Origin of the sequence: Leptolyngbya iicbica LK (assembly GCF_004212215.1) — a bacterium.
GTDB lineage: Bacteria > Cyanobacteriota > Cyanobacteriia > Phormidesmidales > Phormidesmidaceae > Halomicronema > Halomicronema iicbica.
The window spans coordinates 120,805-236,147 of the sequence record NZ_QVFV01000006.1 but is presented as its reverse complement, the minus strand read 5'-3'; the positions used below and the strand labels follow the sequence as shown (position 1 = coordinate 236,147).

The 115,343-nt window shown below is 54.8% G+C and carries 103 protein-coding genes and 1 tRNA gene; 52 read left to right on the top strand and 52 right to left on the bottom strand.

The window, feature by feature from the left end:
• Positions 1-19: 19 nt before the first annotated feature.
• From DYY88_RS24950 to coaE, 6 genes are all read left to right on the top strand, one after another.
• Positions 20-142: a hypothetical protein gene (locus DYY88_RS24950; RefSeq protein WP_302849258.1), complete on the top strand. Its 123-nt coding sequence runs from the start codon at positions 20-22 to the stop codon at positions 140-142.
• Between the two features lie 59 nt (positions 143-201).
• Positions 202-627, top strand: coding sequence for a DUF29 domain-containing protein (locus DYY88_RS19735; RefSeq protein WP_039725544.1), 426 nt, complete (start codon positions 202-204; stop codon positions 625-627).
• Positions 628-791: 164 nt separating this feature from the next.
• A complete protein-coding gene (locus tag DYY88_RS19730) occupies positions 792-1,379 on the top strand; it encodes a Uma2 family endonuclease (RefSeq protein ID WP_039725543.1) in 588 nt (195 codons plus the stop codon).
• Between the two features lie 271 nt (positions 1,380-1,650).
• A complete protein-coding gene (locus DYY88_RS19725; RefSeq protein ID WP_039725542.1) occupies positions 1,651-1,941 on the top strand; it encodes a hypothetical protein in 291 nt (96 codons plus the stop codon).
• 242 nt (positions 1,942-2,183) lie between these two features.
• On the top strand, positions 2,184-2,990 hold the full coding sequence (locus DYY88_RS19720; protein WP_039725541.1) for a uroporphyrinogen-III synthase: 807 nt from the start codon (positions 2,184-2,186) through the stop codon (positions 2,988-2,990).
• Positions 2,963-3,559 carry a dephospho-CoA kinase gene (gene coaE, locus DYY88_RS19715; protein WP_039725540.1) on the top strand — a complete coding sequence of 199 codons (597 nt, stop codon included), beginning with the start codon at positions 2,963-2,965 and terminating at the stop codon, positions 3,557-3,559. The genes DYY88_RS19720 and coaE overlap by 28 nt, the downstream gene beginning before the upstream one ends.
• A 309-nt stretch (positions 3,560-3,868) precedes the next feature.
• On the opposite strand, the gene DYY88_RS19710 is transcribed toward coaE, so the two are convergent.
• Together DYY88_RS19710 and DYY88_RS19705 are read right to left on the bottom strand one after the other, a co-directional pair.
• A complete protein-coding gene (locus tag DYY88_RS19710; protein ID WP_039725539.1) occupies positions 3,869-5,197 on the bottom strand; it encodes a PhoH family protein in 1,329 nt (442 codons plus the stop codon).
• Between the two features lie 10 nt (positions 5,198-5,207).
• Positions 5,208-5,948 (bottom strand): LOG family protein, encoded by a 741-nt coding sequence (locus DYY88_RS19705; RefSeq protein WP_039725538.1) that lies wholly within the window; start codon positions 5,946-5,948, stop codon positions 5,208-5,210.
• 242 nt (positions 5,949-6,190) lie between these two features.
• Between DYY88_RS19705 and DYY88_RS19700 the strand changes: the two genes are divergently transcribed.
• Positions 6,191-7,222, top strand: a complete 1,032-nt coding sequence (locus DYY88_RS19700) for a cysteine hydrolase family protein (protein WP_039725537.1) — start codon at positions 6,191-6,193, stop codon at positions 7,220-7,222.
• 239 nt (positions 7,223-7,461) lie between these two features.
• Here DYY88_RS19700 and DYY88_RS19695 read toward each other — a convergent pair whose 3' ends face one another.
• The 7 genes from DYY88_RS19695 to DYY88_RS19665 form a co-directional block, all read right to left on the bottom strand.
• Positions 7,462-8,157 carry a lecithin retinol acyltransferase family protein gene (locus tag DYY88_RS19695; protein ID WP_039725536.1) on the bottom strand — a complete coding sequence of 232 codons (696 nt, stop codon included), beginning with the start codon at positions 8,155-8,157 and terminating at the stop codon, positions 7,462-7,464.
• 31 nt (positions 8,158-8,188) lie between these two features.
• The gene (locus DYY88_RS19690; RefSeq protein ID WP_044151004.1) at positions 8,189-8,650 is read right to left on the bottom strand and encodes an FHA domain-containing protein; all 462 of its coding nucleotides are present in this window, start codon (positions 8,648-8,650) and stop codon (positions 8,189-8,191) included.
• Between the two features lie 67 nt (positions 8,651-8,717).
• Complete coding sequence (locus DYY88_RS19685; protein WP_039725535.1) at positions 8,718-9,539, bottom strand: double zinc ribbon and FHA domain-containing protein; 822 nt, start codon at positions 9,537-9,539, stop codon at positions 8,718-8,720.
• Positions 9,540-9,917: 378 nt separating this feature from the next.
• Positions 9,918-10,127: a hypothetical protein gene (locus tag DYY88_RS19680; protein ID WP_084607196.1), complete on the bottom strand. Its 210-nt coding sequence runs from the start codon at positions 10,125-10,127 to the stop codon at positions 9,918-9,920.
• An 84-nt stretch (positions 10,128-10,211) separates the two neighbouring features.
• Positions 10,212-10,811, bottom strand: a complete 600-nt coding sequence (locus DYY88_RS19675; protein WP_039725534.1) for a superoxide dismutase — start codon at positions 10,809-10,811, stop codon at positions 10,212-10,214.
• Between the two features lie 289 nt (positions 10,812-11,100).
• Positions 11,101-13,764, bottom strand: coding sequence for a phosphatidylglycerol lysyltransferase domain-containing protein (locus DYY88_RS19670; protein WP_236146305.1), 2,664 nt, complete (start codon positions 13,762-13,764; stop codon positions 11,101-11,103).
• 75 nt (positions 13,765-13,839) lie between these two features.
• Positions 13,840-14,079 carry a PepSY-associated TM helix domain-containing protein gene (locus tag DYY88_RS19665; protein WP_236146304.1) on the bottom strand — a complete coding sequence of 80 codons (240 nt, stop codon included), beginning with the start codon at positions 14,077-14,079 and terminating at the stop codon, positions 13,840-13,842.
• Positions 14,080-14,554: 475 nt separating this feature from the next.
• Here DYY88_RS19665 and DYY88_RS24310 point away from each other — a divergent pair, with 475 nt between their 5' ends.
• Positions 14,555-14,731 (top strand): hypothetical protein, encoded by a 177-nt coding sequence (locus DYY88_RS24310; RefSeq protein WP_160299505.1) that lies wholly within the window; start codon positions 14,555-14,557, stop codon positions 14,729-14,731.
• A 98-nt stretch (positions 14,732-14,829) separates the two neighbouring features.
• On the opposite strand, the gene DYY88_RS19660 is transcribed toward DYY88_RS24310, so the two are convergent.
• On the bottom strand, positions 14,830-15,021 hold the full coding sequence (locus tag DYY88_RS19660) for a hypothetical protein (RefSeq protein WP_130199534.1): 192 nt from the start codon (positions 15,019-15,021) through the stop codon (positions 14,830-14,832).
• Between the two features lie 294 nt (positions 15,022-15,315).
• Entirely contained in the window at positions 15,316-15,651 is a 336-nt protein-coding gene (locus tag DYY88_RS19655; RefSeq protein ID WP_044151003.1) for a hypothetical protein, read from the bottom strand.
• A 518-nt stretch (positions 15,652-16,169) separates the two neighbouring features.
• Between DYY88_RS19655 and DYY88_RS19650 the strand changes: the two genes are divergently transcribed.
• A complete protein-coding gene (locus DYY88_RS19650) occupies positions 16,170-17,681 on the top strand; it encodes a glycosyltransferase family 2 protein (RefSeq protein WP_044151001.1) in 1,512 nt (503 codons plus the stop codon).
• Between the two features lie 161 nt (positions 17,682-17,842).
• Here the strand turns inward: DYY88_RS19650 and DYY88_RS19645 are convergent, their stop codons facing one another.
• On the bottom strand, positions 17,843-19,144 hold the full coding sequence (locus DYY88_RS19645; RefSeq protein WP_039725532.1) for an MgtC/SapB family protein: 1,302 nt from the start codon (positions 19,142-19,144) through the stop codon (positions 17,843-17,845).
• 118 nt (positions 19,145-19,262) lie between these two features.
• Positions 19,263-19,838, bottom strand: coding sequence for a TMEM175 family protein (locus DYY88_RS19640; RefSeq protein ID WP_039725531.1), 576 nt, complete (start codon positions 19,836-19,838; stop codon positions 19,263-19,265).
• A gap of 684 nt (positions 19,839-20,522) precedes the next feature.
• On the opposite strand from DYY88_RS19640, the gene DYY88_RS19635 reads away from it, so the two are divergent.
• The 3 genes from DYY88_RS19635 to DYY88_RS19625 all read left to right on the top strand — a co-directional run bounded on the left by DYY88_RS19635 (position 20,523) and on the right by DYY88_RS19625 (position 23,749).
• On the top strand, positions 20,523-21,818 hold the full coding sequence (locus DYY88_RS19635) for an APC family permease (protein WP_039725530.1): 1,296 nt from the start codon (positions 20,523-20,525) through the stop codon (positions 21,816-21,818).
• 135 nt (positions 21,819-21,953) lie between these two features.
• On the top strand, positions 21,954-22,661 hold the full coding sequence (locus tag DYY88_RS19630) for a response regulator transcription factor (protein ID WP_039729355.1): 708 nt from the start codon (positions 21,954-21,956) through the stop codon (positions 22,659-22,661).
• A complete protein-coding gene (locus DYY88_RS19625; RefSeq protein WP_039725529.1) occupies positions 22,661-23,749 on the top strand; it encodes a sensor histidine kinase in 1,089 nt (362 codons plus the stop codon). Before DYY88_RS19630 ends, DYY88_RS19625 begins: the two co-directional genes overlap by 1 nt.
• A 394-nt stretch (positions 23,750-24,143) precedes the next feature.
• Here DYY88_RS19625 and DYY88_RS19620 read toward each other — a convergent pair whose 3' ends face one another.
• The 3 genes from DYY88_RS19620 to DYY88_RS19610 all read right to left on the bottom strand — a co-directional run bounded on the left by DYY88_RS19620 (position 24,144) and on the right by DYY88_RS19610 (position 28,105).
• Positions 24,144-24,992 carry an SH3 domain-containing protein gene (locus tag DYY88_RS19620; RefSeq protein WP_052288242.1) on the bottom strand — a complete coding sequence of 283 codons (849 nt, stop codon included), beginning with the start codon at positions 24,990-24,992 and terminating at the stop codon, positions 24,144-24,146.
• 92 nt (positions 24,993-25,084) lie between these two features.
• Positions 25,085-26,929, bottom strand: coding sequence for a CapA family protein (locus tag DYY88_RS19615; protein WP_052288241.1), 1,845 nt, complete (start codon positions 26,927-26,929; stop codon positions 25,085-25,087).
• 450 nt (positions 26,930-27,379) lie between these two features.
• Positions 27,380-28,105 carry a TIGR02466 family protein gene (locus DYY88_RS19610; protein WP_039725528.1) on the bottom strand — a complete coding sequence of 242 codons (726 nt, stop codon included), beginning with the start codon at positions 28,103-28,105 and terminating at the stop codon, positions 27,380-27,382.
• A gap of 130 nt (positions 28,106-28,235) precedes the next feature.
• Here DYY88_RS19610 and DYY88_RS19605 point away from each other — a divergent pair, with 130 nt between their 5' ends.
• Positions 28,236-28,697, top strand: a complete 462-nt coding sequence (locus tag DYY88_RS19605; protein WP_039725527.1) for a glutathione peroxidase — start codon at positions 28,236-28,238, stop codon at positions 28,695-28,697.
• Positions 28,698-28,827: 130 nt separating this feature from the next.
• On the opposite strand, the gene DYY88_RS19600 is transcribed toward DYY88_RS19605, so the two are convergent.
• From DYY88_RS19600 to nusB, 5 genes are all read right to left on the bottom strand, one after another.
• On the bottom strand, positions 28,828-29,214 hold the full coding sequence (locus tag DYY88_RS19600; RefSeq protein ID WP_039725526.1) for a pentapeptide repeat-containing protein: 387 nt from the start codon (positions 29,212-29,214) through the stop codon (positions 28,828-28,830).
• Positions 29,215-29,227: 13 nt separating this feature from the next.
• Positions 29,228-30,031: an IS5 family transposase gene (locus DYY88_RS19595; RefSeq protein WP_039726060.1), complete on the bottom strand. Its 804-nt coding sequence runs from the start codon at positions 30,029-30,031 to the stop codon at positions 29,228-29,230.
• A 53-nt stretch (positions 30,032-30,084) separates the two neighbouring features.
• The gene (locus DYY88_RS19590) at positions 30,085-30,696 is read right to left on the bottom strand and encodes a pentapeptide repeat-containing protein (RefSeq protein WP_052288240.1); all 612 of its coding nucleotides are present in this window, start codon (positions 30,694-30,696) and stop codon (positions 30,085-30,087) included.
• A gap of 119 nt (positions 30,697-30,815) precedes the next feature.
• Positions 30,816-32,519, bottom strand: a complete 1,704-nt coding sequence (ftsY, locus tag DYY88_RS19585; protein ID WP_039725524.1) for a signal recognition particle-docking protein FtsY — start codon at positions 32,517-32,519, stop codon at positions 30,816-30,818.
• 62 nt (positions 32,520-32,581) lie between these two features.
• Positions 32,582-33,283: a transcription antitermination factor NusB gene (gene nusB, locus DYY88_RS19580; protein WP_044150998.1), complete on the bottom strand. Its 702-nt coding sequence runs from the start codon at positions 33,281-33,283 to the stop codon at positions 32,582-32,584.
• A gap of 184 nt (positions 33,284-33,467) precedes the next feature.
• Between nusB and DYY88_RS19575 the strand changes: the two genes are divergently transcribed.
• The 4 genes from DYY88_RS19575 (at position 33,468) to fba (ending at position 38,085) form a co-directional block, all read left to right on the top strand.
• Complete coding sequence (locus DYY88_RS19575; protein WP_039725523.1) at positions 33,468-34,064, top strand: YHS domain-containing (seleno)protein; 597 nt, start codon at positions 33,468-33,470, stop codon at positions 34,062-34,064.
• A 526-nt stretch (positions 34,065-34,590) separates the two neighbouring features.
• Positions 34,591-36,459, top strand: coding sequence for an aspartate kinase (locus DYY88_RS19570; RefSeq protein WP_367889310.1), 1,869 nt, complete (start codon positions 34,591-34,593; stop codon positions 36,457-36,459).
• A 116-nt stretch (positions 36,460-36,575) separates the two neighbouring features.
• Positions 36,576-36,647: transfer RNA gene (locus DYY88_RS19565), tRNA-Lys, on the top strand.
• 358 nt (positions 36,648-37,005) lie between these two features.
• Positions 37,006-38,085, top strand: coding sequence for a class II fructose-bisphosphate aldolase (gene fba / locus DYY88_RS19560; protein ID WP_039725522.1), 1,080 nt, complete (start codon positions 37,006-37,008; stop codon positions 38,083-38,085).
• A 116-nt stretch (positions 38,086-38,201) separates the two neighbouring features.
• On the opposite strand, the gene DYY88_RS19555 is transcribed toward fba, so the two are convergent.
• A complete protein-coding gene (locus tag DYY88_RS19555) occupies positions 38,202-38,693 on the bottom strand; it encodes a DUF427 domain-containing protein (RefSeq protein ID WP_039725521.1) in 492 nt (163 codons plus the stop codon).
• A gap of 208 nt (positions 38,694-38,901) precedes the next feature.
• Between DYY88_RS19555 and DYY88_RS19550 the strand changes: the two genes are divergently transcribed.
• Both DYY88_RS19550 and DYY88_RS19545 read left to right on the top strand, forming a co-directional pair.
• Positions 38,902-39,489 (top strand): CPBP family intramembrane glutamic endopeptidase, encoded by a 588-nt coding sequence (locus DYY88_RS19550; protein WP_242517644.1) that lies wholly within the window; start codon positions 38,902-38,904, stop codon positions 39,487-39,489.
• A 464-nt stretch (positions 39,490-39,953) separates the two neighbouring features.
• Entirely contained in the window at positions 39,954-40,685 is a 732-nt protein-coding gene (locus DYY88_RS19545; protein WP_084607194.1) for an exosortase-dependent surface protein XDP2, read from the top strand.
• A gap of 168 nt (positions 40,686-40,853) precedes the next feature.
• On the opposite strand, the gene DYY88_RS19540 is transcribed toward DYY88_RS19545, so the two are convergent.
• Genes DYY88_RS19540 through DYY88_RS19530 form a run of 3 tightly spaced genes read right to left on the bottom strand, consistent with a single transcriptional unit; the run spans position 40,854 to position 42,004 of the window.
• On the bottom strand, positions 40,854-41,348 hold the full coding sequence (locus DYY88_RS19540; RefSeq protein WP_039725519.1) for a ferredoxin: 495 nt from the start codon (positions 41,346-41,348) through the stop codon (positions 40,854-40,856).
• Positions 41,349-41,368: 20 nt separating this feature from the next.
• Complete coding sequence (locus DYY88_RS19535) at positions 41,369-41,758, bottom strand: DUF1257 domain-containing protein (RefSeq protein WP_039725518.1); 390 nt, start codon at positions 41,756-41,758, stop codon at positions 41,369-41,371.
• Between the two features lie 27 nt (positions 41,759-41,785).
• On the bottom strand, positions 41,786-42,004 hold the full coding sequence (locus DYY88_RS19530) for a DUF2997 domain-containing protein (protein WP_039725517.1): 219 nt from the start codon (positions 42,002-42,004) through the stop codon (positions 41,786-41,788).
• 386 nt (positions 42,005-42,390) lie between these two features.
• Here DYY88_RS19530 and bioU point away from each other — a divergent pair, with 386 nt between their 5' ends.
• Positions 42,391-43,401: a (S)-8-amino-7-oxononanoate synthase BioU gene (gene bioU, locus DYY88_RS19525; protein WP_039725516.1), complete on the top strand. Its 1,011-nt coding sequence runs from the start codon at positions 42,391-42,393 to the stop codon at positions 43,399-43,401.
• A gap of 118 nt (positions 43,402-43,519) precedes the next feature.
• Positions 43,520-44,500, top strand: coding sequence for a cation diffusion facilitator family transporter (locus DYY88_RS19520; protein ID WP_039725515.1), 981 nt, complete (start codon positions 43,520-43,522; stop codon positions 44,498-44,500).
• Here the strand turns inward: DYY88_RS19520 and DYY88_RS19515 are convergent.
• Together DYY88_RS19515 and DYY88_RS19510 are read right to left on the bottom strand one after the other, a co-directional pair.
• Entirely contained in the window at positions 44,497-45,771 is a 1,275-nt protein-coding gene (locus DYY88_RS19515) for a cyclic nucleotide-binding domain-containing protein (protein ID WP_039725514.1), read from the bottom strand. The genes DYY88_RS19520 and DYY88_RS19515 overlap by 4 nt on opposite strands.
• Positions 45,772-45,838: 67 nt before the next feature.
• Positions 45,839-46,303, bottom strand: coding sequence for a rhodanese-like domain-containing protein (locus DYY88_RS19510; RefSeq protein WP_052288238.1), 465 nt, complete (start codon positions 46,301-46,303; stop codon positions 45,839-45,841).
• 201 nt (positions 46,304-46,504) lie between these two features.
• Between DYY88_RS19510 and DYY88_RS19505 the strand changes: the two genes are divergently transcribed.
• Positions 46,505-47,062: a hypothetical protein gene (locus DYY88_RS19505; RefSeq protein ID WP_039725513.1), complete on the top strand. Its 558-nt coding sequence runs from the start codon at positions 46,505-46,507 to the stop codon at positions 47,060-47,062.
• On the opposite strand, the gene DYY88_RS19500 is transcribed toward DYY88_RS19505, so the two are convergent.
• The 3 genes from DYY88_RS19500 to puuE all read right to left on the bottom strand — a co-directional run bounded on the left by DYY88_RS19500 (position 47,021) and on the right by puuE (position 49,048).
• Entirely contained in the window at positions 47,021-47,302 is a 282-nt protein-coding gene (locus tag DYY88_RS19500) for a DUF3253 domain-containing protein (protein WP_044150987.1), read from the bottom strand. The genes DYY88_RS19505 and DYY88_RS19500 overlap by 42 nt on opposite strands.
• Before the next feature lie 316 nt (positions 47,303-47,618).
• On the bottom strand, positions 47,619-48,026 hold the full coding sequence (locus DYY88_RS19495) for a hypothetical protein (RefSeq protein ID WP_052288237.1): 408 nt from the start codon (positions 48,024-48,026) through the stop codon (positions 47,619-47,621).
• A 113-nt stretch (positions 48,027-48,139) separates the two neighbouring features.
• Positions 48,140-49,048: an allantoinase PuuE gene (gene puuE / locus DYY88_RS19490; RefSeq protein WP_039725512.1), complete on the bottom strand. Its 909-nt coding sequence runs from the start codon at positions 49,046-49,048 to the stop codon at positions 48,140-48,142.
• 58 nt (positions 49,049-49,106) lie between these two features.
• Here puuE and DYY88_RS19485 point away from each other — a divergent pair, with 58 nt between their 5' ends.
• Complete coding sequence (locus DYY88_RS19485) at positions 49,107-49,955, top strand: GNAT family N-acetyltransferase (protein ID WP_201278931.1); 849 nt, start codon at positions 49,107-49,109, stop codon at positions 49,953-49,955.
• 17 nt (positions 49,956-49,972) lie between these two features.
• Here the strand turns inward: DYY88_RS19485 and DYY88_RS19480 are convergent, their stop codons facing one another.
• From DYY88_RS19480 to DYY88_RS19470, 3 genes are all read right to left on the bottom strand, one after another.
• Positions 49,973-50,854 (bottom strand): class I SAM-dependent methyltransferase, encoded by an 882-nt coding sequence (locus tag DYY88_RS19480; protein ID WP_039725510.1) that lies wholly within the window; start codon positions 50,852-50,854, stop codon positions 49,973-49,975.
• Between the two features lie 126 nt (positions 50,855-50,980).
• Entirely contained in the window at positions 50,981-51,613 is a 633-nt protein-coding gene (locus DYY88_RS19475; RefSeq protein ID WP_039725509.1) for a glutathione S-transferase family protein, read from the bottom strand.
• A 394-nt stretch (positions 51,614-52,007) separates the two neighbouring features.
• Entirely contained in the window at positions 52,008-52,535 is a 528-nt protein-coding gene (locus tag DYY88_RS19470; protein ID WP_039725508.1) for a DUF3592 domain-containing protein, read from the bottom strand.
• A gap of 203 nt (positions 52,536-52,738) precedes the next feature.
• Here DYY88_RS19470 and DYY88_RS19465 point away from each other — a divergent pair, with 203 nt between their 5' ends.
• The 11 genes from DYY88_RS19465 (at position 52,739) to DYY88_RS19415 (ending at position 61,100) form a co-directional block, all read left to right on the top strand.
• Positions 52,739-53,029: a hypothetical protein gene (locus tag DYY88_RS19465; RefSeq protein WP_236146302.1), complete on the top strand. Its 291-nt coding sequence runs from the start codon at positions 52,739-52,741 to the stop codon at positions 53,027-53,029.
• A 66-nt stretch (positions 53,030-53,095) separates the two neighbouring features.
• Positions 53,096-53,248, top strand: coding sequence for a hypothetical protein (locus tag DYY88_RS19460; RefSeq protein ID WP_201278930.1), 153 nt, complete (start codon positions 53,096-53,098; stop codon positions 53,246-53,248).
• A 262-nt stretch (positions 53,249-53,510) separates the two neighbouring features.
• Positions 53,511-53,738: a DUF433 domain-containing protein gene (locus DYY88_RS19455; RefSeq protein WP_039725507.1), complete on the top strand. Its 228-nt coding sequence runs from the start codon at positions 53,511-53,513 to the stop codon at positions 53,736-53,738.
• Positions 53,735-54,118 carry a DUF5615 family PIN-like protein gene (locus DYY88_RS19450; protein ID WP_039725506.1) on the top strand — a complete coding sequence of 128 codons (384 nt, stop codon included), beginning with the start codon at positions 53,735-53,737 and terminating at the stop codon, positions 54,116-54,118. Before DYY88_RS19455 ends, DYY88_RS19450 begins: the two co-directional genes overlap by 4 nt.
• Positions 54,119-54,124: 6 nt before the next feature.
• Positions 54,125-54,313, top strand: coding sequence for a hypothetical protein (locus DYY88_RS19445; protein ID WP_130199533.1), 189 nt, complete (start codon positions 54,125-54,127; stop codon positions 54,311-54,313).
• Positions 54,314-54,657: 344 nt separating this feature from the next.
• Positions 54,658-55,512, top strand: a complete 855-nt coding sequence (locus tag DYY88_RS19440; RefSeq protein ID WP_039725505.1) for a universal stress protein — start codon at positions 54,658-54,660, stop codon at positions 55,510-55,512.
• 585 nt (positions 55,513-56,097) lie between these two features.
• Positions 56,098-56,832, top strand: a complete 735-nt coding sequence (locus tag DYY88_RS19435; protein ID WP_130199532.1) for a hypothetical protein — start codon at positions 56,098-56,100, stop codon at positions 56,830-56,832.
• A 235-nt stretch (positions 56,833-57,067) separates the two neighbouring features.
• Complete coding sequence (locus DYY88_RS19430; protein ID WP_039725503.1) at positions 57,068-57,406, top strand: P-II family nitrogen regulator; 339 nt, start codon at positions 57,068-57,070, stop codon at positions 57,404-57,406.
• 111 nt (positions 57,407-57,517) lie between these two features.
• Positions 57,518-58,885, top strand: a complete 1,368-nt coding sequence (locus DYY88_RS19425) for a bifunctional folylpolyglutamate synthase/dihydrofolate synthase (RefSeq protein WP_044150985.1) — start codon at positions 57,518-57,520, stop codon at positions 58,883-58,885.
• 203 nt (positions 58,886-59,088) lie between these two features.
• Positions 59,089-59,745, top strand: coding sequence for a 2OG-Fe(II) oxygenase (locus DYY88_RS19420; protein ID WP_201278929.1), 657 nt, complete (start codon positions 59,089-59,091; stop codon positions 59,743-59,745).
• Between the two features lie 314 nt (positions 59,746-60,059).
• Positions 60,060-61,100, top strand: a complete 1,041-nt coding sequence (locus tag DYY88_RS19415) for an aldo/keto reductase (protein ID WP_130199531.1) — start codon at positions 60,060-60,062, stop codon at positions 61,098-61,100.
• A gap of 108 nt (positions 61,101-61,208) precedes the next feature.
• Here the strand turns inward: DYY88_RS19415 and DYY88_RS19410 are convergent, their stop codons facing one another.
• Together DYY88_RS19410 and DYY88_RS19405 are read right to left on the bottom strand one after the other, a co-directional pair.
• Positions 61,209-61,553 (bottom strand): hypothetical protein, encoded by a 345-nt coding sequence (locus DYY88_RS19410; RefSeq protein WP_130199530.1) that lies wholly within the window; start codon positions 61,551-61,553, stop codon positions 61,209-61,211.
• A gap of 174 nt (positions 61,554-61,727) precedes the next feature.
• A complete protein-coding gene (locus tag DYY88_RS19405) occupies positions 61,728-62,168 on the bottom strand; it encodes a DUF6036 family nucleotidyltransferase (RefSeq protein ID WP_039725501.1) in 441 nt (146 codons plus the stop codon).
• 344 nt (positions 62,169-62,512) lie between these two features.
• Between DYY88_RS19405 and DYY88_RS19395 the strand changes: the two genes are divergently transcribed.
• The gene (locus DYY88_RS19395) at positions 62,513-62,779 is read left to right on the top strand and encodes a nucleotidyltransferase family protein (RefSeq protein WP_236146301.1); all 267 of its coding nucleotides are present in this window, start codon (positions 62,513-62,515) and stop codon (positions 62,777-62,779) included.
• 259 nt (positions 62,780-63,038) lie between these two features.
• Here DYY88_RS19395 and DYY88_RS19390 read toward each other — a convergent pair whose 3' ends face one another.
• Genes DYY88_RS19390 through DYY88_RS19380 form a run of 3 tightly spaced genes read right to left on the bottom strand, consistent with a single transcriptional unit; the run spans position 63,039 to position 65,363 of the window.
• Positions 63,039-64,706, bottom strand: coding sequence for a GUN4 domain-containing protein (locus tag DYY88_RS19390; RefSeq protein ID WP_052288236.1), 1,668 nt, complete (start codon positions 64,704-64,706; stop codon positions 63,039-63,041).
• Positions 64,706-65,035 carry a Pepco domain-containing protein gene (locus tag DYY88_RS19385; RefSeq protein WP_039725500.1) on the bottom strand — a complete coding sequence of 110 codons (330 nt, stop codon included), beginning with the start codon at positions 65,033-65,035 and terminating at the stop codon, positions 64,706-64,708. Before DYY88_RS19385 ends, DYY88_RS19390 begins: the two co-directional genes overlap by 1 nt.
• Before the next feature lie 52 nt (positions 65,036-65,087).
• Complete coding sequence (locus DYY88_RS19380) at positions 65,088-65,363, bottom strand: UPF0175 family protein (RefSeq protein WP_039725499.1); 276 nt, start codon at positions 65,361-65,363, stop codon at positions 65,088-65,090.
• A gap of 136 nt (positions 65,364-65,499) precedes the next feature.
• On the opposite strand from DYY88_RS19380, the gene DYY88_RS19375 reads away from it, so the two are divergent.
• The 3 genes from DYY88_RS19375 (at position 65,500) to pcrA (ending at position 68,606) form a co-directional block, all read left to right on the top strand.
• On the top strand, positions 65,500-65,757 hold the full coding sequence (locus DYY88_RS19375) for a hypothetical protein (RefSeq protein WP_039725498.1): 258 nt from the start codon (positions 65,500-65,502) through the stop codon (positions 65,755-65,757).
• Between the two features lie 14 nt (positions 65,758-65,771).
• The gene (locus tag DYY88_RS19370; RefSeq protein ID WP_207223357.1) at positions 65,772-66,110 is read left to right on the top strand and encodes a type II toxin-antitoxin system PemK/MazF family toxin; all 339 of its coding nucleotides are present in this window, start codon (positions 65,772-65,774) and stop codon (positions 66,108-66,110) included.
• Between the two features lie 138 nt (positions 66,111-66,248).
• Positions 66,249-68,606 (top strand): DNA helicase PcrA, encoded by a 2,358-nt coding sequence (gene pcrA, locus DYY88_RS19365; RefSeq protein WP_039725497.1) that lies wholly within the window; start codon positions 66,249-66,251, stop codon positions 68,604-68,606.
• Positions 68,607-69,040: 434 nt separating this feature from the next.
• On the opposite strand, the gene DYY88_RS19360 is transcribed toward pcrA, so the two are convergent.
• On the bottom strand, positions 69,041-71,215 hold the full coding sequence (locus tag DYY88_RS19360; protein ID WP_039725496.1) for a glutamine synthetase III family protein: 2,175 nt from the start codon (positions 71,213-71,215) through the stop codon (positions 69,041-69,043).
• 1,393 nt (positions 71,216-72,608) lie between these two features.
• Between DYY88_RS19360 and DYY88_RS19355 the strand changes: the two genes are divergently transcribed.
• The 5 genes from DYY88_RS19355 to DYY88_RS19335 all read left to right on the top strand — a co-directional run bounded on the left by DYY88_RS19355 (position 72,609) and on the right by DYY88_RS19335 (position 79,915).
• Positions 72,609-74,000 carry an ammonium transporter gene (locus tag DYY88_RS19355; protein WP_044150969.1) on the top strand — a complete coding sequence of 464 codons (1,392 nt, stop codon included), beginning with the start codon at positions 72,609-72,611 and terminating at the stop codon, positions 73,998-74,000.
• 298 nt (positions 74,001-74,298) lie between these two features.
• Complete coding sequence (locus DYY88_RS19350; protein ID WP_063776158.1) at positions 74,299-76,371, top strand: DICT sensory domain-containing protein; 2,073 nt, start codon at positions 74,299-74,301, stop codon at positions 76,369-76,371.
• A gap of 185 nt (positions 76,372-76,556) precedes the next feature.
• Entirely contained in the window at positions 76,557-76,985 is a 429-nt protein-coding gene (locus DYY88_RS19345; protein WP_039725494.1) for a photosystem I reaction center subunit II PsaD, read from the top strand.
• Positions 76,986-77,112: 127 nt separating this feature from the next.
• Positions 77,113-78,660, top strand: coding sequence for an anthranilate synthase component I family protein (locus tag DYY88_RS19340; RefSeq protein ID WP_039729337.1), 1,548 nt, complete (start codon positions 77,113-77,115; stop codon positions 78,658-78,660).
• A gap of 544 nt (positions 78,661-79,204) precedes the next feature.
• Positions 79,205-79,915, top strand: a complete 711-nt coding sequence (locus DYY88_RS19335) for an FHA domain-containing protein (protein WP_052288235.1) — start codon at positions 79,205-79,207, stop codon at positions 79,913-79,915.
• A gap of 27 nt (positions 79,916-79,942) precedes the next feature.
• On the opposite strand, the gene DYY88_RS19330 is transcribed toward DYY88_RS19335, so the two are convergent.
• Positions 79,943-80,554, bottom strand: a complete 612-nt coding sequence (locus DYY88_RS19330; RefSeq protein ID WP_039725493.1) for an HAD family hydrolase — start codon at positions 80,552-80,554, stop codon at positions 79,943-79,945.
• Between the two features lie 180 nt (positions 80,555-80,734).
• Between DYY88_RS19330 and DYY88_RS19325 the strand changes: the two genes are divergently transcribed.
• On the top strand, positions 80,735-83,155 hold the full coding sequence (locus DYY88_RS19325) for a ligase-associated DNA damage response DEXH box helicase (RefSeq protein WP_039725492.1): 2,421 nt from the start codon (positions 80,735-80,737) through the stop codon (positions 83,153-83,155).
• 474 nt (positions 83,156-83,629) lie between these two features.
• Positions 83,630-91,843: a PAS domain S-box protein gene (locus tag DYY88_RS19320; protein ID WP_039725491.1), complete on the top strand. Its 8,214-nt coding sequence runs from the start codon at positions 83,630-83,632 to the stop codon at positions 91,841-91,843.
• Positions 91,844-91,887: 44 nt separating this feature from the next.
• Here the strand turns inward: DYY88_RS19320 and ilvA are convergent, their stop codons facing one another.
• The 7 genes from ilvA to DYY88_RS19285 all read right to left on the bottom strand — a co-directional run bounded on the left by ilvA (position 91,888) and on the right by DYY88_RS19285 (position 99,998).
• Positions 91,888-93,402: a threonine ammonia-lyase, biosynthetic gene (ilvA, locus tag DYY88_RS19315; RefSeq protein WP_039725490.1), complete on the bottom strand. Its 1,515-nt coding sequence runs from the start codon at positions 93,400-93,402 to the stop codon at positions 91,888-91,890.
• Positions 93,403-93,645: 243 nt separating this feature from the next.
• Entirely contained in the window at positions 93,646-94,146 is a 501-nt protein-coding gene (locus tag DYY88_RS19310; RefSeq protein ID WP_039725489.1) for a PAM68 family protein, read from the bottom strand.
• A gap of 32 nt (positions 94,147-94,178) precedes the next feature.
• On the bottom strand, positions 94,179-94,448 hold the full coding sequence (gene rpsO, locus DYY88_RS19305) for a 30S ribosomal protein S15 (RefSeq protein WP_039725488.1): 270 nt from the start codon (positions 94,446-94,448) through the stop codon (positions 94,179-94,181).
• Between the two features lie 311 nt (positions 94,449-94,759).
• A complete protein-coding gene (locus tag DYY88_RS19300; protein WP_039725487.1) occupies positions 94,760-96,010 on the bottom strand; it encodes an aldehyde dehydrogenase family protein in 1,251 nt (416 codons plus the stop codon).
• 31 nt (positions 96,011-96,041) lie between these two features.
• Entirely contained in the window at positions 96,042-96,449 is a 408-nt protein-coding gene (locus tag DYY88_RS19295; RefSeq protein ID WP_039725486.1) for a hypothetical protein, read from the bottom strand.
• Between the two features lie 373 nt (positions 96,450-96,822).
• Positions 96,823-98,190 carry a FecR domain-containing protein gene (locus DYY88_RS19290; protein WP_084606960.1) on the bottom strand — a complete coding sequence of 456 codons (1,368 nt, stop codon included), beginning with the start codon at positions 98,188-98,190 and terminating at the stop codon, positions 96,823-96,825.
• Between the two features lie 620 nt (positions 98,191-98,810).
• Entirely contained in the window at positions 98,811-99,998 is a 1,188-nt protein-coding gene (locus DYY88_RS19285; protein ID WP_039725485.1) for a FecR domain-containing protein, read from the bottom strand.
• Positions 99,999-100,277: 279 nt separating this feature from the next.
• On the opposite strand from DYY88_RS19285, the gene DYY88_RS19280 reads away from it, so the two are divergent.
• From DYY88_RS19280 to DYY88_RS19270, 3 genes are all read left to right on the top strand, one after another.
• Complete coding sequence (locus tag DYY88_RS19280) at positions 100,278-101,591, top strand: hypothetical protein (protein ID WP_130199528.1); 1,314 nt, start codon at positions 100,278-100,280, stop codon at positions 101,589-101,591.
• Between the two features lie 395 nt (positions 101,592-101,986).
• Positions 101,987-104,230 carry a pentapeptide repeat-containing protein gene (locus DYY88_RS19275; protein ID WP_084606959.1) on the top strand — a complete coding sequence of 748 codons (2,244 nt, stop codon included), beginning with the start codon at positions 101,987-101,989 and terminating at the stop codon, positions 104,228-104,230.
• 5 nt (positions 104,231-104,235) lie between these two features.
• Positions 104,236-104,577 (top strand): DUF565 domain-containing protein, encoded by a 342-nt coding sequence (locus DYY88_RS19270; protein ID WP_039725482.1) that lies wholly within the window; start codon positions 104,236-104,238, stop codon positions 104,575-104,577.
• A 61-nt stretch (positions 104,578-104,638) separates the two neighbouring features.
• On the opposite strand, the gene DYY88_RS19265 is transcribed toward DYY88_RS19270, so the two are convergent.
• Both DYY88_RS19265 and DYY88_RS19260 read right to left on the bottom strand, forming a co-directional pair.
• The gene (locus DYY88_RS19265) at positions 104,639-104,971 is read right to left on the bottom strand and encodes a DUF8822 family protein (RefSeq protein WP_039725481.1); all 333 of its coding nucleotides are present in this window, start codon (positions 104,969-104,971) and stop codon (positions 104,639-104,641) included.
• Positions 104,972-105,123: 152 nt separating this feature from the next.
• Positions 105,124-105,687, bottom strand: a complete 564-nt coding sequence (locus DYY88_RS19260; RefSeq protein ID WP_039725480.1) for a redoxin domain-containing protein — start codon at positions 105,685-105,687, stop codon at positions 105,124-105,126.
• A 50-nt stretch (positions 105,688-105,737) separates the two neighbouring features.
• On the opposite strand from DYY88_RS19260, the gene DYY88_RS24545 reads away from it, so the two are divergent.
• Positions 105,738-105,941, top strand: a complete 204-nt coding sequence (locus DYY88_RS24545) for a hypothetical protein (RefSeq protein WP_130199527.1) — start codon at positions 105,738-105,740, stop codon at positions 105,939-105,941.
• Here the strand turns inward: DYY88_RS24545 and DYY88_RS19250 are convergent.
• On the bottom strand, positions 105,890-108,373 hold the full coding sequence (locus DYY88_RS19250) for an S-layer homology domain-containing protein (RefSeq protein ID WP_039725479.1): 2,484 nt from the start codon (positions 108,371-108,373) through the stop codon (positions 105,890-105,892). The two genes, DYY88_RS24545 and DYY88_RS19250, sit on opposite strands and share 52 nt — an antisense overlap.
• A 232-nt stretch (positions 108,374-108,605) precedes the next feature.
• Here DYY88_RS19250 and DYY88_RS19245 point away from each other — a divergent pair, with 232 nt between their 5' ends.
• A complete protein-coding gene (locus DYY88_RS19245) occupies positions 108,606-111,368 on the top strand; it encodes an AAA family ATPase (protein WP_039725478.1) in 2,763 nt (920 codons plus the stop codon).
• 130 nt (positions 111,369-111,498) lie between these two features.
• Here DYY88_RS19245 and petA read toward each other — a convergent pair whose 3' ends face one another.
• Together petA and petC are read right to left on the bottom strand one after the other, a co-directional pair.
• Positions 111,499-112,497 carry a cytochrome f gene (gene petA, locus DYY88_RS19240; protein ID WP_039725477.1) on the bottom strand — a complete coding sequence of 333 codons (999 nt, stop codon included), beginning with the start codon at positions 112,495-112,497 and terminating at the stop codon, positions 111,499-111,501.
• A 64-nt stretch (positions 112,498-112,561) separates the two neighbouring features.
• Positions 112,562-113,104, bottom strand: a complete 543-nt coding sequence (gene petC, locus DYY88_RS19235; RefSeq protein ID WP_039725476.1) for a cytochrome b6-f complex iron-sulfur subunit — start codon at positions 113,102-113,104, stop codon at positions 112,562-112,564.
• A 450-nt stretch (positions 113,105-113,554) separates the two neighbouring features.
• Between petC and DYY88_RS19230 the strand changes: the two genes are divergently transcribed.
• A complete protein-coding gene (locus DYY88_RS19230; RefSeq protein ID WP_039725475.1) occupies positions 113,555-113,872 on the top strand; it encodes a DUF3067 family protein in 318 nt (105 codons plus the stop codon).
• A gap of 295 nt (positions 113,873-114,167) precedes the next feature.
• Entirely contained in the window at positions 114,168-115,160 is a 993-nt protein-coding gene (locus DYY88_RS19225) for a ribose-phosphate pyrophosphokinase (protein WP_044151451.1), read from the top strand.
• Positions 115,161-115,343 lie beyond the last annotated feature (183 nt).

Sequence of the window (115,343 nt, the reverse complement as noted above, 5' to 3'; positions counted from 1 at the left end):
ACGGCACTGTTCGGTCATTTTGTGGGATTTAGAAGCGCTGGAGTTTGATGCCCTGATGCAGCGCGGCTGTGAGTGGTGGCGCGAGTACACCGAGTATCAAGACCCCCCCGACCAGCTACGCGAAATTTGCGACGGCATTTGAGACCGCAATCAATACTTTTGCAAATGATATCGTTAAGCAAAGACTCGAGAAGCTTGACCATGCTTCAGACAAAACCCCTCTACGATCACGATTTCAACCTTTGGGTAGCAGCACAGCAGGCCGCCCTCAAGGAACATCGCTACATCGATTTAGACTTGCCCAACTTAATAGAGGAGCTGGACGGCTTGACCAAGCGAGACAAACGAGCGTTGAAAAGCCAACTGCGCGTTTTACTCACCCATCTCCTGAAATGGCAGTATCAGCCCCAAAAACGTTCATCCAGTTGGCAAGCTTCTATTGATAACGCCCGCGTAGAAACTGTCGACATCTTGGACGATAGCCCCAGCCTGCGCAACTACCTGCCTGAAATTCTTTCCCAGTGCTATCAGTTTGCGCGTAAACAAGCCGCCAAAGAAACGCACCTCGCTATGGATACCGATTGCCCCTATGCGTTGGAGCAAGCACTGCAGGATGGTGAGGAATAACCCATTTATGCGCTAATGCAGCGGGGCTGCGAGTGGTGGCGCGATTACACCGAGTATCAAGGCACCAGCACTGATCAACGACTCTCCTTTTGTACCGAAAACTAACATTAGGATAGGCATATAGTCTCTAACACCCTGCTACTTTGGCCTTCTCCAGCTGAGCCATGACATCCCTGACCCTACCGCTCAAATTTGACCTCAAAAACGTTCATTTCACCGATGAACAGTTTTACCAACTCTGCATCAATAACCCTGACCTAACGCTCGAACGCGATGCCCAAGGAGCCTTGATTCTGATGTCCCCCGTAGGCGGAGAAAGCGGTAACACTGAACTAGAGCTAGGTATTGATTTAGGCATTTGGAACCGCCAAACAGGACTGGGCAAAGTGTTCAGCTCTTCGACGATTTTTCGCTTGCCGGGGGGCGGCAGTCGATCTCCCGATGCCGCCTGGGTCGAACTTTCGCGATGGCAAGCCCTCACCCCTGAACAACGTCAACAGTTTCCGCCCATTGCCCCCGATTTTGTATTGGAGCTGAGGTCACGCACCGACAGTCTGCCACCCCTGCAGGAAAAAATGTGGGAATACCTGAACAGCGGTGTGCGATTGGGATGGTTAATTAACCCTCAAGACCAACAGGTCGAAGTTTATCGTCAGGGCCAGCCGCCAGAAGTGCGATCGCTCCCCACCACAATGTCGGGGGAAGCCGTTTTGCCAGGATTTACGCTACACATCGAGCGATTTGAGCCATGAATCAATAGATGCGGAGCTGGGACAAGATCTGCTGACGGGTTGCAAGATTGCAGTCTGATCACTCTCAGTTAGCCATTGCCCCGGTTAATCAACGGATGTATCCCGGGGCAATGGCTAACTGAGAGTTTGGTCGCCGGAGAGTGGTCCGGCGATCGCCCACCACCAGCATGTGCCCTCGTTAGAGCTGAGCCGTCTACTAGCGTTACACTGCAAATGTTTCGAGTTGGCAATTGAGAAGCCAACATCGCTGTCGAGAGCATTACCGATCACTGTGGCCACTGCTTGTTTTGGAGAATGTCCGCTCTGTGGGCGATCGCTCAAGCTCACCTTTCATCACCTGATTCCCAAAAAGCTGCACCGCCGCACTCGCTTTAAGAAGGCTTATTCCAAAGCGGAGTTAAATCAGGGCGTCTGGATTTGTCGACTGTGCCACGACGGCATCCACGACCATTACGATGAAATGGCCTTAGCCAAGCATTTTCCGACGCTGGAAAGCATTAAAACCGATCCGAAGATTCAGCGCCATGCAGAGTGGGTTGCGAAGCAAAAAGTGCGGTGTTGATAGCCGCCGCTGGGGCTAAGGATACCAGGGGGCTTGGGAGTTACCTTACAGAATCAGGATTGTATAAAACTCCAAGTCTTGTCAGGCAGGCATCTTGACCGCTCTGGGACAGCCGAGACGGCTGTCCACACTTCATTAAAGTCCCATTCCTCAGCGCAGTTAGGCGGAAGCATCTGCTCTAGTGTTCAACAGCATTCCGACAAGCCGTACACTAAAAAGGCTGTGTTTGCTTGTCTGGATGTATGGCTCGGTTACCGTCGGCTCCCGCTTCTATTACAGCGCTGGTGACGCGATCGGCGGGGCAATCCAGTCAATTCACCACCCTCCTAAAAGCGGCAGGTATTCAGGTTTTAGAAATGCCCGCGCTCGAAATCCGGCCGCCCTCGACCTGGCAACCGCTGGATGCGGCGATCGCCCATCTCAACACCTACGACTGGCTAATTTTGACGTCAGCGAATGCGGTCACCTTTTTCTGGCAGCGGTTAGCGGCGGTGGGCAATCCGGCAGAGTTGGCATCGGTAAAGCTAGCCGTCGTGGGAAAAAAAACCGCCAGTGTGTTGCAGCAGCAGGGCTATCAGGCCGATTTCATTCCGCCCAATTTTGTCGCAGATTCGTTGGTAGCGGCGTTTCCGGAATCGGTGCAGGGACGCAAGCTTTTATTTCCCAGGGTGGAAAGTGGTGGACGAGAGATCTTGGTCAACGAAATGACGGCGGCTGGGGCGACCGTGACAGAAGTCCCGGCCTATGAATCGGGCTGTCCGCAAACGCCTGACCCAGCGGCGATCGCGGCCCTCCAATCGCAACAAATCCACGTCATCACCTTTGCCAGTTCTAAGACGGTGCGCCACACCTGTCAGCTGTTGCAGCAGGGACTGGGAACCAATTGGACGGCATATTTGGAGCAAGTCGCGATCGCTTCCATTGGTCCCAAAACGTCTGACACCTGCCGGGAACTGCTGGGGCGGGTGGATATTGAGGCGGCGGAATATACCCTGGAAGGACTGACACAGGCAATTACGGAATGGGCCAGCAGCGCATCATTGGACTAACCGGCGGCATCGCCACGGGCAAATCTACCGTTGCCGAGTATCTGCAAAAGCAGTACGGGGTGCCGATTCTGGATGCCGATGTGTATGCCCGTCAGGCGGTTGAGGTGGGTTCGCCGATTTTGGGAGCGATCGCGGCTCGCTACGGCACCCAGATTTTGCGTTCAGACGGCAGCTTAGATCGTCCACAACTCGGGCAAATTGTGTTTAGCGATCGGGCTGAGAAAGCCTGGCTAGAGCAGCAAATTCATCCCTATGTGCGGCAGTGCTTTGCCACGGCCATGGCTAACTTATCGGCTGTGGCCACGGTTGTACAGGTGATTCCCCTGCTGTTTGAAGCCAACTTGACCGATCAGGTTACTGAGATCTGGGTCGTCACCTGTGCCTATGACACGCAGCGACAGCGGCTGATGACCCGCAACCAGCTTTCCCCAGCGGCGGCTGAGCAGCGCATTCAGAATCAGTGGCCCTTAGCTCAAAAAGCCGAACTGGCCGATGTGGTGTTGGATAACGAGGGCACGCTAGCCGCGCTGTATCAGCAAATCGATGCGGCGTTGCAGGCTACTGCCTAAGCATCAGGAATGCTTTTTTATAGCGTTGCGCAGATAGCTCTGTTCATCGCCTTGGCAGAAAAACGAGGGGCTGAGGAAGCGGGGCTTGATCAAATCCAAGTTTTGTCGGACAGGCATCTTGCCTGTTCCTGAACAGCCGAGCCGACTGTTCACACTGAGATTCAATGCCCATTCTGTAAACTTTTGAGCTCTTTGCCCATGACTGCGGATTGCGATATCAGTCAGGGGCAAAGGGGACGGTTCCCTATCGATTTCCCCAAACCGTCACGGTCAAAGTCTCAGAACAAGGGAACCTTCCCCGGCGGTGAGTTACAGCAGAGTAGCGGCGCGCTCGGCGAGGAGCGATCGCTCGCCTTTGATCAACGTCATGTGCCCGCCCAAGGGATCGGTTTTGAACCGCTCCACCACGTAGGAAATGCCGTTGCTAGCCGCATCTAGATAGGGGCTATCGATTTGGTCTACATCGCCCGTCAGCACAATTTTGGTGCCCTCGCCCGCTCGGGTGAGAATGGTCTTGACTTCATGGGGCGTCAGGTTTTGGGCCTCGTCAATAATCAAAAACTGCTTGGGAATGCTGCGCCCACGAATGTAGGTCAGCGGCTCGATTTGCAGTAAGCCCCGCTCCATCAATTCTTCGTGGCCCCGTCGCCAGTGGGCGGGCTTATTAGTGGAGTCGGTGGTGCCAAAAATCAAGTCAAAATTGTCGTACAGGGGCTGCATCCAGGGGCTGAGTTTTTCGCCAATGTCGCCGGGCAGATATCCCAAATCACGGCCCATGGGCACAATGGGGCGCGAGATTAACAGTCGGGTGTAGTGCTTTTCGTTGATGACTTGATGCAGCCCTGCCGCGATCGCTAGTAGGGTTTTCCCCGTCCCCGCCTTCCCTTCCAAAGTCACTAACGGGACGGCATCATCCAGCAGCAGTTCTAAAGCAAAGGCTTGCTCGCGATTGCGCGGGCGAATGTGCAAAATGCCCTCTTTGGGTTGCCGGGTTAAGGCTTGGAGCGACTGCCCGCGACTGTCGGCGATCGAGATCGCCGTGTGGTCTGGCTTGGTCACATCCACCAGGGTCACCGCCTGATGGGGGTACACTGCCTCGGGCAGATCGAGGGTCTTATGGGCATAAAACTGATCGATTTGATCCGGCGTTGTCGAGAGCTCACAGGCACCGCTATACAGCTCTTCGACATCCACTTTGTCGGTTTCATAATCTTCAGCGGCCAAGGCCAGGGCATCGGCTTTAATCCGCAAGTTGGTGTCTTTGCTGACTAAAATGACGGGACATTGGCAGTGCTGTTTGAGCTCCAGCCCGACGGCCAAAATGGCGTTGTCGCCTTTATCGCCTTCTAATTCCACCGGTAGTTTTTGCAACGTCTCCCGGTGACACAGCACCACCTTGAGGGTGCCGCCAGCCGGACTCACGGGAATCCCCTCTGTCAGATTGCCCGTGCGGCGTAACTCATCCAAGAGCCGCGAGGTATGGCGGGCATTGCGTCCCACCATGTCGGGCTGCTTTTTGAAGCGATCGAGTTCCTCAATCACAGTGATGGGCAACACCACATCATTATCCTGAAACCGCCGCATGGCCTCTGGGTCATGCAGCAGCACATTGGTATCGAGCAGAAAAACCTTTTTCATAAGTCAGTTATTAGGGCTCCGAACGCTGTTGCCATTGGGCATGGGAGGCTTTGAGCAGGGCGATCGCGGCCTCGCAGTCTGTGACACATTGGGGAATGGATAAATCGGCGGGATCGGCCAGGGCGGGCGCCCGCTGGATCATGTAGCGATCGACCCAACTCACCAAGTCGGCCCACATATCGCCGACGAAAATCAGCGGCGTTTGGTGCAGTTTGCGGACCTGCAACAGTTGCCAAATCATCAACGCTTCTAAGCTAGTGCCGATGCCACCCGGCACCACCACAAACGCATCCGAAATCAGCACGAAATGGTGTAGCCGCGAAAAAAACGTCCGGTGGCTGTACATTTCTTCGATAAATGGATTGCCCGCCTGCTCAAACTCCAGCGCGACGCGAATGCCAATGGACCGGGTGAGATCTTCGGGGTCAGCGATGACACTGCCTTCATTGGCGGCTTGCATGAGCCCTGGGCCGCCCCCAGTAATGATGTCGCAGCCCAGGAGGGTGAGTTCGCTGGCGAGTTGGCGCACTCCTGCATAGAGAGCATCTTCAGACTGCATGCGGGCCGAGCCAAAGATGGTGACCCGATAGCGATCGCGCTTCGTGGGGCGAATGCGCGTGAGATTATTCACGACTTCCCACAGTCCCAGCACGGATGCTTGAATGATGTCGAATGTAGCCTCGTGATTCTGAACAGGAACGCTTTCTGAGGCGGGACGGGGTAAATTGTCGGACGAAGAAAACTGACTCACAAACTTTGGCGCTATTTAGGACACATTATGGCGGTTGACTTTCGCTTATAACGGGCAGCGCTACGATTTTTAACCGACGATGCCTCAAGCCTGAGCAGTTGCAGAGTACATCGCTGATCGGTGTGGAAATTGCTAAGTTAATCACCATCACGGCAATCTTTTGTCTCTTTGTGGTGATGCCCCCAGCGCGGGCGCGATCGCGATTAGTCCAGATTGCTGATTTGTAGTCTCGGACTTCTACTATGCCCCCTGTTACCACCCTTCCGGTCCCCGATTTTGTCCAAGCTGACCAAGTGACGCAGGTCTATCGTGTGCCCTATCAAGAACGGGCGATCGCGGCCCGTGCCTGGGCTCAACAGCAAGACATTGCTCCTGCGAGTCAAGATCCGCTACGACTATGTCTCTTACTCATTGACGTGCAAAATACGTTCTGCCTACCTGAGTTTGAACTGTATGTGGGCGGGCGATCGGGCCAGGGCGCACTGAACGACAATCGCCGATTGTGTCAGTTCATCTACCAAAACTTGGGCGTCATTACCGCGATCGCCCCGACTCTGGATACTCACACCGCTGCCCAAATTTTCCATCCCTTATTCTGGCTTGACAGTCAGGGCAATCCCCCCGCACCGATGACCATGATCAGCTACGACGACGTGGTGGCCGGAAAATGGCAGGTCAATCCGGAGATGGCCCCCTACATGGCGGTCGAAGATTTGCAAGAGTTTGCGCTGCACTATACCCGGCGGCTCACCTACGACAGCAAATATCCCCTCACGATTTGGCCGTACCATTCCATGTTGGGGGGCATTGGGCACGCCCTCGTGTCCGCCATTGAAGAAGCTTGTTTCTTTCATTCCATCGCCCGCCACAGTCCGACCTTGTATGAAGTCAAGGGCAGCAATCCCCTGACGGAAAACTATTCTGTCCTGAGTCCTGAAGTGTTGGAAGACAGTCAAGGGAGCGCGATCGCTCGCAAGAATCAGCGATTTACCGACAAGCTGCTGGATTTTGATGCGATCGTGGTGGCGGGTCAGGCTAAGAGTCACTGTGTGGCCTGGTCGGTAGAAGATCTCCTGACGGAAATCAACGCCCGCGATCCACAACTGGCGCAAAAAGTGTATCTGCTGGAAGACTGCACGTCTCCCGTCGTGGTGCCCGACGTGGTGGACTTCACCGATGCTGCCGATGAAGCTTATGCGCGTTTTGCCGCCGCTGGCATGCACCGTGTCACCACCGAGCTGCCAATGTCAGAGTGGCCTGGGCTCGCGCTTTAAGCAGGGGGATTTAATCAGTGGGAACCGCCGTCGTATGCGTTTAGCCCTGCCTGAATCTTCTCCCCAAAGCCCTCTCCCAAGCCGAATCCTGTAAGGGTTTGGTAATGCCGTTCTGGGGCGCTTGTAATGTGCTCTTGTTGGATGGCCATCCTGGCTGTCCTAAAGTGCCTTATCGCCTTTAATGGGTGGGCGATGGAGGCAGACTGGCAGCCTGTCCGACCAATTCTCTGCGCAAACGCTCAGGAGGAGCGCTCAGCGGCCCGCAGGCGATTGCGCTCCAAGGTTAGCTGCACATCGACCAGCTCCGTGAGTTGCTCAGTGAGGTGATCCACCTTTTTCTTGGCGGCCACTTTGCGATGCAGGGCGGCGCGGGCCAGGTCTTCGCGATCGCGCTGCAAAGCGGCCGCTGCCACCCGTTCCCAGGTGTCCATATCCTGACGGGCCTGGTCATATTCGCGCTTGAGGGTTTGGTGGGCGGCGGCGATATTACCCAAGGCATCGTGAAAAAGGGCAATGGCTTCGTCTGGGGCGCGATCGCTGGCGGTACCCTCGATCAAGCGGCGCAAGTCGGGCAAGTTATAGCGATCGATTTGTAACCCAAAGCCTGCCAGTTGTTCACAGTCGTTGCGGCCCGTTTTGCACCAGTTGGCAAAATGTTCGCAGTTGTTGGTCAGCAGGTCGTAGCGCTGTTCGCCTAACCGACTCTGGGCCCGCTGCACCACGATGTGCGGCAAAAAAGCCAGCGATCGCGGCTTCACAAAAATTCGGCCCCCCCGCGCAAACAAGTCCCTTGGGGTGCTGGTAACAGTGGGGACGTCGCCCCCTTTGTAGTAATGAACGATGGCATCGGGGCCACAGTCGATGCCGTGGTGCTCATAGACGCCCGGCACCCCCGCCACCTCACGCATCGCGTAGACCTGGTCACCTAGCGCCATGGCTCATCTCCCGGCTCACAACACGTTGGCGTTAAGACTGCACAGAGGGCGATGTCTCGGAAGTGGTCTTGTGATCTGGATCAATGCGGGTCGGATGGGCATCAGCGGAATGGGTGTCGTTAAACTCGACCTTGGTGCGACTCTCGGCGTTGGATTGCAGTTGGCGCAATGCCTTCATCGAGTCGGGGGCCTCTTGGCTGATGTTGATTTGAATGTTGGGGCCAGAACGCGCCAGCCGAATCACCATTCCATCTTCCGCGATCGCTTGGGCCACCCGCTTACCATCCAGGTAAGTGCCGTTGGTGCCGAGATTCACAATCTCCCAACCGGCATCCGTTTGCCGCAATTCCACATGATGGCGAGAGACCACGGCACTGTAGAGCACCACCTGATTTTCGGTAGAGCGACCAATTCGAATGACGGAGTCTTCTTCGAACGTCCAGTGCTGGACGGGTTTTTTATTCAGAGGATGTAGCAGCGAAAGAGTAATCACATCTCTCAACCTATAGGCGATAGCAAACTGCTGGCATGAGCTGGAAATTAGCTTAAGCGTAAACTACTTAGCCAGACTGGAAAATAAAAGTAACTTTATCTCCTTTACCCAGGGCGATGCGATCGCCCGCCCGCAGTCGGTGACGGTTACCTGGGGGTAACGGCATGTTGTTGACATAGGTGCCGTTAGAGCTGCCCACGTCTTCAATGTAGTAGATGTCGCCCTCAACTCGAAGGTTGGCGTGGACCCGTGAAACAATTTCTGAATCAGGGAACCCTGACACGTCAATGGTTGGGGGAATGCGATCGTTGGGCTTCCCCAGATGAATGATGGTTAACTGCGGCGGTAGCTCCAGCGTCGTGTTGGTCTGAACGTGCAACAGCTTGGCTTGATTAATTTGTAGCTGCGTTGAACCCAGATTTGCCGCTCCGGCCCCCGGACTGGTTGGTAAAGGTGCCGGCGGAGCCGTCATGGGCTCATTTGGCCCGTTCTCAAGCGGTGCCGCAATACTGGGGGGTGTCTCGGGCAGGGGCGGTGGTGGTCCTGGCGGGCTGGCCGCTTCGGTCGGGGGGGCAGCCGGGGCCGTTGCGATTAAGGGCTCGGGCGGCAACAATTCAGGAATTTCGACATCGTCATCAATGCCGGGCACCGTGGCTTCGTAATCTGGTTCACTAGCGCTCTCCGCACTGGGCACAGTACTCGCCGATTGACTGGCCGCAGGGCTCACCGTCCTGAGGTCAAACCCACATTGCCCACAAAAGCTTGCGTCTGACTGCACTGTTGCTTGGCAACTGGGGCAAGTCGCCAGCACTGGCAAGGGGGTATAGCAAGCCTCACACTGGACTGCACCATCAGGATTTTGATGATTACAGTTAGGGCAAACGATCATGACAGTACCTAGTGTCGGGTGATCATCATTCACGAGGGTACCCACATCACTGAGCTGAACTTAGCGGCAGCGTGGCGGTAACGCCTCATCTGGTGCACATAAATGATAGGCGAAAACGACAGTTCTGCTACAAGACGACAAGACGTCAGTTTGCCGGGATGAGCAGCGGCCTCGCCTGGGGGCGATCGCGATGGTGTAGTCCAGACCGGAGATATCCTGGCCAAAATCCCAATGTGTGGCGGTGGAGACTTTGACCCGGCTGCAGGCGGCTGCGTCGCGATCGCGGCAAGCCATAGCCAGAGCATCCAGTGATTGTATTTGAACGAAAAGGGCCTGCGGTCAGCTTGTTAAAAGTAGGCGTTAAGAGGCGGCGAACTTTTAGAGGCGGCGGTCTACGTACTGCTTCCCGCGTCGAATTGCTTCTTCTTTCGTCGTTGCTCGGGGCACCGCGATCGCGCATCCGACACTATTATTTGCCCAAACGGCATATACTTCCTGACCGTCGGTGTCGCTACGGTCAACTTCGAGTGTCCAGCCGCGATATTCAAATGACCAAATAATTTGGGGATAATCGGGTTGTAATATCACGATCAATAACCTGCAATAACCTGAAATGCGAGCAAGAAAACGGCTCTATCAGAACGATAGAGCCATGAGCAAATTCAATGACTTCTAAGCCGCTGCTAGATTCTTAGCAGCAAAATCCCAGTTCACTAAACTGCCTAAGAACGCGCCGATGTAGTCGGGGCGCTTATTCTGATAATCCAAATAGTAGGCATGCTCCCAGACATCCATCGTGATTAGGGGAACTTGTCCGGCAGTGAGGGGATTATCAGCATTCAGGGTTTTGGTGACTTTGAGAGTATTTCCATCCAACACCAGCCAGGCCCAACCACTGCCAAACTGAGTTGCCCCGGCATTCTTAAACGCCTCAGCAAACTTTTCATAGCTGCCAAAATCAGCCTCGATTTTCTTGGCCAGCTCGCCCTGAGGCATGCCGCCGCCACTGGGCTTCATGCTGTGCCAGTAAAACGTGTGGTTCCAGGCCTGGGCGGCATTGTTAAAAACGCCACTTTTTTCAGGATCTTTCGCTAAAGTCTTGATCGCATCCTCAATGGGTTTGCAGTCGAGGTCCGAGCCTTCGACTGCGGCATTGAACTTTGTGACATAAGCGGCGTGATGCTTGTCATGGTGAAACTCCAACGTGCTTTTGGAGATATGGGGCTCCAGTGCTGTGTAGTCGTAAGGTAGTGTGGGCAGCTCATACGCCATAACGTTTACTCTCCTCTCAGTGGGTTTGATTTGATATAAAACGGAGATATTGCTGATGGCCTCATTCAGAACCGTTGGTAATTTGCCCAGCAGCTCAATCGGTCAGTTGCTTAAACCAGCAGCTATGCACAGCGCTTTATTCGATCGGTAAAGTAACGCACTGCATGAGGACATGCCTATGCGCATCGGGGGGAGGGGCATACCGTTAGCGGGGCTATGAACTTTTAAGAATAATGAGCGATCGCCCCCAGGCGCTGATTCAGATATCGATGCCCTAGCACCCGAACCCTCATGACTTTGACTGAACTGAGTTGATCGTTTGGTGCTGCCGTAGCTCATAAAGACCTAGCAACCCTGCACCTAACCCCAAGGGTAAGAGATAGTAGACTGCCCGATATACCAGGAGCGCGCCGAGCAATTGTTCTGAGGGTATGGGTGGCGAGAGCAGGAGTAGCAGCACCGTTTCAAACACGCCTAAACCGCCTGGCACATTGCTAATCACGCCCGCGATTTGGGCCAGCAGGTAACTACCGAAAAAGATGCCATAGTTCACCCCAGGGGGAGTGGGCAACAGCACATACAGCACGGCGGCGGCCAAGGCCCAATCGCAGGCAGCGACAGTAATTTGCGCTAAGGCAAGGGGTATCGGTAAGTGGGGCATTACCCAACTCCGCAGTTTGAGGGGGCGGTGGCTAAAGCGACTGAGGATGAGGTAGGCGGCAATGCTGCTCAAAAAGATGAGGCCGAGGGGATGCACCGTATCAAAGGGCAAGTGCAAAATTCCCGGTACTGACAGCGGTTCTACGGCAAACACCAGCCCCCCGATCGCAAATAACCCAAGCCAAAAACTGAGGTTGCAAAAGGCGATGATTTGTCCAATTTGGCCTGGTGTCAGTCCCCATGCGGTGTAAAAGCGATAGCGAATGGCGCTACCGCTGAGCAAGGCGAAGCCCACGCTGTTGCTGATGGCGTAGCTGATGAATGCTGCTAAGGCTGTTTGGCGGTAGGGTAGGGGATGGCGCACAAAATAGGTCGCCAGAGTATCGTAGCCGGTGAGAAAGACGTAGTTCATGACGGTGAGGGCGATCGCCAGGGCCAACGCCCAGCTGGGGATGGTCGCAATGCTGCTGAGAATGTCTGGCAGACTGTATTGGCGCAATTCGTGGCTGATGGCCCACCCTGACAGGGCAAATAAGCCCAGGCTGAGCAGTATTGGCCCCAGCCGTGACAATTGTTTCAGGCCAGTGGTCAGCGGCATACTAAAGAACTCCGCGCCGAAGTAGTCTTGCAGGCGATCGCCCGAATCAGCCCGCACCAGCGCTACCACCACATCAGGCAGGGCGGCCAGGCGCGGGTAGACAAAATAACGCGGCTCCCAACGCGGCTGAAACTTCTCTTTGTAAGTCCGTAAACCTTGCACGTTGTAGAACTGGTTGAGGTGCTCATAGAGGTAGTGCATGCCTTTTTCTAGCGGTGGCGCTTGAGGATCTGCGCCTACGCCTGAAAGCACGACCAGCCCTAAGTTAAAGGTGTCAAAGCCCTGCCCTTTGCAATGCTGCAACAGCGAGGTGAACAGGTAGTCCATCACGCCCCGTTCTAAGCCGCGATGGTGGCGCATCAGGTCAATGGTGGCTTCGTTGAGCTGATACTCCGGAATCAAGTTGGCGAAGGCGAGGGGCGTACCCTGAGGATCTTCCACGACGGCAATTTCGCAGTCTCGTAGATAGTCTGGGTCAAACCAGCCGAGAGAAAACTTCTTTTCCGCTCCCTGCACGGAGTCGAGCCAGTCGTCGCTGATCGCCTGCAGTTCTGCCAGCAGTTCGGGACTGATCGGCGGCGGATAGTACTGCACCCGATAGCCCTGCTTGGTGAACTTGTTCATGGCGGTGCGCAAATTCCGGCCCGCTTTTCCCTCTAACGTGAAGCGGTGCAAATCCACGATCGCCTCTTCGCCAATTTTCAGCACCCGAAAGCCCAAGGAACGGTAGAGGCTCACATCGTCGGGCAGCGTTTGATAAAACGCCGGGTGCCAGTCGTTGCGACTGCAAAAGGTGCGAAAACCCAGGATGGTTTCCTGGCGATCGCTGGCTGGCCCAATCGGATCACCCAGCGCCACCGCGCCCCTGCCCTTGGGCACGTAGGCAATGACCGATTGCCCTGAGGGACTGAAGTAGTAGGACTTGTCCTCTAGCAAGGCAAATCGCGCCAGAGACGATCGCCCATGCTGCTCGACAATCGCTTGTGCCCGTTGCCGCTCTTCTTCACTGGCGGCCCCGCGAAAAATGACGGGGCGAAACAGCATCCAGACGGCATAGAGCAAGGTGACAAAGCTGACCCCGTAGATCGACGCGGCAAAGTAGCGCCCAAAACGGGTCATCGGTTGCAGTCCGCCACTGTCAGCGGTGAAAAACATCGCTAGCGTTTGGGCGATCGCTGCGGCAAAGCTAAAAGCAGCGGCATACTGACGCTCTTGGAGCCAAAACCCCAACGTGCCATAGGCCAGAATAAAGAGCACCGCCCCGATGAGGACTCGCAAGCCCTGCACGATGGAGGGGCGATCGGACTGAGCCGTGAAGACCGGCCGCAACCACAGGAGCTGGAACAGTAACACCAGTGCCAGCAAGCCTTCTTCGTAGTCCAATCCTTTGACCAGGTGACTCAGAATGGAGACCCCCAGCAACCCCACCGTCAACCACCAAGCCAGCCGCTTGCGCCGCAGCAAATTAGCCGCCAGCGCCAGCAAGAAAAAGCCGCTCAACGCTGCAAATAGATGGCCCCCGGCCCTGACTTCGAGGGGCAAAAACTGCTCTAGCCAGGCTAAGCGAGCGGGCAGACTTGGGGTTGCGGCAGACCAGATATTGACGCAACCCACCAGTGCCGTCAGCACGGCGGCGCTCCAAATCCCGACGCGAGTGGTGATCGCAACTCCCCGATGGCTGAGTGGATGTCGCAAAATGCCTCCCTCTCTCGAACTTTTGATGGTGCCTACTTCCAGTCTAAAAAGCGGCATCAGCGATCAGCCTCGATCTTACGAATTGAGCTTTTTTTGAAAGCGACGCTTCGGCTGTAGCCACATCACGATGCCGGTGGCGACGAGCAAGCACAAGCCTAGTGAGTTGAGGAACGGATAAATTACCTGCAAATCGATGATGCCAAAATTGCCTTTATGGATGTCGAGTAACCACTCGACGCTGTCCTCGCGGCCTAACATTTCGCCTAGTTGAAAGAGTGACCCAGTGATAACCGTTAGGACAATAGGGAGTAACATCACTGGCGCCAGAAAACGGTGAAGCTGTCGCAGATTTTTGGTGCTTGTCATCATGAGTGCTCAAATTATACGAACACTCTTAAAATGACGACTCTATATGGCAATAGTGTGTCAACAGAATGTCAATTTGCTGGCATTGACATAAAGATTTCAATAATCCGAAAAATGCCCCATTAACTCAAACGAATCTCAATATTCAGTTTGTCTTAAATGACCAGAAATCGGCTTAAATGACAGGCCGACCTGAATGGAGTTGCCATGCTTAAGGGGTGGCGAGTAGGCGATCGCTCATGAGATCTGGGAATGACTTTCGCCATCCCATTGACACAGCTTTAACACTGCATCAACACATCCAGTCTTTAAGGTTAGCTCAATCGCATTTCATGATCAAAGCTTGCGGTCTGAAAATACGTCCGCCAGGATTTAGTCCTTCAGGCTGACACGTGACATTCATCAGGTTCGAGGACTGTCATCAATGAATCGCTTATTAATTGGGATTGGAACATTTTTGGGCTCCACCATGGGTAGCTACTTTCCCGTTTTGTGGGGCGGTAGCTTACTCTCTTTGAGCTCTATTTTCTTTGGCATGATCGGAGGCATTTTGGGCATCATTTTTGCCTATCGCTTATCGAAGTATCTTGGTTTTATTTGAGATGCTGACGGGTCGAAAGGGAGCTGCGCGATCGCGGTTCCATTGTCTTCACGAGGGGGCCTGCGATCTGTTGTGGGCGATCGCAAGCGTTGACATGTTTACTCTTGCTTAAGGTAAGTAGACGACGTTCCTGGGTGAGAGGTTTTTTGAGCAGATTGCCAATGTGCCCAACTAACGGCTAGGCCGACCAATCGACCCGCTAGGGCCAATCCGACCAAAATGCCAAAACAGAGCAGTTGCCATTGCGGGTAGCGAGGGGGGCGATCGCGATTGCGAGGATGATGGCGCATGTTTGATAAAGCCTTAACTCGGCTGCTTCGTTCAACCCAGCTTTAATGTTGACCAGTAATGTTGACCAGTAATGAGGGGTGCTTGTGTGTAAGGTTGATCTGTGCCGTCGTGACGGAACCAACTAGAACGCGATCCCTAAAACAGTGGAACGACGTTTGAAGGTTATACAGTGCCCTTCAAACGTCTGTGTTTAGGGGCTCTTGAATGCAGATTGATGGACTAACTCTGAGCAATAGAACGAACCTTGGCAGAGTCAACCCATCAATCTTTTGAGCTGAGGATTTTGCCCGTCCCTATTGATCTGCGTGAAGCGCTCTCTGGGCTGCCATGGGGGTGACTTTGTGGTTGACAGCGAGAGCTGGTGGCGGAGACTGGGTGAAAATCGGTTGCGGCTGGTTATGCAGGGCTCGTTGGGCTGCCATGGGGGTGACTTTGTGGTTGACGGCCAGGGTTTGTGGCTGAGACGAGGTGAAAATCGGTTGCGGCTGGTTATGCAGGGCTCGTTGGGCTCCCATGGGCGTTACCTTCTGATTGACTGCAGCTTGGGCCGAAGGCATCATCAGGGCTACGGGCAGCAGCAATGCACTGGTACTTAGGGCATAGTTAACGATGGTTGTGAACTGTTTCATCGAATTCATATCCTTTGCGTTCGATGGTTTCTACGGTAGGTAGCGGTTGTGTCGTTTCTGTGCCAAAGTCATGTAATTTTCTAAACGAAAATTTTGTCTCGCACATTTATTCATCGGCCTTTTGCGGTGCTGTCTGGGCGCTTAAAGCAACCAGAGTAATGGCGTGAGTCCGGTGAGCTCTCCTACTCTCGTCATGTCGGAGTCCCGGGCTTCATGGCACCCCAGCGGTTCTAAAGGCCGCTGCTCATGGGCTCCTGATGATGGGTTCTGGAAGTCCCTGGGCGACCGAATTCATGTGAGGTGCTGTGTGGTAATCAACCAGTGCTAACTCGGTGGCGAGGAGCGAGTTACCCAAATGGGGACGGTGAAGCGCCATCAGACGCTTGACTAACCAGCGATCGCCTCCATTCAGCTGGATTAATGTCAAGTATCTTAAGAAAGAACATCAAAAAGATAAGATTAGAGATCAAATATAGCTGGGCCAAATCCTTGATGCCCTAAAAAGTGAGTCAACGCCTATGAAGCCAAGCTTGGCACTGTTTGCTGAGCCTGTTCTGGTCAGCGCCAGACGGTTGTGTTGGTTGAGTTTTTGGTTGCTGTTGGCCCCGATGGGCGTTTACGTCTTTTCTTTGAACCGAGGGCAAACCCTGGTGTTGCTACAGCTATCGTTGCTGGTAGTTGCCGTGATCGGGTTAGGGGTCGTCAATGGAGAGACTGCTGGGGTGTTGTACCGCCATCGCCGATCGGGCACTGGCCAATCGCGAGGATTCATTCAACAACTGCTGAGTCAGGTCACGCGGTCTAAGCCTGGATCTGCTCGTCGAATCAAAGATCATCAACCGGACGCGATCGCCTCCTTGCCCTTTGTATCGGTCGTCATCGCGGCTTACTTGCCGAATGAGCAAGACATCATCGAAGAAACCCTGCATCACTGGTTGACTCAGGTCGTTAGTCCAGAAGCCGGGTGGGAAGTGATTTTGGCTTACAACACCCCGCATCCGCTCCCGGTTGAGGCCCGTCTGCGGCAGTTAGCCCATCAGTATCCTGACTTGGTTTTATTACCCGTTGCCCATAGCCGCTCAAAGGCCGAGAATTTGAACGCTGCTTTGCAACAAGTGCGGGGAGAAATGACCTGCATTTTTGATGCTGACCACCACCCTGCGGCTAACTGCTTAACTCTGGCCTGGAAATGGCTAGGCCAGGGCCAGTACGACGGGGTGCAGGGACGGAATATTATTCGTAACGCCAGAGACAACTGGCTGACGCAACTGGTTGCCGTCGAGTTTGAATGCGCCTACGGGGTCAGCCACTACGGACGCTCATTACTGGCAGACACGGCTCTGTTTGGCGGCTCTAACGGCTATTGGCGGACGGCAGCGTTACGAGAATTGGGTTTTTCGCCCAAGAAATTAACCGAAGACATTGATGTCACGGTGCGCGGTTTGCTAAAAGGCTATCGTCTTGTTCACGATCCGGCGATTATTACGACTGAGTTAGCCCCCACTCATTTGCGGGGGTTGTGGCTGCAACGGCAGCGCTGGAGCCAAGGCTGGCTGGAAGTCGCCTGGATCTATACGGGACGGGTAGCGCGATCGCCCTACCTGGATCCGGTACAGAAAACCTACTGGCTGATGATGCTGTTGTTTAGCCAGGGATTTTATCCGCTAGTGTGGCAAGTGGTTCCCCTGATGCTGAGTATTCATCTCAGTATGTCTGACCGTGACCTCACCTTTGAAAACCTGAACCTGATCATGATGGGGCTGCTGACGGTCAGCGTCATGTTTCAGGTCGCTCTCGCCATGCAACTGCGTCCCGCATCGTGTTCCTACTCTCGCCGCCACGGGGTGCTGTACTGCATTCTGTCACCCGTTTACTTTTGGCTCAAAGTCTTAATCGGTATGGTGTCGCTGTATAACCATTTTTGTGGCAGCCGCGTTTGGCATGTTACTGCCCGTACCCCAACCTTGCCGACGAAGGGCGGGTTAGGCTTAAAGCCAGCGAAGAAAGCCTACTCGATTAAAAGTCGCTGATCACAGAAAAGGCCAACGGGTATCTGTGTACGTTCAAGAATGGCCATATCCACATGGGTAAATAACGCTTTCTCTGCAAGTCGTGCGGCGACCAATTTGTTGAGCATCCGATTTTATCTAGACCGTTGATGCCAGCACTTTTAGTCGTGTCGTGTAAGGGTTTAAAGCAACCAAAGTAATGGCGTGAGGCCGGCGATCGCCAACAACGTTAACAGTCCCAAGGCTTGCGTGCCGGGTAGCTGTCGGTCGAATTTGAGATGCCCTGGCGACTGGCTAAAGAGCAGCGCGTAAAGGTCCTTGACGAGGTTGTTGCTAGCGGCGGCGATCGCGATCGCGCCACTCGCCACTGCGAGTTCCGTGCCTTGTCCGGCTGATTGAGTCATGCCCAAGATAAAGGGATCGACATCGGTCACCCCCATGATGGTTGCCAGGGTGAAAACGCCGCGATTGCCCAAATACAGCACTACGTAATGGGTCAAAATCACCATCGAGACAAACAATCCGGCAAATAGGAAGGCGGCTTTCAGTTCTAATGGGTTTTGGGCGGGATACAGGTGCGGTTGGGGGGGCACCTCTTCAGTCACCTTGCCACTGCTGGCCCAGACGCCGCCGATCGCCATGCCTAAAATTCCCAGCAGGGCAAACGGCAGCAGGAGCGTTTGCCGCAATCCGGGATTGAACAAACTGACCAGTAGCGCCAGCCGCAAGTACATGACTCCCGAACCGATCATCATACTGCCCGCATACACCCGAGGACGGGGGTCAGCCAGCGATCGCTTCGCCAGAGCGACCGTCGTCACGGTGGAAGAATACGCTCCCCCCAGCAGGGCTGACAGCATGACGCCACCGCGCCCCTGCCGATAACGCTGTAACAAAAAGCTGCCGTAGGAAATTGCACTCACGGCCACCACTACCAGCCAAGTTTTGAACGGATTGATCTGAAATGGGCCGAAGGCTTGATTGGGCAAAATCGGCAAAATCACCAAACTCAAAAAGAGAAACTGGGTGAAGGTGAGAATGTCATGTGGGGAAAATTTTTGGGTGAGTCCTTCGAGGGTGGTTTTTAGCTCTAGCAAGATGACGCTGGTGATGGCGATCGCAGTTGCCACCCAATAGCGATCGCGATAAATCAATGCCCCCACCAGATATGTCATTAACCCGGCGGCTTCTGAGGTAAAGCCACTGCCCTGAGCGGTTTGCAGTTTGTGCCAGTAAGCCAGCAGTAAAAAGCCCCCGACGACGACAAACCCCAGCGCTAGGGGAATCATTGCGCCGGTGGATATTGAGGCCAGGGCATAGCCGACGAGGCCCAACAGAGGATAGGTGCGAACGCCGCCAAAGGCATAGTGACCCACTGCGACTTTTTGTTCTTCTCGCTCTAGCCCAATCAAAAATGACAGGAAGATGACTAAAAATAGTTTGAAGGCATCGGTAGGAATCAAGCTAACGAGAGAATCAGGCATCGCTAAGCCGCCTCAGGAGCATTCCTTATACAGACAGAGATAACACTTGCCTGGGAGGGATGCGTAAATCGCTACAAATCATCAATAAAGGCAGCATCAGCGCCAGCGGTATCGGCACTCATAACAAGACCAGCGCGATCGCGCCCCAACTCATTTTGGCGAGGTCGGAATTGACGGTGGCGATCGCGATCGACCCTGCAAAGACCGCTGGCGGAATCATGGCTTTCCGGGTTAACCGTCGAATGCGCTGACGCGATAAGCGCCGATGGATCAGACGAAAATTGTGGGCGGCATATTGCCAGAGCAGGGTTTTCATTAAGCCGGTCACGACCATGCACGACGCATAGAACGTCACCACCCCGCGATGATTGCCATAAGTGTCTAGCAAAGATGTCGCAAACGGTAGGGACGCGATGCACATTAATAAGCCAATGTTGATGGCGACCAGCGTATAGTCATAGCGGCGAATGAAGCGAAAGTAGTGGTGGTGGCTAATCCAATACAGCCCAATCACGATAAAGCTGATGACATAGCTCTGATACTCCGGCAGTAGCTCGACAAAGACCGAAGCCGTGCGGTTGGGTTGGGGGCCTAGAGGTGGCTGCAAATCGAGGGCGAGTAGCGTAATGGAAATGGCAAACACTGCGTCGCTAAAGAAGACGATGCGATCGAGTCCGAGCTTGTCTCGTTTCATAAGCGTCGCTGAAAAGCCTCGTCAAAAAAGTCTTCCAGACTCTAGCGCTAGCCTATGACGGTGGCGTGTCAAAGCTGTAAACACTTTTTCACGCTGGCCGATGTCAATAGGAAAAGTTGAGGCGTTTGAAGGTGACGGTTCCCAGACGGGCGACCAGCAGGAGCACCAATATTTCAATCTGGGCGGTCAGCAGCGGATTGTGTAAGCAATCCATCGCATCATTGCACTGTTTGAGCAGTGGGGCGGCTGAGGAAACTGAATTGATCGGCGATGATCGGTCAAGGGCGTCAGCGTCAGCCGAGTGAGACGTTTTAAGCAACCAGCAATTTCGACGCAACAGGTTCTGAATTCCTACGAGCAAGATTCGGAGAGCGGCTGGTAGCTCTGGTGACGGTTTTCGGTGCACAAAAATTGGGAAAGTTTCCCGCCTTGCGGACAGATGAGGACGTCGTCACATTTCGCAAAAATTAAAGGAAGCGCATGTCAAGCCTGTGACAAGGTTGTGTCAGGCGTGTTACATCAACCCCGCTACGTCTTGCCCAAAGCACTGCTCCATATAGCTTTCAGCAGCAGTATTGAAAAATATAGGGCATCCTGACGCCATTCCGGGATGGCCGCAGCTTTGATATACCGGAGTTGGGGGTTACTCCCGATGGAGTCAAACAGCGGGGCCGGTCGTTCACGATGGCGCAAGACAAGATGGGATTTTGGTCGGTGGTTGCCGTCGGCATTGGCGGCATGGTGGGGGGTGGCATCTTTGCGGTGTTGGGGTTGTCGGTGCAGTTGGCGCAGGGGGGAGCCCCCGTCGCGTTTGCGATCGCGGGCCTGATCGCCCTCATCACCACCTACGCCTACGCCCAGCTTTCCACCACCTTTGTCAGTCGCGGCGGCACCGTCACCTTTTTGAACAAAGCCTTTGGCACGGGTGTTTTTACTGGCAGTCTGAATCTGCTGCTGTGGCTCAGCTACATTGTCATGCTGTCGCTCTATGCATCGGCCTTCGGCAGCTACGGGGCCGTCTTCTTTCCGGAGTCAATGCAGTTTTGGGCCAAGCATTTGTTGATTAGCGGGGCGATCGTGGGGATCACGGGCCTCAATTTGCTGAGTGCGGAAATTATTGGTCGCGCCGAAAGCTGGATTGTGGCCTTCAAGCTACTGATTTTGGGGCTCTTTATCGCCCTCGGCATTCGCGGCGTTGATCCGGCCCAGCTCCAGCCTGACACCTGGGCTTCACCGTTGGCCATGGTTTCCGGCGGCATGATTATTTTTCTGGCCTTTGAAGGATTCGAACTCATGGCCAATACTGCCGAGGACGTGCATCAGCCCGATCGCACCCTGCCTCGGGCCTTCTATGCGGCGGTGTTGTTTGTGCTGGTGCTCTACGTGCTGATTGCGGGCACCACCGTCGGTACCTTGACCACCGACAAAATTGTGGAAGCGAAGGAATATGCCCTGGCGGCAGCCGCCGAACCCTTCATGGGACAGTTGGGCTTTAAGCTGGTGGCGATCGCGGCCCTCCTTTCCACTGCCTCCGCCCTCAACGCCACCCTGTACGGCACTGCCCGCCTGAGCTTCATCATTGCCCAGTCAGGCGAGCTGCCCGATGTTTTAGAAAAAAAGATCTGGAATAAACCGATCGAGGGGCTGCTCATTACCAGCGGCCTGACGCTCCTGGTCGCCAACCTTTTCAACGTTTCCAGCATTTCGACCATGGGCAGTTCGGGCTTCTTGCTCATCTTTGCCGCCGTCAACTACGCCAACTTTCGTTTGTATCGACAAACCCACAGCAACCGTTGGATCTCGCTGCTGGGCACCATTGCCTGCATCGCCGCTGTCACGGTGCTGCTCCAGCAAACCGCCCGCACCCAACCCCAAAACTTGTGGGTCGTGGTCGTGATGGTGGGCCTGGCCGTGGCGATCGAAGTGGGCTATCGGCGACTCACGAAACGTCACATTCATTTGCGATCGCCCCAGGACTAAACCCACAATGTCACCCTTCATCAATGCCCCGCACTGGAAAACATGGCCCTATCGTAGGGGCGCATGGCCGTGCGCCCTGACCCATTCCGCGTCTGGCCAACGCCGCACAAGACAATTTTTCTTTCGGTGATCACGATGCAGCAAACCATTCTAATTGTGGAAGACGAAGCCGAAATCGCCCGCTTTGTCCGGCAACTTCTGGAAAAAGAAGGCTTCACTTGCGTACACAGCAGCGATGGGTTGGATGCTGTCAGGCAATTTCAAGCCCACCATCCCAGTCTGATTATTCTTGACTGGATGCTGCCAGGCATTGACGGTTTAGAAGTCTGCACCCGCATTCGCAAAGTAGCGGGGGCACACGATCCCTACATCCTGATGCTGACGGCGAAAGGCGAAGAATTTGACCGTGTGATCGGCCTTTCCACCGGAGCCGATGATTATTTAGTGAAACCCTTTAGCCCCATGGAACTGGTGGCGCGGGTGCGAGCGCTGTTGCGACGCAGTTTGCGGCAAGAGGCGCAGAGTCAGGTCTATCGCACCCCCCATTTCACTGTGGATCTGGATCGCCACGTCGCCACCCGCACCCTGGCGGATCACACCGAAGACCTCGACCTGACTACCATTGAGTTTGACTTGCTTGCCACCTTCCTCAGCCATCCGGGTCGGGCCTGGAGCCGTACCCACCTGGTGGAAAAACTGTGGGGCAATGATTTTTTTGGCGAAGAACGAGTCGTCGATACCCACGTTGCCCGCCTGCGCAAGAAAATCGAGCCGGATTCCAGCAATCCCCAGTTCATCAAAACGGTGGTGGGCACGGGCTACAAATTCGAGGACGAAGGCTAATGCGAATCGGGCTGCAAGGACGACTCTTTCTCTCCCACCTGGTCGTGATGTTGGTGGGGCTCATCAGTTTTATTCTGATTAGTCGAGCCACCTCTCTCCATTTGTTTGCCAGGCATCTGGAGGAAATGGCCAGCATCGGCCACACCATGCACGAAATTCGAGAAGATTTGCTCATGGGCTTCAAAGTGGCCTGGAGCGGGAGCACCGCCTGGGCGTTAGTCATTGGCGGACTGACGGCAGCCGCCCTGAGCTACTGGGTGGCCCAACGCATCACCCAGCCCCTCACCGAGATGGATCGCATCACTCGCCAATTTGCCTCGGGGAACTGGTCTGAGCAGGTGCCCCGCAGCAATATTCCCGAATTGGCTCAACTGAGCCGGAGCTTCAACCGTTTGGCGCTGAGTTTGCAAGATGTGGAAGAGCGGCGGCGCGAACTGATTGGTGACCTCACCCACGAACTGAGGACACCCCTCACCATCGTGCGCGGCTATTTAGAGCAATCGATGACGGATTCCACCGCGTTATCGCCCGATATCACTCTCTTGCTCGTGCGCGAAACGCGGCGACTGGAGCGCCTGGTCAACGATTTACAAGAACTGTCCAAGGCGGAAGCTGGGCAGATGCCGTTACACGTTCAGGCGCTCGCCCTGCCCCCTCTTTTTGACAAATTGCTGCTGCGCTTTGAAAGCCAGATTGCTGAAGATGGTCCCGCCTTGGGCTGGCAATGTGATGAGGAAATTGCGCGGGTGTTAGCCGATCGCGATCGCCTCGAACAGATCCTCGTCAACTTGTTGGGCAATGCCATCAAACACACACCTCAGGGCCACATCACCCTCTCCGCTTGGGAGGCTGGGAACCAAATCTGGATTGCGGTAAAAGATACCGGACCCGGCATTGCCCCCAATGAACTGCCCCATGTCTTTGAACGCTTTTGGCGATCGCCCCTCACCCAGCATCAATATGCCGTCGGCACGGGCATCGGCCTCGCCATCTCGAAGCGTCTCGTCGAACTCCAGGGCGGTCAAATCGCAGTCGAGAGCGCGATCGGCCAGGGCAGTACCTTCCGCTTCTCCCTCCCCAAAGCCTGACCTCTACTCCCTACTCCCCACTCCCTACTCCCTACTCCCTACTCCCCACCAAAAATCCAAAATCAAATTGACACAACCCAGTCACAGCTTAGCCATACCGACTCTTTAAATTGAAATCAAAGAGCGTTTCCGAGGGGCGATCGCGATGTTGTCAATTCCTGCTGGAGCCTTGCTGATTTTCCTGGTGCTGCTGTCGAGTGTGGGCATTCTGGCCTGGCTCTTTCCGACGCAAGACTCTCAATAGTTGATTGCTGCCAAGATTCAAACTTAGCAATCCGTAAACGAGTCAGGCCGGTTACAGAGGGCTAAATCGATCGGTCAACCGACCCAGAAACCGGGGGTTTCGTCATACCGAACCGATGGCCTCGGGGCTGTGGTTCCCGTTTGGGAGCGCTTAATACCGCTCGGTATAGACAATGCTTTCGCGCAGCACTTCTTCTTGTTGCCCCGAGTCATCAAACCGCACGACCACAAAGTTGCCCGAATCCAGCCGATATTCAAAGTTGCCGTTGGTAATGATATAGCCACCCCCCAGGGCTTCGACGTCTTGGGTGGTGATCACTTGTTCGGTGCCCGTTTCTTGTGAGAGATAGGTGCGCTGATTCCGCACTTTGCAAATGTAGATGCTGTTGCTGGGAGTCTGATAATACGCCTCGATCGCTTGCTGACTGCCACAGGTCTCGTCGAGGGATGTCTTCAATGTGTCGCTGGGTGCCGGGCGATCGGCGGTCGGGGCGGACGTCTCTTGAGACTCAGCCATCGGCGTTGTGGGCGGCAATACCAGCAAGTCTTCGCGCACCCAGCCCACCAAATCATCCTGCTGAAAGGTGACCTGATACCAGGTATAGCCATCGGCATCGGTTTCGGTATGGCCGAGAGTGACGGATTCGCCGACAGTGCCGTAGCCAATGGCGTCGCTGGTTTGGGAGGGCTGCGATCGCACATTAATCTGAGCCGCCGGATCAGTCGCTGTCAGGCTCACGACGATGGGGTCTGGACGAGTATTCTTGGTCGCATTGGGCCGCCGCACCGTGCCGGCCCGTTGGGTAGAGTGGGGAATCCCGGTCTCATTCGGTGATGACGACGCAGTCGAGGCATTGGCCGTTCCTTGATTAATTGCCGCCGAAGCATCGCCTGGGTTGGCTGCTTCTGGCGTAGTCGGTGCAGATTTTTGCCGACAGTTACTCACGACCGCTAGCAACAACACCAATAAAACACTGCCGGTAATTAAGCGCGATCGCATGTTGCGTTACTCCCGTTGGTATCCTCACCCCGCAGACTCATCAACGACATCGCCGTGTGCGTACTCTTGGTTGATCGGTATCCAGCCCTGGGTTAGGGCTGATCAGTTTTCAAAATGTATCCCATCTCGTCAATTGTGAGAGGCGTCTCGGGAAAATCTTGACGGGTCAGTTGTCGCACCAAGGTCACGCTGGCAAAGGCATTGTCGATGTAAGGCACGCCATTGTTATCCAACGCGACCGGAATCACCCGTCCCTTGAGAAAGTTGCCCGTTTCGTCCAGGTCCACCTGCAAAATCATGGACAACCCCAGCGGGCCGGTGGTCGACAGGGTGCGATAGCCCAAAAAGTTGCCCAGCGAGTAAGCAATCAGTTTGCCTTGATACAGCTCAAGGGCACGAGGTACATGGGGACCATGGCCCAAAATTAGGTCGGCTCCGGCATCAATCATGGCGCGAGAAAATTGCACCATGTTGCCGCGATTTTCTGAGAAAAAATACTCAGTTTGGTTGCGCACCCGCATCGCATCGGTGCCCTCTGCCCCGGCATGGACCGAAATCACCACCATATCTGCCTCGGACTGCGCCTGTTGCACGAGCGCCGTCGCTGTCGCCAGATCATTCATATTGTTGTGGTCGGGCCAGTAGCTATAGCCGATAAACGCGACGGTGTAGCCGTTGGCGTCTACTTTCACAATGTCGCCTTTGCGCCCCACCGCCTGCATGCCCGACTGTTGAATGTTGGCGATCGTGTCTTCAAACCCCGCATCGCCAAAATCAAAAGAATGGTTGTTCGCCACGCTCAATACATCGAAGCCAGCGGACTTCAGCACGTCCGTCCAGTTGGGGGGAGTGCGAAAGGCAAAGGTCATGCCCTGTCTAATGTCTTTCGCTGCGTAGGGGTGGGCGGTCAAAGTACTTTCAAAGTTGCCAAAGACAATGTCGACCTCGCCCATAAACATCTTGACGCTGTTGAACAGATAGTTGGGGTCGTTGGGCAAGCGATAGTTGGGAAAGTCGGTGCCAGGAATCACGTCGCCCACGGCTTTGATCTGCACCGCAGCGGGAACGGTCACAGGGGCGGTCAGGGCTTGAGCAGCGGTACCCAACTCACTGGGGGGCGCGATCGGGGTAATTAAAGAATTGGGAGCAATGGGCAGGGCTGCGTTGGGCGGGGCGATCTCCTCCTCGGTGCTATCGGTCTCTGGGGGTGGAGTTGCCGATTCGGTGGGGGCGATCGCGGGTTCTAATGCTGGTGAGCGGTCTGAGATCGACGCCGACGGGTCGCGTTGTGCAAACACCCAGCTCAGCCCCGCAGCGGTGAGCGAGCCTAAGACAAAGCTCACTCCAGTCATCACGAGAATGCCTAAAAGCGCTTGCCGCTGCTGTTTGCGGCGACGATGGTGGATGGCTTGCTGTTGCCAGGTGGGAGCGGGGGGCGGGTCAGCCGGGGCCGCCTCGGGCCTCGTGGCCTGGGGTGGGGATGTTGCCAGCGGTGGCGGTGACTGGGGGGCCGGTGCGTCTGGCGCAGGGGTAGACGAGGCCGCTGTCGGCTCAGGGGCGACGGTGGCGGTCGCCGAAGAGAAGGTGGGCAATTCCAGCGATCGCGTGGTTGACGGACGCATCGGCTCCAGGAGCGCGTGATGAATCAGTCGGGCCGTTGGGCCATCCGGCTCGACTTCGTCCACCGGCTCTTCGGCAAATAGATAAACATCCCAATATTGGTTGGCTGAGAGCGATCGCAACGCCGTTTCTAACTGGGGTAGCAGACTCCCAATGACGCCGACATGGGTGGGATGCAGATAAATATGTAGCAGTGGCGGTTGTCCCTGCACTTGTAAAGGTGGCGTGAGCGCGAGGGCCGCGTTGAGATAGTCAGCAATGGCAGGACAGTCGGGCAACTCAGTGGTCTCAGGCCCCAAAGTGTAGGTCTCAAGCATTTCACTATCACAAGCTCACGGCATCTCGCCAACCCACAGCCGTTAGAGCGATCGCGCCACTGCTGGAATCATCTGGGGGTCGGCTAAATCAATCCCTGAGACGATAGCAAAAACTTGCCAAGTTGAACCAAATTAATGGCAATAAACGTGACTAAGAAAATCGAAACCACCACATTAAAGGCATTGCGCAAAAAGTTGACCATTGCTCTCATTGAATAAATTGATCCAGACAATCGGTGAACCATCGCCCCCACAGCGATTTCCCCGCAGGTTAACCGTGAGCGACAGCCATCTCGTTGACGCCCCCCATTGTGGAGGACAGGCATCTGGCAGGGCCGCAACTTCATACATTCCACAGCTTTCGTTAACATCCCATAACGACGTGCGGCCATATCCTCACCGAGTTCAGGTGAATCGCGGCGATCGCCCGCCCCACCTCCCGCATCAACCTTACGGTGTCTCCGTCCCGCCGATGGATGTGAACCGTCGCCAGAGCGCAGGCGGCGGCGTCAAAAATTCGTACACCCCGGCGGCACTGCCCGCCGCCGCCGTCAGCACAATGTCAAAGGAAACTGAGACCCGCACGTCGTCCGTGTGATTGAACGTGACGCCGTGGCGCTGCCGCGAGGGAAAAATCATCAGTCGCCCTTCCACCGGGGGATACAGCGCCTGATCTTGGTTGAAGGGCGTCCACTCGGCCACCACGTCGGTGTTTTCGCTACCCAGGCCCGGACTCAGTTCGTTTTGCCGCGCATCGTCGATAAACGCCAAACAGCCGGACTCGTCGCTGCCGGATAGGGGCACCGACACGTAATACACCGCGCTGATGTGTGCCGTATTGTGACAGTGCACGCCAACTTCTTGCTGATGACGCGACACCACAGGCCAAGCCCGCTGGATATACAGATCCACTTTGCTGAGATCAATGCCTAAGATTTGGAGATACTTCACCACATGAGCTTCGACCTGTCGCACGAGCCAGCTAAAGCGATCGTCTAGATGCACTTGATGAATGCCGTGCAAGTCCCCCGTCCAGGCCATTTCAGGAAAGTTGCGCCGCTCTTGTACGGACGCTTCCAACTCCAAAATGGCGGCGAGCAGGGCCGGATTCTGAGTGGTCGCATCCGGTAAGTCTTCGTAGTAAATCGCGAGGGGAAACCAACTATCAACCGGCATAACTCATCCTGAAACGGTCGCTTTTGGATTGTACGGGACGGCTTCATCCGTGGCGCGATCGCCAATGGGGGGATGGCAGTGGGGCAGTAATGCCTAATAATGTAACCAGTTGTAAAGTTGGACAATCATCATGTCACTCCCTAATCTCACGACGCTGGATGGAGCCCCTCTGCCTGCCGACGCCCTAGATGGCAAAGTGGTGCTGTTTGTGAACGTTGCCAGTAAGTGTGGCCTGACCCCTCAATACAACGGTCTGGTTGAGCTGGACAAGGCATATGGCGATCGCGGTCTCGTGGTGGTGGGCGTGCCCTGCAACCAGTTTGGTAAGCAAGAGCCCGGCAGCCCTGACGAAATCAAAGATTTCACCAAGACTAAGTACGATGTCGATTTCACCCTGCTAGAAAAGCAAGATGTGAACGGCCCGGATCGCAGCCCGCTGTATCAGTTCCTCGTGGGCGACGGTGAAGACATCGCCTGGAACTTTGGCAAGTTTGTTGTCGGTCGCGACGGCGAAGTCGTGGCTCGGTTTGAACCCCAAACTGCCCCCGATGATGCTGACCTCAAAGCCACCATTGAGAAAGCATTGGGCTAATCGTCACCACTGCTTTAATTGATGTAGTTTCACTACAAGGGAAACTATAAGCAAGGGGCTACTCATCTTGATTGAGTAGCCCCTGTCTTTAAAGCATTCTGAATCGAGAACTATGCCGCCTTTCCTGAGGTTATTTGAGTCCAAGTTGTTGCTTCAGCGCTGCGGGAATGTTTTCCGCTTTGGCAACCTCTTCAGCGTTCGGCCATTGGGTTAATTCGTCCCATTTAATATTAGTGAGGTTGGCATAACTGAGATTGGCATAGCTGAAGTTAGCATTTCGGAGAATTGCACTATGGAGGTCGGCACCGTTAAGGTTGGCACCACGGAAGTTCGCATCACTAAGATTGGCCTTAGTGAACTTGGTGCCGACGAGGTCGGAACTGCTGAGGTCACAATTAGTGAGGTCAGCATGGAATAGTCTTGCATTGCTGAGAATGGTGCCGACGAGGTCGGCATTACTCAGATCGGCGCTATGCAGGTTGGCATTGGAGAGGTCAGAGGATGTTTGAGAATTCATCCGAGGTATCAAATTAGGCTAAGCGTCGCACCATAATCCGAATCATAGCGAGGTAGATGAATGCCTCACTGGTTTCGGGTAAGACCTCATAATCTTTGCTCAAGCGGCGATAGCGGTTAAACCACCCAAAGGTGCGCTCCACCTTCCACCGTTTTTTTAGCAAGACAAATCCCTGGGCCGCTTCTGGCCTGAGGACGACCCAAATCACCCAGCGCAAGGTGTCAATCGCCCATTGGTAAAACGGGGCTCCATCGTAGCCGCCATCCACCCAGACGGTATGCACCCGACGCACTGTCGCCCCCATCTGTTTCACTTTCTGCAATACCCGCTTACCCCCTTCACGCTCGGGAACATCGGCAGCGGTCACCAAGACCCGCAAAACCAGACCCAAGGTGTCGATGGTCAGGTGCCGCTTGCGACCTTTGACCCTTTTCGCGCCGTCATAGCCCACCTCATCCGCAATCATCGTGGCAGTTTTGACACTTTGGCTATCAACAATTAACTCTGAAGGACTGTTTGAACGACCTTCCACCAGGCGGCTGAGAACATAGAGTTCGTCGTGGATGGCCAGCAGGGTGCCATCCTTTTTCCACCGCCGAAAATAGGTGTAAACCGTTTGCCAGGGGGGAAAGTCGCCGGGTAAGCCCCGCCAGGTACACCCTTCGCAGAGCACATAGAAGATCGCATTCAAAATCGCCCACAGACTGGTGGTGCGTGGTCGACCTCGGGGGGCCCCGTCTGAGGTGTCCAGGAAAAAGCGGGTGGACAAAAAGGCAAACTGTTCGGCGGTGAGGTCACTCGGATAGACTTTACTCATGCTCACTCAAGGGCTGATGGTTCGTATCTTCAGCTTATGGCGAGTGAGCTTTTTTACTGACTGAGCGATTTATCAAACATCCTCTCAGAACTTCTGAAGTTAGTATTGCTGAGTCTGGCATAAAGAAGCTTGGCATAGCTGAGGTCGGCATAGCTGAGGTCGGCACTGTGTAGGTTGGCACCGCGAAGATCAGCGCTGTTTAGATTGGCATTGCTGAATAGAGTATTAACGAGAGTAGCCTTATTGAGATGGGCTCCGCTCAGGTCGGCATAGCAGAAATCAGCACCACTGAGGTGGATTCCATTTAAGTCAGCCTTAGGCAGGTCTACCTCATAAAATGAAATATTGTCTTCGTGTAAGTCTTCTAGTGCTTTTCTACGGGCATAGCTAGTTTCAATTCCATTGGCGTTATCAATCACTTGCCAAGCTTCGTAATGTTTTTGTTTTTTGCGTTCAGGAATCTCTTTGAAGTACAGAACAGCTGCTGAAGCGATGGCAATTGACTCAGCACTATCGAAAATGACTTTTGCCGGATTTGCTTCTTTGTCCGTTTCGAGAAGGATGGCCAGGCTAGCCAGAATAATGACGACTTCTGTGATTAACCGCCATGTTGGAATGGATAGCAGTTGTTCTTCAACCCAGTTGAATGGTCTTCTCTTTTGCATCTTGGCTTAGTCAGGTTTTCCGTTACTTCACCCACGAAAGCTCAATTACAGAAAAGTTCTTACCGTTAAAGCCCCGGCTTCTTTAGAGAAGTCGGGGCTTTGAAATCCGTGACAACCGCTCAACCGCTCAGCAAGGCTTCGACAAACTCGTAGCTAGAGAAGGGACGCAAATCTTCGATACCTTCGCCCGCGCCGATAAAGCGGATGGGGAGTCCCAACTGCTGAACGACTGCTAACGCAACACCACCCCGCGCGGTGCCGTCTAGCTTAGTCAACACTACCCCGCTCAGATTGGCGACTTCGGCAAAGACTTTGGCCTGCTGCAAGCCGTTTTGGCCCAACGTCGCGTCCAACACCAGCAGCGACTCAACCTTCGCGTCCGCTGCTTTTTTGTCGATAATGCGCCGAATTTTCGACAGCTCGTCCATCAGGTTTTTCTTGTTCTGCAAGCGTCCTGCTGTGTCCACCAGCAGCAACTCACAATTACGAGATTGCGCTGCCGTAATGGCGTCGAAGACGACCGCCGCTGGATCGGTATTTTTGCCGGGGTTCGCAATCACTTCCACCTCGCTGCGGGCACCCCAGGCTTTCACCTGCTCTACTGCTGCCGCTCGGAAGGTGTCCGCCGCACCAATGATGCAGGAATAGCCGGACTTTTTCGCAATGTGGGCCAGTTTGCCGATGGTGGTGGTTTTGCCCGCACCGTTGACCCCCGTCATCAGCCAGATATTAAAGCTGTCTTTATCGGGCACAAATTCCAGATTGTGGGAGTCGCCCAGGGGTGCGTCGAGCATATCGCGCAGAATTTTTTTGAGGTAAGCGATCGCCTGTTCTGGCGGCAGCGCCTCTTCTCGCAGCTTGGCCTGCAGCGATTCGATGATAGTGTCCGTCGCTTCTACGCCCACATCCGCTTGCAGCAACAGCGCCTCAATTTCAAAGACGGCGTCCTCGTTCAGCGGGCCTTGACCGACGATCGCCTTGAGCTGGTTCACCAGGCCCCGACGGGTCTTATCGAGACCCTGGCGCAGCTTGTTCAGCCAGGTGATTTCCTCAATGGAAATGTCGGCGGCACTGCGCCCCTGCCCGGCCAACACTTCCGCCGACCAGAGAAACGCCTCATCAAAATTGATATCGGGCAGCACGGGTTCTGTTGCGGTGGGCGTGGTCGTAGCGGGTTCGGGCTCCGGCTCTGGCTCCGCGATCGCGGTTTCTTGCAAACGCTCTAGGCGGGCTTGCCGCTCGGCTGCCGACTGCATCCAGGCGGGCCCGGTGGGCGCAGCAGGCGACGATTCGATTGGGGACTCTTCTGGGGCGGGGCGATCGCCGCTGGCCTCCGCTGGAGCGTCTGCGGCTGCTTCTGTAGAGGGGGCGTCAGCGATCGCCGTCGCCGATTCCTCGCTCGATGACTCCGCCGGTTCGGGCGGTTCAATTTCTGTAGGCTCGGTTTCTGGAGCCACCTCGTCCCCTTCTGCGACGACTGCGGTAGGCGGTTCGGGGGTGTCTGGGGCTTCGACCGTGGCGGACTCAGCTGATTCCGACTCAGCGATGCTGTCTTCAGCCGCCGCTTCCTCTTCAGTGGCGGCTTCAGCGGTTTCAGCGGCGGTTGGTGCCGCGTCAGCTGTGGGCGTTTGCTGCTTTTGAATATTTTGGTAAGCCGCTTTGGCCCAGGCCAAATAATCATCAGAACTCGTCGTCTGGGCTGAAGCATCGTCCCCAGACTCGGTTGATGATTTTTCGGTCGTCGTTTCTTCCGCCTGGGGCTTGTCCGCCTCTTCTGCAGCGGATTTATCGAACGAACGGCTAAACCAGTTGAAGTTGGCCATGAAACACTAATTAAGCGGCGATAATTTACGGTTCGACAGAAAACTCGAGGTCGGCTTTTAATCTATACCAGCGGGGCATCGGAGTCAGCCTTGACGGGTGACGGCGGCGCTTCGATGGTCGAATCGGCTTCGGCGATCGCTTCCCCCGGTTTCAAAAAGCGGTTGACCCAGCGACGCAGCACACCATTAATAAAGCGATAGCCATCTTCATCGCTGTAGCGCTTGGCAATTTCAACCGCTTCATTAATCACCACGCGATCGGGCACCCCGAGATATTTCATTTCAACGACCGCGATCCGCAGAATGTCACGATCAATCTTCGGTAAGCGCTTCACATTCCAAGACACCATGGCCTCGTTCAGTTCAGCGTCCACTTCATCGCGATTTTTGCCCGTCACCAACATCAGCTCGATCGCATAACTGCGAATTTCCTTGCGATTCGACAGCTGAATCATTTCGGGAATTTGCAACGCACTCCCCACGCGATTAATGGCGGCTTGGGTCTTTTCTAACGCCTTTTGGACCAAAGCACGGGCCTCCTCTAAGCTGCTGGCCCGCGTTTCACTCGCCAAGAGCTGATCTTGCCCCTGCTGCACTTCTCCTGCTGCCACCTCTAGGGCATCTTGCACCTCGCCAGCTAGCGATCGCACGGCGGAGGTCACCAGCGCATCGAGATCTTGATTAGCGATGTCGCTGGGTTTCGTACTGTTCAGTTGGCTGCTCCCCAGCAGGGCTAATTCACGGGCAAAACGGCGAGGCTGCATACAAATACCGGAAATAATCGCTTTGTGATCTTAGCAGGGGAAATTGCTCCCCTCCACGCGAGCGATCGCCGCGAACCGACCAATCCTTAAATTCCTTTCGCGACATTCTCAGGTCACATTCAGATTCTTCCCCTACGTTGGCAATAGAGAAGCCTGTTGTCCGCTATTTATTTAGGAGAAAATCATGCACCCGATTTTTGTGCTGCCCTTGCTGTTAGCGGGTTTGACGATTGCTAGCTGCGGTGCCCCAACGACTAGTTCTGCTCCGGTAGAAGAGGCCGCAACCACGGAGGGGGCCGCGCCCACCGATGCCGCTCCCAGTGACGCTGAAGCGGCAGAAGCAACCCCCACAGAATCAGCAGAGACGGTAGAAACGGTGGCCGCCGCATCCCCAGAGTCAACCACCCTTGCGGCAGTGTATGTGCAAGATGCCGTCGCGATCGCCGGGGCCGATCCCGTCGCTTATTTCACCGAAGGCGCGTATGTGCCCGGCAGCACGGAATTCACTTATGAATGGAGTGGGGCCACCTGGCAGTTTGCGAGTGCCGAAAATCGCGATACGTTTGCTAGCAATCCCGCCCAATATGCGCCGCAATACGGTGGCTTTTGCGCTTGGGCCGTGAGCCAGGGCTACACCGCTGCGATTGATCCCACCGCATGGACCATTGTGGACGACAAACTGTATCTCAATTACGACGCCAATATTCAATCCCGTTGGGAGCGCGACATCCCCGGCAACATCGCCAAAGCTGATGCCAACTGGCCTGCTGTCGCTCAGTAATCGCAGATAGCAAAAGGACAGCCTGGGTGCGCAGAGTAGATGAGTAGTTGGGTGGCGGGGTGTTTGGGTGCTGAGGTCTGCTCTGATTCGCTCTGGAGCCGTCGTTCCCAGCCTGCTTCTTTTCTGGTTGGATGGCCATCCTGGCCGTCCCGTCTTAGCAGGGTGTTTGGGCGCTGAGGTCTGCTCTGATTCGCTCTGGAGCCGTCGATTCCCAGCCTGATTCTTTTCTGGTTGGATGGCCATCCTGGCCGTCCGTCTTAGCGCCATCTGGGCCGCCCGATGATATTTCGACTGTTCGGATTGCCTGAGCGCGATTGCAATGGCTGAAAACGAGGTGAAATCGGTCTTCTGCAAAGCATTCCAAGCTCAGCCTTGAGGTGAAGGGAGTCCGCGATCGCGGGCTTTTTTAAGGATCGCTAACAGACTCGTGGCGGGGAACGCGATCGCAAACGCCATGCGGTACGCTTGGTAAGCATTGATGCTCATCTTCGGCAGATATTGAAGGAAGGTAGCGTCAATGCTGTGAATGCAGCTCTATCTAGCATTCACCTATCCCAGCAGTCGCGATTACAACAGCTATCCTATGGCGCTCATCGTTCAAAAATTTGGGGGAACCTCAGTCGGCTCGGTCGAACGGATTCAGGCCGTGGCTCAACGAGTCAGCCAGACCGTCCGTGCGGGACATCAAGTGGCAGTGGTCGTGTCGGCGATGGGCAAAACCACCGACGGCCTGGTGAAGCTCGCCAATGAGATTTCCGATAGTCCCAGTCGGCGCGAAATGGACATGCTGCTGTCCACGGGGGAGCAGGTATCCATCGCCCTCCTCAGCATGGCGCTGCACAGCTTGGGCCAAGCAGCCATCTCCTTAACCGGGGCACAGGTGGGCATTGTGACCGAGGCCGACCACAGTCGCGCTCGCATTCTCAACATTCGCACCGAGCGCTTACAGCGTCATCTGGCCGATGGCAAAGTGGTGGTCGTCGCGGGCTTTCAGGGCATCAGTCACAACACCGATTTTGAAATCACAACGCTCGGACGTGGTGGCTCCGATACCTCCGCAGTAGCGCTGGCAGCCGCCCTCGGTGCCGATAAATGCGAAATTTATACCGACGTACCCGGCATTTTGACCACTGACCCCCGCTTGGTGCCAGCGGCGCAGCTCATGCCCAGCATCACCTGTGACGAAATGCTGGAACTCGCCAGCTTGGGTGCAAAAGTCCTACATCCCCGCGCCGTGGAAATCGCCCGCAACTACGGCGTGCCCCTGGTGGTGCGATCGAGTTGGACGGACGAACCCGGCACCCATGTCATCGCGCCAGCCCGCCAGCCGAAGTCTTTGGAAGATTTGGAACTGGCGCATCCCGTCGATGCGGTGGAATTTGATCTTGACCAGGCGAAAGTTGCGCTGTTGCGCATTCCCGATCGCCCCGGCGTCGCCGCCCAACTCTTTGGTGAAATCGCGGCGCAAAGTCTGAACGTCGATTTGATTATTCAGTCCATCCACGACGGCAACACCAACGACATTGCCTTCACCGTGATGCGCAAGAATCTGGCTAAGGCCGAAGCAGTAGCTGAAGCGATCGCTCCCGTCCTACGGGGCAATCCGGCCGACTCTACCGAAGCTGAAATTCTGGTCGATCAGCAGGTGGCCAAGGTGAGCATTGTGGGCGCGGGCATGATTGGTCGTCCCGGCGTTGCCGCCAAAATGTTCTCCACCTTGGCCGCTGCGGGCGTCAATATTCAGATGATTTCCACTTCGGAGGTCAAAGTGAGTTGCACGGTGAATCGCGACGAATGCGATCGCGCGATCGATGCCCTCTGCAAAGCGTTTCAAGTCACCTGCTCGCCGCTCACGGCTCCCCCTGAGCAACCCGTGCTAGAAGCCGCGCCCGAAGTGCGCGGCGCGGCCCTCGACATGCATCAAGCGCAGGTCGCCATTCGCCAGGTGCCCGATCAGCCCGGCATGGCGGCGCGCATTTTCGATTTATTGGCCGAGGCGGGCGTCAGTGTAGATATGATCATTCAGTCTCAACGCTGTCGTTTGGTGAATGGCCACACCACCCGTGACATTGCCTTTACGGTGGCGCAGGCTGAGGCGACGCAGGCCCGTGCCGTGGTCGAGAGTGCCGCCACGGAACTCGGCTGTGGACCGGTGGTGGTGAATGATGCGATCGCTAAAATCAGCGTCGTGGGGCTGGGAATGATCAATACCCCGGGTGTCGCCGCCCGCATGTTTGCCGCTCTCGCCCAGCGACAAATCAACATTCACATGATCGCCACCTCCGAGATCAAAATCAGCTGCCTGGTCGCCGAAGCCGACGGCGTAGAAGCCCTGAAAGCCGTTCACGACGCCTTTCATCTCGAAGGGGCCGAGAAGGTCGTAGTGCCCGCGTAGTGGCGACTGGCGGGAACGGGTTACAAAACCAGATTTTTTCTGCCAGCGCGATCGTGGAACTTTCGAATAGTGTGATATCGTAAATAACCGTGCTTGAGAAAGTCACGTATCTCCACGGGTCGCTAGCTCAGCGGTAGAGCACTCGGCTTTTAACCGATTGGTCCTGGGTTCGAATCCCAGGCGACCCATTTTTTACTTCAATCAGTAGCAGTCAAGGCCTGAGCTTGGTTGCTCATGAATCATTTTCTATTGATTTCCTAAAAAATCTTAATGCGCTTCGCTCCAGAGCCAGAATTTCGGGGATCTGACCAATCTTCCGTAACTCAGTTTGTTGAACTTCTCGGAGGCCGCATAAGCAACTCGCAATACCGCTCACAAAGGCGGTTAGAGGTCGATGGGAACTGCCCTAGTGTTTTATATAGACGTAAGCTTCTCATCACAAAACGTCATAAAGGCGAAGGTTCTGCCTTAGTATTGATAGGTAAGGACACCTATTGGTTCTGATTTACGATTGCCGTAGGCAAGAAAAAGACTAGGAGGATTTTTATGGCGCTCGTCCCTATGCGGTTAATGCTGGATCACGCAGCCGAAAACGGCTACGGTATCCCGGCTTACAACGTCAACAACCTGGAGCAAATCCTGGCCATCATGGAGGCTGCTGACGAAACCGATAGTCCCGTGATTTTGCAAGCTTCCCGTGGTGCACGGAAGTATGCCGGTGAAAACTTCCTGCGTCACTTGGTGCAGGCGGCCGTTGAAACGTATCCCCACATTCCTGTGGTCATGCACCAAGACCACGGCAACAGCCCCGCCACTTGCTACTCCGCTATCCGTAATGGCTTTACTAGCGTCATGATGGATGGTTCCTTGGAATCAGATGCTAAGACCCCTGCTAGCTTCGACTACAACGTCAGCGTGACTGCTGAAGTTGTGAAAGTGGCTCATGCTATCGGTGCCAGTGTTGAAGGTGAGCTCGGCTGCCTGGGTTCCCTCGAAACGGGCCAGGGTGAAGCAGAAGACGGACATGGTTTTGAAGGTACTCTCAGCCACGACCAACTGCTGACTGACCCTGACGAAGCGGTGCAGTTTGTGGAAGCAACTCAAGTAGATGCGCTAGCCGTTGCCATCGGTACTAGCCACGGTGCTTACAAGTTCACCCGTAAGCCCACTGGTGAAATCTTGGCGATCAGCCGCATCGAAGAGATTCACAAGCGCTTGCCCAACACCCACTTGGTGATGCACGGTTCCTCTTCTGTGCCTCAAGAGTGGTTGGACATGATCAACGAGTACGGTGGTCAAATTCCTGAGACCTACGGTGTGCCCGTTGAAGAAATCCAGAAAGGCATCAAGAGCGGTGTGCGCAAGGTCAACATTGACACTGACAACCGTTTGGCAATTACCGCTGCGATTCGTGAAGCGGCTGCTAAGGATCCTTCCAACTTCGATCCTCGCCACTTCATGAAGCCTGCCATCAAGTACATGAAGCAGGTCTGCCGCGATCGCTACGAAGCGTTTGGTACCGCAGGCAACGCAAGCAAGATCCAGCAAGTTGGCGTCGAAGTCTTCGCCGCTAAGTATGCTGCTGGCGAACTGGATGCCAAAGTCAAGAAAGCCGCTGCTGTGTAATTAGCATCAGCAGTAGCTTATTGCTACTAACCTTTAGGAGCCGTTAGTGATTGACAGCGGCTCCTTTTGTTGTGCGGTTTTTGGAAAAGTCCTGAATCTGCACTATGCCAGGACGATCACCAGCCCCAGGTGCCGGCACCGCCTTTGAACGGGCCGACAATGTCGCTCGTAATCCAGCCACCGTAAAAGTCGCCCGCCTGAGCTTGCACGAGCTCATCGTCGACGTAGCAAGCCTCCATCTGACTGGGATAGACGGCTACACAGTCGCTAATCGCGGCAAATCGTTCTGTCGGCTGTGGATAACGCCATACGGCATGACTGACGCGGCGATCGCCCACGACCAAATCAAAATACTGAGCCACCCCCTTCCATTCGCAAAAGGTAGCTCGCTGGACGGGCACCAAGAACTCTTGTCTTACATCATCCAAAGGAATGTAGTAAACCGGGGGATGACTGGTTTCTAAAATGCGCACCGTGCGCTGGGAGTCAGCAATGGTTCGTCCGTTGAATACCACTCGAATGCGTTTCTCAGAGCCTTCCACCCGAGGCGGACGGGGATAATCCCAAACCGACTCTTGGCCTGGCTGGGGCTCGATACGTTGCACCATTGATCGGCTTATCCTCAAATACGCTCTACTAAAAGTATTTTGACATGGGCACCGGGACTCTTGCCGGCTCCCCCAAGAGCCCATTAGGACTTACCTGAAAGTGGCGCTTGTCCGGTCACAATTCCCAGAAAATCCAACCCGTGCTCTGAATTCTTCAGGAAATTTTGTAAGGTTGGGGTGGCAACTCACAGAAGTAGCAAAGTAAACCGTGACCAACTTGAATTCCAACGAACCACAAATGGAGCCCTTAAGCCGTGTGCAGGTCTTGGTGGCCATGGGGGTCACAGCCCTCGTCCTGCTGATGGTCGCCCGCTTTTGGCTGCTATTTGATTCAGTGGTGATGCTGTCGGTGGCATTTGATGCTGAAGTGTTGCTCTTAGGACTCAGTATCGGCTTGGGCATTACTGGCGCCAGTGCGATCGCCTACGAAGTGTGGCCGGGCTATCGTGATAGCGCAAATATGTATCTCAAGTTGGTGTTAGAGCCACTCACCTGGAGTGATTTGATCTGGATGGGACTCTTGCCAGGCCTCAGTGAAGAATTACTGTTTCGGGGGGTCATGCTACCCGCGATCGGGCTCAACGTTTATGGAGTCATTTTTTCTAGTCTGTGCTTTGGCGTGTTACATCTTAGCGGTCTACAACAGTGGCCTTACGTCGTTTGGGCCACGGTGATTGGTCTAGTACTGGCGATGAGTGCGTTGTGGTCAGGTAACTTACTCGTACCCATTCTGGCGCACACCACGACTAATCTTGTCGCCAGCCTGTTTTGGAAAGTTAAGTACGACAACCTTTGAGTGCAGCACTAGGGACTACTCACGGTCTTGCAATAAGCTGACTTATATTGGCACAAACCGCGAAAAGATACCCATGGCTAAAGTTCTTTTTTATACGCGAAATTTGACCACACCTTTTCTTTGGAGAGGCTGATCAGCGTAGCTGGTAATTACGGTCATACCTCTCAATCTTTGAGGAAGTGCGTCGAAAAATGCTGTGGCAATCTTGGAAATCCCTGAGACGCCTGGACTTCACGATAAGTAGGAATACTGAAGTCCTGAAGCGATCGCTGCTGCTATTGCTTAATAACTCCTACCAAAAAGCTAACCCTCAACAAGAAGTCATCACACACTAGGCAATGTGTATGAAGTTACAGAGAAATCAGTCGTATTTACACATAGGTCGCAAAATCAGGAAATATACTGTGAACATGTCCAATCTCAGTAGAAACCGAGCTATGTTCTCCTCATTCACTAAATCCGCGATGACCGTTGGTGCCGCTGCTGGCACTCTATTGATGGCCGCTGGTAGCGCCAGCGCCTTTTCGTTTACAACTAATTTTGTCGGTACTCCTCCCACCGGAAACATATTCCTGGAGTCGATCACCACTCAGAACGGCACGAATATCTCTGACTTCTCTGCTGTTACTGGGGCAAGTCTCACGAATAAGCCTTACAGTGGCGGTAATACGGGGGCTGCAAGCTCAGATCGAGGCGACAATGCTGACGGTATTGCAGTAGAAGACCCTAGCGACGCAAACATTGTCTCCTCGTTAGGTAGAGACGCCAATGGTAAGTTAAACCTCAATAACATCGTTGACACTGAAGATAACGGCTATTTCACCCTCGAGCTTGAGTTTGAAAAGGCGTTTAATACCCTGCTGTTATGGGAGCGGGGAATGAATAGTCGGATTCAAGTGGTCGCTGGAGGTATCGACCAAGTATTTGACAGCTCGACTTTTGATTACGCAGGCTTCAATATCGATACGACTGAAATCAGCACCAAGAATGATGTAGGCCAAAAAGTCGGCAGCCGTGGCATTAAGCTCGGTGAAAGTGTGACCAAAGTTACTCTCATTTCTAAGAGCAGCTTCCAAGGGCCGGACTTTAAGGTGGCTGGTGTAACTGTGCCTGAACCGACGGCTGTTTTGGGCTTGACTGCAGTTGCTGGGGCGTTTGTTGCTAGCCGTCGCCGCAAGGGTGAGCCCACCGCATAAGCCGCTTATAAAATGGGTCAGCTTTTACAGTTGACCCAAAATGGTCAACTTACTGTTCGTGACAGGAAGCACCAGAAATCATAGCCCCTGCCTTGATTGAAATATCAAGGCAGGGGCTATTTTTGACGGCAGCAATACGGATGCAACGGCGCAAGGATTCAACTGTCGCTAGGAGTGGTCAGAACGATGCCTTTGAGCGTTAGCGCGATCGCTTCTCTTCTGGCGCTTACGCTGTTCGGTACGGGCCATCGCCTTGTCGACAGGAAAGCCAGCGATCGGAATAACTTGATGCTGCCGTTCTTTTTCTAGTTGCTTGAGTTCGGTGTAGTCAACCCAGTGAATACAATCTACTGGGCAAGTGTCGATCGCTTCCTGAATGACCTCTTCAGGATCACCATCTTGGCGAATGGCCCGCGCCCGACCATAATCTGGCTCGATATAAAAGGTATCGCGCGCGACGTGGGCACAGTGACAACAGCCAATGCACGTCAATTCGTCTACGTAGACGCCTTTTTGGCGTAAAGCCCCCCCAAGCTCCGGTTCAAACCCAGTACGATCAGCAGCGCCTCTGAGGTCGCCGCCTAACTCTGGTTCTAAACCGCTTGGAGAGGCTACAAAATCTTCGCCTGTTTCTGTAAAGGCGTCGTCAAAAGATGGGGGCATCAGCTTTCCCCGATGAACAACTAAGCCCAGCGTTGAACCACTAGACGAATGGCACCGTCGTCGGTGGTCTTTTGCTCGGCTACTTGAAAGCCTTCATGCTTGGTTGCTTCGAGCACTGTGTGGAAGGCGTAGCGTTGAGTAATTTGGTTGACAAAGCCATCAACTGAAAGGGGCTGCTGCCAATACTGCAGATCAGCAACCAATTCGTAATCTTTGGTTTCAGGATTTAAGCGGAAACCAATGTCAAACCCATTAGGTTGCTCAATCACAACCTCAGCGGTTTCAGCAGCGCCTTGATATCCCCGAACAGGAGAGGGGCCTGACTTCCAGTCAATGCCCAGGTCGGTCAAAGCCGATTGCAAGGAAGAGAGGTTGCGGATTTTAGTCCGAATCTGGCTAAAGTGTGACATGTTATCCGTGCGTTAACGAACGTTGAACTAGCCCCAGTCGCTATAAGTTGCTCGGTTTTGGGTATCGACTGTAGACGTTTGATGGGCTGATTGGGCATAAAAGTCAGACGTTTGCTCACGGCTAACGACATTACCCAACTGCTCCTCAATCTTGCGAGTCACGTCCTCACAAGAGCGACCGACGATACCTGTCACCATCTCCTTGACGCGACCGTCGGGATAGATGATGAATTCCAAGGTTTCCATACAGCGTTTCAGGTAGTGAAAAATTAATTCAGTCCATTGAGACTGAGCATTCCGGCAAAAGTTGTAAAACAACTTTATCCTACTAAGCATTTCTGAAGGACAGTCAGCCATCGCATAGCAAATGTTAATGCAAATTATTGACGGCGAGAGTATTCACTTCAAATTACCGTTCAGTGTTACGTAATTGGTTGGTCAGCGTCAACCTATCGTGAGGATGACTGACCGCAAAATTAGGGGTTTGAGGGGATCGCGATCGCCAAAACTTTGCAGATCTTTACGAGCTGCAACATCCTGCTGTGATGGAGTTTGACGGTTGGGAAATTGGCGCAATGACTGCGGCGCGATCGCCCGATAATGAGGGACTGTGAAGTAAACGGAATAACGCCATGAATTCTCAAACAATCGCGTCACAATCTCCGATCGCAGTGGGCGTGCTCGGGTTTGGTGGGCTGGGTCAAGCCGCGACGCGAGTGCTCATGCCCAAGACGGAAATGCAATTGGTCGCAGCGGCGGATAAGCAAGGCTATGTATACGATGCCCGGGGTTTAGAGCCGCAAACCTGCATTGAGGCGTATCGCGATCGCGGCTCGGTGGGCTATGTCGAGTCGGGTGGCGTGCTGAGTCAGCAAAGCATTGCAGATCTGATCCAAGCAGCCCCGAATGTACAAGGTTATTTTCTGGCGTTGCCGAACCTGCCCAACACCTTCATGGCTTCGGTGGTGCAACAATTTATCGCGTCGGGTTGGCGGGGAGTGTTGGTGGATGCGTTGAAGCGCACCAGCGCGATGGAGCAAATTTACGCCTTACGAGACGAGCTGCAAGCGGCTGGCATCACCTATATGACGGGGTGTGGGGCGACTCCTGGTTTGTTGACCGCCGCGGCGACAGTCGCGGCCCAAAGCTACACCGAGATTCACAGCGTCAAGATTACCTTTGGCGTCGGTATTGCTAACTGGGAAGCCTATCGAGCTACCATTCGCGAAGACATTGCCCACATGCCGGAGTACGATGTTGACTCGGCTCGGGCCATGAGCGATGAAGAAGTTGCGGCCCTGCTCGATCGCACTGACGGCATTCTCCAGTTGGAAAATATGGAACATGCCGATGACTTGATGCTGGAACTGGCGGGGATCTGCGATCGCGATCAGGTTACCGTGGGCGGCATCGTGGATACGCGGAATTCCAAAAAGCCTCTCAGCACCAACGTCCAGGTCACGGGACGCACCTTTGAGGGCAAGATTTCGACCCACACCTTTACCTTGGGAGACGAAACCAGCATGGCGGCGAACGTCTGTGGACCCGCGTTTGGCTATCTTAAGGCGGGGATTACCTTGCACCAGCGCGGGCAGCATGGACTCTACACGGCAGCAGAAGTGATGCCCCAATTTGTCCGCTAATCGCGGGTCGGCATTAATCTCGGTCGCCCATACCCGTCCATCGGACAGTAGAGAGGATGGCGGATCTACAGTTACAGTTTGTCTGTAGAGTCCGTCAGCCTTGAGAACTATCACCACTATGGCCGAGTCAGCCTCCAAAGTTTCCATTTATGCCGCGCTCGCGGCCAATCTCGCGATCGCGATCGCCAAATTTGTCGGCGCCAGCATTAGCGGCAGTTCTGCCATGTTGTCTGAGGGCATTCACTCGGTCGTTGACTCGGTGAATGAAGTGTTGCTGTTGTACGGCCTGAAACAAAGCGAAAAAGGCCCCGACGAGCTGCATCCCCTGGGCCACGGCCAGGAGCTCTACTTTTGGTCGCTGGTGGTTGCCGTGTTGATTTTTTCGCTGGGGGGCGGCTTCTCCATCTACGAGGGGGTGAAGAGTTTTCAAGATCCCGAACCGTCTGCCAATGCCCTAGTGAGTTACGTCGTCCTCGGCACAGCGGCTATTTTTGAAGGAGCCGCCCTGACTGTCTCCATTCGTGAGTTCAACCAGCAAGATCCGCACCGCCAGGATAATCTCTGGGCGGCGATGAAGCGCAGCAAAGACCCCAGCAGTTTCATTGTGATTTTTGAAGACGCGGCGGCGCTCCTGGGTTTAGGCGTGGCCTTTGCGGGGGTGTACCTGAGCCAGTTGACCCAAAACGAACTGTATGACGGCATTGCTTCCATCATCATCGGCATTATTTTGACTCTGGTGGCCATGGTGCTGGTTTCGGAGACCAAAGGCTTGTTGATTGGCGAAAGTGCCCTGCCAGAGACTCAGGACAGCATCAAAGCCATTATCCAAGCCGACCCAGCCGTGACGAGTTTAGGGCAGCTCATTACCCTGCATATGGGACCCAAAGATGTGATGCTGGCGCTGAATATTGAATTTGCCGATGACCTCTCGGCAGACGATATTGAGGCGGCTGTGCGGCGCATTGAGCAAGACATTCGTGATAATCACGAAGAAGTCAAGCGAATTTTTATCGAAGCGGCCTCAGCCACCCAAGCCACCGGGGCGAGTGGCGAATCGTCAACTATGGCCACACCTTCCATGGCGGATACGCCGGACTAGCCCACCGCTGACAGCGTCACGACCCAAAAGCCAACGAGGAAGCCTGCAATCGTGGAATAGGTGACGGTGCCGCCGCCCATTTCGTAAGCTTCGGGCATCATGGTGCTAGAGAGCATGGCTAAGATAGCCCCTCCAGCCAGCGCTTGGGCCGTACCCAACACCCAGTCATTGGCAACGGTACTCAAAAAGTTGCCCAACATGGCGGTAAGGCCGCTTAGCATCACGGCTCCCCCCCATAGGGTCAGAATGCGGCGGGCTTTGGTCCCTGCTTGTTGCATCCCGACGGAGCTAGAGAGAGCTTCGGGAATATTGGAGATGAAGACGGCCATCAGAAAGGAACTGCTGAGGTGTCCGCTGCCCACGTTGAAGCCGATGACCAGGGCTTCCGGAATGTTGTCCATCAGGGTGCCGACGAGGATGGCGAGGGGCGCGGAGCTTTTGGCTAACTGCTGAATCTGTTGCTCTGATAGGGGAAAGTCGACTTCGACGCTGTCGAGCACTTGCTGACGCCACTGCCCGTCGGATTTTTCGCGGGCTTTGGCGGTGGACTGGGTGGTCTCTCGCAGACGGCGGGCCAAAATGCGACTGAGACCGCTGGCCAAGTGGGGCGATCGCGTCAGCATGCCGTCGAAGTCTGATTTGTCGAGTTCGTACAGCTTCATCGGGGTGCGGGCGATGACGCTGGCCGATCGCTCTTCGCCTGTGAGTAGGGCCATTTCGCCAAACATTTCCCCGGCCCCGAGTTGCGCCATCAACTGCGGCCCTTTGTAAATGTCGGCTTCGCCCGACAAAATGATGAACATGGCATCGCCGGGGGTGCCTTCTTCGCACAGGGTGGTGCCGGGTTCTACCGTCAACGGCTTCAGCAGGGGAATGATGGCCTGCACTTCAGAGGGGGAAAGATTGTGGAGCATCTCGACGTGGGCGATTTCGTCGAGCACTTCGGAGGTTTCTTCTTGGCGGTGGTGGTAGAAAAACCGCCGGGACGAGGACGGGTGCCGGATAAAGCCGCCGCGATCGTCGATGTAGTTGATGATGAGGGTAAAGAAGGTGCCGCCTAAAACGAATCCCACCAACAGGGGCAGGAACCCCGCATTCTCGAACACGGGTTGGGTAATGTCGAAGGCGATCGCCGCCAATAGAGTACCGCTGCCGAAGGCCATAATCGCCGCTGTGATTACTCGGCCTGGCTTCCAGCAGATACCCAACACTGCCCCAATTAAGAGGCTAGAGGCACCTAAAAGTCCCTGAAATAATGCTTCTAAGGGCATAGTCGCAACAGCTCACAAGCATACGATAAACCCGCAGGCAGTGATTTAGACATTCTTTTCAATGAATTTATGGAGTATTTTCCAGATTCTGGGTCGCCAGCGGTAAAGCGGCTTCGCGCCATCCTCGCAGATCGCCGGCCAACGGCTGAACTTGAGTAAACCCAGCCTGCTCTAACAGATTTTGGGCAATGCTGGCGCGGACGCCGACCTCGCAATACACCACAATCTCACTGTCGCGAAATGCGGACAGGGTCGTTAAATGCTCCGGGATCGTTTGATAGGGGAGGTTGCGCGCGCCGGGAATGTGACCGGCGGCATATTCGGCGGGCGATCGCACATCTAACACGAGGGGCGCGGTCTCTGTCTCTAACCGTTGGTGCAGGGCGATCGCCGAGATCGGCTGTGAGGCCGCCCCGTGCACCTGAGTCACGGCCAATATTGTCAGCAAGGCCAGCGCGGCTAGAATCACGCCTATGGGCCAGCGCGGTCGCCCATCACGGGGCGGTTGGGCAGACATCGGAAAAGACTTCATGCTGGGGATCAGTCAACTTGTATACTGAGTCTCAGCTTAGACCGTCTAGATGAGGGTAGTCTGAGTACACAGGATCGGCATTCTTCAAACTGGATCGGTTACACGGTCCACGTTCGCTGTGGGGTCGAGGTATCGTCTGTCTGGTTGAAGAATGGCTTGCGAGTGATGTTGTCGTTGCTTAGAACATAAACCTTAAAAGATATGGCTTCTTCTCCGCGTCAACCTCCCAAACCGCGAGGTTGGCGGCGTTTTCGTTACCAAGCTGCTCAGGGGAAGGGACGTTTTCCCTGGGGCTGGCTAGCGGTGGTGCTACTGTTGCACCTGTCGATTGGGCTGCTATTGATGGCATTTCCTGCGCCGGTCTGGATTTGGTATCTCGCGGTGGGTGGGGTGGTGTTGCAGGCGATCGCGCTGGCTGGCCCTAAAGCGCTGGGGCGGTTTCGGTGGTGGTCGGCCAATGCGCTGGCGTTAGTCGCCATTTTAGGGGCGGGGCTGGTGGCCGTGGCCTTGGGCGTCTCAATGGGATTTGTCGGCACGGCCAACCTGGAGGATGTAGACGTCCAAAGTACCGCCTTTGAAGTGCTGCGGGTGGGTTTTCTCGCGATTTTGGTACCGGCCATGAGTGGCATTATCGCGGCGGAGACGGGCGATCGCTTATTGCCATTTTCTAACCGATGGCGAACGAGTCTGCTGTTGGCGGTGATCTGTTTGGCAGGTTTAGGACTGGGCGCGGCGATCGGTCTGCTCGTGGTGGAGTAGCCGATAACGAATTGGCCCTTTGGCCGTTTGTGGATCGACCACCTGACCTTTTTGAGTCACGGCGATCGCCCCCGCTTGCGCTAAGGCCATCCCCACTGTGCGGACTTGCGGCATGAGCGATCGCCAATCATCGGCGCTGAGCGCCCGGGCAACTTCGGAAGGGCAGATCGTTTTCTCGGGCCCGCGATCGCGCACCAGTTGCATGAGACAATCCTGAATTTGCTGTTCAGACAGCGCCATCGGAGCTCCTCGGTTGCGATTTCAAATGCTGCACTTGCCCCCTCAATCCCCCAAACCTGGGGGATTGAGGGGGCTGAATCGATGGCAAGTCATTGCAGATAACAGAGAATGACTCTAAAAATAGACCTTGCCAGGGACCGGGTGCCTTGATGATGATTGAAGTTTGGCGGCTGAGTCGAATAGGCACCCGGTCCCTAACACCGCAGAGAGCGCCCCTTTTGATTGCGGGGGGTGTCGCGATAGCGTCATGGACGATGGGGATAAGTGGCTGTTCGCCTGATGCTGTGATCAGCTTTCGAGGCGGCAAATACCCCGATCATTCCATATTGGGGAGAGCGTCGCTTTCTGGTGATGAGGGCGCAGGCTCAATTTGGGGCAAGCGAGAAGGCATGACACAGCGCAGAACCCCTTCTTGGGGGCCGGTGTCGGCGTCTGGGTTCGATCCCATAGCGCGGTAGCTAACCACCGGCACATAGCCGGGATAACAGCGCACCAGTACCTCATCGTCGGCGCGAGTCATATACAACACCGCAATTGGCTCGCTGTTGAGGATTTCGGTGACCAGGCGCGGTGGCGCTGGGGCGGTGGCGACGACGACCTCATCAACGGCGGACTGGGGGACTGGCACCATTGCCGCGCGGCTATGCCATCCCCAGAGGAGGGTGACCAAAGCCGCTATACACCCCAGCCCGATCGCGATCGGCCGCATCAGATTTTTGCTCATCGGTTTTCTCCATCGATCAGCCTTACTGTATCCCGACTAGCTCGAGCTGCCGGGATTGATCAAAATGCTTTAAGCCGGGCCATGAGTCTGCTCTGGGACATGGTGCTACCGGGCTAAGCGATCGCGTGGTGCTCGTGCCAGTGGCGGGCAATATCGACCCGACGACAAATCCACACCTGCTCATGACTCTGCACATAGTCGAGAAAGCGAGCCAGGGCAGCGGCGCGTCCCGGCCGCCCCGAGAGACGACAGTGCAGGCCCACGCTCATCATTTTGGGGGCGGTTTCACCTTCGGCGTAGAGCAGGTCAAAGGCGTCTTTGAGATAGGTGAAAAACTGCTCGCCCGAGTTGAACCCCTGGGCGGTGGCAAAGCGCATATCGTTGTTGTCCAGCGTGTAGGGAATGACCAGGTGGGGGCGATCGCTGCCCCCGACCCAGTACGGCAAATCATCGGCGTAGCTGTCGGCGTCATAGAGAAAGCCGCCTTCTTCCATCACCAATCGGCGAGTATTGGGACTCATACGGCCCTGATAAAAGCCCAAAGGCCGACTGCCAATCACCTGAGTTTGAATCTCAATCGCTTTGCGAATGTGTTCCCGCTCGGTGTCGGCGCTGACGTATTGATAATCGATCCACCGATAGCCATGGCTGGCCACTTCCCAGCTGGCCTCGATCATTGCCTTGCCCGCGTCGGGATTGCGCTCCAGGGCCATCGCCACGGCATACACGGTGACGGGCAGTTGCCGCTGGGTAAAGAGGCGATGTAGCCGCCAAAAGCCCGCCCGACTGCCGTACTCATACATTGATTCCATATTGATGTGGCGTACGCCCAGCAGCGGTTGCGCCCCAATAATTTCCGACAAAAAGGCTTCGGAAGCCGCATCCCCGTGCAAAATACAGTTTTCGCCCCCTTCCTCATAATTGATGACAAACTGAAGGGCAAGCCGCGCGTCGTTGGGCCAGTGGGGATGGGGCGGCGTTTGGCCGTAGCCGATGAGATCACGGGGGTAGGCAGCAGTCATGGGGCGCTTATCCTTTGAGCGTTTTTCAAAACTGTAGTGCGGAATGAGCGAACAGCGTATGTCAAATTACACCATCAAACCGATGACCCGCGCCGATTTGGCGGTGGCTATTGATTGGGCCGCGGCCGAAGGCTGGAATCCGGGACTGCAGGATGCGGACTGCTTTTATGCAGCCGATGCCAGCGGTTTTCTTATGGGATGGCTGGAGGAGGAACCGATCGCGGCCATCTCAGTGGTGAAATATGGCTCGACGTTTGGGTTTCTAGGCTTTTACATTGTGCGACCGGAGTTTCGAGGGCGAGGCTACGGCTGGCAGCTCTGGCAAGCGGGCTTGGCGACTCTGGAAGGGCGCACCGTGGGACTCGATGGTGTTGTGGATCAACAAAGCAACTATCTCAAATCGGGATTTCAACTGGCCTATCGCAACATTCGCTATGAAGGGCAGAGGGGGACGGCGATCGCCCCTGCCGATCCGGCGGTAGTCTCGATCGCTTCCCTCGATTTCGCTCAGGTGCTGGCCTACGATCGCCCTTTTTTCCCCGACGATCGCACGGCTTTTTTGCAGGGTTGGCTCGCTCAACCGGACAGCACCGCTGTCGCATACGTTCAAGACCAAGCCATCTTGGGCTACGGGATGCTGCGACCCTGTCGGCAAGGCTACAAAATTGGCCCGCTGTTTGCCGATACGCCTGCGATCGCCGATACCCTCTTTCAACACTTCATCGCTCACGTACCTGCGGGACAGCCCTTTTACCTGGATGTGCCGGAAGTGAATGAGGCGGCGGTGGCGCTAGCCCAACGCTACGGATTGACCAGCATGTTTGAAACGGCGCGGATGTATTTGCCGGAGCCTCCCCAATTGCCAACTGAGCGCATCTTTGGCGTCACCACCTTTGAACTGGGTTGAGGGCGCGATCGCTCCCCTCAAGCGGTGGGCACGGGCACTGGACCACCGTCAGCTTCTTGTGGTACGACCCACTGATTGGCTGTAGTGGCAGGATCGGTCACCGGCAGGGGTTTGCGGGCGGTGCTGAGCTGATTCAGCATAAACACATTTTGGGTGCGGACGGTGGTAAACCCGGCGTAGCCTAACCAAGCATCCAAATTGCCCTGCCGATACTCACGAATGAACGGCTCCTCAAAAATGTTGCTCAGCCAATCTAATTGGCGCAGAGTTGCTTGATTGCCATCGAGCACCAGCATTTGCCCACCCGGACGCAGCAGTCGAAAACTCTCTCGCAAAACTGCCTTGGCAACGGTCGGGGGCGTTTCGTGAAACAGCAGGGTGGCGCACACCGCATCAAATGACGTGGCATCGAGGCCCGTCTGCATCGCGTCGCCGTGCCGAAACGTAATGTCGAGTCCTGCCGCTTGGGCTTTGCGCTGGGCCATGATCAGCATCTGGGGCGACAGATCCAGCCCCACGACTTTGGCTTGAGGAAAGCGCCGTTTAAGCATCAGCGTCGTCGTCCCGGTACCGCAACCCAGATCCAAAATGCGGCGGGGACTTCCTTGGATGGCATGTACCAAGCTTTCGCGGACCCAAGTCTCGCTCGGGGGCAGCACATATTGGGTGATGGGGTCGTAGGTAATGGCGGCGTCGATATTGAGGTAGCCGTTTTTGACCCCGTGAAACTGGCTGGTTTGGTAATAGTCGGGATAGGTGACCTGAGGATGCGCGATCGCGGCCATTTCCGCCTCCCAGTCAATGCTGTTCCGCAACCGCAGCAGTGCCTCTTTGTCGATCAACGACCCAAAGAGGGGGGCCAGAAATTGTTCAAAGAGGCTTTGGCTTTGAGTTTCCATCGTTTGTCTAGGTTGAGTAAGCGACCGGGCCGGGGCGACGCTGGGGCAGCAGCAAATCGCCCCCTTAATTTAACGGTTGAGCAAACATTTAGTCAGAGCAACCGGGAGCGCGATCGCCCAATCAACCTACTTCAGCACCTGCCGAAAGCTGGGGAGCTGGCTCGCGGTGTCCCACCAGGTTTTGAGCTGGGGCGTCTCGCTGATGACGGCCTCCCAATCGGGGGTATTGGAAAGGTAGAACACGACGGGCAAGAGATACAAATCCGCCAGGGTGACGGTGTCGCCCAGCAGATACGGCGAGCAGGTGGCGATCGCTTCAATCGCTTTCAACGCGGTTTGCACTTTGGGGATGGCGGCTTCGACGGCGGCGGTATCCGTTTCGCCGCCTTGGCTGGGCACGATCAACCGTTGAATGGTAATGGTGCTGATGGCAGGACCATACAAATAGCTATCGACGATCGCCATGATTTGCCGCATGCGGGCTTGGGTCATCAGGTCGTCGGGGGTAAAGCCACCGTTGTTGACCGCAGCGTCGAGGTACTCAGCGATCGCGCAGGTTTCATACAAATATTGACCATCAACTTCCAGCGTCGGCACTTTGCCAAAGGGATGTTTTGCCAAATATTCGGGGGCATTTTGCTCGCCGCTCAAAATGTCGACGGGCTTGAGTTCGTAAGGGGTATTGGTTTCCTCCAAAATCATGCGCGTTGTCCGCACGTAGGTGCTGAGGGCGGGGCCGTGAACGGTAATTTGTGGCATAGGGTCTAAGGGAAATGTTTACATGTCATCGGTTGACACTTCAAGTTAGATCGAAACCCGCTTCCCTAGCTGACGAAATGCTGAGAAACCCCGACAAATTCCATGAGTCCCCCATGCAGCCGATGACTGGCAAACTGCCCCCCACCCTTGATATAGCGTTGTGCAGATAGCTCTGTTTATCTCTTTGACAGAAAAACAGGGGCTTGTCGGGCAGGCATATGGCCTGCTCCGGGACAGCCGAGACGGCTGTCCACACTTAGATTAAATGCGCATTCTGTAAAAGCTTGGGCTCTCGGCACCTGACTGCGGATTGCTATACCGATACTGGCCCCGCTGCCTCCCTAGCCCGCTAGCTCTCTCAGCCAATTCGTAGCGTGCTTGTAGAGAACGGCCATTAGCCTGCGGGTTGCTTGAGCTGGGGCAACACTTTGAGGAACAGGACCCCACAGGGCAAAAAGAACAGCCCCATGATCAGCGGCGCATAGGTGCCAACATTCGGGCCGCGTTTGAGCACGGCTTCGGTGGGGCTCTGCGGATCGTAGTAGACGGTGATGGCGCTGCCGAGGGGATACGCTTCGAGGCCCGCCTGCTCCGCTTCGCGAGCGGTGTCGTACGGTCGACTCGCGGTGGAGCCTTCGCCCAGGGAGTAGCGATCGCCCGTATAGGCAATCGCATTCACCTCATACCCATAGGTCACCTCATACACGTAGGTGCGGCGGCTGCCATTGTATTCAGAGCGATATAGCGGGGCGGTAATCGCCTGGACGGTGCCAGAGGCGCTGGGCCAGCCGTAACTGGCGAAGGCGGTTTTGAGAAAGAAGACGCCAAAGATGCTGAGGGCAGCACCAATGAGGATGAGGAATCCGGCAAAGCCCGCAACGATGCGGTATTGGCCGGGGGTGACAGGGTTTGGGGTGGTCATGGCAGTTTGCTCAACCAGGACAGGAATGCCGCCTTATTTTATCCAGCTCGTCCCAGAACCGCACTTAATCTGCAGACCACAATCCAAAATTCGCCGCTACTCTGAGAGAAAATCGTCCCTCCCACTCCCTTCGCGTTCGCACCGGGCGAAAAAGATGATTGGTCTAAGATTGGGAATATCCTTGGTTGTTCTAACGCTTGACTATGCAAATTAGGGTTGATATTCCAGATGATTTGGCATTGCGGCTGCATTCGTTACAAGACAAGCTGCCAGAAATTCTAGAACTGGGCTTGCGGGAATGGACGGCCCAAGGGCAGTCTGGTTTTTCTGGATTGGCAGAGGTGTTAGAGGTGTTAGCCAGTTTGCCGTCTGCTGAGGAAATTTTGGCCTTGCAACCATCAGCCGCACTACAGCAGCAAGTGACCCAGTTATTGGAAAAAAATCAGACGGTTGGGTTAACACCGGCAGAAGAGCGTTGGTGGCAGCAGTACTGAGTATGTCGAGCATTTGGTGAGAATGGCTAAGGCTAAGGCTTTGCTCAATTTGCAAGCGTCTTAAGCATGAGCAAGACTTACATCTCGGTAGCGCTGCGGCAACTCGTTCGCGATCGCGCCCAAAATACCTGTGAATATTACCTAATGCCGGAAATCGCCGTGTTGGTGCCCCATGAGGTTGATCATGTGATTAATGAGTGCGATTGCACATCGCCGTAGCGCCGTAGGCTGGGTGAGTCAGGGAAACCCAGTAGCCCTAATCAAGCAGGAATATGGGTGAGAATTTGGTCCCCCCAGGCAAAGAAGGCACTTTCGGGTAAGTTCAGTTGAATTTGGATTATGGGTAGCATCGAAAACAAGAGTCGTTGTTAATCGCAATGGTAACCGGGCTGCGCGGATACTTCCTGCCGAGTCACCCATAGATTCAACATTTGAGATACTGGGATTAAGGTCAACAGCTAAACCTACCAGGAGGGCAAGAATGAGGTTTACCCGCATTACCGTCAACCCTGACCAAATGAGCGGAGTTCCTTGCATCAGAGGCTTACGCATTCCTGTCGCTACCGTTGTCGGGATGTTTGCCGAAGCCATGCAGCCAGACGATATCTTGGCGGCTTACCCCGACCTGGAGCCTCAAGACCTTTATGAGGCGCTACGCTACGCCGCGCAAGCCGTTCAAGAACGCGAATTGCCACTCTTATCAGCATGAAATATCTGGTCGATAACGCCTTGTCGCCTCTGATTGCGGCAGGACTGTGCGACGCCGGGTATGACGCTGTTCACGTTCGCGATTACGATATGCAGGCAGCAGCCGACAGCGCAATTTTCGATCGCGCCGCTTCAGAAGATCGTGCGGTCTTGTCAGCCGACACCGACTTTGGCACATTACTTTCTCAAAGACAAACCCGGTACCCTTCAGTACTCCTCTTTCGTCGCGGCTCAGAACGCAGCCCGCAACGCCAGCTAGCTCTACTCTTGAAAAACTTACCGACAGTAACACCCGCTCTAGAAGAGGGCAGTATCGTCGTCATCGAACAAGCCAGAATTCGAGTTCGTTCTTTACCCATTGGTGAAGTTCGAGAACGGTGATTTTCCTTGAAACTAATAGATGTGGGATCGCCCCCCTTCCATCAACAAATTAACAAATACAGTTGTACGACGCGATCACTGGAGGAATTAGCTCTGGCGACGACGACACCCCGCGATCGCGATGCGGCGTGGCTCAACGTCGAGCAGGGCATCAAAGCCGTGATTGAGAGTCGGAAGGGCGATCTCTCCTTTTAAGGGTGTCAGGGACCGGGTGCCTTCTAGTAAGACGATAGGCAACGAACTAAGTCCGACCCAAGGCACCCGGTCCCTCTGCGTCGAGAGGCTGTTGTCGATACTGATGGTTTGATTGCCTGGGCGATCGCGGCAGGCAAGCTGCACGTGAACAGGTAGGGGGGGGGAGCGATCGGTTACTACGAATTATGAAATCGTTCAAAACTGCGTGAAGCCAGATGTCTATTATTGACATGGAACGCAAAACCCTTATCTCACACGGGTTTTACATGCGTTTCCACTAATTAAAGAAAACTCTTTTGTTCACTGTGCCCCACTGATAAGCGGCGCACCCGAATGAGGTCATCATGATCGAAAAAATTCTTTTAGCGGACTCTGGCACCGGCAACACCGAAGCAATGATGAAAGTGTTGATGGAAATTCCGCTGATTCAGCGAGCCAACATCACCGTATTGCACGTGGTGCCACCACAGGTTTCCGCCGAGAGCATGACCGAAAAGTGGGAAGCCGGGGGCCGCACGCTGGCCGAAGCCATCAAAAATCTGAATCTTGATCCGGGCCATGTGACCGCCATGTTGCGTGAGGGCGACCCCAAAGATGTGGTGATCAAAGTCGCCAAAGAGATTGAAGCCGACCTGATCATCATGGGTTCACGCGGCTTAAAAGGGCTGAAAGCCATTTTGGATAATTCCGTCAGTCAGTACGTGTTTCAGCTATCGTCGCGGCCCATGCTGCTGGTGAAAGATGATCTTTACAGCATTCGCCCGATCAAGCGGATTATGGTCGCCATGGATAAGTCAGACTCAGCCCAAGAGGGGTTAAAGCTGGGCATCAACCTGCTGCGCGATGTGAGCGGCGGCGAGCTCGTCTTGGTTCACACCGTCTCGAACCTCAAGGCCCGGCCCTTTGATGAGACTGAGCCTGACCCCAGCAAAGACCCCGTGCTCACCGCCGCCGCCGCCGAAGCTAAGCGCTATGGCCTGAAGACAACCTTGGCCGCTCCCGAAGGCAAAGCGGGTCGACGTATTTGCCAACTGGCCGACGATAAAAATGTGGATCTGATCATCCTTGGTTCCCCCGATCGCCGCCCCTCCATTGCTAAGGGCATGCCCGACCTCGATCGCCTGCTGGGCGAATCGCTGTCTGACTACGTGCGGGTTTACACGCCTTGCCCAGTCTTGCTCACCCGCATCGCCAACTAACCCGCTGTTAGCAGGGGAGCTAGTGGTTTGAAGTCCCTCTTTCCTTTTGGGGCTTTTCTTGATGCAAAAGTGGCTGTATCGCTTTGCAATGAGCAGTTTTAGAGATCGATGATGGCAGTTGTCAGAGCTCTAGAACCTCACCTGACGTCTCCTTGCTAAGGAGAGGAACTGGAATTCTGATCAGATGCGAGAAAGCGTTTCACCCGTCTGTGATTAAACCTCTCCTTCCGAAGGAGAGGTGCCGCAGGCGGTGAGGTTTGAGTCGTGCAGGCAGTGTTGAGAAGTTGTGGTTGTCATTGGTTTAAGCGACTGATGTCAAATGAATCGCAACCTTGGGAGAGGGATTGAGGGTGAGAGCCAAAGAATAAGCCAATTGACGCGGAATTGTGCCGACCACGGCTAGCACCGTCCCGTTTCACGAGAAATTGTGTCAACTGGTTGCAATTTCAAGTTTTTGCGATACGCTTTGGGCGGAATCAAGTTCGCTTGAGTTTCCCATTTGTATTTCGTCAAACTGAAGCCTTCGTTCACGATATTTTCTGTGCGGCGATTGTCGGTGTATCGCGTTTTTCGGAACTAATTCTAATGAACGCTCCTCTTAATTCAGATTCCCAACTTTATGCCGTGGCAGAAACAGGTCGCCCTGTTGCCAATGTCGGCTATGCGCCCTCGGTGCCGATTTCCGTTTACCGAGAATTGGCCGCTGAACTCAAGACGACCCAATCCACATTGGATGCCTTGACTCAGCAAAATCAACAATTACTCCGACAAAATCAGCTGCTGCGGACTGAGATTCATCGGTTTGTGCAATCGGCTGAGCAGTTGGGCCATTTTGCGGGGGTGATGCCCGCTGAAACCCATCCGATCTCACCGGAAGCTTTCGCGCCGCCGGCCTCGGCAGATTTGTTTGCCAATCCTGACGAGGAGTTGCTGCCGCCCCCGCTTACCCCACCGCCTGCGGCTCCGCGTCCACCCAGCGAAACGCCTGCGGCTTCCACGACGGCAGCCCCCTCTATGGCGGCTCCGACATCGCCTCCCGCCGCCCCGCGCAAGTGTGAGCGCCCCGGAACCGCCAACGGAGTCAATAGTGCGATCGTGCCGCACCCGAAGAGCAAGAAGCGCGATCTCAATCGACCCCCCGGTCCGGGAGCGCAACCCTACCGCTTATTTACGGAGCAACCGGAAGAAGCGCGCCCTCTGAGCAAGGTCGCATCGCGCTCTGATTTTGGGAATCTGTGGCTGGCGACCACGATTTTGTTGGTCGTGGTCTCCGCTTTCGGAGCCGGGTTCTTGATTATGCGCCCCTTGCTCAATCGCTAATGGTGCCCATCAATTCCAGTGACCTCGCTGTTCCCTAATCACGATAAGAGGGGAGCAGCGAGAATTTTTTTTGTGCGCATAATCCACTCCACGGTGGCGCGATCGCCCCCAGTTGCGGAGCAAAATGTGACGTAGCCAACGAAATGCAGTGGAATTTACAGTATTGTGACCGTAGCCCTCGCTAGACATAGGGCTGCACTGCATATTGGCAGTGGTTGTGTGGAGCCTAAAACGTATGAAGAAAATCGAAGCGATTATTCGTCCCTTTAAGTTGGATGAAGTCAAGATTGCCCTGGTGAACGCGGGCATCGTCGGCATGACTGTTTCTGAAGTGCGCGGCTTTGGCCGGCAAAAGGGCCAAACTGAGCGGTACCGAGGCTCAGAATACACCGTCGAATTTTTGCAAAAATTGAAAATTGAGATCGTGGTCGACGAAGATCAGGTCGACATGGTCACCGAAAAAATTATCGCAGCGGCTCGCACGGGTGAGATTGGCGATGGCAAAATTTTCGTTTCCCCCGTCGATACCATCATTCGCATTCGCACCGGCGAAGAAAATACCGAAGCGGTTTAGGTCGCTGTTCGGCTTTTTCTTCCCGTCTAACCTCTGTCTCAGTCAGTCGGTCTGAGGGGCAGAGGTTTCTCTTTGACCTGAATTCATGCGTGAACGCCCCTTCCAGTCGCTATGACCGTCGATGTCTCCCACCAGCAGATCAGCCAGCAACTCGATAAATATGGTCGCTTTGGGGTGCATCTGGGCTTAGAGCGGATTCAAAAACTGCTAGCGGCGCTGGGCAATCCTCAACAGCGAGTGCCGATCATCCATGTGGCGGGCACCAATGGCAAAGGCTCGGTCTGTGCTTACTTATCATCCGTGCTCACCCAAGCGGGCTATCGGGTTGGGCGCTACACCTCGCCGCACCTGGTGAGTTGGTGTGAGCGCATTTGTGTGAATGAACAGCCGATCGCTCCTGACATCCTCGCCGCGACCTTGGCCCAGGTCGAAGCCGCGATCGCCTCCGACACCGAAACGCCCACCCAGTTTGAGGTGCTGACCGCCGCCGCCTGGCTATTTTTTGCCCAGCAAGCAGTCGATATTGCCGTGATCGAGGTGGGCCTGGGCGGTCGGTTAGATGCCACCAATGTCGTAGATGCGCCGCTGGTCTCAGTCATCACCTCCCTCAGTCGTGAACATTGGCAGCGCCTCGGCCCCACCCTGGCGGACATCGCGGGCGAAAAAGCCGGAGTTTTGAAACCCGGCTGCCCCGCCGTCATTGGCCCGTTGCCTGCCGAAGCTGAAGCGGTGGTGATGGCGCGATCGCAGGCAGTGGGCTGTCCCGTCCGGCGTCCGCCGATCGCCACGCTGGCTGCCGATGGCTGGGCCACCTATCCTGCCGCCATGCCGGGCGAACCGCCTTTGCGCTATCGGTTGCCTTTTTTGGGGGCGCACCAGCAGATTAATTCGGCGATCGCGATCGCCACTCTCGAGGCCCTGCGGGACCAGGGGTGGCGTATCAGCAACGAGGCCATTCAATCGGGCATGGCCCAAGCTCGTTGGCCTGGACGCCTGCAATGGCTGACCTGGTCGGCTCCCGATGGGCAGCCCTACCCCTGGCTCATCGATGGGGCGCACAATCCTGCTGCTGCACTAACCCTGCGGCAATATCGGGACGACCTACAACGGGGGGCGCAGTCCCCAACCGCTGCGCTGTGGCCGCTGCCCGACGGTTTGCCCTCACCGCTGCCCCCAACGACCACCTGGCTCATGGGCATGTTGTCGACCAAAGACCATGCCGATGTGTTGCGGGTGCTGCTGCTGCCCGGCGATCGCCTGCATTTGGTGCCAGTGCCCGGTCATGCCACCATGCCCCCAGCCGAGTTGCAGGCGATCGCTCAGCAAGTCTGTCCTCAACTGGCATCCTGCACTACCTATGACACCCTCAGCGCGGGCCTCGCCGGAGCCACCGCCGACCCCGAGACGGTGCGCGTCTTGTGTGGGTCACTGTATCTGATTGGTCACTTTTTCCAGACCGAACTGCAACGCAACGGGTAAATCCATAACCCATTTGTATCGCCTTCCTTGAGTCATAGGGCGACGACAGCGGCTCATCATCCATCTGCTCGCCATGCTGAAATTTAGCGCCAGCTCATCGGCATCCTCCGACGGGGCGAGCGATCGCGGTATGTCACCAATTAAGGTGGGCACTTTTTGCGTATATTGAAGCTTATTTCTCCCCTTCATCTAGGACGACTCGGTTGAAAACTCGATCAGCGTTACCGTCACTGTCAGGCGAAGACGGTTTTCGGCAGATAGCACAGCAGCTTGCCACAACTGGATATGTGATTTTGCCAGCCGCCTTGCCCGAGCCGCTGGTGGATAGTTTGCTACTGCATTTCAAAGCCCTCAATAGCGAAGACTTTAAACCCGCTGGTACTGGCCGCGCCGATGATTATCAGGTGCGCAAAGGCATTCGCGGCGACGAAATTCGCTGGTTAGACGGGTTGCATCCCGCCACCCAAGCCTACCTGGAGTGGATGGAACAGCTCCGGCTGCACCTCAATCGGCATTTGTTCCTGGGCTTGTTCAGCTACGAATGTCACTATGCTTACTACCCGACCGGGGCCTTTTATCGCCAGCATGTCGATGCCTTTAAGGGCGAAACCAATCGCATTCTCTCGACGGTGCTATACCTCAATCCCATTTGGGAGCCCGAAGACGGCGGCGAGCTATTGCTGTATAGCGACCAGTCAACCCTCCTGGAAACCATCCGGCCCACCTACGGCAAGCTAGTCATTTTCCTGAGCGAAGTCTTTCCCCACGAGGTGTTGCCCGTCCAGAAGCCGCGCTGCAGCATTGCCGGCTGGTTCCGCGTCAACACCAACCTGGGGGTGAACCTGGATCCGCCCAAATAGGCGCAGAGTCGGTGGGCGATCGCGCCTCCCCTTTCCCACTCAGCGCCGAGCCGCGATCGCCCGGGTCAGCGGTCAATGACCATTGGGCAACTGCCGCCTGATGACCGTATATCGGGGACTCCCTCCAGATTGCATGAAGGCTGGAGCCTGGCTGACCTGGAGCGGCAGGTCGGGGGAGCGGCCAAAATCAGCCTGTCGAATCAACATCTGCAGAAAGACTACCGATTTAGCCCCGCATCGCCCCTGCCGTCAACGCCAATATTTGTCAGGATGGAACGGCATCAGTCGTTTTACTATCAGCCCAGGCTCAGGCCATGAGTAAAGCCTTCTCCACCCGTCGCCGCTTTCTGTATACCGGCCTAGCCGCCACGAGCGCGGTGATGAGCGGTATTGCCTGCAAACGTACAGAGCCGACCTCCGTAGTGGCTGCGCCAGATGGGGTTAGTGCCGATGTCGCCGCATCAGATGTTGCTAGTTCTGCCGCGATCGCCCCTGCCCCAACCACGCCCCTGCCCACTTGGACGCTGGGGCGATCGCCGCTCACCGTGCCAGTTTTGGGCTTAGGCGGTTCTGCATCACCCCTATCCCGTGGGGGCCAAGAAGCCGAAGCGATCGCCCTGATTGAGCAGGCCTATGCAGGGGGCATTCGCTACTTTGACACCGCCGCCAACTATGGCCCGAGTGAAGAACGCCTGGGCAAAGTGCTGCCAGCGGTGCGCTCCGAAGTGATGATCGGGACCAAAACCAGCCGCCGCGATCGCGACGAAGCCTGGCGACAGCTCGAACAGTCTCTCCAGCGGTTGCAGACGGATTACATTGACCTGTGGCAATTTCACGCCATCACCTACGACTGGGATGTCGATACCCTGCTGGACGAACAGCAAGGAGCCATCAAAGCGGCAGCAGAGGCGAAAGAACAGGGCATCATTCGCGCGATCGGCATCACCGGCCACAACAATCCCGAAATCTTTGTCAAAGCGTTGAATCGGTATCCGTTTGATACGGCGCTGATTCCCATTAACGCAGCCGATCGCCACACCCCTCAGCCCTTCATTGATCACGTGTTGCCCGTCGCCCAGCAGCACAATACAGGCATCATCGGCATGAAGGTGCCTGCCTATGGTCGCCTGTTCCAACCCGGCGTCTTGTCTGGTATGACGGAAGCGCTGGGGTATGCTCTGTCGCAGCCCCAAGTTCACTGCTGCATCGTGGCGGCCGACACTCCTGAGCAGCTAGCCGAAAACTTGGAGGCCGCGCGAGGCTTTGAGCCCTTCACCACCGACCAGCTGTTGGCGATGGAACAGCGCACCGCCCAAGTCTGGCAAGAGGCTAATTTCTTTCGCCGTTGGTCGTAGGGATTGAGGCGTGCGATCGCTCCCCACCCATCTTGCCTTCAACTAAAAGCCGAGCTCTAGTTCCGTCAGAAACCAGGGCTCGGCTAGTTTAATTACTCAATTTCAGCTCTATTGTTTCACCTGGGGAGTGACGCCTTTCTCTTGCATACAAGTCAAGAGAGCCACTTCCGTCGAGTCAAGCTCGTAGTCGTCGTAGTCAGACTTGAGATCGAAAACTTTTTCCAGAAAGTCATTCCCGGATTCCTGTAAGGCCCGATCCAAATCGGATTCACTCAGACTTTCAGGCAGGCACTCCACCATGGCAGTGACATCTTTGCCATCAGCAGTCATGTACTTTGCACCGCCAGCCAAATTGTCAGCTGAGACGGGGCTAGCCACGGCAAACATCAAACCATAAATGCCAACGGCCAAACCTAAGACCAATCGACCAGTGAATGAGCGCAGTAAATTCAAGCAGTTCAACATACCTAGAAAATTTATGAGTATTGTGCAACTACTGAAGCTTAACGAGGTTGATTAAGCAATGTTAACCAGCCATTCGATGGAAATATCTGCGCGTCCCTCTCTAGCGATCGCTCCCCTCCCCTCAAAATCTCCTGCTTTCCAGAATTGCGAAACATTGCTGATTCAATTTTCCAGGTTTTCTAAATCTGCAAGATCTTGAAGACGCCCAGAAGCTCGTTTGTTCACTTTAAGATTGCCTAGATCAATAAAATTGACGGTTACTCCGCCCATTTCAACTTGCAAACGAGATGCGTAGCAATTCCCAAAGTCAATTCCATCGGGTGTTGTGATTAAGTCAATACGACTAGGCGGATAACCTAACTGAATCACTTGATCAGGGACTAAAAAATCATCAGCCTGTAAATCGACAGAGGCAAAGCCAAACTCAGCTAAAACTTTCATCATGTTCTCGGCATTTTCTGGAGTCATCTCAATCCAGATATCAATATCCTTGGTGTAACGGGGATAACCATGCAACGCGACCGCATAGCCGCCAATCACCAGATAACGAACCTGATTAGCGTTTAGTAATTGAATAAACTCTTTGAAATCTGGGTTCAGCACCGTACTTCCAGAGATGATAGTCGTGACGAATTTCTTCGAGAGCGGCTAGGCGGGTAGCGTAAGGCTGCGATCGCCAGTATTGTACGTCTTGCTTGGGCGCTCTTAAACTCGTCTTGGTTATCACTAACTTTCTAGCGCGAGAAGCGGCCATACCACTCACTGTCTTGATCGCCATCACCTTTTAACTACTGACATTGTAGCCTTTGCATGACAGCACGTTGTTTGTGATGGGTTGAGTGCGATCGCTCCCCTCCCCTCAAAATCTCCTGCTTTCCAAAGTTCCCGAACTCGCGTGGTTGCGGCGTTGCGATCGCACGCCCAACGAAGGCAATATACTGGTTGCTATGGAACTTCACGCCATTATCAACCTGCTTCAAAAACACCACGCCACCTTAGCAGACTTCGGAGTCGAGTCTTTAGCAATGTTTGGTTCTGTGGTGCGGGATGAAGCCCAGGACAGCAGTGATTTGGACGTACTTGTAGAATTCAAAGGACAAGCCACCTTTTTGATCGCCACATGGATCTCAAGTTCTACCTTGAAGATTTACTCGGCGTATCCGTTGATGTGGCGACGAAGAAAATGCTTCGCGACGAAATTCAAGCAACAGTAGAGCAAGAGGCGATTCGTGTCGCGTAGTGTAGTGTTCAGCTTTATGGCAATGACATCTTGGTAAGCTGCGATAAAATTCTGCACTATACTGCTGATTTATCCTTGAATGAATTACTTCGGCAAGACAATGTTTGACACTGTCATAAGAGACCTCCAGATAGTGGAAGCAGCAGTCAAGAATTGGGCCGATGATTTTTCAGGTGCCATTCTAAAGTTCAATCACGTCAAACTACATAATTGGTTTGATCTAAATTATCTATTCATAACGGTTTGCATGTCCCGATGCGTGATAAAAGGATAAATCCTATTCCTCGACAGACAACTCTTACAGAACTTTTCCCATCTTTAGAACGTGAAATGGGTTGTTTTACGGGAAATTTATTCCAACCAGTCACCCACCAACTGTAAGGCAAGCTCCCTATGGCGGGGAATGTCAAATTATTATGTAGATCTTCATAACTTAAATACTGAATAGCCTCAGCATCTTGCCATCCTACGCGGACACAAAAACGATCCCAGCCTTTACTAAAATCTAAGGGGCTTCCTAACTGCTGCCAAATATCAGCCTGAACGCTCAAGCCAAATTGACCACTACTATATTTCATCCACAACCGGTCGATCGTCATTAAATCAGTGCATGGGAAGTTGCTCATCTCATCTTCATCTACCCTGATCCAGTCGTCCTCACGACGCCTTACTACTTCTAGCATTCGATGTGCAGTTTCCCTATCCGCTTTTTGCCACTGGGCAGTTTGTAGTAAGTCTCGAAGTTGCCTGTAGTCAATCCCTTTTGCAGAACTAAGGTCATCCTGGCACAGTTCATTTAGCAGTCTCATACCATGTGGGATTAACCTCACACAATATTCATCTAAAGTACTGTCCTCTAGCTTCATTAAGCCTTGAGCAACAAAGTCCTCAAGATAATCTGTGACCTCTTTAATATTTAGTCTCAAGGCTTCTGCAAGCGAACCATTGCAAATCTCTACCTTTTCATGCCTTTTCCAAAAAACATAAATTTCTTCTAATATTCGTTTTTCGTTCTCCAAAAGCTTATTAATGTCACCTATATAGTCGTTCGACGGTACGGGAACATCTCTCGCTATAGAAGGTGAGATGCTAACGTCATGTCTATCTACGAAACTCTCTTTGGGGTAAGAAACGGTGAGTGGAAAACGTAAGTGAGGTAGTAAAATCTTGCCGCCATTTGAAACAAAATCACACTTGATACTAGGTTTCTGAGTTGGTTTGTTGTGTTGCTGATTAAGCTGCGGCACGTAAGTCTGCAAATACTGCTCTAATTGTAAGAGAGTTAGACCATTTTTTTGCTGTTTCCTAAAACTTTGTAAGAGCGTATAAGTAAAAGTGCTTTGATAAATTGGTTCCCCAACTTCATAAGATGCTTCACTCGCTGCGCACGAAAAGATAGTCGTTACTCCTTCAGGGACATCCTGCCCAAAATCAAGTTGACTGATCTTTCTTCCTTCAACTCGACAGGCATCTAAAATCACAACAATTTGGCCTGCGCCACTGCGAGTCAACCGTTCAATAACATAATTCAGTTCAATGGCAGACTCCGCTAGTTCTTCAGGATCACCATCAATTGGCATTAAATAGTCTTTATTACAATGGCGAATGCCATGGCCGCTGAAAAAGAACCAAAAACTATCTTCTATGCCTAAAAATCTTTCTCGCTCAAAACGTTTGCGCAGGATTTTTCTCAGTGATTTCCTCGTCGGTTGGGTTGCGAATCCATCATATTTAGGTGAGGTGTGAGTGCATAAGCAAACTTCGCCGCCGTTATCAGCATTAAAGCCTGCCATATCATGTAAAAATTCGGCAACGAGTTCGGCATCCCGTTCAGCATAGTTTAGAGACGAGAGCTCCTCGTATTCATTGATGCCAATAACAAGAGCGATATTACGAGGCATTAGGTTGGGTCATTTCGTTTGAACTTAAGCGTGATTGCGCCCTTTCCAGCAGCTTTTCCACCTGCCACAAGCTTAACCTCTCCTTCTGTACTAATTTCAACAGATAATTCCACTTCATCTAACTTTAGATCAGCCTCAGCACCAATCGCTGTATCTACTTTGGTAAACATTCCGCCTACCATCTGCAAAAACGTCAGCATGTTCTGCTCTAGCAAATCAGTTGGCAGTTTAACTTCACGAAGGCGACGAACAACATTTTGTGCATCTCCCCATAGTCCTTTTTCACCATCAGGGATGTCCTCTGTTACGACAATAATTGTATTGGCCATAAGAATTATTCCTCTCTTCTACAAAATATCTGAGAAATCAAGTAACTTGGTTTTAGTCGGCATTTTCCATTTCTCTCACAAGATCTGCCTCAGTGTATTGAAAGGGGGAGACGTGATAGCGCGATAGGGCTTGAATGAACTCAGCGCGAGTTAGTCCAGCAATTTCTGCGGCCTTGTCCTGAGAAATCTTCTCCAGTTCGTACCATTTGACTGCCGCCGCTATCCGCATTTTCTGTGCAAATTCATCCGGCGTCTTACGCAGCGCCGAAAAAACGGTTTCAGGCAAGTTCAGAGTGATGCTGGTCGTGATGGGTTGACCTTGAGTCATTAATAAAGGATTCGGTACTTTTGAAGTCTAGCCAATTCTAGTAGATATTATGCTGAGGAATATTTGCCCGCAAACCTCCAATTCCCTTTCCTTTGCTAAGCTTCAAGTAATCGCCTCAGTCATTTTTTACAACCCTATGGCAGATCAACCGACTGGCCTTCCCATTCAAGAATCGCTCATCAACGATTCCCAGACTCTCGCCCAGGAACTTCAGATTTCTTGGAGTCGGTTGGTTACCTTGGCATTGCAAGACTTTATCCGGCGATACCGAAAACGACCTGATCTGGTCGCCGAAATCAACGCGGCCTATGCAGATGAGCTGGATGAAGATGAGACCCGCTTAATCCAGGCAATGCGGACGAGTCACCGCCATTTAGTGGAAGGGGAATGGTAGTCCAGTAAGGCGATATTTACTGGGTTGACTTAGGCGATCCTATTGGCTCAGCCCCCGGCTATCGACATCCCCACGTTGTTATTCAAAACAACGATTTCAACAACAGCCGCATTCGCACCGTGGTCGTGTGTGCGCCTACCTCAAACCTCAAACGCGCTCAAGCCCCCGGCAATGTGTTGCTTGATCAGGGGGAAGCTAATCTCTCTAAGCCAAGCGTCGTGAACATCTCTCAAGTGTTTACCGTCGATCGCAGTCAACTCGATGAAAAGATCGGCACCCTGTCACCACAACGAGTACGCCAAATTCTCGACGGTCTTTATTTGTTGCTGGAACCGAGTCACTACGCGGAATAAGGAATTCATCTCCACAGCTCTCAATGCCTTCTAGCAAGCTAAAGCAGAGACGCATCTAGGATGCTTGCCAGCTAATCCTTCAAATTGGTTAGGGATGTCATACTAAGGGATGTTTGCCCCCCACTTTGCCCCTTGCCCATGACGGCTTCCACCGACTTCCTTGCTAAGCTCAATCCCTCTCAGCGTGCTGCGGTCGAGCACTTCTGCGGCCCCCTGCTCGTGGTGGCGGGAGCCGGATCGGGCAAGACCCGCGCCCTCACCTTCCGCATTGCCAACCTAGTGCTCAACCACCGAGTTGACCCGGAAAATATCCTGGCGGTGACCTTTACCAATAAGGCCGCCAAAGAGATGAAAGAGCGGATTGAGGTGCTGTTTGCTGAGCAGGAAGCCCAGGCGAAGCATGGCAAATCGCTGTCGGCGCTACCGGAGTACGAGCAGACTAAGCTGCGATCGCACGTCTACAAAAACGTCACCAAATATCTGTGGATCGGCACCTTTCACGCCCTGTGCTCTCGCATCTTGCGGTTCGACATTGAAAAATACCAGCACCCCGACGGCTACACCTGGAAAAAGACCTTCTCGATTTTTGACGAATCCGATGCCCAGACCCTGGTGAAAACCATTGTCACCAAAGACTTAAACCTGGACGACAAAAAGTTCAACCCGCGCTCGGTGCGCTACGCCATCAGCAACGCCAAAAACCAGAACTTCACCCCCGCCGATCTCGAAAAAGAGCAGCCCAACTACCGGGGGCGCATGATCGCGGACGTGTACCGCCACTATGAAAAAGCCCTCGCCGCCAACAACAGCCTCGACTTTGATGACCTGATCATGATTCCGGTCAAGCTGTTTCAGCAAAACGAGTCGGTGCTGGGCTACTGGCATAACCGCTTTCGTCACATTTTGGTGGATGAATATCAAGACACCAACCGCACCCAGTACGACTTGATTCGCCTGCTCACCACCAACGGCGAAGACATGGCGAAATTCAACGACTGGCGCAATCGTTCCACCTTTGTGGTGGGGGATGCTGACCAGAGCATCTACTCCTTCCGGGCTGCCGACTTCACCATCTTGATGAACTTTCAGGATGACTTTGGCGATGGGCTGCCGGACGACGACACCCGCACGATGGTGAAGCTGGAAGAAAACTATCGCTCCACCTCCAATATTTTGCACGTCGCCAACTACATCATTGAGAACAACACCGAGCGCATCGAAAAGGTGCTGCGGGCGACGCGGGGCGAAGGGGAAACCATCTTTTGCTACAAAGCGGACGACGAAATCCATGAAGCGGACTTCGTGGTGGGCCAGATTCGCAGCCTGGAGTATCAGAATCCGGAGCTGAAGTGGGGCGATTTCGCCATCCTTTACCGCACCAACGCCCAGTCTCGCTCCTTTGAGGAAATTCTGACCCGCTACAGCGTACCCTATCAGGTGGTGGGCGGCTTGCGCTTCTACGATCGCCGCGAAATCAAAGACGTGCTGGCGTACCTCCGTGCCATTGCCAACCCCGACGACACCGTCAGCCTGAAACGGGTGATCAACGTGCCACGGCGCGGAGTCGGCAAAGGCACCCTCGACAAACTTGACCAAGCCACCCAAACCCTGGGCTGTCCGCTGTGGGAAATTTTGAGTGATGAGGGGTCGGTGAAAACCCTGGCGGGGCGATCGTCCAAGGGCGTGCTGGAGTTTGCTGGCATCATCAAGAAATATCGGGAAAGACTCGATAACGCCAAAGGCTCCGAAATCATTCAAGAACTGCTGGAAGACTCCGGCTATATTGAGGCGCTGAAAGCCGAAGGTACCGAAGAAGCGGACGATCGCATCGGCAACGTGCAGGAACTCTACAACGCCGTTCTGCAATTTGAAGAAGAAAACGACGACCCCTCCCTCCTCGCCTTTCTCGCCAATGCGTCTCTCGCCTCTGACCTGGACAACATGGAAGAAGGCAACAACCGCGTCTCCCTCATGACCCTCCACTCGTCTAAGGGGTTGGAATTTCCCGTGGTGTTCCTCGTCGGGCTGGAGCAGGGCTTGTTCCCCAACTTCCGATCGCTCGAAGATCCTGCCGCGACGGAAGAAGAACGCCGCCTCTGCTACGTCGGCATCACCCGCGCCAAAGAGCGGCTGTTTATCTCCTACGCGCGGGAACGTCGCCTCTACGGTCACCGCGAACCCGCTAGCCCGTCCCTCTTTCTCGGTGAGCTGCCGGTGGACTATGTCACCACCAACTCTGGTCTGGGAATGCCCCAACGCATGACCACTCCCATCCGCGATGCGCGATCGGAACGGGAGGAAGCCGCTAAACCCGGCAGCGGCGCTCACGAATTTGACTGGAATGCCGGGGATGTCGTCGTGCATCCCTCCTACGGTGCGGGGGAGGTGACCCATATCTTCGGCGCAGGCAATAAGATCTGCCTCGCGGTGAAGTTTCCTAATCAGGGGCGCAAGATCATCGACCCGAAGCTGACGAAGTTGCAGCGGGCGGAGTAAGTGGCGGCAAAGTCATTAGTTCCGGATGTGTTTAGCGTTAGTTCGGCAACGGCCGATCCCCTCCACTGGAGGGGTGCCCGCAGGGCGGGGTGGGTCAGATATCGGCCATCGACTTCACCAACCCACCCCATCGCCCCTCCCCGGAGAGGATACAATTCCGGGCTAAAGCGGCACGCTAAACAAGTACTTAGTTCCTGGTTGTGATGAGATGGTGAGGCGGGGAGATCGCCTCATCTCCCCGACCTTTCCCGAATTACAGCTTGATGTCAGCTAGATTTTCGATGCGCGGGGAGTGGCTGCCAGTGTTTAAGGGAGCGATCGCCCACCTTTCTCAACTCTGCATTGCCCACGACCTATGCCGCCATGACACCCAATAAAAAAGCGCCCAAAGCTTTTTGGGCGCTTGCAGTCACGATTTGAGATTGACCCAAGAGTTACTTAATGAACAGCATCTCTTGATAGGTCGGCAAGGGCCAGAAGCTATCGGCGATTTCGCCTTCGAGGGCATCGCCCGACTCTCGCACCTGATCCATCAATGGCCGCACCGTAAAGGCACAGTGCTTCATATGGTCTTCGGTGGTGGCAAAGTCATGCGTTGCCAAAGCCTCGCTCAAGGCGCTGACGTCTTTCATCATGGCGCTTGCGAGATTAGCCACCGTTTGGGCACTACTCGCCTCCAAACTCACACCGAGGCTAGAAAGGCTCGTGATAGTTGACGACAGTTTAGAGAGATACTCCACTGCGGCGGGGTAAATCATCGTTTTTGCCATGTTGATAACGAGCTTAGCTTCCACCTCAATGGAGAGGATGTACTGCTCAGCGTAGACTTCAAAGCGGCTTTCTAGCTCTACCGGGGTGAGCACGCCCGTCTTCTTAAATAGATCTTCGATGTACTCCTCTTTGAGGACGGGCAGCGCATCGGCAGTCGTGGGGAGGTTGGCGAGTCCCCGCTCATTTACCGCCATGGTGTGCCACTCTTCGGAATAGCCGTTGCCGCCAAAGATCACGTTGCCGTGCAGTTCCATCACTTCCTTCAGTACGGTGATGATGGCGCTGTTGAGTTCGGTGCCTTTGCCAAGTTCGCTTTCGAGGCGATTGCCCACCCACTCTAGCGAGTCGGCCAGTATGGTGTTAAGGACAATCAGTGGCCCGGCTACGGACTGGTTAGAGCCCACGGCCCGGAACTCAAAGCGGTTACCCGTAAAGGCAAAGGGTGAGGTGCGGTTGCGATCGCCCGCATCCTTACTCAAGGGCGGTACAGAACTCAGCCCCAGATCCATCACGCCTTTGTGCTTCGACTCCGAGACTGAGCCGGTTTTGATCTGATCAAAAACTTCTTCGAGCTGAGTGCCGAGGTAAACCGACATGATCGCGGGTGGCGCTTCGTTCGCGCCGAGGCGGTGGTCGTTGCTGGCGGTCGCGATCGCCGCTCGCATCAGGGGGCCATACTTATGGACACCCCGAATCACGGCTCCACAAAATACTAGAAACTGCGCATTGTCATGGGGAGAATCGCCGGGATCTAGCAAATTGCCCTGGGTGGCATTGCCCACCGACCAGTTAACGTGCTTACCCGAACCGTTGATGCCCGCAAAGGGCTTCTCATGTAGCAGACACACAAAGCCGTGCTCTTTGGCTTTGCACTTGAGCACCGTCATGATCATCTGCTGGTGATCACTGGCGACGTTGGCGGCTTCAAAGAACGGCGCAATTTCAAACTGACCAGGAGCCACTTCGTTGTGCCGGGTTTTGGCCGGAATCCCTAACTTGTAAAGGGTTTCCTCTACGTCTTGCATATAGACTTGCACTCGTTCGGGAATCGCCCCAAAGTAGTGATCATCAAATTCTTGGCCTTTCGCCGGGGCCTTACCAAACAGCGTCCGTCCTGCCAACAGCAAATCAGGGCGCTGGCTGGCAAAGTTGGCATCCACCAAAAAGTATTCTTGTTCCGCACCGCAGCTGGAGTTCACCGGGGCGACTTCGTCGTTGCCCAGTAGCGTCAGGACCTTACGAGCCGCTTTGTCCATCGCGGCGATCGAGCGCAACAAAGGCACCTTCTTATCCAGAGCTTCCCCCGTCCAAGAAACGAATACGGTAGGAATGCAGAGGGTCGAACCGTTGTCTGTCTCCATGATGTAAGCTGGGCTGGTCACATCCCAAGCGGTGTACCCTCGCGCCTCAAACGTATCGCGAATGCCACCATTGGGAAAGGATGAGCCATCCGGTTCTCCCTGGACTAGCACCTTGCCAGAAAATTCTGAAATAACGCTGCCATCTCCCTGCACCGAGATAAAGCCATCATGCTTTTCGGCGGTGAGGTTAGTCATAGGATAAAACACGTGAGCGTAATACAGCGCCCCTTTGGCCATTGCCCAGTCGCGCATGGCCGTTGCTACCGAGTCGGCTACGGAGGCATCCAGCTTTTCGCCCGTCATGATGGTCTTTTTGATCGATTTGAAGACCGCTTTGGGTAAGCTCGCCTGCATCTTTTGCAAGTTAAAAACATTCTCGGCCCAGATCTCTTCCAAACGCTCGGGAGATTTAGGTGGCGTCGGTTTGCGGTTAGTGATTTGATGAATCGCCTGAACCCGAGCTGCATTTCCGCTCATAACTAATTTCCTCAAAGGGCCAATCGCTTGATAGTAAGCAATTAAGCAGTTTGAAATAGACCGCAGGTATACCAAATGGCTCAGATGTAGGTGCAGATATGCGGCAGTTGGAGTCTCGCCAGGCAACACCGAAGTCCCGAAAAGGCTGCCTGCAGAACCCGTCAAAGCCGTAACTTACACGGTCCAAGCATCCATTCAACAGGTGACGCCTAGTGCTTGACTAAACCTCTTGACTAAATCTGTAGGAATAGAAGCTCAACCATCTGTTCAATCTGACTGTCACCTGATGATCAACCGATGGATGATTGATGGCATGAATGACCAGTTGGTTCATTGCCTTAAGCCGCAACTGCAACTATGGACTGTCGGTTTCAAGCGGCTGGAATGATTTCAGAAAATGGCGTTACTCACACTCAGCAACGCTGCAAATGCCGTTGTCACCTAAAGACTCCAATCGGATGGCATCTATGGGCTGTCCCAACACCGCAGACTATCCTTTGCATCGGTAACGCCAGTCTATGGAGTAATTCAAGCGATTGCTTGACTAGCAGCATCCTAGTCTGGGGGCTCTAATCCGGTTGTGCCGCTGACTACAAAGGACTTATCAGCCTCTCAGCACCCTAGTTGGCTAACGTCGGGCCTCAGGATGATTAACCCAGAGGCAGGCGCAAAACAACTAGCAGAATGGTTTGCTAATGGATGGTTTGCCAATGGAGAGAGCAACAAGACCAGAGAACGCCGTGTTTGCGGGGCGATCGCCCTACCTGCCCAACCGAGACAGTATTGGGATTGGTGAGCAGGTTAGGTCAGCTTTTGGCGCCGGGGATGCTTGCTAACGGCCATGATGGTCATCGACGACGACCTCATCGGCATCATGATCGACTCACTAATTTCAAGGTAAAAGCCGCGATCGCAAAGTTAGCGAAGAAATATATGAGCTGCTTTATTAATCTCTCCAAAAAGGAAGCCAACGAGGTCAAACGATTTGAGGTCAAAGCTTCCTGACATCTGGCCGACATTCATCTCAACTGATGGATCCCGGCTGGATAAAGTGGCGCTTGCAGAAATGTAACTTGCGATACAGCTCATTGCCGTCATAATTGGTGGAATCTTGATACTCAACGAGTGTGGTTGGCCAGTATCCGTCACGGTTTGTCTACAGGGCATGGTTTTCTTTCAGCACTATGCTAGCTGCTGGTATTGATCGGACGACTACAGTCGCCAGACTTCGAGGATTTTCAGGGCTTTCTCTGACGCAGCAATCTGTTGCTGATGAGATTGCGTTTGCTGTCTGATTTGTGTTGAAGGGACGTTTTTGGAAATGTCTAGACTAGTACTTCGTAAGAAAGGGCGTTCTCGGAAGCGGCGTCAGTCGTCTTTCTGGAGCGCTAACGTGCCTCCTATTTCTGAAGCGGTGCAGTCCTACTTTGGTCGTCGTGACGGCTGGAAGTGGGTTGCTTGTGTGCCGCTAGCATTGACAATCTTGGGTGTTTGGGGCGTGGCTGCCTATGCCCAAGAAGAAATGACGGCTGCTGACGTGCAGACCGTGCTTGACAATATCTTTGTGTTTATCTGTGCCGTGCTGGTGATCTTCATGAACGCTGGCTTCGGTATGTTGGAAACCGGCTTCTGTCGGCAAAAAAACGCAGTCAACATTCTTTCTAAGAACTTGATTGTCTTTGGTTTGGCTGTTTTAGCTTTCTGGGCGATCGGCTTCTCCTTAATGTTTGGCGGCGGTAATGGCTTTATCGGTGGCGGCGGCTTCTTCTTGACTGGTGCCCCCGAGACCTATGGATTAGAAGAAGGCGCCGGCTTGACGATCGATACATTCTTCTTATTCCAGGCTGCTTTTGCGGCAACTGCAGCGACCATCGTGTCGGGTGCTGTCGCTGAGCGCATTAAGTTTACCGACTTCTTGATTTTCAGCATTCTGCTCACGGGGGTTTCTTACCCCATTACTGGCCACTGGGTCTGGAGTGGTAGTGGCTGGCTCGGAGCGGCTGGATTCTCTGACTTTGCGGGTTCCACCGTGGTGCACTCGGTTGGTGGTTGGGCAGCCCTGATGGGTGCGGCTTTCTTGGGGCCTCGGATTGGTAAGTACCAAGACGATCGCGTCAATGCTATCCCGGGTCACAACATGAGCATTGCGATGCTCGGTTGCTTGATTTTGTGGATTGGCTGGTATGGTTTTAACCCCGGTTCTGAACTAGCGGCTAGCACTGCTGTGCCCTTTATCGCGGTCACGACCACTCTGGCTGCTTCTGCTGGTGGCGTAGCGGCAACCTTTACCGCTTGGGCGCTAAATGGCAAGCCTGACTTGTCAATGATCATCAACGGCATTTTGGCTGGCTTGGTCGGTATCACTGCTGGCTGTGCCGGTGTCAACTACATTGGCGCGATTATCATCGGCTTGATTGCTGGCGTCATCGTCGTGTTCTCCGTTGGTTTCTTTGACAGCATCAAAATCGATGACCCCGTTGGTGCTATCTCCGTACACTTGGTTTGCGGTATCTGGGGCACCTTGGCTGTGGGGCTGTTTGCTACTGAAGGTGGCTTATTCTTCGGCGGCGGCTTCGGTCAGCTAGGGGCACAGATCCTCGGTATCCTGAGCATTGGCCTGTTCACAGTTGTCTTTACTTCCATTGTTTGGGTCGTTCTGAAGTCGACTTTGGGCATTCGCGTAGACCCCGAAGAAGAAATGAAGGGTCTGGATATCGGTGAGCACGGTATGGAAGCCTACAGTGGTTTCCTCAAAGACACCAGCGACATGGGTGGAATCTCCTAACCTGTCTGGGTGATGACAAGTCGGGATTAATTTACCGATATTGACTCCCTAGGAGGTGTCAGCAGCTTTGCTGGCACCTCCTTTTTACTGGATGGCTGAGCCCTGGTATGCCTGTCGACCAAGCAATTTGGTAACAAATCCTTAATCCTCAGGGAGTCTGGCTGCTAGGGTGTTTTACAGAAGCGTATGATTGGCCTAATTGCGCTTACCTCAATTTATTTGCTGGGTAGGTTTTAGCTGCTGGCTATTGGCAGCAACGTTAGTTTGCCACTGGCTGTTTCGACTCGTTACTGCATCCATGCCTAATCCCGATTCTGTTGTCGAGCAACTGCTGCAAGCAATTCCTCAACTACGATCGCAGCTATTTTTTAAGACCTCCCTCACGGCCTTATCCCATGCGATGGAGGATCAAGTGCTCGCTGGGATGGAACAGCCTTTAGTGATCGCCAGTTTTCAGCAGGAGCGATTTTATCGTCAGGAAGCCAGTCGTTATCAACGCATTGCCGACATTAGCGATCAGGTTTATGTGTTTTCGGCAGCGGGCACTAGCTTTGACGATGCCGCTGAGCAGCATGCCACCATTACCTTTGAGCCCGACGATGCGCTCAGCCAAGAATGGCACCTGGTGGTGATTGGTGACAACTACAGTGCCTGTTTGATCTGTCGTGAGCGTGATCTGGTGCAAAACTCAGACCTTGCGATCACGCCTCCTGGGGCTCCTGCTTTAGACCAAACGCGCCGATTTGAGGGCGTTTGGACCCAAGAAAGCGGCATTTGTCATCAGGCCGCCAATTTACTGCTAGATCGAATCGCCGGTTATGACGCGACACTGATTCCCAAAATTCAGGCAGCAAAAGTTCGTTATCACCTCACTGAGCCGCCGACAGAAGCGATAGAGGTTGGCAGTGCTGGTGTTGATCCTTTTACTCAGCGGTTAGTGACCTATCTGCAAGCGGGTCAATATAAGTTGCTCAAGGCTTATCGGGCGATCGCGGTCAAAGAACGCCGCGAGCGTTTAGTCAACTCCATCACGTCAGCCATTCGGCGATCGTTAGACCCCGAAGAACTATTTCAGATCACAGTACAAGAGCTGGGGCCTGCCCTCGACATCTGCCGCTGTATTATTTATCGCTGCCATACCGAGCGACCCGACATCGAAATTCACCACGAATTTCGCCAGCCCCAGATGCCCTCTTTGCTGAACGTCGAGTGGCCCATTGCCGATAATCCCTTACTAGAGCGCATCCAGAAGGAACACGAAATGCTCGTGATTCCTGACACGCAAGACCCGCCGCGATCGCTGTCCACTGCCTTAGATGCTGTGAACTATTTAGTTGAAGAGTGGCAGATTCGCTCTTGGGCGCTGGTGCCGTTGGTTTATCAACAGCGGTTGCTCGGCATGATTGAGCTGCATCACTGTCAAGAACAGCCCCATCAATGGAGTGAGGACGACTTAGCTTTAGTCGAAGCCGTCGCCGCACAGCTGAGCGTAGCCATCATCCAGGCCGACGCCTATGCGCACTTACAAGACCTCAACCAGCAGCTCGAAGCCTTAGAACGGACTCGCAGCAATTTGATTGCCATCACCGGACACGAATTGCGCACCCCACTATCAACCATTCAGGTGTGTTTAGAAAGTTTGGCCACTGAGCCCGACATGCCGGATAAGTTGCGCAACACGATGCTGACCTCAGCGTTGGATGACGCCGAGCGGATGCGCAAACTGGTACAGGATTTCCTCACGCTCTCGCGCTTGGAAAGCGGACGCATTGAATGGAATTTCGAGGCGCTGTCTTTGCTGGAGTGTATCGACTTGGCCCTCAGCAGCGTTCAGGCCCGTCATGGTAGCCATTTTCCGGAGATTGAAATCAAAGTCGAGTTGCCACCAAAACTGCCCATGGTCCGAGCCGATGGGGAATGGGTCGTCGAAGTGATTGTGAAACTTATGGATAATGCCTGCAAGTTCACCGACCCCGGCGACACGATTACCATCTCAGCCCAGCGGGTGGATGAAGACATGATTCAAATCACCATCGCCGACTCCGGTCGGGGGATTGAGCCCTATCGGCTGGAAGCCGTGTTCGATCGCTTTTATCAAGAGGAAGGGGCATTGCGTCGTACCACTGGGGGCACCGGGCTCGGTTTGGCCATGTGTCGCCAAATCGTGGAAGGGCTGGGGGGCCGAATTTGGGCCACCTCGGCAGGCAAATCCCACGGCAGTCAATTTCACTTTACGTTACCGATCGCCGAAGGTCGCGCCGCGCTGCATGTTCGCCATGACCGGGGCAGCCTGATTCTCGAAGACGATCTCGACGAAGCCGAGCTCTCGCTCAGCGAGCTAGAACGCCGTAATCCGTACATTCTCGAGTGATCTGTGCGTGGTCGTGCCAACCGCGATCGCGACCGGGGCATCGCTATGGCGATCGCCCAATATCCTGCCGATCCTTCATAAAGCTGAGAGCAACTCTGAAGAACTGTTACTTTTCCTCAATAACTCGATAAACGCGACCTTGGCCGGTGATAGGATGCCTCAAAACGGTTGAGAGAAAACGTTTTATGGCAGAAACTCTGACTGGACAAACTCCTAAATTTGGCGGCAGCACTGGCGGTCTTCTGACAGCGGCAGCAGTCGAAGAAAAATACGCGATTACCTGGACGAGCTCGAAAGAGCAAGTGTTTGAAATGCCCACGGGTGGTTCCGCCATCATGAATGAAGGCGAGAACTTACTGTATTTGGCGCGTAAAGAACAGTGCCTAGCTCTAGGCGCTCAACTCCGCACCAAATTCAAGCCCAGAATCCAAGATTACAAAATCTATCGCATTTACCCCAGCGGCGAAACTCAGTATCTGCATCCAGCAGATGGCGTGTTCCCCGAGAAGGTGAATGAAGGGCGCGAATCGGTCAACCGCAATGACCGTAGCATCGGCAAGAACCCCGATCCGGCAACCATTAAGTTTAGTGGTAAGGAGCCTTACGAGGTTTAAGCCTGGATCGACTGTGTCTTTATAAATCAATCAGACTTAACGGGGTGTAGCATTGCTATACCCTGTTTTGTTATCGGCTGACTGCGATCGCGGTCCTGTCTTTATCCAGTTTTTCATCGCCGCTTCCATGGTTTCACCTTCCTTCGAGCAGTTCCAAACCTTAGCCACTCAAGGCAACTTCATCCCGGTATATCAAGAGTTGGCAGCAGATTTGGATACCCCCGTCTCGGCCTGGCACAAAGTGTGCGCCACCGCTCCCTACAGCTTTTTGTTGGAATCGGTGGAAGGGGGAGAAACCTTAGGACGCTATAGCCTTTTAGGCTGCGACCCGCTCTGGGTGCTGGAGACCCGAGGCGAAACCACCACCCAGACATTTCGCGACGGCACGGTGAAAGCCTACAGCGGTGATCCGTTCACGATCTTGCCGAACTGTTTAGCGCCCTATCAGCCAGTCAAGCTGCCTGAGCTGCCGCCAGGGATTGGGGGACTATTTGGTTTTTGGGGCTATGAACTTATCCAGTGGATTGAGCCCACGGTACCGGTGTATGACCGTGCTGAGGCCGACTTGCCGGATGGTTTGTGGATGCAGGTAGATAGCCTGCTGATTTTTGATCAAGTGAAGCGCAAAATGTGGGTGATTGCCTATGCCGATTTGCGCCAACCGGGACGCGATTTGGCGGCAGCGTATGAGGCGGCGTGCGATCGCATTCAAACCCTGGTGCAAAAGCTCACTGCCCCTCTCCAAGGGTTGGCTCCCCTCACCCAATGGCATCCACCTGGAGCCCAGACCCAGGCAGTGCCCCTGAACTATCAAAGTAATCGGACCCAGGCCGAATTTTGTGACGCAGTCCGCCAGGCCAAGGACTACATTCGAGCAGGCGATATTTTTCAGGTGGTGGTGTCGCAGCGCCTGTCGACGACTTATGAAGGCAATCCCTTTGACCTGTACCGCTCGCTCCGGTTGGTCAATCCTTCCCCCTATATGGCCTATTTTCACTTCCAAGACTGGCAGCTCATCGGCTCTAGCCCGGAAGTGATGGTGAAAGCAGAAAACGACCCGCAAGCACCGGGCAGTAAAATTGCTACCGTGCGCCCCATTGCGGGCACCCGTCCCCGCGGACAAACGGTAGCCGCCGATGCCGACTATGCTGCCGATCTACTCGCCGACCCGAAAGAGATTGCCGAACACGTCATGCTGGTGGATTTGGGGCGCAATGACCTCGGTCGCGTTTGCACGAGTGGCACCGTCAAAGTTGATGAATTGATGGTGATTGAGCGCTACTCCCACGTCATGCACATTGTCAGTAATGTCATTGGTCAACTCGCCCCGGATAAAACCGCCTGGGACTTGCTCAAAGCCTGTTTTCCCGCCGGCACCGTCAGTGGCGCCCCCAAAATTCGTGCCATGCAGATTATCCATGAACTCGAACCAGACCACCGAGGCCCCTACTCTGGAGTCTATGGCTACTATGACTTTGAGGGCCAGCTCAATACGGCTATCACCATTCGCACGATGATTGTGCGCCCTGAGCAACCGGGACGGCATCAGGTGAGTGTGCAAGCGGGCGCTGGTTTAGTCGCTGACTCAGTGCCTGAGTCCGAATTTCAGGAAACTTTGAATAAATCGCAAGGCATGCTCACAGCGATTCGGAGCCTACAAGGCAAAGCACACTAAGCGACTGACAGCATACATTCGTTGCATCCACCAACCGTGTAATTGCGCATCTGCTACATTACCCAGATTTCACCCAGTCTGTATATGAAGAAGTTGATGCTGGCTTGATTTTCGGGCATTACAAACATACAGAAGCTTCAAAATCAGAGTCCACACGAAAGCATTAAATGTATAAAATACAACTATTAAACAGTGGCGAAGCGATTTACTGACTTGCTGATCGCTCGTGTGAATACGCCTGACGAGACCGGAAGATGAGCCATGCAGCATAGGCTGTTTCGGATGGGCTGGGACATCAGTTAGGTAGGTGGGTACACTGTTGATATCTGGATCAACTGTGGTGTTACCAGGAACTTTATGGGCCGAAACTGAGCTCGCGACTTTAATTGGGTTGTTCCATGATTGAGCCTGATGTCAAAGATATCAGCGATGTGTCGTCGCTCAAGGCTGTCTAAACGCTAAGTCTGTGCCAGCGTTGCTTGCCAAAAGCTAAATGGCATCAGAATACCTGAGCAAATGTTTGATTGAAACCTGACGGGAGAACATGTTTGATCCCAAAGTATTGAGTGAATATGCCCTCTCTCATATGGATGTTTCCACGGAAAGCATTCAGACAAGTTTGAATTTGTTTCAGACTTTTAAGCGTTTGTATGAGCAAAATCCAGCCCTGCTAAACGAGATTCTCAATTTAGCAACGGTGGACAAACAAATGCCGGTGCATCCCGGTAATTTTTCTTACGTGTTGGGGCTGGTTACGGATAAGCAAGCTTTGCTCATAACGAATGTTTCAGAGGACCGTTCACAGATCTTTCTGCAACCGCATCTCAATAACCAAATTTGGACGTTTGGGCGCGATCCCAATCAATCTTCTTTACCGATTCGCGATCGCCGCCTCTCTCGTTGCCACGCGGCCATTCGTTACGACAGCACCTGTGGCTTTGTGTTGTATGACTTGGACAGCACTAACGGAACCTACGTCAATGGTGTGCGGATTCGGCAGAACTACATTTTGAAAGATGGTGACCTCATTCGCCTGGGCAGCATGAACTTTGGTTTCTTTACTGGTGCTGAGTTTCGCCGCGTGGGCGAGCCCTCCCCAGATGTCCTGCGGCTGATTAGTGAAGCCGCTGTGCCGCCCACTGCGCCAATGGAGGACGAATCGTTGGAGACGCCCACCCATGTCCAAGAACCTCTGCCGCCGAATCTAGAGCAAACCCTGCATTTCATGAATGGACCGGAATTTCCCCAAGATTAGACCAGTAGGTCATTGGTTCAACGTCGGTTAAGGATTCAGGGCGGGAGTCTCGAAAGTCTCGACGATCGCCCCCAACTCTTGGGGAGAATGCACCTGATAGGCGTGGATGCCAACCGTTTGCGCTGCCGTCACATTCCGCGCACCGTCATCAAAAAAGGCTGCATTTTCAGGGGCGATCTCCAGCTTCGCTAAAACGTGGTGGAAGATTGCCGGGTCGGGTTTCATGACACCAATTTCGTGGGAGAGGAATACCTGCTCAAAGGGCGCGTAGAAATCGTAGCGATCGCGCAACCGCTCATAATGGGCGGGATTGGTATTGGAGAGCAGTGACAGATGGTACTGCTGCTTCAGTTCCTCCAGAATCTCATCACACCCAGGCATGGGCGCTTGCACAAACTCTAAAAACTCGTGCTGCACTTGTTCAGGAGAAATTTGCAGGTCGAATTCTTGGATGAAATTTTGGGCAAAGGTATCGAAGTCGATACGGCCCGATTCAAAATCGACGGTGCTGCGGGCGTTGATCCACAAGTGGTGCAGCTCATCAATGGGCACCGATCGCCCCAACAAGCCACTGACGCGCTCGCTCCATTCCAGCGCAACGAGTACGCCGCCCATATCTGAAATGATGTGCGTAATCATGCGATCGCGGCTCCTGTAATTGATGTTGTGAGATGTTTCGTCAAACTCCAGATTACTGGCTATTGGCCGCTGAGGAGATGGACGGAGGGGACGCACCCGAGGGGACGCACCCTTGCCAAGGGTGCGTCCCCTGAACGATCGCGCTAGCCAAGGCCCCCACAAATTCGTAATGATGGGGGCATGGATATTCGACTCACCCCCATCATCGATTGGTTTGCGCGGCAGGGCTGGCAACCGCTGCGCTTTCAGCAACAAGCGTGGGAGGCTTACTTAGCCGGACAGAGCGGGCTGATTCAGGTGCCGACGGGGTCGGGCAAAACCTACGCCGCTGTTATGGGACCGCTGGCGGAAATGTTGGAGACGCCGGGTAAGGGATTGCAACTGCTCTACATCACGCCGTTGCGGGCTCTGTCGCGAGATATTGAGCAGTCCATTCGCCGTCCGGTGGAGGAGATGGGCTGGGCGGTGGCGATCGAGTCACGCACGGGGGATACCAGCTTCCACAAAAAATCGCGGCAGCTCAAAAAGATGCCCGATGTGCTGATCACCACGCCGGAGTCGCTGTCGGTGATGCTGTCGTACAAGGACAGTCAGAAGCGGTTTCAATCTTTGCGGTGTGTGGTGCTGGATGAGTGGCACGAACTCATGAGTTCCAAACGCGGCACCCAAACGGAACTGGCCCTCTCTCGCCTGCGGGAACTGGTGCCGGAGGCGCGCACCTGGGCGGTATCGGCCACCCTGGGCAATTTGCCGGAAGCGGCGCAAACTGCCGTGGGTTTGGGCACCGCGCCCACGATTATTCAAGCGGATATTCTCCGTGAGACGGTGATTCAGAGCATTTTGCCCGAATCTGTGGACAGCTTCCCCTGGGCGGGGCATTTGGGGTTGCGGATGTTTGAGGCGTTAGTGGCGGCGCTGGATATTGAAAAATCCACGCTGATTTTTACCAACACGCGCAACCAGGCAGAGCGGTGGTTTCAGGCATTGCAGTTTGCGGTGCCCGACCATGAGGACGAGATTGCGCTGCACCACGGTTCCATTGATAAGCAGGAACGGGAAGCGATCGAGGCGGGGGTGAAAGCGGGCGACATCAAGTGGGTGGTCTGTACCTCGTCGCTGGATTTGGGGGTGGACTTCCAGCCTGTCGAACGGGTGGTGCAGATTGGCAGTGCCAAGAATCTGGCGAGACTGTTGCAGCGGGCGGGGCGATCGGCCCATGTTCCCCAGGGCACCTCGGAGGTGTTCTTTTTGCCGACCAATGCGCTGGAGCTGTTGGAGATTTCGGCGTTTCGGCGGGGGCTGGCGGCGGGAGCGATCGAAACCCGGCGACCGCGTGACCAGCCCTATGACGTGCTGGTGCAGCATTTGGTGACATTAGCCTGTGGCGATGGCTTTAACCCGGAAACAACCTTGGCGGCGATTCGCCAAACCGTGGCCTATCAGCACCTCACGGATGAAGAGTTTCAGTGGGTGGTGGAGTTTGTGGAGAAAGGAGGCAAGTGTTTGGGGGCGTATCCCCGCTATCAGAAGGTGGGGTGGGAGGGCGATCGCTACCGCGTCACCGACCCCAAAATCACGCGGATGCACCGCATGGGTATTGGCACCATCACGGGCAATCAGGCGGTCAAACTCATGTACACCAACCGCCGCGAAATTGGCACCGTGGAGGAAAATTTTGTCTCACGGCTGAAACCGGGGGATGTGTTTTTCTTTGCGGGGCGGCAGTTGGAGTTCTTTCAAATGAAGGACATGGTGGTGTATGTGAAGAACACGCGCCGCCAATCCACCGTGACGCCCACCTGGGGCGGGGGACAACTCGCCATCTCGGACACGTTGAGCACCCATCTGCGGCAAGAGGTGGAGTTTGTGCGGCAACCGGGCGACTGGAACCGCGAGATTCACTGCATCGCCCCGATTTTGGAAACCCAGGCGCGGCTCTCCCACATTCCCACGACGGATGAGCTGCTGGTGGAGTGTTGCAAAACACGAGAGGGGCAGCATCTCTATGTGTTTCCCTTTGAGGGGCGGTTTGTCCATGAGGGGCTGGGCTTTTTGTGGGGCTATCGGTTTGCGCGGCAAAAAAGCGCCACGTTCACGATTTCGGTAAATGATTACGGGTTTGAGATTTTGGCTCCTAAGGGTTATCCGTTTCAGGACTTGTTTTCGGATGAATTTTTCAGCCGGGAGGATCTGGAAGCGGATGTGAAGGCGAGCTTGAATATTTCGGAGCTGACCCAGCGCAAGTTTCGTGGGGTGGCGCAGGTGGCGGGGCTGGTGTTTAAGGGCTATCCCGGTTCGCGCAAAACGTCGGCGCAGTTGCAGGTGAGTTCTTCGCTGCTGTACGAGGTGTTCAGCAAATATGAGCCGGATAATTTGCTGCTGAAGCAGGCGGAGCGGGAAGTGCTGGCGGAACAGTTGGAGACTCATCGGCTGGCGAAGTTGCTGGAAAAGCTGAGTCAGCTTCAGGTGGTGTGGCAGGAAACGTCGCGTCCGGCTCCGTTCGCGTTTCCGCTGTTGGTGGAGCGGTTGGGCACGCGGATGACGAATGAGAGTCTGCTGGAACGGGTGGAGCGGTTGAAGCAGCAGTGGGGTAGGAAGTAGGGAGTGGTGGGGTGGCTGGGTGGGGGGTAGGGGGTGTGAGTGGATTCGGTGAAGTCGGTGGGGTGGGTGAGGTGAGTGGGAGAGCGGGGGGAGCGAATTTTGGCGGGGGGCTCAGAAAACGGATGGCGGTGAAGTTGGGGGGAGTGTTGTTGGCGATCGCGATGTTCTGTCGGTTGAAGTCTTATTGATCGCCTGTCGGGTAGACTTCCAGTCTGCCGCCCTCACCGATCGCGCTCACAACGACATCTGTACAACTTGATCTGCAAATGCGGACGGCCAGGATGGCTATCCAACAAGAATGCTGACACGCGGCAAGGAGTTAAGGATAAGCACAGAGGGCGCGGGCGTTAAGACTCGTGGGAGAAAGCGGTCATCGGAGGGAGAAGTGGGGCATGCTGTAGCCAAGGTGGGCTGTCCCGGTGGTTGTTGGTTCGGGGGCGGTGCTGAACACTTGCTTTGAGAGATGGAGTCGTCATGACGTGCGATCGCCCTTTTCACGATCAGGTTCCGGCATTGTTGCAGGCGATGGACGCGGCGGGGCGACTAACGGCGGTGACTGATCACTGGCTGGCTTGGCTGGGCTATGAGCGATCGCAGGTCATTGGCAAACCGTGGCGTGACTTTTTGACGGTGGCGGGGCGATCGCGGGTGGCGGCGTTGGTAGAACGTGACGCCCCCCTCCAGGGTCTTGAAACGGAGCGCCTGCCGTTTGCCACGGCACAGGGGGCGGTGGTCGAGGGGCAAGTGGCCGTCAGTCGGTGGGAGATGACGCCGAACCAACCGCCGGCCTATGTGATCAGCGTGAGCGACTGTACACTACTGTCTCCAGCGGCCCAGAGCGCCGAAGAACGCTTTCAACTGTTGACCGAGACCATTGAAGACGTGTTTTGGATTAATGATGTCCAAACGCGGTGTGTCATCTACAACAGCCCCAACTTTGAGGCGATGTGGGACTTGCCGATCACGGCGATCGCCGATGATGTGACGGCATTGCTGGCGCGAGTTCATGAGGACGATCGCCCAGCATTCACGCAATACCTTGAGGTGCTGTTCACCAATCCCCGACCCAGCGAACTGGAGTATCGCATTCAACTGCCCTCGGGACAAACCAAGTGGCTATTGCAGCGCAGCTTTCCGGTACTAGATGCGGCGGGGCAACCGGTGCAGGTGGTGGGGATGACTCGCGACATCACGGCCCAGACCGAGGTGACAATGGCGTTGCGCCAATCCGAAGAGCGGTTTCGCCTGTTGGCTGAAAATCTGGAAGATGTGTTTTGGTTAACTGACGTGCAAACGCGGCGCAGTTTGTATGTGAATCCAGCGTTTGAGCGGCTTTGGCAGTTGCCCCGTGCCGCGGTCGCCGACAATCCTGCCGCTTTTTTAGAGCGCATTCACCCAGACGATCGCGATCGCGCCACCGCGAGCATCCAAGCCTGCATTACTCGGGGCGAAAATTTTGATCTGGAATATCGGTTGCAACTGCCCGATGGCGAGATTCGCTGGGTGCGCGATCGCGGCTTCATCATTTTGGATGCGGTGGGGCAACCCGCCAAAATGGCAGGCATCGCCACCGACATCACCCCGACCAAGCAAAACGAAGCGCATCTGCGCCAATACGAGCGCACGATCGCGGCTATGCCCGATGCCGTTTGCTTACTGGGGACAGATTATCGCTATCGGCTGAGCAATGCGGCTTATCGCGATTGGTTTAACCAGGGGGCTGATTTACAAGGTATACACCTGCTTGACCTCTTTGGGGAAGATTTTTTTGCCACGGTGGCCAAACCAAGATTTGACGCAGCGCTAGCGGGCCACTCCCAATTTTTTGAAGAATGGCTGTTTAACCCCAGCCAAAACGTCGAGCGCTTTATCAGCATTGCCTACGTGCCCTACACCGAAGCGAACGGTGACATTGGTGGGGTGATCACCTGCGTGCGCGATCTGACCACGCTGAAGCAAGCCCGCGATCGCCTCGACCAAATGGCCCAACGGTTGCAGCTGCATATTCGCAATTCACCCCTCGCGGTCATTGAGTGGAATGCTGACCATCAGATTGAGCACTGGTCACCCCAAGCGACCGCTTTCTTTGGCTGGTCAGAAGCCGAAATGGTGGGTCGTCAGGTGAGCGAATTAACGATTTTTGCGGCTGGTGAGCAAGCCCTTTGGACTGACCACATTACTGATTTATTACAATCACCTACTCATCCGCCCACTGTGGTGATTCACCACGTTCACCGCGATGGGCAGGAGCTGTTTTGTGAATGGTCTAACTCCGTGCTGCGCGATGCCGACGGAGCGATCATTTCCATCTTGTCGCTGGGGCAAAATATCACCGAGCGACGGCAGGCCAAGCTCGCCCTGCAAGCGAGTGAGGAACGCTGGCAACTCGCGATCGCCGGGAGTAATGAAGGCATCTGGGACTGGCAGATTGCCGATGATCAAGTCTTTTATTCGCCGCGCTGGAAAGAGTTATTGGGATATGCCGATGACGAGCTGGAAAATGATCGCGAAGTTTGGCGATCGCGGGTGCATCCCGAAGATTTTGAGCCGGTCAATGCTCTGATGCAAGCCCACTTGCAGGGCCAAAGCGACACCTATGAAGCGGAATATCGCTTGCGGCACAAGTCGGGTGAGTATATCTGGATTTTGTCGCGAGGCCGCGCCATTTTTAACGACGCAGGTGAACCGATACGCTTTGTTGGCTCCCATGTGGATATTAGCGATCGCAAACAGGCCGAACTCGATTTGCAAGCATCTAAATCGCTGTTGCAAATGGTGTTTGACCACCTGCCCCAGCGGGTCTTTTGGAAGGATTATGAAGGGCGTTTTTTAGGGTGTAATCAGGTCTTTGCCCAAGACATGGGTGTCGATCATCCCAGTCAGTTAATTGGCAAAACCGACCATGATTTCGGTGTCTTTTCTCCGGAATCGGTGGAATTATTTCTCGAACGGGATCGGCGGATAATGGACGCCGGTCAAGCGATCGCCTTTAACGAATGTGCGCAAACCTATGCCGATGGTTACCAGCGCTGGGTCTCGACCATCAAATCGCCGTTGGTCACCCCCCAGGGTGACGTGATGGGCATCTTTTGCTGCTACGAGGATGTTACCGAACGGGTGCTGGCCAAGCGATCGCTCCAGCGTTATGCCCACATGGTCGAAGCCGCCAACGACGCCATTTGCCTGCTCGACGCCGAGTATCGCTATCAGGTCATTAATGAGACCTATCGCAGTTGGTACGGCTACAACGGCCAACCCATTTTGGGCCAAACTGTGGCCGAGGTATTAGGCCAGGCGGCATTTGATCATCGCCTCAAACCTTTGCTAGATCGCTGCCTGCAAGGCGAAACCATCCACTACGATCGCTGGTTCGAGTTTCCGCATCTGGGGCGACGCTTTCGGAGCATTACCCTAACGCCCTATCGGGTCGACGGCGAGGCGATCACGGGCATCGTTACCAGCATTCGCGATTTGACCTCTCTCAAAGAGAGTGAGTTGCAGCAGCAGCAACTGTTAGAAATTCTGGAAGCGACTCCCGATTTTGTTGGCATGGCGCGCCCCACGGGTGAGGTTGTTTATTGCAATCCGGCGTTGACTCAGTTCGTCACCCAATATTTGCCACCGACTGCTGCCAACCACATTCGCAACTATCATCCGCAATGGGCGTCGCAATTACTGTTTCAAGAAGCGATGCCGACCGCGATCGCCCAAGGTACCTGGCAGGGAGAAACCGCTCTCTTAGCTGCTGACGGCACCGAAATTCCCATTTTGCAAACGGTGACGGCCCATCGTAATGACAATGGTGAAGTGCAGCTGCTTTCCACCATTGCCCGCGATCATCGACCGCAAAAGGCTTTGGAGCAGGAATTGCGCGATCGCCTCACCTTTGAGCGTTTACTGAGCCGGTTATCCACTGAGTTTGTCAACTTGCCGAATGATCAGTTGGCAGCGGGTATGCACAAAGCCCTCAAGGCCATTGCCGAAGCCACTGGGGCGCACCGCAGCTACGTTTACCTGTCTTCGCCGGATGGCCAGCAGAGTCAGCTCTATAGTCAGTGGCACATTGCCAGTCTTGAGCCTATTCCCGCCGCGTGGCAGCAGGTCGCGAAAACTCAGGTGCCCTGGTGGATGGAGCAGTTGCGGCAGCAATCCATCATGACGATTAATGATGTGGAGCACCTGCCCCCTGAGGCGGCTAACGAACGCCAAGCGATGACCATGATGGGCACGCGATCGCTCGCCGTGGTGCCGATGTATCACCACCAGCGGCTGTTGGGGCATATTGGCTTTGCCTTAACCCAGACCAAAACCTGGTCAGAAAACGAGATCGCGCTGCTCCAAATTGTGGGTGATCTCTTTGCCAATGCCTACCAACGCCAACAGGCCGAAGCCGCCCTCCGCCAGCAAGAGCATTATTATCGCCGTCTGACAGAAAATGCCTCGGATGTCGTGATGCTGCTCGATCGCCGGGGCCGCATCCAGTACGTCACGCCCTCCATCACTCGATTGCTGAACTATGACCCGGCTGATCTGCAAGGCCGATCCGTCCTGCGGTTGGTCGCGGCAGAAGATTGGCCCGTGATTGCCGCCGTGCGGGCCGCCGCGATCGTGCAGCCAGGCCTTCCCCAACCGGTCTTTCAGTGCCGGGTGCGTCACCAGTCGGAGCCGCAATGGCATTACTTTGAGGTGGTGGCTAACAGTTTGCTCGATGACCCCAACATTCAGGGCATTGTGGTGAATTGTCGCGAGGTGAGCGATCGCGTCGCAGCAGAAACCGCCCAACGCTGGAGTGAGCGCGTCTTTCAATCCATTTTTGAACAATCAGCGGTCGGGATGACGCAACTCGCCCTCGATGGCACCTACATCAAAGTCAACCCTGCGTTTTGTCAATTGGTGGGCTACCCTGCGGAAGCATTGATCGGCGAGCATTTCGACAAAATCACCCATCCTGACGACTTGGCCCATGACATGCACATGATGGACGGGGTGATCCGGGGTGAAGTGACCGCCCAAGAGATTGATCTGCGTTTTATCTGTGCCGATGGTTCCGTGCGGCATATGCAATTGGTGGTGACGGCGGTGCAGGGCGACCAAACTCAGCCTGCCTTTTTGACCACGGTGTATAAGGACGTGACGGAACAAGTGTTGGCGGAGCGATCGCTGCGGAGCGTGGTTGAAGGCACCGCGTCGGTGACTGGAGAAGCTTACTTCCCGGCGCTGGCTCGTCAGCTGGCCGACACTTTGGGGGTCGATCATGTGTTTATCAATCAGCTAGATGACGATGCCGACACCCTGAGCACCCTGGTGTTTTGGAGTCACCAACGACAGCAAGCCGACATGACTTATCAACGGGCCAATACTCCCTGCGATCTCACTTTGCAGCAGGGCTTTTACTGCTGTCCGCAAGGGGTGCAGGCCGCTTTCCCCGATGACCCAGATTTGGTCGCCCTTAATGCTGAGAGCTATATCGGCGTCATCCTCACCGACACCCACGGCCAACCGCTAGGGGAAATCTGCCTCCTCCATAGCGAGCCGATTCAGCATTTAGACAATGCCGTCACCTTGTTGCGCATCTTTGCCGCTCGCGCCAGTGCTGAACTTGAACGGCAGCGGGCGCACCAGGCACTCCAAGCCAACGAAGCGAACTGGCGCAAAATTCTCGACCATATGCCCGTCTTGTTAGACGCCATGGATGACAATGGTCTGTTGACTTTGTGGAATCAGGAATGTGAGCGGGTTACGGGTTATAGCGCAGCCGAAGTAGTGAATAATCCCGAAGCTCTGAAGGTCTTTTATCCCAACGCCGAGTATCGCCAAATCATGTTCACCCGCTGGCAAGAGCAGGGCAACAACTACCGTGATTGGGAATGGCTAATCACCTGCAAAGATGGCAGTGAGCGCATCATTTCCTGGTCCAATGTTTCCGATCTGTTCCCGATTCCTGAGATTGGGGCCTGGGGGGTTGGGGTCGATGTCACTGAGCGCCGCCGCGCCGAAGATGCCCTTCGCCAAAGTGAGGCTCGCTTTCAGCGGTTAGCGGCCAACATGCCGGGTATGATTTATCGCTATCACCAATATCCCGATGGCAGCGATCGCTTTAGCTATGTCAGTCCTGGCAGTGCCGACCTGTGGGAATACGAACCCGAGGCGATTTGTGCTGACTCCAGCCACGCTTGGGCCATGATTCATCCTGACGATCTCGAAGTGTTCAAGGCTTCCATTGCGACGGCGATCGCCCAAGGCACCACCTGGCTGCACGAATATCGCATCATCACGCCCTCCGGCAAAGTGAAATGGATACAGACGGTGGCCCGAGGAGAAGCTCACCCCGACGGCGAATATACCTGGGATGGAGTTGCCGTCGATGTCACCGATCTCAGACAAGCTGAAGCCGATCTGAGTGCTAGCCAAGCTCGGTTTCAGCGACTGGCCGACAATACACCAGGGATTATCTATCGCTATCACCGCAGTGCTGACGGGAGCGATCGCTTTAGCTATCTCAGTGCCGCCTGTCGAGAACTGTGGGAGATTGAACCCGAAGCGGTGATCGCTGATATCTCAGTCGCTTGGAATTTGATCCATCCAGATGATCGACCCCGGTTGAGAGAGACGCTATCGCACTCGGCCCAAACCCTCACCTCATTCAAAGCTGATTACCGCGTTATCGAACCCTCTGGACAACTAAAATGGTTCCAAATGTTAGCGCGGCCAGAGCAAGAAGCGAATGGTGATTACCTTTGGGATGGGGTGATTGTCGATGTAACGGAGCAAGTCGCCACGCAAACGGCCTTACAGGCCAGTGAAGCCCTCAACCGCGCCATTTTGGCCGCATTGCCTGATTTGCTCATTCGGATGCGCCGCGATGGCCTGTGCCTCGACATGCAATATCCCAGTTATTTTTCTGTGGTGTGTCCCAAAGAGCGACATGTGGGCCGCTTGGTGCAAGACACCCTCACCCCCGATGTGGCTGCCGAACGGATGCAGGCGGTTGAGCGGGCATTGACCACCGGGGAAGTACAACTCTATGAATATCAGTTACCCATTGATGGCGTGTTGCTTTGGGAAGAGGCACGGGTGGTGCCGATGCCCAATGATGAGGTCTTGGTGCTGGTGCGCGATATTGACGATCGCAAACGAGCCGAAGCGGCTTTGCGACACAGCGAAACCCTCAACCGGGCCATTGTGGATGCACTGCCCGATATGTTCACCCGGATCAGCGTCGAGGGCAGGTGTTTGGATGTTCACCATCCCCCCGAATTTCCGGCGTTGTTACCTAAGTCACAAGCCATTGGCCAGAATCTCCGCGACTTTTTGCCCATTCACTTGGCCAATCAGCGTATCGCCCAGGTAAAACGGGCGATCGCCACCCAACAAATCGAGGTGTTTGAATATCAACTCGAGATTGATGGCAACCTCCGGTGGGAAGAGTCGAGAATTGTGCCCTTTACGGAGAATGAAGCACTCGTTCTGATCCGCGATATTGACGAACGCCGCCGCGCCGAAGAGGAGGTGCGACGCTTGAATCAAGTGCTAGCCGACCAGAATCAACACTTAGAAGAGCTCGTAGAACTGCGAACCGCTGAACTGATTACCTTGATGAATGCCCTGCCCGATCAAATTTTTGTGGTCGATCGCACCCATACGATGACCTTCGGTAATCAGGTGGTGGCAGAGTTTGCCCAATTAACCCAACGCCAAGACTTTGAGGGCAAAACCATTTATGAATGCTTCAGCTCTGACCAAGCCCGCATCTATGAGGCCCAAAATCAGCAGGTCTTTCAAACGGGAGAGATTTTGCACCTGGAGGAAGCGATCCAAACCCCCAACGGTCTGGTGCATTTAGACACCTACAAAATTCCCCTCAAACGTCCCGATGGCGAAGTCTACGCCCTGATCGGCACTTCTCGCGACATTACGGACCTCGTGGAAGCGCAGCGGGCGTTAGAGCACCAAGCCGAGCAACTCGCAGCCACTAACCAAGAATTACAGTCGTTTTCCTATTCGGTGTCTCATGACTTGCGGGCTCCCCTGCGTCATATCAATGGCTTTATCGCGGCGCTGAAACAACGCTTAGCAGTTACTACCCCCGAGCCCGATGCCAAACTACTGCACTACATCGAGGTCATTGAGAACAGTAGCCAAAAGATGAGTCTGCTGATCGATGGGTTGCTCACGCTGTCGCGCGTCGGTCGCCGCGAAATGAGTACCCGCCCCGTGCCGTTGGGGCCACTGGTAGAGCAGGCTATCGCTCTCCTCACCGAAGGTCCTGATGAAACGTTGGATCATGTCGAAATTACGATCGATGAGTTGCCCACGGTTTATGGCGATGCGGCCTTACTGCAGCAGGTGCTCAGTAATTTAATCGGTAATGCGGTGAAATTTAGCCGCGATCGCACCCCCGCCCGCATCCACATTGGGCAGCAGCCCGATGGCACCTGCTTTGTCCGCGACAATGGCGTCGGCTTTGACATGGCCTATGCCGACAAGCTCTTTAGTCCCTTCCAGCGATTGCATAAGCAAGAGGAGTTTCAAGGCACGGGGATCGGGCTGGCGATCGTCAATCGCATCATTCATCGGCACAATGGCGAAATCTGGGCGGAGAGTGAGATTGACCAGGGCACGACCATCTACTTCTCACTGCCCATGCAACCACCCCCACCCACTCCTGGATTAGAGGCACAAGGGTGATTTCGTCGCCCCGGGCAGATTCATCGGCCCGGGGCAGGTTTTGCTTAGGCCAAAAATAAGTGGTAAGCCGGATTATTGCTCTCATCCCAATAGCGGTAGCCCACGGTGTCTAAAAAGGCGCGCCAGTCATCCATCTCGGCGGGCGGCACTTGGATGCCCAACACAATGCGGCCGTAATCAGCACCATTGTTGCGGTAATGAAAGAGGCTGATGTTCCAGTTGGGGCTCATGCAGTTAAGGAACTTGATCAAAGCCCCGGGATTTTCGGGAAACTCGAACCGATACAGCACCTCATCTTGGGCCAGGGGCGATCGCCCCCCCACCATATGGCGCAGGTGCATTTTCGTCAGTTCGTCATCCGTCAGATCGAGGGTGTTGAAACCATTAGCCTCAAACGTCGCCGCCATCTGGCTGGCATCTTGGCGGTCTTTGACCTGCAACCCGACAAAAATATGGGCTTCGGCCTTGTCGGCAATGCGATAGTTAAATTCCGTCAGGTTGCGTTTGCCAATGCATTTGCAAAACTTTCGCAGACTGCCCGGCCCTTCGGGAATGTTGACTGCAAAAATCGCTTCCCGCCGTTCGCCCATTTCCGCTCGTTCCGCCACAAAGCGGAGGCGGTCAAAATTCATATTGGCGCCACAGGCGATCGCCACCAACGTTTCGCCCGTAATCCCCTCGCGCTCCACATAGGCTTTGGCCCCCGCGATCGCCAGCGCCCCAGCGGGCTCCACAATTGACCGCGTGTCCTCAAACACGTCTTTGATGGCAGCGCAGGTGTCATCGGTATTCACCAAAATGACTTCATCCACATACTGCTGACACAGGCGAAAGGTTTCTTCCCCCACGCGCTTAACCGCGACCCCATCGGCAAACCGGCCTACCTGGTCTAGCGTGACTCGTTGCCCTGCCTGCAAAGACTGACTCATACTGTCGGCATCCACCGGCTCGACCCCAATGATGCGAATGTCCGGTCGCAGCCGTTTCACATAGGCGGCAATGCCCGCAATCAAGCCGCCACCACCGATCGCCACAAAAATGGCGTGAATCGGTTTCTGATGCTGCCGCAAAATTTCCATACCAATAGTGCCCTGACCCGCAATCACCTCTGGATCATCAAACGGGTGAATCAAGGTCATGCCCTTTTCTTCTGACAATTGACAGGCATGGGCATAGGCATCGTCAAAGGTTTCGCCGTGCAGCACGGCAATGCCCCCCCGGGCTTCCACCGCTTTGACTTTCAGCTCCGGTGTGGTCACGGGCATCACAATAATCGCCGACGTACCCAGCCGCTTGGCCCCCAACGCGACCCCCTGGGCATGGTTGCCGGCTGAGGCGGCGATTACGCCCTGAGCTAAGCGTTCCGGCGGCAAATGGGCCATCTTGTTATAGGCCCCCCGCAGTTTAAAAGAGAAGACGGACTGCATGTCTTCTCGTTTGAGTAGTAGCGTATTCCCCAACCGTTGTGACAGGCGAGGGGCGACTTCCAGAGGGGTTTCTTGGGCAACGTCGTATACTCGGGCGGTCAAAATCTTTTCGAGATAGTCGTTGTTAGACATGACGCAGAGGGCTACCAGCGGCGATCGATGCCCTTATCTTCTCGTTATTTGGGATACAAAGACAACTTTGATCCATTAAGCAAAATTGGCATGGCGTCCTGCACTGCCGCCTCACTCAGTCCGGTCCCGAGTGGGCACGACAGGAGAGGGGTGAAAAGTGTCTGCAAAAAAATACTCCCTGGGGCGATCGCGAGATCGCCCCAGGGAGTTTAAGCAAAACCCACTAAACCGATTCTGTCAGACCTATGAAGAGCTGTTGCGACGCTCTTCGCGAGCCTGTCGCCAGGAACCGATCAGCCGTTCAAAGTTCACCTGAAATTGCTCGAACCCAAGTAGGCTGCCGAGAGTGTCCTCTTCCCAAGACGCCGACAGCGCTCCGTAGCTGAGACCAACGACACTTAAACCAAAGCAGGCCAGCGTCGTTAACAACACTACGACATTTGGGAGTACAGCGATTTCCTGCACAATCAGCACGTAGCTCACAAAAAAAACAAACACTCCCAAGACTACAGGTAGGCCCGAAAAGTAAAGCATCCGGCGCAACATGCGACGACTCACCACTTCTGGGATGCTGGTCTCTTCTCGGGAATATTTGTTGGTTCGTCGATTTGTAGCAGCGCTGGCGGTGGCTTTAGTTGCCTCGCTGGGCTGCTCGGTTGCCGACTGAACCTTTTCTTTAGCTGACTTTTTACGCTTGCGATTGGGTTCAAACGGCAAGCGGTCTTTCTCTGCATCAGCGGACATGACAACGCTCCAAGACCTGCAATGTCAACGCTCTAGCGACGAATGCCAAGACGACCAATCAGCTCGCGATATTGATTAACGTCCTTTTTAGCAATGTAGGACAGCAACCGCTTGCGGCGACCAATCATCTTCAGCAGTCCGCGCCGAGAAGAATAATCCTTTTTATTGCTTTGTAGGTGTTGGCTGAGTTTGTTGATGCGCTCAGTCAGCATGGCTACTTGCACTTCAGCAGAGCCTGTGTCGGTTTCATGAACCTGGTATTCGGAGATGAGTTCCTGTTTGCGTTCTTGTAGCAGTGCCATAGAGGTACGAGTTGCGTTTTAGCGTGAATATAATTTATGCACAGAGTTTCTAATCATATCACGGCTACCTGAGATGGACTACCTGTGCGGCCACAGAATGTGCCACTACGGGACTCTGAATCACTGCCCATTTGAATCACGGAGCCAACTCAGCGATCGCACTGTTTCCCGTGATTCAAGCAGCCTGGACAGGGAAATTTAAGCAAATCTCGCACTTGGGCTGGGGCCTCGCCATACGTCCCGACAGCAAAATCAAAGTTTGGCAGTGAATTCGTTCGCCATCTTGGGTCACCGACCGATTGTCAAAGCCATCATAAATTTCCCATGCCCTGGACGATGGCTTTATGCATGAGCAGCGTTTCCAGAGTGATGCGCCCGCTTTTGAGGCCTCGTTGGGGCGACATGCCGAGGGCGATCGCACTCGTATGAGACGCATTGCGCTGGAATTGGGGCGACGAGTTGATATAGATGGACGCACTGCGCACCTGACTGGAAAACTGCATGCTCTCTTGATAAGAGTTGGTCACAATGCAGTCAGCATGGCCGCTGCTAAAGCGATTGATCAGGGCGATCGCGGCCGATAAATTAGGCACTCGCGTCATCAACACGGTGCGATCGAGCTGGGCCTCTTGCCACAGTTCTTCGACAGTGGCATCAAGGTCAGATGACAGGGTGGGGCTAGCCACGTCTTTCACTGAGAGTTGACTGTCTTGCAGCAAATGCTCTAATTCCCGTTCGGCGACGGGTGACACCTTTTCATCCACCAAAACTTTTTCGATGCCGTTCACGGGCTCTGGATTCCCCCGATGGCTGGCAATAATTATCTTCGCCACCACCTCAACGGGGGCGGTTGGTGCCCAATACACATAGCAGTTACCAATCGCGGTGCTCAAACTGGGCGAGTTGGCATCGCGCATGACTTGCTGTACCAGACTGGCCCGACCGTAAGGAATGACTAAATCTAGTTCACTGGTTTGCATCAACCAGCGCCGTGCGGCTTCCCCTTCACTTGGTGATAGCGAAACAATGATTTGTTCTGGCAAGTCAACTTGAGCTAAGACACCTTGAAAGACGTCGGCAATGACTTGATTCGTTTGACTGGCCTCATGCCCGCCCTTCAAAATCAAACCGTTGCCGGCCCGCAGGCTCAGGGCAGCGGCGATAATCGCTAATTCAGGAAACGCTTCGTACACCAACGCAATCACCCCCAGGGGTTCGCGCAGCCAGTAAGCATGGTCAGTGGGGGCGATCGCGGGTTGCGGTCGATGTGTGGAAGTGGTCACCGCATCCAGCTGGGCTAAGCGTTCCAAGATGACGATGGCAGTGTTCAACCGCTCTGGCGTGAGTTTGAGCCATTCCACTACGAGCTCAGGCACGGCCATTTCTAGGCTGGCTTCAAGGTCTAGAGTATTGGCTTCTAAGATGTCGTCAGCGGCTTCTCGAAAGGCTTGCGCCGCTGTTTGTAACGCCACGGTGGTTGGCCTAACTTCGAGCGCCTCAGCCGCCTGGCGAATCTGCCGTATAAGCACCGATAGCTCGGCCAGAGACTGAACAGAAGTCATCGCGTTATTCCAGGAATCAAAGAAGTCGTGTTTAGCGGCGACAAGATAGCCAAAAAACCACTAAGAACAATAAAGCAACAGCCGCGACCGTAAGCAATCGTAAAAACATGCCCAAACTGCTGGGCGGCTGCAGAATGGCCAGCAATAAAACGAACATGCCGACGCCAAACAGCATGGTGGCTAGTGGTAAGTAATGGTTACTGAGGGCGGAATGATCTAGGCGCCATTGGTTTCCCGTCCAGTACCAAACCCGCTTGTATGGGTAATGCGTTGAGAGTTGTTCCAACAGGTAGCCGTCATCTTGAATGACGAAAATCTGCTGACATCGGTGACACCCAAAAGCTTCGGTCAGCGCAATGGGCTTGAGCACACCACTTCGCCGACAAGGGCAGGGATACTCCGCTTGTAAGTCAATCTTAAGAGCTTTTTTGGAACGCACAGTGGTAGCCAGCAGAAACAGCTAACTGAGCAAAATGCCCCTGAGACATTAAGTCTCTCACACCATAACCAACCGTATTTGAGAAGGCAAGATGCGGACTCCTGATGAGCCGTTGAAGGCGACTAATACGTGACCAGTAGACCCGCGATCGCCCTCCATACATCGGTGAGTCCGAAGTAGATATTGCCATCTGATCAGCACCTGACTGATGGAGCCGGTCTCAGCACAGCCGAGATAATCCTCACTACCACCTTGAATCCTCCGTGACACCGAACAAGCGTCGTAGGCTACAGAAAGACTTATTAACCCCCTCTGACAAGTTTGGGGCTTCTACGATGAGTGAGCCTTTAGCGCAGACAACAAGGACAGGGTACTAGCCCGCAGGATCAAAGGGCACTTCTAATTCTGGGCCGTTGTCTCCTGGGTCTGGCACCTCGGGCGGATCATCGTTTGGCCCAGCCGGAAACTCCTCTGGCGCGCCAGGGAATTCCTCGGGTGCACCAGGAAACTCTGGAGGCGGTCCGCCGCCCGGTTGCTCTACTGGGGGCACTCCAACCGGTTGCTCTACTGGTGGTACTCCAACCGGTGGCCCGCCTGTGACGACGCCTGGTTCTCGGCTGGGTGGCCCGATTGGCCCCGGCCCACCGACATTAGGAATGACGGGACGAATCACTCCCGCCGGTTGTGAGCTAGGTCCTGTCGGTATCACAACACCCGGCACAGACGCCTGGGGCACCTCTAAGCCTGGTACCGTACGGGGCGGCCAAGTAGACATCAGTGATTGCCTAACAGGATTCTGGACGATGGCAGTATTCTCAAGGCTTTCTAAAGCACTTAGAGGCGTCGCTGCGGTGTCATTGGCAAAGGTCGGTGAGTCGCCCCCATCAGCGGGTAAAAGCCAACTCACCGTCGTCCCTAGCTGCGCATTTAAAGCCACCACACTGGGGTTGAGCAGGTAACTGCCATTGAAATCAGTCTGGGATTGCAGCCCTTCCCAGGTCTCTTGCCGCACCGGATCCGTCGGCAAACCCGTGCCCTCAAAGTTGGGATTATCGAGCTCTAACCCTGATACCAGTGGACTCGTATCGTAAAACAGCTGGAGGTTGAACTCCATTACCTGGATATCGCCATTTTCCACAACCGCTAAATCACCGGCTGACAAGAAGGCCGAGTTGCCATTACTGGCAGTCACTTCCACCGGCCCTTTGGGACTGTTGGTTAAGACCATCACCACCGTTCGTCCTGGGCAAGTCAATTCATTGACCGAAGGTTCAGCCGCGTCACACGCCTGATGAGGAATGTGGCGAACAACCAGAGCAGTCCCTTGAATGCCAGTCACCGCGCTCGGGGTGCGGATATTGCTCGGGCCGCGATCGGGGGGAATGAGAAAGAGGGCAGTCCCATTGGAGAGGCGAAAGTCACGGGTATTGGGCACAAACCAAAAAGTGGCTCGCTCACCGACCCGGGCTAGAGAACCGTCGTTGAAGCGGAGTTCGGCTCTGGCTCCGAGTGCCGTGCGCAAGGCATCACCCACCGCTAACCAATCACTCAGTCGGGCCGGGCGAGCAGTCTGCCCCTCTGGAATAAACTCGACCTGATTATAAAGTGACTCGACGTCGGCACGAGTCAGGGGAACCTGCCCTTGGGCGGGCGATGCGGCGCTCAATATGCCGAGTAAGCCCAATACTAGACTAGGCCAGCCCACTAACTGGAGTGATGACATTCGGAAAAAGCGATTCATAATCACCAGTTCTAGACAACCGAGAGGCGTTCGCGCTACAGAATCAATTTCTGAGCCGAAGACTCTCTTGAACCAGATTCAACTCTTGACTAAGCCCAGACAAACACCCAAAGACAGAGTTTCTATTGATGTCTATCTACAGATGGTGGATACAAAACGGACGGGAACACGAAATCGTCATACTTCTGACGATGAATCACTAAGCAGCCTTGCCAAAACTTTACAAACTGTTATCTAGAACCCGCTAGAAAACGTTCAAGCTTACGTAAGGGTCTCAGTAATTACAACTATAACCTACTCGCGCTTACTCGTTTGTTCACATAGGCTCAGGATATCTTCGTAAAAACTTCACAGTTCTTTAGGGCAAATGCCTTGCGATCGCGGTGGTCTTAAGCTTGAGGATCCAGCATCGTCCACCACTTCTGCATTGGCATGTGATGCCTTTATGGAGCCGCGACAGCATTGTCAGAAAACTCCATGTTTCGTAACAGTCTGGCGGCTTGGGCGGGTCGATGCGGCCTTGCGTGATGGCGCGATCGCTGAGCGTCCAATTTACGTTGGTCAGATAGTGGGGATGCTAGCCTCTCGTCGTCGGGCCGTCCGGTCGATGACTGACGTCGTTAGGGAGTGCCCTCTGTAGGCGGAGGATCGGCGATCGCGGGTGGCGGGTCGGCGGTGGGTGGCTCGGGTGCCGAGGGCTCAGACGGCGGCTCAATGACACCTGCTGGGAGATCGAGGCTTTCTGTATTGGCTTGGCCGGGAGCTGGCAGAGCTTCGTCGGTAGCCGGTGGCACAGGCGAGGCAGGCATTAGCTCATCTTCAACCGTTAAGTCATTGTGTGTGGTCTCTCGAAGGGGGTCGGGATCAGCCATCGTCGGTTCAGACGGACTCGGCACTTCGGGGGCTGCACTGTCAGTCTGCGTCTCTGAAAGGGGGACGTCTGGTGCCGCAGGCTGAGGATTGGCTGGAAACAGCCAGCCACTTTCAGCGGTGCGATCTGCCTCCGGCGATAAAAACCGAGGGTCAAGCCAATATTCACCCGTAAAGGCGGCGGACGCAGCGGCGGGATCGTTGGTGGGTGGGGGCGCAGCGGTGGTCGTGTCGGGGGGCGTCACTGACGCTGGCAAGCCCTGAACTAAGGCACTGGTTTCGTAAAAGAGGTCGCGGTTGAAGGCGAATAGATAGAGGCTGTCACCATCCACGATCGCCATTTGTCCGGTGGTGAGCTCAACGCGGCGAGCGTCGCGCAGACTCACTTGCACCCCCTGGCGTTTAGGGTCTGCCAGCACCATGACAGCAGTTCGCCCTGTATCACTCAGTAGCGTGGCTTCGCTGCCGGGGAGGGCTGCTGGGGCGTCGGCGTCGGGTCCTTGGACGTGTCGTATCACGACTGTCGCCCCTTGGGTTTGGGCAATGGCATTGGGCGTCTCTATCTGAGTGCTGCCCCCATCGGGCGCTAACGAGATCAAGCCAGTGCCTTGGGCCAGCCACAGGTTGCGCGTATTGGGTATGACCCAAAAGGTGGTCAGCTCGCCTAAGCGGATAAATGAACCATCACTGAGTTGTAAATCTGCTTGAGACGCCAAATTGGTTCGAAGGGCATCGCCAAAGCCCAGCCGATCTTGGTCGCGCACGGGCCGCACCAACCCCCCTTGCAGTTGCAACTCGACCCGGTTGCGAAAGGTCTGGACGGTGCCATGGGTGAGGGGTACTTCAGCTTGTGCTAAAACCGGACTGGCAATGGCTGCAAAGACGCCGATGAGACTTGCCAGTCTGGACCATTGGGGGTGATATTGGCGCATGGGCATCTACATTCAGTCTCTACATATTTTAATCTCATCAATTCTGGCACTGTTAACTGGAGTCAATCGTCAGTGAGCTTGTAAGTCGGTGAATCAATGGCAACTCACCGTGTGTTCCCTTTAGGTTGTTGGTATTTGGTGATGAGTTTGAGGGGGGCTACTGTCAGGGCAGACGAGATGGATGATTTATCCTGGCTGAACAGTCGCAATGGCAGGGGGCGATCGCCGGTTTTGGCATAGGCAGCACGTTCTAAATTCAGCAGTTCCCACGATTTTCTTGGTCTTGTGAAGCTACCACTGGTCAGCGATATGGATTGTTTGTTGAGGGCTCAGCGGCTCTATTGGTTGCTTTTAGCGCTGGCGGTGCCGATCGCCCCGGTGCAGGCAAAGTCATTTGACGCTCCTCACAAACAGCTTCTGAAATTGGGGACTGAGAGCGAGGGCAGGCTCGCCGCGCCTGCTAGTGCGTCACGAACCTCCGAGGTATTGGGAGCAGACCCACCAAGCGCCCGCAATCGAGCGATCGCTCAGAGTGCTCTGGCGGATGTCAGCCCTCCGGCCAAATCTCAGAACGACTTTAAGAAAGTCCCTAAAAGTGCGGCTCCCCTGCTGAGTGACTTTCTAGCGGTGCCGGAGGCCGCTCCGGTGCGACCCTCGCGGCATCTCTCACGCACCCAGTCCAGCGTGCGGCCTGGCGCTAAGCCGCTGATGCCGGATGACGCCACAGTCGCCGAGCTACCGAGTGATCCCGAGTTGGGCGTGATCCAGGTGGGCCAGGTTAGCCGTGATGATGAATTAGGCGTCATTCAACTGCGGAGCCCGCTGCAAGATCCGGAGTTAGGCATTTTAGAACTGCGTCAGATCGCGCCCCCGACGCCGCGTAGCCCGCTCGCCTATTTGTCGACGTTTGTGGCTGCGTCGAGTAGTGACAATATCTTTTTGTTCGAAGATCCGATACAAGGACGATTTGGGGACCAACTCGTGCGCCCTGGTATCAGTATCTTGGCGTTTCCCACCTTAGGGCCTGATACGGGGTTGCTATTGTCGGCACGGACGACCCTGTTTCGCTATCAAGAGCAAACGGCCTCGAATTATGACGAGGTGCGGTTTCAAGCGGGCATTCGCCAGCGCTTGTCGGCCAATGCCTATGGCGAGTTGAGTCTGAGTCACCAGCTGCTGTATGAGGAGGGATTTTCCGAGCAGTTTTTTACCAATACCGGGATCGACCTGACCCTTGGCCGCCGCGATCGCTTGACGCCGCAACTGACGCTGGATAGCTACTACCAGGGTCAGATCTTTTTTAGCGATCCTGAACGCTTCAGTAATGTGCTGAACTCAGTCGGGGCGACCTTGAATTATGAAATCAATTCGCAATGGGATACCGGGATTGGCTATCGCCTCACGATTTCCGACTTTACGCAACAGTCACGCCACGAGACGTATCAGCGCCTGACGGGCCAGCTGCGTTATGCCATCACGCCAGAAGTGCGGCTGTCTTTGTTTGGCGGACTGAGCAATGGCCGTTCTTCTGAGAGCCGCATCACTTTTGACGACACGTTTTTTGGGCTGAGCATCAACGCGACGGTGCCAATTTTCTAGCGAGCGGTTGATGCCTCGAATTAGGCGGCGGTGCTGGGGTAGCGCAATCAAGCTCAAGCTGAAAGGTTCACCACTGCATTCAGGAGAACTCCGAAAAAATTACCCATTCGTCGGGTGTCATAAACGCCGTAATGCACCGCAGCTGGGTATTTTTGTTGCTGAAGATCTTCTAAGGAATTGGAATTAAATTAAGTGTGAACAGCCGTCTCGGCTGTTCAAGCGCAGGCAAGATGTCTGCCCGACAAAACTTGGATTTTAAAAATCCTGATTCCTTAGAGTCTGAGAATTGCAAAAACATCGCCGTTCCGGCAGTTTTTTTACAAGTCGCGCAATTTGGCGTTGCGATCGCGGCAACGGTGGTAAAACAGGAGGCATAGTGCCCGCCTTGGTCGATTATGAGTGCTTCATCCCGACGACCTGATCATGATTCCGCTGCTCACTCTGCCGCTGAGGACAGTGCCGCCACGCCGCGATCGCACCGGCCGCCGCCAAAACCTGTCCCTCCGACCCTCGTAGTGGCTCCCATGCTGCCCACTGTGGGGCGACGCTTGCTGGCCTGGAGCTTAGAGATTGCGGTGTTGGCCGGCAGCGTGGTGGGGCCGTTTTATTTGGGCCAGGTGGTGAACCAACGCGCCCAACAACAACCGACCGCAGCCTCCCAAACCGAATTGGCCGCCCCGCTCCAAGCCGTGCAGCAGCAGGGCGCCAAAGCGTTGGGATTGTCGCCGCGATCGCTGCCCACTCAAGTGCCCCCGCTGACGAATTTGTGCTGGTCGGCGGCCCTCGGATTGCCCGTGCTGCTGGCGGCGGGACACATTTATATGGTCGGGCGATCGGGCAGCAGTTGGCCCAAGCGCTGGCTGGGCTTGCAAGTGCTGACCCTAGAGGGACAATCTCCCGGCATCGGTCGGGCGTTCATTCGGGAAGCGGTGGGTAAATGGGGCAGTCCCCTCGCGATCGCCTATGCGGTGTGGCACCTCAGCGGCGCGTTTCCCGTGGTGGGCGTATTGGTGGGGCTCAGCGGTGCGGCTCTCCTCGCCGAGAGTTTGACCGGTTTGGGCAATCGCCCCCGCCGCGCCTGGCATGACTGGTTAGCGGGCACCTGCGTCATTGACGAGCGGACGGGTGCGATGATTCATCTTTCGACCCTGTGGCAGGCCGAGGCCAAAGTGCCGCTGGGGCTGGGTCGTGCTTCCGACTGGTTGCAAACGGTTGGCCCCACCGCCGTTGTCATCAATCCTGATGGGGCACGGTGGCGCGGCAAAGATCTCACCCTGCCGAAGCTGGGCATGGGGCTGGGCCTGCTGTTGACGCTGGGGGGCCTGGCTGGCATCAGCGGCTATTTTTTACTGGGTCGCCCGGCCATTTCTACCACGCCGTCGGCAGATGAGATGTTGTATACCGATCTGGTGTCGACGCTGACCAATCCTGAACTCGATGCTGAAGCCCGGCGTGCCGCAGTGCTCGCCCTCGGCAACCTGCCCGACGATCGCGTCACGCCCTTACTGGTCGACCTGATTGCCCAGACCAACGATCCCCTGTGGCTCGATGCGTTGCAACAAGCCCTCGTAGCCCGAGGGGCGGCGGCATTTCCGGCTTTGCGGCGGCTCAACCAAGGGCTCGCTGCCGACCTGGCTATGCAAAGCGATCCGGCGATGCGACGCACCACTATTATTCGCCTGCAAACAGTCAACCGCATCATTACCAAATTGCTGCTGTTAGAAACTGCGGAACACCCAGAGCCGCTGGACTTTAGTCGGATGAATCTGGGATTTGTCACTGAGGGGCAAGGCGACTTTCAGCTCGTGCTCAAAAACCAATCGCTAGCTCATACCCAGTGGCAAGGGGCGATTTTGTCCGGGGCGCAATTTCAAGGGGCTAAGTTCTACAGTCCCGGGCCCGATAGTTATCCCGACACTTACGACGATCGCACGACCGACTTGAGCGGGGCTGACCTGAGCCACGCCAACCTGGCGGGCGCTGACCTCACTCTGGGGTGCTTGGTGGGCAGTGGCCTTGTGCGGGTGAATTTCAACCAGGCTAATCTCACCCTGGCTAATCTCAGTCGGGCCAATTTAGAACATGCCAGTCTCATTCAAGCCGTGCTCGACCAAGCCACCCTCACGGAAGCGCGACTGTCAAAGGCAGATTTGACGGAAGCTCAATTGTTGGATGCTGACTTGGCGGGGGCGCGACTCGCCGAAGTGAATGCGGCAGGAGCCCAACTCACCGGGGCCAATCTCCAGGGGGTAACGGCGATCGCGGCCCAACTCAATAGTGCCGACCTGAGCCAGACCACCCTGGCGGCTGCCGATTTCACTGGGGCCGCCCTGCAAGATGCCAATCTCCAGGCCACCGACCTCACGGGCACGAGTTTCCGCGATGCCGACCTGCGAGGGGCTTGGCTACAGGGGGCCATCATCGACCAAACCGATTTTGCGGGGGCTATTTTGACGACCCCCAATGCGGCCCCAACTACCGGGGATGGGTTTGTGGCAGCCGCGCCCGAGTTGACGCCCGGTAATCAGTACGCTGGGGTAGACTTTAGCCGGGGGTTAAATTTATCCCCAGAGCAGCTGGCCTTTATTTGTGCCCAAGGGGGTCTCCATCCGGCCTGTGGCTCATTGTCTCCTCCTTAACTGCCATGCAGCGCACCCGCCTCTCTACTCTGGTTTCATCTGCCTCTAACCAATTTGGCCGTTGGGTCTTTAACCCGTGGCGACGGCTGTCACTGGTAATTATTGGCCTGCTGTTTGGCAACTTTTTTGGCATTGCGATTTCTTCGATCGCGGGTCAAGCGGCCAAGCTCGATGTCGTTGTCTCCGCGATTTTGCTGGGCCTGGTGGAGTTGATTAGCTGGCTGGTTTATCGGCGTCCGTCACGCCCCCCAGTCCAGCGCACTAGCCTGACGCTAGAGGTGATGAATGCCCTCAAAATTGGCCTCACTTACAGCCTCTTTGTCGAAGCCTTTAAGCTGGGGAGCTAGCGGCGATCGGGCAAGCCGGAGGTCACCGCTCAGAAATCTCCAGGCTTGAGATGTCGGTTTCTTATCCGGCCCCGCAGCAGTGGTCAATGCCCAGGCTGTCGAGCAGCAGGTCACTCACGGCGTTGGCGATCGCAAACTCGCCATAAAAGCTTTTCGAAAAGTCAAAGGCTTGCATTTCGGTCAACACCGCTAGCACCAGTGAGCCCAGGTCGTTTTCGCCTTCCATGCGCTGGCGCACAAACACTTGCGAGGCCCGCTCAGCAATGTCAGCGTTGACCGCTTCCGGCGGAAACTCAGTGTTGAGCCATTCATGTAGGGTCGCTTTGAGCCACTGTCCTTCCTGTTCAGGGTTTTCAGCAGGGGGCAAAACGATGGGTTCAACGGGTTCAGTCATGGCAATCAAGTAAGCAATTGACCTTGGCAGCAAGTCTGGCGGGCGCACAATGCCGCCGCTCTATGCTCTAGATAATGCCAAATTTTTCCCCATTTGCCCTAGCTTTGTTACGACTCCTTATGGTGCCGTCGGCTCACCGCCTAGCTGGTCAATCAGTCTGAGGGCAGGGTCGATAGGGTATAGAGCAACTGCAAAGGCTCGGCATTGTAGTCCAAAAAGGAAAAGTGATGCCAATAGCGCAGGCGACCATACTTATCCAACACAAACTGGGCTGACAGCGGGGCTCCCAGCGCTTGCCCGGCCCCATATTGCCGAAAGACTTCGCAAAAGGGATCGCACAAGAGCGGTGGCTGCAGGTTGAGATCGGTCTTGACCACCTGGCTTTGGGCTAGCGTCGTACTCGTAATCAAAATGACCTGGGCTCCCGCTGCGGCAAACTTGGCATAGGCCTCGTTCATCGCTACTAAATGGGGAAAGCAGAGGGGGCAGTAGTGCCGTTCGGTAAAGATGCGGGTGAATTCCAGCACCACGGGACGCTCGCCCCAATGTTGTGAGAGGCGGTAGGGCTGGCGGGTGCCCGCTTCGATCAGCGTGAAGTCAGGCGCGCGATCGCCTAACTGAAAACGATTGCCTGCGGGCACGGGAATGAAATTGCGCCAGAATCGTTCATCAATCAGGGCCGATTTGGGGGTGGGGGCATTCGTTAAACCAGTCATGGTGAGGCTACGGGGCGATCGCGATGTAGATAACTCAGCCGCCCTTTACCGTGCCATCAAAGTCGGGACCGGGCAGACCAACGTTCAATCTACATGTTATCGGAGGCGTTGGGGTCGGACTGAGCGATCGCGATCGCTTTCCATCCGTGGATATGCTAACTGTCCGCCTCACCCCCATTGCTGCCAAGACCACTGCCCAGCGCTATGGCAAGAACGGCAACTCTCTCAAGCCGACCATTGCCGCCACGGCATAATTTCGCAGGCAAGTGGCCGCCGGGGCAAATTCGGTCCCGTTTGCGGTTTGGGGCTGGGCGATGCCGAGCTGTGCCATGCGAGCGATCGCCGCTGCCGCTTCATGTCCCCCAATGTCGGTGAAGGTTTGCGGTGTGAGTGGGCTGGTGTCAATCACTGAGGTTAAGGTCACGCCGGGGCCATAGTTCGTGGTGGCCACAAACTGAGCGGCCCGGTCGATGATCGTCATCAGATTCGCGCGGGTCAGTTCGCCCTCAGGTTGAAAGGTTTGGGGCGCTGGGTCACTGTCCATGATGCCGACCTGGGTCACCCACTGAATGGCCGATGCGGCGGGATGGTCTGCGGGTACGTCAGTAAAGGGCGCCGTGGTTAAGCGATCCGGTGGGTTCACGACCCCCGGTGCCGATATCAGGGGGGCGATCGCATTAACGAGCATCGTGGCCACGGTGGCCCGCTGCACTGGATTTTGTGGCTGAAAGTAGCCATCTGCGGGCACGGTCAGCAGCTGATACGGATGCGCTGCCTGGCCGATCTCGGTCTCGAAGCGATCGCCCTCAATATCGCGGAAGCCATTAGCCTCGATGGGGTTGGGCATGTCGGTATACATCAGCTGCACCATGCGCACTGCCGTCGCCACGGTGTAGTCGCGTTGGGCCGGGGCGTCAGGCGCAAAGCGGGTGGGTTGATTCACATCGGGCGGTTCGGCCAAGCCTAGGACGCTGGTCACCTCCATCACCTCCGCCGCCCAGTGATTACTGGGAATATCCACAAAGTTATAAGTGTTGACCATGTCAGTGTTGAAAATCTGGTCCAGGCTGGGACGGCGACCAAAGTCTTGCCAAACGCCATAGGCCAACGCTTGATGCGCCATGACCATCAGCTGAGCCCGACTCACCGGGTCTTCCGGCATGAAGTAGCCCAACGCATTGCCCGCCACCATGCCAATTTGTTTAGCGAGTTGCAGCTTCGGCGCACTCCAGCGATTGGTTGGCACGTCGAGAAAGGGGGGCTGCTCCACCGTTGCGGGCACAACCAAGACTGTCTCATTCACAATGCGCTCCCGCAGCGCATCTAGCAAGATGACGACGGCCTGCTCGCGCGTAATCACACTCTGAGGCCGAAAGGTGCCATCGACAAAGCCCTTGACCAACTGGTATTGATTAGCGGCAATCTCAATCTGGAGCTCATAGCGATTGCCCTCGATATCGGGAAATTCAATTTCCGGCTGAGGATTGGGATCATGCAGGGGATGGTCGGAGGGCGTTGTGACGTCGTCGGGCGCGGAGGGCGTGGGCTCGGCGATCGCGGTTTCGATCATTCTCACCAGGGCCGCCGCCGCAAAATCTCTCTGGACATTGGCGTTGGGGGCAAACTGAGTGCCCTGTTCATTCAGCGGGGTCGCAATGCCGTAGGTGGTCAATTCACGAATGACCGCGGCTCCCCAATGGCCTTGAATATCGGTGTAAGCAATGGCAGGGGCGATCGCGACCACCACTTCGCTTAACGGCGTCGCCGCGCCAGTATTTTTGAGCACCACCACCTGCAACGCTTTGCGAATCATCGCCATCAGGCCCACCCGACTCAGAGCTGCATCGGGGTAGGCGCGATTTTGGGTGTCCCCGGTCAAAATTCCCTGTTGTTTGGCGTACTGAAACTGCCGCACGCTGCGATGGGTGGTAGGCACATCGACAAAGGGAGCTGTGGTGACGGTGTCGGGCAGGGCGATCGCCTGCGGATTCGTCACCATTTGCTGCATCGCTCGGATTAGCAGTGTCACCGCCTGTTCTCGCGTAATGCTTTGGGTTGGCCGAAAGGTGCCGTCTGCATACCCCGCAATCAGGTGATAGGTATTCGCCGCCTTGAGAATTGCGACCTCGTAAGGGTTGCCCGCCATATCGCTAAAAGACCGACTGGCTGTGGTTGTTGTCTGCGGCTCCAGAGGGGGACTCGCGATCGCCATGGGTTCCGCCGCGCCGCCGTTACAGCGCCGTTCGAGATACACAATAATGTCATTCGCCAGCCTGTTGTCAGTGGGGGCAGCATCCCAGGCGGTCGCGAGATTGCTGCCCAGACAAACCACATGGTGCAATTGCTGGTCACTGGTGCGGGTGGTTTCCAACGGCCGCCATTGGGAGCTGCCGCTGCCAACGATGCGGGTAAAGAGCTGCTGGGCCAGGTCCTGGGTATACACCAAGCCCGCAAACTGGGGATCTTGCCGATCAAAAATGATGCGCAACGCCATACAGCGGTCCTGCCGAAAGACACTCACCAACCCCGCTAGCCTGACGGGAAAAATGCCGGTTAAGAATTGCGTCCCGTGCAGATAAAAAGTCGTTTGCCCGTCAGCACTTTGCTGCTGTTTAAGAGGATCGCCCAAAGTCGTCTGCACGACGGCCAACGATTGACCCATCAGCGATGTCGCCACACTGTTCATGACTGTTTTCCGGTTCGGCACACAACAAATGCTGTGAGAGTAGCAAGGAAATTGCCGTTGGGCGACCTGGGTAACATCCCTCACGGATTTCTTAACCAAATGTCGCTCACTGGATGGGACTGATATGAACCCGCCCGCGATCGCCCCCCGACTTTCCGGCAACCAGCCGCTACCATAGCCATCAGATGCTGGCGTCTTTGACCCAGCGCCGTGAGCCGTTCAGCGAGTGGGTATGCAGATTCTTTCCGTCACGCTCAAAAACTTCAAAACCCATCAGGACAAACATTTCACCTTTGCCCCTGGCACCAATGCCATTTGTGGTGAAAACGGCGCGGGCAAAACGAGCATTTTGGAAGCGATCGCCTGGGCACTATTTAACTACATCGGCGACTATGCCAAAGACGACCTGATTCGCAACGGCAGCGGCAGTGCGGAAGTCACGGTGGAGTTCATCTCCAACCAAGATGGGCGTACCTACACCGTGCAGCGCCATACCAATAAGGGCTATACGATTTTTGACCCGCAGCTGAACGAGCGCTTGCCTTACACCCGCATCAAAGACGAAGTGCTGCCGTGGCTGCGGGATCATCTCGGAGTCTCCCCCGGCACCGACCTGGGCGAACTGTTTGCCCGCACGATTGGGGTGCCCCAGGGCACCTTTACCGCTGACTTTTTGCAGTCCGCCGAAAATCGCAAAGCCGTCTTTGACAAGGTGCTCAAGGTCGAGGAGTACAAGACCGTCTACAAAGACCTGAACAGCCTGCGCCGCTTTGCCGAAGCGAAAGTCGCTGCGGTGGATGCGGAAATTGCGGGATATGAGGAGCAACTGGCCGGTTTAGAGGAGTTGCAGGCTCGCCATCAGCAGGTGATTACCGAAATCAGCACCAGCGAGGCGCAGATCAAAACTTTGGAAACGCAACTCGCCACCCTGCAACAGGAGCGCGATGCCCTTAAAGCCCAGACCGACGCCGTGCAAAAGCTGCAAACCGAACGCCAACAGGTCCAGGCTCAACTTGATGGCCAGCAGCAAGCGATCGCCCTCCTCACCCAATCCCTCAACCAGGCCCAAGCCGCCGCTAAAATCTGCGCCGAGACCCGTCCCGCCTATCAGGCCTATCAGACGGCAGAACAGGAATTGCAAGCCCTGACCCAACGTCAAACTGATCGCCAAGCCCGGCAGAAAAAGCAGCAGCAGCTCCAAAAAACTCTGGACACCCGCGCCGCTGACCTCACCCGTCTCAAAGTCCAGCTGGAAGGGTTTGCCACCGCCGCCCAAGAAATTCAGCAGTTAGCCCCCGCTGTTCAAGAGCAAACGCGATTGGAAGCGCAACTCCAGACCCTGCAGCAGCAACAAACAGCGCTGGCGCAAGTGCGGGGAGAACTGCAGGCGAGTGAGAAACAGACCCAGCAGCAAGCCCAGCAAGTTGAGCAACTCCAGCAAGAACTCACGCGCCTGCAAGCCTTGGAAGCGGCCGTCGCGACCTTGCACGAGGTGGAACAGCAGCGCGATCGCCTGCAACAGCAACTCAGCCGTATCGAAGCCGCCCGCCAGTTTGAAACCGAACTACGCCAGTTGGTAGAACGGGGACAGGCTAGTTGCGATCGCCATCAAAGTGAGGCGAATACCGCTCTGGATACGCTTGCCGACTTGCAGCAAAGTATCCCTGTGCTCTCTGTTGATTCGATCACGTCACTCAAATCAGCCCTGGAGTCAGGTGTGACCATCAATCGGGCGATCGTGGCGGATGTCGAAAAGATTTTGGCCGACCTGTCGACTCAGACCGACGCTGACCAGTTGCGATCGCAGCTCCAAGCCGCTAAAAGCCGCCTGACCCAACTGAGCCAACAGCAGGCCACCCTGGCTACCCGGCCTGCCAAGCAACAGCAGCTGACTCGCCTGCAGACCCAGCAACAAACCCTCGCCGAGCATACCCAAACCCTCCAGTCGCAGCTCGCAGCAGGGGATGATCTCGCGACCCAACTCGCCACCCTCCAGACCGCCCTAGCGCAGCTCGAAGATCCCAAAGGTCGCACGGCAGTGTTGTCGCGATCGCTTCAGCAGCAGCCCACCGTCCAAAAGCGCTATGACGAGATGCAGACAGCGCAAACCGGGATCCAAAAACAAATTGACGAGTTGACGGCTGAATTGGCGGAATTTGACGACCTGGATGCAGCGATCGCCACCCACAATCAAGCCAAGCAGGCCCATCAAGCAGGTTATCTTCAATATTTGCAAAATGAAAAGGCCGCTCAAGACGAGTCTCGGTTGACTCAAGACCTCGCCACCGCTCAAACGGCTCTGGTGGCAAAACAGCAGGCTCGTGAACAAGTACAAACGCAGCTTGATCAAGCTCTCGCTGACTTTGATCCCCAACGGGCACAGCAGGTCGATGCCAGCTATCAATCCGTGCGCTCGGAACGCGATCGCTTGGCCGGGAGTCTGCCCAGTCAGCAGCAGCGGCTGCAAGACTATCAGCGGCAAATCGATGCGCTGAAAGCAGTAGCCGACAAACGAGATGCCGCAACCGCAGAACGACAGCAGCGCGATCGCATCAAGCGCTTCATCAACTTTGCTCGCAAAGCCTACAAGGAAGCCGGGCCGCGGATCACCGAGCGTTATGTCCAGCAGATTTCGCGTGAGGGTGATCGCCTCTTCCGCGAGCTGATCAACCGCCCCAACGTTGCCCTCACCTGGACCCGCGATTACGAAATCCTGGTGCAGGAAGGCCCCAACAAGCGTCGGTTTGTGAATTTGTCGGGGGGGGAACAGATGTGTGCGGCGCTGGCGGTGCGGCTCGCTCTGTTAAAAGTGCTGGCCGACATTGACATTGCCTTTTTCGACGAACCGACCACGAATATGGATCGGCCTCGACGCGAGAGTTTAGCCGAAGCGATCGCCCGCATTCGCAGCTTCAATCAGCTTTTTGTCATCAGCCACGACGACACCTTCGAAAAAGTCACCGAAAACGTCATTGTCGTCGAGCGCGAAGCTTAACGGCTGCGATCGCTTCTTTGATGTCCACAGCAGGGCCGACCGATTAACCAATCAGGCTGGCTCATCGCAACAAAAAAGAGGGCACCCAGCGGTGCCCTCTTGCTAGAATCCTATGCTACGAAGCGATCTTCTAAAGGCTGAGGCCTTCTGCGGCCTGCACCCGCTCGACCTGCTTCTTCTTCAGCACCAACATGATTTGTGTCAGCATGACAGCCGCGATGAACGCCATTAAGCCCTTAATGCGACCAGGACTCTGAAGCACAATCTCGGTGTCAGCCTGACCAAAACCGCCCACATTGGGGTCATTAGTCAGCAGACCGCCGGCAGTGATGGCATCACCTTCCGAGACGATTAGTTCAGGGCCAGCAGGCACTGAGATAGTCGTGGTAGCACCACTGTCAGCCGTAACCGTAACGTCATAGCCACCAGCGTCCAACGCAGAGATGGCTGAAATCGTTCCCGCTGCGGTGGATTTGACTGCACCGTTGTTGCTGTTTTGGCCAGTCGGGTAGACTTGGCCGCGACCCCGGTTGCCACCAACATGTACGGCGTATTTACCAAATTTGATGTTCCGATCCTGAGCTGGATCCGGCGACAAGATGGGGAAAACAATTTCCTGATACTGTTCACCCGGTACCGGGCCAACCAGCAGAATATTGTCTTGTTCTTCGGAATAAGGCAAGAAGTAAGTGCTACCAACTTCCTCCTTCATTTCCTCCGGAATCCGATCTGGGGGAGCAAGCTTAAAGCCTTCCGGCAACATGAGGACGGCACCCACATTCAAGCCACCTTTGCTGCCGTCACCCAGCACCTGCTGGGTATCTAAGTCGTAGGGCACCTTAACCACAGCCTTGAAAACTGAGTCAGGCTTGACCGCCTGAGGGACTTCGACATAGGTCGGTTTCTCAGCTAGGTGGCAGTTAGCGCATACGATACGCCCGGTCGCTTCACGGGGCGCTTCATAATTTTCCTGAGCCCAAAACGGATACGCCTGGGCAGACTCTGGCATCACAACCACACCAGAGAGCAAAATAAAAGCTGCTGCGATCGCTACCGATAAGCGCTTAACGGTTTCGGCTCCGAGCCAGGAGCGATCGCGAAGACAACTCTTCAGAATTGGGGTCTTCATCGGGAAATTCGTTATCCAAAACTTGAAAACAACACAGCAAACAAAGTCGATCTGACGCAGCTAGTTAAGCCCACCAAGGCGATTCGCCCGTCCGGAAGTCAGTCTCAGTCCAGTCAGTCAGCGACACCTTATCGTCTTCTGTAATGTCAGCATGGGCAAGCGCCAGAGACAACGGAGCGGGTCCCCGCACCACCTTACCGGTAGCGTCATACTGAGATCCATGACAAGGGCACATAAACTTGTTTTCGCTGGCATTCCAGGGCACAACGCAGCCCAGGTGAGTACAGACAGAATTAATGCCGTACTTTTCCAGATTGCCATCTTCAGTCACCACCAGATAAGTGGGGTCACCCTTGAGGCCCTGAGTCAAGACGCGCGCTTCCGGGCCGTGACTAGCCAAAAACTCGCTCGCCACTACATCTTTGCCCAGGGAATCTTTTGCTAAAGTCCCACCACCAGCGGCTCCACTCGACGGAGGCACAAAGTAACTAATGACGGGATACAACATACCGCCAACTGCTCCAGAGGCCGCACCAAGGGTGAGGAGATTCATAAACTGACGCCGTCCCAGGCTGGGCGTGTCAGACATTCCAGAAGCTTGAGTCATAGTCCTATCAGACAATTTTTATGTTGGGCAACAGACCAAATGATAATCAGGCTAATAACCGCACATCCACAGCTTTAGGGTGCAAAGCGTCAGCATTCGAAGACGCTTACAACCGTGAATATTTCGAAAATCAGCAAGATGAGAACAAGGTCAGATTCTTGCTAAGCATTATTGCATTTTGCCGACGCCAAGGTTGCTGCAAACGGGGATCATTCCCGTCTGATTTCCCAATTTTGTTTGGCTGCATAAATATAGAGACGATCCGTCGCTGTGAGCGATCGCTTGCCGACCGGCTGTCCATAAGCTAGAACCTTTATCTAATAAACCTTCTGGCAACCACCCCTGAAACCAATCAAGACCGCTACTGATGCAGTAGCCAACCAGTCCACCAATGTTACAAAATGTTATCAGTGTTGCGAAGTGTGAACGCCATCCTTGGAGGCATCGCCTATGACCGGTTCAGAGTTGCATGAACTCATTATCTCTAAATGGGGATACTCCTTTGATGTGCAGTTTCGACGGCTGCAAGACCAAATTTTTTTGCAAGTGATGTGGCGATATTTGGAGCAAGTGTCATTTCCGCTGACGGAAGCAGAGTACCTGGCTCACTTAAATGAGGTAGCGACCTATTTGGTGGGATGGGGGCAAGCCGATCATATTCGTCAGGCGATTAACGATACGCGCGATCGGCCCCGCCTTGGTAAAGCTGTCAGTATTCCCTTGAACTTAGGTGAACGAAGTTCAGAATGGTTGCTTGACTTTAATTAGTGCCAGGTTAGTGTCGTTTGATACGTCCTGATCAGGGACATTGATGAGTGTGCGAAAAAACTGAACATCCTGCAATAATCCTTGATGAAGCCAGGGATGCTTCACCCTGCTACCAATGTCTGGCAATACAATTTGCAATTTTTGAAGCGGGTGAGCTTTACCGTTAACAAACGCAACGATTGAGTCTTTGGGGACGTTAGCTTTGATGCCTGAGAAGTGCGAGGGATTACTTAGTGGAGATTTGAGTTGGTGATGTTAGCATGACCATGATGATTTGGGAATTTGGGGGTTTGCTGTGATCCGTTCTGCCACGCTGCCGCTTCAGACGACGCTGCCATCCCTAAACGATAACAGCCGCCTTAAGCTGTTTTCAGGTTCGGCCAATGTCAACCTGTCCAGAGAGGTTGCTCGTTATCTAGGAATTGATTTGGGGCCAATGGTTCGCAAGCGCTTTGCTGACGGCGAACTGTACGTGCAAATTCAAGAGTCAATTCGGGGATGTGACGTTTATCTGGTACAGCCGACTTGTTACCCGGTAAATGACCACTTAATGGAACTGCTCATTATGGTTGATGCCTGCCGGCGGGCGTCAGCGCGGCAAATCACCGCAGTCATTCCATATTATGGATACGCCCGGGCCGATCGCAAAACCGCTGGACGAGAGTCTATTACGGCCAAGTTAGTTGCCAACTTGATTACCAAGGCCGGGGCTAGTCGGGTACTGGCGATGGATCTGCACTCCGCTCAGATTCAAGGCTACTTTGATATTCCTTGCGATCACGTTTATGGCTCCCCTACCATCATTGATTACATTGCGAGTAAGCAAATCGATGACCTGGTTATTGTCTCCCCTGATGTGGGTGGCGTAGCCCGTGCTAGAGCCTTTGCAAAAAAGCTCAATGATGCGCCGTTGGCCATTATCGACAAGCGACGTCAAGCCCACAATGTCGCCGAAGTGATGAATTTGATCGGCGATGTGAAAGGGAAAACAGCTGTGCTTGTGGATGACATGATTGATACCGCTGGCACCATCTGTGAGGGTGGTCGTCTGCTGCGGCGGGAAGGTGCGGAGCAAGTCTACGCCTGCGCAACCCATGCGGTCTTTTCACCGCCTGCATCTGAGCGGCTAGCCAGCGGCATTTTTGAAGAGGTGATTGTGACCAATACCATTCCCCTGCCCGATGAGCGCAAGTTTGAACAACTGACGACCCTCTCTGTTGCCAGTCTCTTGGGGGAAGCGATTTGGCGGATTCATGAAGAGAGCTCGGTTAGCAGTATGTTCCGTTAACACTTACTACCCCGCGCTCATACGCTATGTGCCAAAGAAAGAGGTCGATGATGGACATTCCATCATCGACCTCTTTCGTGTTCTGGGCTACTGGTATAGCAATCCGCAGTCAGGTGCCGAGAGCCCAAAAGTTTAAAGTATGGGCATTGAATCGAAGTGTGGACAGCCGTCTCGGCTGTCCTG

Excerpts from the sequence above, each read along its gene's own strand:
- DYY88_RS19735 (WP_039725544.1), top strand. The coding sequence starts at position 202 with ATGCTTCAGACAAAACCCCTCTACGATCACGATTTCAACCTTTGGGTA.
- DYY88_RS19730 (WP_039725543.1), top strand. The coding sequence starts at position 792 with ATGACATCCCTGACCCTACCGCTCAAATTTGACCTCAAAAACGTTCAT.
- DYY88_RS19720 (WP_039725541.1), top strand. The coding sequence starts at position 2,184 with ATGGCTCGGTTACCGTCGGCTCCCGCTTCTATTACAGCGCTGGTGACG.
- coaE (WP_039725540.1), top strand. The coding sequence starts at position 2,963 with ATGGGCCAGCAGCGCATCATTGGACTAACCGGCGGCATCGCCACGGGC.
- DYY88_RS19710 (WP_039725539.1), bottom strand. The coding sequence starts at position 5,197 with ATGAAAAAGGTTTTTCTGCTCGATACCAATGTGCTGCTGCATGACCCA.
- DYY88_RS19700 (WP_039725537.1), top strand. The coding sequence starts at position 6,191 with ATGCCCCCTGTTACCACCCTTCCGGTCCCCGATTTTGTCCAAGCTGAC.
- DYY88_RS19695 (WP_039725536.1), bottom strand. The coding sequence starts at position 8,157 with ATGGCGCTAGGTGACCAGGTCTACGCGATGCGTGAGGTGGCGGGGGTG.
- DYY88_RS19685 (WP_039725535.1), bottom strand. The coding sequence starts at position 9,539 with ATGATCGTTTGCCCTAACTGTAATCATCAAAATCCTGATGGTGCAGTC.
- DYY88_RS19675 (WP_039725534.1), bottom strand. The coding sequence starts at position 10,811 with ATGGCGTATGAGCTGCCCACACTACCTTACGACTACACAGCACTGGAG.
- DYY88_RS19665 (WP_236146304.1), bottom strand. The coding sequence starts at position 14,079 with ATGTTACTCCCTATTGTCCTAACGGTTATCACTGGGTCACTCTTTCAA.
- DYY88_RS24310 (WP_160299505.1), top strand. The coding sequence starts at position 14,555 with ATGAATCGCTTATTAATTGGGATTGGAACATTTTTGGGCTCCACCATG.
- DYY88_RS19660 (WP_130199534.1), bottom strand. The coding sequence starts at position 15,021 with ATGCGCCATCATCCTCGCAATCGCGATCGCCCCCCTCGCTACCCGCAA.
- DYY88_RS19655 (WP_044151003.1), bottom strand. The coding sequence starts at position 15,651 with ATGAAACAGTTCACAACCATCGTTAACTATGCCCTAAGTACCAGTGCA.
- DYY88_RS19650 (WP_044151001.1), top strand. The coding sequence starts at position 16,170 with ATGAAGCCAAGCTTGGCACTGTTTGCTGAGCCTGTTCTGGTCAGCGCC.
- DYY88_RS19645 (WP_039725532.1), bottom strand. The coding sequence starts at position 19,144 with ATGCCTGATTCTCTCGTTAGCTTGATTCCTACCGATGCCTTCAAACTA.
- DYY88_RS19640 (WP_039725531.1), bottom strand. The coding sequence starts at position 19,838 with ATGAAACGAGACAAGCTCGGACTCGATCGCATCGTCTTCTTTAGCGAC.
- DYY88_RS19635 (WP_039725530.1), top strand. The coding sequence starts at position 20,523 with ATGGCGCAAGACAAGATGGGATTTTGGTCGGTGGTTGCCGTCGGCATT.
- DYY88_RS19630 (WP_039729355.1), top strand. The coding sequence starts at position 21,954 with ATGCAGCAAACCATTCTAATTGTGGAAGACGAAGCCGAAATCGCCCGC.
- DYY88_RS19625 (WP_039725529.1), top strand. The coding sequence starts at position 22,661 with ATGCGAATCGGGCTGCAAGGACGACTCTTTCTCTCCCACCTGGTCGTG.
- DYY88_RS19620 (WP_052288242.1), bottom strand. The coding sequence starts at position 24,992 with ATGCGATCGCGCTTAATTACCGGCAGTGTTTTATTGGTGTTGTTGCTA.
- DYY88_RS19615 (WP_052288241.1), bottom strand. The coding sequence starts at position 26,929 with ATGCTTGAGACCTACACTTTGGGGCCTGAGACCACTGAGTTGCCCGAC.
- DYY88_RS19610 (WP_039725528.1), bottom strand. The coding sequence starts at position 28,105 with ATGCCGGTTGATAGTTGGTTTCCCCTCGCGATTTACTACGAAGACTTA.
- DYY88_RS19605 (WP_039725527.1), top strand. The coding sequence starts at position 28,236 with ATGTCACTCCCTAATCTCACGACGCTGGATGGAGCCCCTCTGCCTGCC.
- DYY88_RS19600 (WP_039725526.1), bottom strand. The coding sequence starts at position 29,214 with ATGAATTCTCAAACATCCTCTGACCTCTCCAATGCCAACCTGCATAGC.
- DYY88_RS19595 (WP_039726060.1), bottom strand. The coding sequence starts at position 30,031 with ATGAGTAAAGTCTATCCGAGTGACCTCACCGCCGAACAGTTTGCCTTT.
- DYY88_RS19590 (WP_052288240.1), bottom strand. The coding sequence starts at position 30,696 with ATGCAAAAGAGAAGACCATTCAACTGGGTTGAAGAACAACTGCTATCC.
- ftsY (WP_039725524.1), bottom strand. The coding sequence starts at position 32,519 with ATGGCCAACTTCAACTGGTTTAGCCGTTCGTTCGATAAATCCGCTGCA.
- nusB (WP_044150998.1), bottom strand. The coding sequence starts at position 33,283 with ATGCAGCCTCGCCGTTTTGCCCGTGAATTAGCCCTGCTGGGGAGCAGC.
- DYY88_RS19575 (WP_039725523.1), top strand. The coding sequence starts at position 33,468 with ATGCACCCGATTTTTGTGCTGCCCTTGCTGTTAGCGGGTTTGACGATT.
- DYY88_RS19570 (WP_367889310.1), top strand. The coding sequence starts at position 34,591 with ATGCAGCTCTATCTAGCATTCACCTATCCCAGCAGTCGCGATTACAAC.
- fba (WP_039725522.1), top strand. The coding sequence starts at position 37,006 with ATGGCGCTCGTCCCTATGCGGTTAATGCTGGATCACGCAGCCGAAAAC.
- DYY88_RS19555 (WP_039725521.1), bottom strand. The coding sequence starts at position 38,693 with ATGGTGCAACGTATCGAGCCCCAGCCAGGCCAAGAGTCGGTTTGGGAT.
- DYY88_RS19545 (WP_084607194.1), top strand. The coding sequence starts at position 39,954 with ATGACCGTTGGTGCCGCTGCTGGCACTCTATTGATGGCCGCTGGTAGC.
- DYY88_RS19540 (WP_039725519.1), bottom strand. The coding sequence starts at position 41,348 with ATGCCCCCATCTTTTGACGACGCCTTTACAGAAACAGGCGAAGATTTT.
- DYY88_RS19535 (WP_039725518.1), bottom strand. The coding sequence starts at position 41,758 with ATGTCACACTTTAGCCAGATTCGGACTAAAATCCGCAACCTCTCTTCC.
- DYY88_RS19530 (WP_039725517.1), bottom strand. The coding sequence starts at position 42,004 with ATGGAAACCTTGGAATTCATCATCTATCCCGACGGTCGCGTCAAGGAG.
- bioU (WP_039725516.1), top strand. The coding sequence starts at position 42,391 with ATGAATTCTCAAACAATCGCGTCACAATCTCCGATCGCAGTGGGCGTG.
- DYY88_RS19520 (WP_039725515.1), top strand. The coding sequence starts at position 43,520 with ATGGCCGAGTCAGCCTCCAAAGTTTCCATTTATGCCGCGCTCGCGGCC.
- DYY88_RS19515 (WP_039725514.1), bottom strand. The coding sequence starts at position 45,771 with ATGCCCTTAGAAGCATTATTTCAGGGACTTTTAGGTGCCTCTAGCCTC.
- DYY88_RS19510 (WP_052288238.1), bottom strand. The coding sequence starts at position 46,303 with ATGAAGTCTTTTCCGATGTCTGCCCAACCGCCCCGTGATGGGCGACCG.
- DYY88_RS19505 (WP_039725513.1), top strand. The coding sequence starts at position 46,505 with ATGGCTTCTTCTCCGCGTCAACCTCCCAAACCGCGAGGTTGGCGGCGT.
- DYY88_RS19500 (WP_044150987.1), bottom strand. The coding sequence starts at position 47,302 with ATGGCGCTGTCTGAACAGCAAATTCAGGATTGTCTCATGCAACTGGTG.
- DYY88_RS19495 (WP_052288237.1), bottom strand. The coding sequence starts at position 48,026 with ATGAGCAAAAATCTGATGCGGCCGATCGCGATCGGGCTGGGGTGTATA.
- puuE (WP_039725512.1), bottom strand. The coding sequence starts at position 49,048 with ATGACTGCTGCCTACCCCCGTGATCTCATCGGCTACGGCCAAACGCCG.
- DYY88_RS19485 (WP_201278931.1), top strand. The coding sequence starts at position 49,107 with ATGTCAAATTACACCATCAAACCGATGACCCGCGCCGATTTGGCGGTG.
- DYY88_RS19480 (WP_039725510.1), bottom strand. The coding sequence starts at position 50,854 with ATGGAAACTCAAAGCCAAAGCCTCTTTGAACAATTTCTGGCCCCCCTC.
- DYY88_RS19475 (WP_039725509.1), bottom strand. The coding sequence starts at position 51,613 with ATGCCACAAATTACCGTTCACGGCCCCGCCCTCAGCACCTACGTGCGG.
- DYY88_RS19470 (WP_039725508.1), bottom strand. The coding sequence starts at position 52,535 with ATGACCACCCCAAACCCTGTCACCCCCGGCCAATACCGCATCGTTGCG.
- DYY88_RS19465 (WP_236146302.1), top strand. The coding sequence starts at position 52,739 with ATGCAAATTAGGGTTGATATTCCAGATGATTTGGCATTGCGGCTGCAT.
- DYY88_RS19460 (WP_201278930.1), top strand. The coding sequence starts at position 53,096 with ATGAGCAAGACTTACATCTCGGTAGCGCTGCGGCAACTCGTTCGCGAT.
- DYY88_RS19455 (WP_039725507.1), top strand. The coding sequence starts at position 53,511 with ATGAGGTTTACCCGCATTACCGTCAACCCTGACCAAATGAGCGGAGTT.
- DYY88_RS19450 (WP_039725506.1), top strand. The coding sequence starts at position 53,735 with ATGAAATATCTGGTCGATAACGCCTTGTCGCCTCTGATTGCGGCAGGA.
- DYY88_RS19440 (WP_039725505.1), top strand. The coding sequence starts at position 54,658 with ATGATCGAAAAAATTCTTTTAGCGGACTCTGGCACCGGCAACACCGAA.
- DYY88_RS19435 (WP_130199532.1), top strand. The coding sequence starts at position 56,098 with ATGAACGCTCCTCTTAATTCAGATTCCCAACTTTATGCCGTGGCAGAA.
- DYY88_RS19430 (WP_039725503.1), top strand. The coding sequence starts at position 57,068 with ATGAAGAAAATCGAAGCGATTATTCGTCCCTTTAAGTTGGATGAAGTC.
- DYY88_RS19425 (WP_044150985.1), top strand. The coding sequence starts at position 57,518 with ATGACCGTCGATGTCTCCCACCAGCAGATCAGCCAGCAACTCGATAAA.
- DYY88_RS19415 (WP_130199531.1), top strand. The coding sequence starts at position 60,060 with ATGAGTAAAGCCTTCTCCACCCGTCGCCGCTTTCTGTATACCGGCCTA.
- DYY88_RS19395 (WP_236146301.1), top strand. The coding sequence starts at position 62,513 with ATGGAACTTCACGCCATTATCAACCTGCTTCAAAAACACCACGCCACC.
- DYY88_RS19390 (WP_052288236.1), bottom strand. The coding sequence starts at position 64,706 with ATGCCTCGTAATATCGCTCTTGTTATTGGCATCAATGAATACGAGGAG.
- DYY88_RS19385 (WP_039725500.1), bottom strand. The coding sequence starts at position 65,035 with ATGGCCAATACAATTATTGTCGTAACAGAGGACATCCCTGATGGTGAA.
- DYY88_RS19380 (WP_039725499.1), bottom strand. The coding sequence starts at position 65,363 with ATGACTCAAGGTCAACCCATCACGACCAGCATCACTCTGAACTTGCCT.
- DYY88_RS19375 (WP_039725498.1), top strand. The coding sequence starts at position 65,500 with ATGGCAGATCAACCGACTGGCCTTCCCATTCAAGAATCGCTCATCAAC.
- pcrA (WP_039725497.1), top strand. The coding sequence starts at position 66,249 with ATGACGGCTTCCACCGACTTCCTTGCTAAGCTCAATCCCTCTCAGCGT.
- DYY88_RS19360 (WP_039725496.1), bottom strand. The coding sequence starts at position 71,215 with ATGAGCGGAAATGCAGCTCGGGTTCAGGCGATTCATCAAATCACTAAC.
- DYY88_RS19350 (WP_063776158.1), top strand. The coding sequence starts at position 74,299 with ATGCCTAATCCCGATTCTGTTGTCGAGCAACTGCTGCAAGCAATTCCT.
- DYY88_RS19345 (WP_039725494.1), top strand. The coding sequence starts at position 76,557 with ATGGCAGAAACTCTGACTGGACAAACTCCTAAATTTGGCGGCAGCACT.
- DYY88_RS19340 (WP_039729337.1), top strand. The coding sequence starts at position 77,113 with ATGGTTTCACCTTCCTTCGAGCAGTTCCAAACCTTAGCCACTCAAGGC.
- DYY88_RS19335 (WP_052288235.1), top strand. The coding sequence starts at position 79,205 with ATGTTTGATCCCAAAGTATTGAGTGAATATGCCCTCTCTCATATGGAT.
- DYY88_RS19330 (WP_039725493.1), bottom strand. The coding sequence starts at position 80,554 with ATGATTACGCACATCATTTCAGATATGGGCGGCGTACTCGTTGCGCTG.
- DYY88_RS19325 (WP_039725492.1), top strand. The coding sequence starts at position 80,735 with ATGGATATTCGACTCACCCCCATCATCGATTGGTTTGCGCGGCAGGGC.
- DYY88_RS19320 (WP_039725491.1), top strand. The coding sequence starts at position 83,630 with ATGACGTGCGATCGCCCTTTTCACGATCAGGTTCCGGCATTGTTGCAG.
- ilvA (WP_039725490.1), bottom strand. The coding sequence starts at position 93,402 with ATGTCTAACAACGACTATCTCGAAAAGATTTTGACCGCCCGAGTATAC.
- DYY88_RS19310 (WP_039725489.1), bottom strand. The coding sequence starts at position 94,146 with ATGTCCGCTGATGCAGAGAAAGACCGCTTGCCGTTTGAACCCAATCGC.
- rpsO (WP_039725488.1), bottom strand. The coding sequence starts at position 94,448 with ATGGCACTGCTACAAGAACGCAAACAGGAACTCATCTCCGAATACCAG.
- DYY88_RS19300 (WP_039725487.1), bottom strand. The coding sequence starts at position 96,010 with ATGACTTCTGTTCAGTCTCTGGCCGAGCTATCGGTGCTTATACGGCAG.
- DYY88_RS19290 (WP_084606960.1), bottom strand. The coding sequence starts at position 98,190 with ATGAATCGCTTTTTCCGAATGTCATCACTCCAGTTAGTGGGCTGGCCT.
- DYY88_RS19285 (WP_039725485.1), bottom strand. The coding sequence starts at position 99,998 with ATGCCCATGCGCCAATATCACCCCCAATGGTCCAGACTGGCAAGTCTC.
- DYY88_RS19275 (WP_084606959.1), top strand. The coding sequence starts at position 101,987 with ATGAGTGCTTCATCCCGACGACCTGATCATGATTCCGCTGCTCACTCT.
- DYY88_RS19270 (WP_039725482.1), top strand. The coding sequence starts at position 104,236 with ATGCAGCGCACCCGCCTCTCTACTCTGGTTTCATCTGCCTCTAACCAA.
- DYY88_RS19265 (WP_039725481.1), bottom strand. The coding sequence starts at position 104,971 with ATGACTGAACCCGTTGAACCCATCGTTTTGCCCCCTGCTGAAAACCCT.
- DYY88_RS19260 (WP_039725480.1), bottom strand. The coding sequence starts at position 105,687 with ATGACTGGTTTAACGAATGCCCCCACCCCCAAATCGGCCCTGATTGAT.
- DYY88_RS19250 (WP_039725479.1), bottom strand. The coding sequence starts at position 108,373 with ATGAACAGTGTGGCGACATCGCTGATGGGTCAATCGTTGGCCGTCGTG.
- DYY88_RS19245 (WP_039725478.1), top strand. The coding sequence starts at position 108,606 with ATGCAGATTCTTTCCGTCACGCTCAAAAACTTCAAAACCCATCAGGAC.
- petA (WP_039725477.1), bottom strand. The coding sequence starts at position 112,497 with ATGAAGACCCCAATTCTGAAGAGTTGTCTTCGCGATCGCTCCTGGCTC.
- petC (WP_039725476.1), bottom strand. The coding sequence starts at position 113,104 with ATGACTCAAGCTTCTGGAATGTCTGACACGCCCAGCCTGGGACGGCGT.
- DYY88_RS19230 (WP_039725475.1), top strand. The coding sequence starts at position 113,555 with ATGACCGGTTCAGAGTTGCATGAACTCATTATCTCTAAATGGGGATAC.